Source organism: Flavonifractor sp. HCP28S3_F3, assembly GCF_052065355.1.
GTDB lineage: Bacteria > Bacillota > Clostridia > Oscillospirales > Oscillospiraceae > Flavonifractor.
Map to the genome: position 1 here is coordinate 222,305 of NZ_JBQHUF010000001.1, position 115,343 is coordinate 337,647.

Annotated in this window: 106 protein-coding genes, 2 tRNA genes and 1 other RNA gene (2 of these 109 running past the window's edge); 59 read left to right on the forward strand and 50 right to left on the reverse strand. The window is 57.2% G+C overall.

Annotation, left to right across the window (positions count from 1 at the left end; all coding sequences use genetic code 11):
* On the forward strand, positions 1-1,371 hold the 3' portion of the coding sequence (locus tag ACTNB1_RS01150; RefSeq protein ID WP_441167446.1) for an S-layer homology domain-containing protein. Its footprint begins 663 nt before the window's first position; the window shows 1,371 of its 2,034 coding nt (coding positions 664-2,034); its start codon lies beyond the left edge, outside the window; its stop codon occupies positions 1,369-1,371.
* A gap of 47 nt (positions 1,372-1,418) precedes the next feature.
* Here ACTNB1_RS01150 and ACTNB1_RS01155 read toward each other — a convergent pair whose 3' ends face one another.
* From ACTNB1_RS01155 to ACTNB1_RS01175, 5 genes are all read right to left on the reverse strand, one after another.
* Positions 1,419-2,867 (reverse strand): efflux RND transporter periplasmic adaptor subunit, encoded by a 1,449-nt coding sequence (locus ACTNB1_RS01155; RefSeq protein ID WP_441167447.1) that lies wholly within the window; start codon positions 2,865-2,867, stop codon positions 1,419-1,421.
* 30 nt (positions 2,868-2,897) lie between these two features.
* Positions 2,898-5,210: an ABC transporter permease gene (locus ACTNB1_RS01160; protein WP_441167448.1), complete on the reverse strand. Its 2,313-nt coding sequence runs from the start codon at positions 5,208-5,210 to the stop codon at positions 2,898-2,900.
* A gap of 1 nt (position 5,211) precedes the next feature.
* Complete coding sequence (locus tag ACTNB1_RS01165; RefSeq protein WP_441167449.1) at positions 5,212-5,913, reverse strand: ABC transporter ATP-binding protein; 702 nt, start codon at positions 5,911-5,913, stop codon at positions 5,212-5,214.
* Between the two features lie 138 nt (positions 5,914-6,051).
* A complete protein-coding gene (locus ACTNB1_RS01170) occupies positions 6,052-7,653 on the reverse strand; it encodes a CTP synthase (protein WP_441167450.1) in 1,602 nt (533 codons plus the stop codon).
* Between the two features lie 135 nt (positions 7,654-7,788).
* A complete protein-coding gene (locus ACTNB1_RS01175) occupies positions 7,789-7,929 on the reverse strand; it encodes a hypothetical protein (protein ID WP_441167451.1) in 141 nt (46 codons plus the stop codon).
* A gap of 191 nt (positions 7,930-8,120) precedes the next feature.
* Between ACTNB1_RS01175 and ACTNB1_RS01180 the strand changes: the two genes are divergently transcribed.
* Positions 8,121-8,315, forward strand: coding sequence for a hypothetical protein (locus ACTNB1_RS01180; RefSeq protein WP_441167452.1), 195 nt, complete (start codon positions 8,121-8,123; stop codon positions 8,313-8,315).
* A 57-nt stretch (positions 8,316-8,372) separates the two neighbouring features.
* Here the strand turns inward: ACTNB1_RS01180 and pdxR are convergent, their stop codons facing one another.
* Complete coding sequence (gene pdxR / locus ACTNB1_RS01185) at positions 8,373-9,773, reverse strand: MocR-like pyridoxine biosynthesis transcription factor PdxR (protein WP_441167453.1); 1,401 nt, start codon at positions 9,771-9,773, stop codon at positions 8,373-8,375.
* Between the two features lie 191 nt (positions 9,774-9,964).
* On the opposite strand from pdxR, the gene sigG reads away from it, so the two are divergent.
* The 4 genes from sigG to ppk1 all read left to right on the forward strand — a co-directional run bounded on the left by sigG (position 9,965) and on the right by ppk1 (position 15,075).
* The gene (gene sigG / locus ACTNB1_RS01190; RefSeq protein WP_441167454.1) at positions 9,965-10,735 is read left to right on the forward strand and encodes an RNA polymerase sporulation sigma factor SigG; all 771 of its coding nucleotides are present in this window, start codon (positions 9,965-9,967) and stop codon (positions 10,733-10,735) included.
* A gap of 82 nt (positions 10,736-10,817) precedes the next feature.
* Positions 10,818-11,900, forward strand: coding sequence for an ornithine cyclodeaminase family domain (locus ACTNB1_RS01195; RefSeq protein WP_441167455.1), 1,083 nt, complete (start codon positions 10,818-10,820; stop codon positions 11,898-11,900).
* Between the two features lie 126 nt (positions 11,901-12,026).
* A complete protein-coding gene (locus ACTNB1_RS01200) occupies positions 12,027-12,950 on the forward strand; it encodes a Ppx/GppA phosphatase family protein (protein ID WP_441167456.1) in 924 nt (307 codons plus the stop codon).
* The gene (gene ppk1, locus ACTNB1_RS01205; protein ID WP_441167457.1) at positions 12,934-15,075 is read left to right on the forward strand and encodes a polyphosphate kinase 1; all 2,142 of its coding nucleotides are present in this window, start codon (positions 12,934-12,936) and stop codon (positions 15,073-15,075) included. The genes ACTNB1_RS01200 and ppk1 overlap by 17 nt, the downstream gene beginning before the upstream one ends.
* Positions 15,076-15,115: 40 nt before the next feature.
* On the opposite strand, the gene ACTNB1_RS01210 is transcribed toward ppk1, so the two are convergent.
* The 7 genes from ACTNB1_RS01210 to ACTNB1_RS01240 all read right to left on the reverse strand — a co-directional run bounded on the left by ACTNB1_RS01210 (position 15,116) and on the right by ACTNB1_RS01240 (position 23,009).
* Positions 15,116-16,480, reverse strand: coding sequence for an MATE family efflux transporter (locus ACTNB1_RS01210; RefSeq protein ID WP_441167458.1), 1,365 nt, complete (start codon positions 16,478-16,480; stop codon positions 15,116-15,118).
* A 160-nt stretch (positions 16,481-16,640) separates the two neighbouring features.
* Complete coding sequence (locus tag ACTNB1_RS01215; RefSeq protein WP_441167459.1) at positions 16,641-17,201, reverse strand: ArsR/SmtB family transcription factor; 561 nt, start codon at positions 17,199-17,201, stop codon at positions 16,641-16,643.
* 76 nt (positions 17,202-17,277) lie between these two features.
* Positions 17,278-18,186 (reverse strand): ABC transporter permease, encoded by a 909-nt coding sequence (locus ACTNB1_RS01220; protein ID WP_441167460.1) that lies wholly within the window; start codon positions 18,184-18,186, stop codon positions 17,278-17,280.
* Positions 18,187-18,190: 4 nt separating this feature from the next.
* The gene (locus ACTNB1_RS01225) at positions 18,191-19,147 is read right to left on the reverse strand and encodes an ABC transporter permease (protein WP_441167461.1); all 957 of its coding nucleotides are present in this window, start codon (positions 19,145-19,147) and stop codon (positions 18,191-18,193) included.
* Positions 19,148-19,240: 93 nt separating this feature from the next.
* On the reverse strand, positions 19,241-20,809 hold the full coding sequence (locus ACTNB1_RS01230; RefSeq protein ID WP_441167462.1) for an ABC transporter substrate-binding protein: 1,569 nt from the start codon (positions 20,807-20,809) through the stop codon (positions 19,241-19,243).
* Positions 20,810-20,820: 11 nt separating this feature from the next.
* Positions 20,821-22,653 carry a glutamine--fructose-6-phosphate transaminase (isomerizing) gene (gene glmS, locus ACTNB1_RS01235; protein WP_441167463.1) on the reverse strand — a complete coding sequence of 611 codons (1,833 nt, stop codon included), beginning with the start codon at positions 22,651-22,653 and terminating at the stop codon, positions 20,821-20,823.
* 92 nt (positions 22,654-22,745) lie between these two features.
* A complete protein-coding gene (locus ACTNB1_RS01240) occupies positions 22,746-23,009 on the reverse strand; it encodes a YlmC/YmxH family sporulation protein (RefSeq protein ID WP_441167464.1) in 264 nt (87 codons plus the stop codon).
* A gap of 159 nt (positions 23,010-23,168) precedes the next feature.
* On the opposite strand from ACTNB1_RS01240, the gene ACTNB1_RS01245 reads away from it, so the two are divergent.
* Genes ACTNB1_RS01245 through ACTNB1_RS01255 form a run of 3 tightly spaced genes read left to right on the forward strand, consistent with a single transcriptional unit; the run spans position 23,169 to position 25,137 of the window.
* A complete protein-coding gene (locus ACTNB1_RS01245; protein WP_441167465.1) occupies positions 23,169-23,678 on the forward strand; it encodes an RNA polymerase sigma factor in 510 nt (169 codons plus the stop codon).
* Positions 23,668-24,789: a hypothetical protein gene (locus tag ACTNB1_RS01250; RefSeq protein WP_441167466.1), complete on the forward strand. Its 1,122-nt coding sequence runs from the start codon at positions 23,668-23,670 to the stop codon at positions 24,787-24,789. Before ACTNB1_RS01245 ends, ACTNB1_RS01250 begins: the two co-directional genes overlap by 11 nt.
* Before the next feature lie 6 nt (positions 24,790-24,795).
* Positions 24,796-25,137: a hypothetical protein gene (locus tag ACTNB1_RS01255; protein ID WP_441167467.1), complete on the forward strand. Its 342-nt coding sequence runs from the start codon at positions 24,796-24,798 to the stop codon at positions 25,135-25,137.
* A gap of 99 nt (positions 25,138-25,236) precedes the next feature.
* Here ACTNB1_RS01255 and ACTNB1_RS01260 read toward each other — a convergent pair whose 3' ends face one another.
* From ACTNB1_RS01260 to ACTNB1_RS01290, 7 genes are all read right to left on the reverse strand, one after another.
* Positions 25,237-25,854 (reverse strand): MATE family efflux transporter, encoded by a 618-nt coding sequence (locus tag ACTNB1_RS01260; protein WP_441167729.1) that lies wholly within the window; start codon positions 25,852-25,854, stop codon positions 25,237-25,239.
* An 18-nt stretch (positions 25,855-25,872) separates the two neighbouring features.
* Positions 25,873-26,271, reverse strand: a complete 399-nt coding sequence (locus tag ACTNB1_RS01265; protein WP_441167730.1) for a MarR family transcriptional regulator — start codon at positions 26,269-26,271, stop codon at positions 25,873-25,875.
* Positions 26,272-26,421: 150 nt separating this feature from the next.
* Entirely contained in the window at positions 26,422-27,012 is a 591-nt protein-coding gene (locus ACTNB1_RS01270) for a DUF6518 family protein (RefSeq protein WP_441167468.1), read from the reverse strand.
* A gap of 36 nt (positions 27,013-27,048) precedes the next feature.
* Positions 27,049-28,113, reverse strand: a complete 1,065-nt coding sequence (locus ACTNB1_RS01275; RefSeq protein WP_441167731.1) for an FUSC family protein — start codon at positions 28,111-28,113, stop codon at positions 27,049-27,051.
* On the reverse strand, positions 28,100-28,546 hold the full coding sequence (locus ACTNB1_RS01280; RefSeq protein ID WP_441167469.1) for a MarR family transcriptional regulator: 447 nt from the start codon (positions 28,544-28,546) through the stop codon (positions 28,100-28,102). Before ACTNB1_RS01280 ends, ACTNB1_RS01275 begins: the two co-directional genes overlap by 14 nt.
* A gap of 347 nt (positions 28,547-28,893) precedes the next feature.
* On the reverse strand, positions 28,894-29,172 hold the full coding sequence (locus tag ACTNB1_RS01285; protein ID WP_441167470.1) for a hypothetical protein: 279 nt from the start codon (positions 29,170-29,172) through the stop codon (positions 28,894-28,896).
* Entirely contained in the window at positions 29,173-29,463 is a 291-nt protein-coding gene (locus ACTNB1_RS01290) for a hypothetical protein (RefSeq protein ID WP_441167471.1), read from the reverse strand. It lies immediately after the preceding gene.
* 25 nt (positions 29,464-29,488) lie between these two features.
* On the opposite strand from ACTNB1_RS01290, the gene ACTNB1_RS01295 reads away from it, so the two are divergent.
* The 11 genes from ACTNB1_RS01295 to ACTNB1_RS01345 all read left to right on the forward strand — a co-directional run bounded on the left by ACTNB1_RS01295 (position 29,489) and on the right by ACTNB1_RS01345 (position 35,289).
* The gene (locus tag ACTNB1_RS01295; RefSeq protein WP_441167472.1) at positions 29,489-29,674 is read left to right on the forward strand and encodes a hypothetical protein; all 186 of its coding nucleotides are present in this window, start codon (positions 29,489-29,491) and stop codon (positions 29,672-29,674) included.
* Positions 29,671-29,901, forward strand: coding sequence for a hypothetical protein (locus ACTNB1_RS01300; protein ID WP_441167473.1), 231 nt, complete (start codon positions 29,671-29,673; stop codon positions 29,899-29,901). Before ACTNB1_RS01295 ends, ACTNB1_RS01300 begins: the two co-directional genes overlap by 4 nt.
* Before the next feature lie 116 nt (positions 29,902-30,017).
* Positions 30,018-30,488, forward strand: coding sequence for a DUF4365 domain-containing protein (locus tag ACTNB1_RS01305; RefSeq protein WP_441167474.1), 471 nt, complete (start codon positions 30,018-30,020; stop codon positions 30,486-30,488).
* Positions 30,489-30,529: 41 nt separating this feature from the next.
* Entirely contained in the window at positions 30,530-31,906 is a 1,377-nt protein-coding gene (locus ACTNB1_RS01310) for a DUF6884 domain-containing protein (RefSeq protein ID WP_441167475.1), read from the forward strand.
* A gap of 24 nt (positions 31,907-31,930) precedes the next feature.
* Positions 31,931-32,122 carry a hypothetical protein gene (locus tag ACTNB1_RS01315; RefSeq protein WP_441167476.1) on the forward strand — a complete coding sequence of 64 codons (192 nt, stop codon included), beginning with the start codon at positions 31,931-31,933 and terminating at the stop codon, positions 32,120-32,122.
* Positions 32,123-32,155: 33 nt separating this feature from the next.
* A complete protein-coding gene (locus ACTNB1_RS01320; protein ID WP_441167732.1) occupies positions 32,156-32,428 on the forward strand; it encodes a DEAD/DEAH box helicase family protein in 273 nt (90 codons plus the stop codon).
* A gap of 11 nt (positions 32,429-32,439) precedes the next feature.
* The gene (locus ACTNB1_RS01325; RefSeq protein ID WP_441167477.1) at positions 32,440-32,667 is read left to right on the forward strand and encodes a hypothetical protein; all 228 of its coding nucleotides are present in this window, start codon (positions 32,440-32,442) and stop codon (positions 32,665-32,667) included.
* A 1,054-nt stretch (positions 32,668-33,721) separates the two neighbouring features.
* A complete protein-coding gene (locus ACTNB1_RS01330) occupies positions 33,722-33,802 on the forward strand; it encodes an HNH endonuclease (RefSeq protein WP_441167733.1) in 81 nt (26 codons plus the stop codon).
* Positions 33,803-34,017: 215 nt separating this feature from the next.
* Positions 34,018-34,218, forward strand: coding sequence for a hypothetical protein (locus ACTNB1_RS01335; RefSeq protein WP_441167478.1), 201 nt, complete (start codon positions 34,018-34,020; stop codon positions 34,216-34,218).
* Positions 34,219-34,242: 24 nt separating this feature from the next.
* Complete coding sequence (locus tag ACTNB1_RS01340; RefSeq protein WP_441167479.1) at positions 34,243-34,995, forward strand: hypothetical protein; 753 nt, start codon at positions 34,243-34,245, stop codon at positions 34,993-34,995.
* Between the two features lie 51 nt (positions 34,996-35,046).
* Positions 35,047-35,289 carry a hypothetical protein gene (locus ACTNB1_RS01345; RefSeq protein WP_441167480.1) on the forward strand — a complete coding sequence of 81 codons (243 nt, stop codon included), beginning with the start codon at positions 35,047-35,049 and terminating at the stop codon, positions 35,287-35,289.
* A gap of 500 nt (positions 35,290-35,789) precedes the next feature.
* On the opposite strand, the gene ACTNB1_RS01350 is transcribed toward ACTNB1_RS01345, so the two are convergent.
* The 3 genes from ACTNB1_RS01350 to ACTNB1_RS01360 all read right to left on the reverse strand — a co-directional run bounded on the left by ACTNB1_RS01350 (position 35,790) and on the right by ACTNB1_RS01360 (position 39,113).
* Positions 35,790-36,767: an NADH:flavin oxidoreductase gene (locus ACTNB1_RS01350; protein ID WP_441167481.1), complete on the reverse strand. Its 978-nt coding sequence runs from the start codon at positions 36,765-36,767 to the stop codon at positions 35,790-35,792.
* Positions 36,751-38,163, reverse strand: a complete 1,413-nt coding sequence (locus tag ACTNB1_RS01355) for an MATE family efflux transporter (protein WP_441167482.1) — start codon at positions 38,161-38,163, stop codon at positions 36,751-36,753. The genes ACTNB1_RS01350 and ACTNB1_RS01355 overlap by 17 nt, the downstream gene beginning before the upstream one ends.
* Before the next feature lie 161 nt (positions 38,164-38,324).
* A complete protein-coding gene (locus ACTNB1_RS01360; RefSeq protein ID WP_441167483.1) occupies positions 38,325-39,113 on the reverse strand; it encodes a MerR family DNA-binding transcriptional regulator in 789 nt (262 codons plus the stop codon).
* A 105-nt stretch (positions 39,114-39,218) separates the two neighbouring features.
* On the opposite strand from ACTNB1_RS01360, the gene ACTNB1_RS01365 reads away from it, so the two are divergent.
* The 3 genes from ACTNB1_RS01365 to ACTNB1_RS01375 all read left to right on the forward strand — a co-directional run bounded on the left by ACTNB1_RS01365 (position 39,219) and on the right by ACTNB1_RS01375 (position 41,529).
* Positions 39,219-39,476 carry a TIGR03905 family TSCPD domain-containing protein gene (locus ACTNB1_RS01365; protein WP_441167484.1) on the forward strand — a complete coding sequence of 86 codons (258 nt, stop codon included), beginning with the start codon at positions 39,219-39,221 and terminating at the stop codon, positions 39,474-39,476.
* A 97-nt stretch (positions 39,477-39,573) separates the two neighbouring features.
* Entirely contained in the window at positions 39,574-41,088 is a 1,515-nt protein-coding gene (gene lysS, locus ACTNB1_RS01370; RefSeq protein WP_441167485.1) for a lysine--tRNA ligase, read from the forward strand.
* A gap of 150 nt (positions 41,089-41,238) precedes the next feature.
* Positions 41,239-41,529 carry a DUF6809 family protein gene (locus ACTNB1_RS01375; RefSeq protein ID WP_441167486.1) on the forward strand — a complete coding sequence of 97 codons (291 nt, stop codon included), beginning with the start codon at positions 41,239-41,241 and terminating at the stop codon, positions 41,527-41,529.
* Between the two features lie 6 nt (positions 41,530-41,535).
* Here ACTNB1_RS01375 and ACTNB1_RS01380 read toward each other — a convergent pair whose 3' ends face one another.
* On the reverse strand, positions 41,536-42,408 hold the full coding sequence (locus tag ACTNB1_RS01380) for a hypothetical protein (RefSeq protein ID WP_441167487.1): 873 nt from the start codon (positions 42,406-42,408) through the stop codon (positions 41,536-41,538).
* Positions 42,398-45,427, reverse strand: coding sequence for an RNA dependent RNA polymerase (locus tag ACTNB1_RS01385; RefSeq protein WP_441167488.1), 3,030 nt, complete (start codon positions 45,425-45,427; stop codon positions 42,398-42,400). Before ACTNB1_RS01385 ends, ACTNB1_RS01380 begins: the two co-directional genes overlap by 11 nt.
* 122 nt (positions 45,428-45,549) lie before the next feature.
* Here ACTNB1_RS01385 and ACTNB1_RS01390 point away from each other — a divergent pair, with 122 nt between their 5' ends.
* The 5 genes from ACTNB1_RS01390 to ACTNB1_RS01410 all read left to right on the forward strand — a co-directional run bounded on the left by ACTNB1_RS01390 (position 45,550) and on the right by ACTNB1_RS01410 (position 50,435).
* Positions 45,550-46,626, forward strand: a complete 1,077-nt coding sequence (locus ACTNB1_RS01390; protein WP_441167489.1) for an AAA family ATPase — start codon at positions 45,550-45,552, stop codon at positions 46,624-46,626.
* Positions 46,627-46,827: 201 nt separating this feature from the next.
* Positions 46,828-47,136 carry a plasmid mobilization protein gene (locus ACTNB1_RS01395; RefSeq protein WP_441167490.1) on the forward strand — a complete coding sequence of 103 codons (309 nt, stop codon included), beginning with the start codon at positions 46,828-46,830 and terminating at the stop codon, positions 47,134-47,136.
* Positions 47,137-47,142: 6 nt separating this feature from the next.
* Positions 47,143-48,507 (forward strand): relaxase/mobilization nuclease domain-containing protein, encoded by a 1,365-nt coding sequence (locus tag ACTNB1_RS01400; protein ID WP_441167491.1) that lies wholly within the window; start codon positions 47,143-47,145, stop codon positions 48,505-48,507.
* Positions 48,508-48,521: 14 nt separating this feature from the next.
* Positions 48,522-48,719: a hypothetical protein gene (locus ACTNB1_RS01405; RefSeq protein ID WP_441167492.1), complete on the forward strand. Its 198-nt coding sequence runs from the start codon at positions 48,522-48,524 to the stop codon at positions 48,717-48,719.
* Positions 48,720-48,911: 192 nt separating this feature from the next.
* Positions 48,912-50,435: a recombinase family protein gene (locus tag ACTNB1_RS01410; RefSeq protein WP_441167493.1), complete on the forward strand. Its 1,524-nt coding sequence runs from the start codon at positions 48,912-48,914 to the stop codon at positions 50,433-50,435.
* 46 nt (positions 50,436-50,481) lie between these two features.
* Here the strand turns inward: ACTNB1_RS01410 and ACTNB1_RS01415 are convergent.
* Positions 50,482-50,557 (reverse strand) — tRNA-Ala (locus ACTNB1_RS01415).
* Between the two features lie 372 nt (positions 50,558-50,929).
* On the opposite strand from ACTNB1_RS01415, the gene ffs reads away from it, so the two are divergent.
* The 10 genes from ffs (at position 50,930) to ACTNB1_RS01465 (ending at position 61,411) form a co-directional block, all read left to right on the forward strand.
* Positions 50,930-51,194, forward strand: an RNA gene (ffs, locus tag ACTNB1_RS01420) — signal recognition particle sRNA large type.
* Positions 51,195-51,306: 112 nt separating this feature from the next.
* Complete coding sequence (dnaX, locus tag ACTNB1_RS01425; protein WP_441167494.1) at positions 51,307-53,013, forward strand: DNA polymerase III subunit gamma/tau; 1,707 nt, start codon at positions 51,307-51,309, stop codon at positions 53,011-53,013.
* Between the two features lie 14 nt (positions 53,014-53,027).
* On the forward strand, positions 53,028-53,375 hold the full coding sequence (locus ACTNB1_RS01430; RefSeq protein WP_441167495.1) for a YbaB/EbfC family nucleoid-associated protein: 348 nt from the start codon (positions 53,028-53,030) through the stop codon (positions 53,373-53,375).
* Between the two features lie 70 nt (positions 53,376-53,445).
* A complete protein-coding gene (locus ACTNB1_RS01435; RefSeq protein WP_441167496.1) occupies positions 53,446-54,126 on the forward strand; it encodes a YoaK family protein in 681 nt (226 codons plus the stop codon).
* A 44-nt stretch (positions 54,127-54,170) separates the two neighbouring features.
* Entirely contained in the window at positions 54,171-55,298 is a 1,128-nt protein-coding gene (locus ACTNB1_RS01440) for a DUF362 domain-containing protein (RefSeq protein WP_441167497.1), read from the forward strand.
* Between the two features lie 23 nt (positions 55,299-55,321).
* On the forward strand, positions 55,322-55,987 hold the full coding sequence (deoC, locus tag ACTNB1_RS01445) for a deoxyribose-phosphate aldolase (protein WP_441167498.1): 666 nt from the start codon (positions 55,322-55,324) through the stop codon (positions 55,985-55,987).
* A 234-nt stretch (positions 55,988-56,221) separates the two neighbouring features.
* The gene (locus tag ACTNB1_RS01450; protein WP_441167734.1) at positions 56,222-57,451 is read left to right on the forward strand and encodes a BMP family ABC transporter substrate-binding protein; all 1,230 of its coding nucleotides are present in this window, start codon (positions 56,222-56,224) and stop codon (positions 57,449-57,451) included.
* Between the two features lie 131 nt (positions 57,452-57,582).
* Complete coding sequence (locus ACTNB1_RS01455; RefSeq protein ID WP_441167499.1) at positions 57,583-59,133, forward strand: ABC transporter ATP-binding protein; 1,551 nt, start codon at positions 57,583-57,585, stop codon at positions 59,131-59,133.
* Positions 59,130-60,383, forward strand: a complete 1,254-nt coding sequence (locus ACTNB1_RS01460) for an ABC transporter permease (protein ID WP_441167500.1) — start codon at positions 59,130-59,132, stop codon at positions 60,381-60,383. Before ACTNB1_RS01455 ends, ACTNB1_RS01460 begins: the two co-directional genes overlap by 4 nt.
* Positions 60,380-61,411, forward strand: coding sequence for an ABC transporter permease (locus ACTNB1_RS01465; RefSeq protein ID WP_441167501.1), 1,032 nt, complete (start codon positions 60,380-60,382; stop codon positions 61,409-61,411). The genes ACTNB1_RS01460 and ACTNB1_RS01465 overlap by 4 nt, the downstream gene beginning before the upstream one ends.
* 41 nt (positions 61,412-61,452) lie before the next feature.
* Here the strand turns inward: ACTNB1_RS01465 and ACTNB1_RS01470 are convergent, their stop codons facing one another.
* The 14 genes from ACTNB1_RS01470 to ACTNB1_RS01535 form a co-directional block, all read right to left on the reverse strand.
* The gene (locus ACTNB1_RS01470) at positions 61,453-62,811 is read right to left on the reverse strand and encodes an MATE family efflux transporter (protein WP_441167502.1); all 1,359 of its coding nucleotides are present in this window, start codon (positions 62,809-62,811) and stop codon (positions 61,453-61,455) included.
* A gap of 129 nt (positions 62,812-62,940) precedes the next feature.
* Positions 62,941-65,100, reverse strand: coding sequence for an S-layer homology domain-containing protein (locus tag ACTNB1_RS01475; RefSeq protein WP_441167503.1), 2,160 nt, complete (start codon positions 65,098-65,100; stop codon positions 62,941-62,943).
* Between the two features lie 158 nt (positions 65,101-65,258).
* Positions 65,259-67,793: a heavy metal translocating P-type ATPase gene (locus tag ACTNB1_RS01480; RefSeq protein ID WP_441167504.1), complete on the reverse strand. Its 2,535-nt coding sequence runs from the start codon at positions 67,791-67,793 to the stop codon at positions 65,259-65,261.
* A 35-nt stretch (positions 67,794-67,828) separates the two neighbouring features.
* On the reverse strand, positions 67,829-68,092 hold the full coding sequence (locus ACTNB1_RS01485; RefSeq protein WP_441167505.1) for a metal-sensing transcriptional repressor: 264 nt from the start codon (positions 68,090-68,092) through the stop codon (positions 67,829-67,831).
* 87 nt (positions 68,093-68,179) lie between these two features.
* Positions 68,180-68,383 carry a DUF378 domain-containing protein gene (locus ACTNB1_RS01490; protein WP_441167506.1) on the reverse strand — a complete coding sequence of 68 codons (204 nt, stop codon included), beginning with the start codon at positions 68,381-68,383 and terminating at the stop codon, positions 68,180-68,182.
* An 87-nt stretch (positions 68,384-68,470) separates the two neighbouring features.
* Positions 68,471-69,364 carry a DMT family transporter gene (locus ACTNB1_RS01495; RefSeq protein ID WP_441167507.1) on the reverse strand — a complete coding sequence of 298 codons (894 nt, stop codon included), beginning with the start codon at positions 69,362-69,364 and terminating at the stop codon, positions 68,471-68,473.
* A gap of 91 nt (positions 69,365-69,455) precedes the next feature.
* The gene (locus ACTNB1_RS01500) at positions 69,456-70,376 is read right to left on the reverse strand and encodes a C40 family peptidase (protein ID WP_441167508.1); all 921 of its coding nucleotides are present in this window, start codon (positions 70,374-70,376) and stop codon (positions 69,456-69,458) included.
* Positions 70,377-70,434: 58 nt separating this feature from the next.
* Entirely contained in the window at positions 70,435-70,725 is a 291-nt protein-coding gene (locus ACTNB1_RS01505; RefSeq protein WP_441167509.1) for a hypothetical protein, read from the reverse strand.
* A 122-nt stretch (positions 70,726-70,847) separates the two neighbouring features.
* A complete protein-coding gene (locus ACTNB1_RS01510; RefSeq protein WP_441167510.1) occupies positions 70,848-72,206 on the reverse strand; it encodes a conjugal transfer protein TraL in 1,359 nt (452 codons plus the stop codon).
* A 63-nt stretch (positions 72,207-72,269) separates the two neighbouring features.
* Positions 72,270-76,046 (reverse strand): DNA-directed RNA polymerase subunit beta', encoded by a 3,777-nt coding sequence (rpoC, locus tag ACTNB1_RS01515; RefSeq protein WP_441167511.1) that lies wholly within the window; start codon positions 76,044-76,046, stop codon positions 72,270-72,272.
* A gap of 22 nt (positions 76,047-76,068) precedes the next feature.
* Complete coding sequence (gene rpoB, locus ACTNB1_RS01520) at positions 76,069-79,779, reverse strand: DNA-directed RNA polymerase subunit beta (RefSeq protein ID WP_441167512.1); 3,711 nt, start codon at positions 79,777-79,779, stop codon at positions 76,069-76,071.
* A 366-nt stretch (positions 79,780-80,145) separates the two neighbouring features.
* Positions 80,146-81,270 carry an S-layer homology domain-containing protein gene (locus ACTNB1_RS01525; protein ID WP_441167513.1) on the reverse strand — a complete coding sequence of 375 codons (1,125 nt, stop codon included), beginning with the start codon at positions 81,268-81,270 and terminating at the stop codon, positions 80,146-80,148.
* Between the two features lie 8 nt (positions 81,271-81,278).
* Positions 81,279-86,138 (reverse strand): fibronectin type III domain-containing protein, encoded by a 4,860-nt coding sequence (locus ACTNB1_RS01530; RefSeq protein WP_441167735.1) that lies wholly within the window; start codon positions 86,136-86,138, stop codon positions 81,279-81,281.
* Between the two features lie 237 nt (positions 86,139-86,375).
* Positions 86,376-86,732 (reverse strand): hypothetical protein, encoded by a 357-nt coding sequence (locus ACTNB1_RS01535; RefSeq protein WP_441167514.1) that lies wholly within the window; start codon positions 86,730-86,732, stop codon positions 86,376-86,378.
* Positions 86,733-86,941: 209 nt separating this feature from the next.
* On the opposite strand from ACTNB1_RS01535, the gene alr reads away from it, so the two are divergent.
* The 14 genes from alr to ACTNB1_RS01605 all read left to right on the forward strand — a co-directional run bounded on the left by alr (position 86,942) and on the right by ACTNB1_RS01605 (position 98,866).
* Positions 86,942-88,069, forward strand: a complete 1,128-nt coding sequence (alr, locus tag ACTNB1_RS01540; RefSeq protein WP_441167515.1) for an alanine racemase — start codon at positions 86,942-86,944, stop codon at positions 88,067-88,069.
* A 201-nt stretch (positions 88,070-88,270) separates the two neighbouring features.
* Positions 88,271-88,636, forward strand: a complete 366-nt coding sequence (locus tag ACTNB1_RS01545) for a type II toxin-antitoxin system PemK/MazF family toxin (protein ID WP_441167516.1) — start codon at positions 88,271-88,273, stop codon at positions 88,634-88,636.
* 52 nt (positions 88,637-88,688) lie between these two features.
* Positions 88,689-89,252 (forward strand): hypothetical protein, encoded by a 564-nt coding sequence (locus ACTNB1_RS01550; protein ID WP_441167517.1) that lies wholly within the window; start codon positions 88,689-88,691, stop codon positions 89,250-89,252.
* 93 nt (positions 89,253-89,345) lie between these two features.
* Positions 89,346-89,891: a hypothetical protein gene (locus ACTNB1_RS01555; RefSeq protein WP_441167518.1), complete on the forward strand. Its 546-nt coding sequence runs from the start codon at positions 89,346-89,348 to the stop codon at positions 89,889-89,891.
* 66 nt (positions 89,892-89,957) lie between these two features.
* Positions 89,958-90,374 (forward strand): Mini-ribonuclease 3, encoded by a 417-nt coding sequence (locus ACTNB1_RS01560; protein WP_441167519.1) that lies wholly within the window; start codon positions 89,958-89,960, stop codon positions 90,372-90,374.
* Entirely contained in the window at positions 90,365-92,089 is a 1,725-nt protein-coding gene (locus ACTNB1_RS01565; RefSeq protein ID WP_441167520.1) for an Rqc2 family fibronectin-binding protein, read from the forward strand. The genes ACTNB1_RS01560 and ACTNB1_RS01565 overlap by 10 nt, the downstream gene beginning before the upstream one ends.
* A gap of 25 nt (positions 92,090-92,114) precedes the next feature.
* Positions 92,115-92,801: a response regulator transcription factor gene (locus ACTNB1_RS01570; protein ID WP_441167521.1), complete on the forward strand. Its 687-nt coding sequence runs from the start codon at positions 92,115-92,117 to the stop codon at positions 92,799-92,801.
* An 83-nt stretch (positions 92,802-92,884) separates the two neighbouring features.
* Positions 92,885-93,808 (forward strand): ABC transporter ATP-binding protein, encoded by a 924-nt coding sequence (locus ACTNB1_RS01575; protein ID WP_441167522.1) that lies wholly within the window; start codon positions 92,885-92,887, stop codon positions 93,806-93,808.
* A complete protein-coding gene (locus ACTNB1_RS01580; protein ID WP_441167523.1) occupies positions 93,801-94,556 on the forward strand; it encodes an ABC transporter permease in 756 nt (251 codons plus the stop codon). Before ACTNB1_RS01575 ends, ACTNB1_RS01580 begins: the two co-directional genes overlap by 8 nt.
* A 30-nt stretch (positions 94,557-94,586) precedes the next feature.
* Entirely contained in the window at positions 94,587-95,330 is a 744-nt protein-coding gene (locus ACTNB1_RS01585) for a hypothetical protein (protein ID WP_441167524.1), read from the forward strand.
* 61 nt (positions 95,331-95,391) lie between these two features.
* Complete coding sequence (locus ACTNB1_RS01590) at positions 95,392-96,294, forward strand: sensor histidine kinase (RefSeq protein WP_441167525.1); 903 nt, start codon at positions 95,392-95,394, stop codon at positions 96,292-96,294.
* Positions 96,295-96,420: 126 nt separating this feature from the next.
* Positions 96,421-97,278, forward strand: coding sequence for a sulfide/dihydroorotate dehydrogenase-like FAD/NAD-binding protein (locus ACTNB1_RS01595; RefSeq protein WP_441167526.1), 858 nt, complete (start codon positions 96,421-96,423; stop codon positions 97,276-97,278).
* Between the two features lie 16 nt (positions 97,279-97,294).
* Positions 97,295-98,692 (forward strand): NADPH-dependent glutamate synthase, encoded by a 1,398-nt coding sequence (gene gltA, locus ACTNB1_RS01600; RefSeq protein ID WP_441167527.1) that lies wholly within the window; start codon positions 97,295-97,297, stop codon positions 98,690-98,692.
* A 98-nt stretch (positions 98,693-98,790) separates the two neighbouring features.
* A tRNA-Ala gene (locus tag ACTNB1_RS01605) sits at positions 98,791-98,866 on the forward strand.
* Between the two features lie 137 nt (positions 98,867-99,003).
* Here the strand turns inward: ACTNB1_RS01605 and ACTNB1_RS01610 are convergent.
* Entirely contained in the window at positions 99,004-100,500 is a 1,497-nt protein-coding gene (locus ACTNB1_RS01610; RefSeq protein ID WP_441167528.1) for a M56 family metallopeptidase, read from the reverse strand.
* Between the two features lie 4 nt (positions 100,501-100,504).
* Complete coding sequence (locus ACTNB1_RS01615; protein ID WP_441167529.1) at positions 100,505-100,861, reverse strand: BlaI/MecI/CopY family transcriptional regulator; 357 nt, start codon at positions 100,859-100,861, stop codon at positions 100,505-100,507.
* Positions 100,862-101,199: 338 nt separating this feature from the next.
* Here ACTNB1_RS01615 and ACTNB1_RS01620 point away from each other — a divergent pair, with 338 nt between their 5' ends.
* The 5 genes from ACTNB1_RS01620 to ACTNB1_RS01640 all read left to right on the forward strand — a co-directional run bounded on the left by ACTNB1_RS01620 (position 101,200) and on the right by ACTNB1_RS01640 (position 107,718).
* On the forward strand, positions 101,200-102,258 hold the full coding sequence (locus ACTNB1_RS01620) for an extracellular solute-binding protein (RefSeq protein ID WP_441167530.1): 1,059 nt from the start codon (positions 101,200-101,202) through the stop codon (positions 102,256-102,258).
* Positions 102,259-102,356: 98 nt separating this feature from the next.
* On the forward strand, positions 102,357-103,466 hold the full coding sequence (locus tag ACTNB1_RS01625; RefSeq protein WP_441167531.1) for an ABC transporter ATP-binding protein: 1,110 nt from the start codon (positions 102,357-102,359) through the stop codon (positions 103,464-103,466).
* Positions 103,463-105,121: an ABC transporter permease gene (locus ACTNB1_RS01630; RefSeq protein WP_441167532.1), complete on the forward strand. Its 1,659-nt coding sequence runs from the start codon at positions 103,463-103,465 to the stop codon at positions 105,119-105,121. Before ACTNB1_RS01625 ends, ACTNB1_RS01630 begins: the two co-directional genes overlap by 4 nt.
* 117 nt (positions 105,122-105,238) lie before the next feature.
* On the forward strand, positions 105,239-106,969 hold the full coding sequence (locus ACTNB1_RS01635; RefSeq protein WP_441167533.1) for a cache domain-containing sensor histidine kinase: 1,731 nt from the start codon (positions 105,239-105,241) through the stop codon (positions 106,967-106,969).
* The gene (locus ACTNB1_RS01640; RefSeq protein ID WP_441167534.1) at positions 106,963-107,718 is read left to right on the forward strand and encodes a response regulator transcription factor; all 756 of its coding nucleotides are present in this window, start codon (positions 106,963-106,965) and stop codon (positions 107,716-107,718) included. The genes ACTNB1_RS01635 and ACTNB1_RS01640 overlap by 7 nt, the downstream gene beginning before the upstream one ends.
* Before the next feature lie 64 nt (positions 107,719-107,782).
* Here ACTNB1_RS01640 and ACTNB1_RS01645 read toward each other — a convergent pair whose 3' ends face one another.
* The 3 genes from ACTNB1_RS01645 to ACTNB1_RS01655 all read right to left on the reverse strand — a co-directional run bounded on the left by ACTNB1_RS01645 (position 107,783) and on the right by ACTNB1_RS01655 (position 110,577).
* Positions 107,783-108,991, reverse strand: a complete 1,209-nt coding sequence (locus ACTNB1_RS01645; protein WP_441167535.1) for an RtcB family protein — start codon at positions 108,989-108,991, stop codon at positions 107,783-107,785.
* A gap of 198 nt (positions 108,992-109,189) precedes the next feature.
* On the reverse strand, positions 109,190-110,032 hold the full coding sequence (locus ACTNB1_RS01650; protein WP_441167536.1) for an aldo/keto reductase: 843 nt from the start codon (positions 110,030-110,032) through the stop codon (positions 109,190-109,192).
* Positions 110,029-110,577, reverse strand: coding sequence for a flavodoxin (locus tag ACTNB1_RS01655; protein WP_441167537.1), 549 nt, complete (start codon positions 110,575-110,577; stop codon positions 110,029-110,031). The genes ACTNB1_RS01650 and ACTNB1_RS01655 overlap by 4 nt, the downstream gene beginning before the upstream one ends.
* 102 nt (positions 110,578-110,679) lie before the next feature.
* On the opposite strand from ACTNB1_RS01655, the gene ACTNB1_RS01660 reads away from it, so the two are divergent.
* Positions 110,680-111,582, forward strand: coding sequence for a LysR family transcriptional regulator (locus ACTNB1_RS01660; protein WP_441167538.1), 903 nt, complete (start codon positions 110,680-110,682; stop codon positions 111,580-111,582).
* A 46-nt stretch (positions 111,583-111,628) separates the two neighbouring features.
* Here ACTNB1_RS01660 and ACTNB1_RS01665 read toward each other — a convergent pair whose 3' ends face one another.
* The 5 genes from ACTNB1_RS01665 to ACTNB1_RS01685 all read right to left on the reverse strand — a co-directional run bounded on the left by ACTNB1_RS01665 (position 111,629) and on the right by ACTNB1_RS01685 (position 115,006).
* Positions 111,629-112,381: a carboxymuconolactone decarboxylase family protein gene (locus ACTNB1_RS01665; protein ID WP_441167539.1), complete on the reverse strand. Its 753-nt coding sequence runs from the start codon at positions 112,379-112,381 to the stop codon at positions 111,629-111,631.
* Between the two features lie 12 nt (positions 112,382-112,393).
* A complete protein-coding gene (locus ACTNB1_RS01670) occupies positions 112,394-112,735 on the reverse strand; it encodes a cyclophilin-like fold protein (RefSeq protein WP_441167540.1) in 342 nt (113 codons plus the stop codon).
* A 166-nt stretch (positions 112,736-112,901) separates the two neighbouring features.
* Positions 112,902-113,876: an alpha/beta hydrolase gene (locus tag ACTNB1_RS01675; RefSeq protein WP_441167541.1), complete on the reverse strand. Its 975-nt coding sequence runs from the start codon at positions 113,874-113,876 to the stop codon at positions 112,902-112,904.
* A gap of 12 nt (positions 113,877-113,888) precedes the next feature.
* A complete protein-coding gene (locus ACTNB1_RS01680; protein ID WP_441167542.1) occupies positions 113,889-114,428 on the reverse strand; it encodes a flavodoxin family protein in 540 nt (179 codons plus the stop codon).
* A complete protein-coding gene (locus ACTNB1_RS01685; protein WP_441167543.1) occupies positions 114,425-115,006 on the reverse strand; it encodes a sugar O-acetyltransferase in 582 nt (193 codons plus the stop codon). The genes ACTNB1_RS01680 and ACTNB1_RS01685 overlap by 4 nt, the downstream gene beginning before the upstream one ends.
* 141 nt (positions 115,007-115,147) lie before the next feature.
* On the opposite strand from ACTNB1_RS01685, the gene ACTNB1_RS01690 reads away from it, so the two are divergent.
* Positions 115,148-115,343 carry the 5' end (the start) of a LysR family transcriptional regulator gene (locus tag ACTNB1_RS01690; RefSeq protein WP_441167544.1) on the forward strand. The gene runs 683 nt beyond the window's last position, so 196 of the gene's 879 nt are visible here — the first part of the coding sequence; its start codon is at positions 115,148-115,150; the stop codon falls past the right edge of the window.

Here is a 115,343-nt window from a genome sequence, read left to right on the forward strand (position 1 = left end):
GGCACTGCCGGCCTGGTCCAGATCTGCACCAGCCAGGGCCTGAGCTATTACGAGCCGGCAGAGGAGCTGTCCTCCGCCCTGACAGGGGAACGAGGTACCCTGCTGCTGGACAAATCGGGAGAGGTGTGCGGTTTCCTGCCCGATGATACCGTGAGCCGTACCGTGACGATTTCCGACGTGTCGGCCACCGGCATTACCGACGCCTCCGGCAGCTTCCACAGCATTTCCAACTCGGTGAGCGTCCTGCTGGATGACACCCTTACCACCTATGGTTCCAGTTGGTATGACCTGGAGGGCAGAAACAGCGTAACCCTCTACTACAACAAAAAGGGGACCGTGGATCTGGTGACCGCCTCCCAGGCAGTGGCCTATGAAGGTGTGACTCTCAGCGGCTATTACGAGGCGGTCAGCCCCAACGCCTCAGCCCCCGATACCATCACCTTGCTGGGGATCGAGCTGCCGGTGGCCGACAGCGGCCAGAGCAGCCTGAGCCAGTTCAGCGTGGGTGACCGGATTACCGTCACCCTTGACGGCACCGGAGAGGTGATCTCCGCCGTCTCCTACAGCCAGCAGCAGGTCAGCCAGTACGGCGTACTGGGCAATGGGGAAGTGGTTCTCTCCTGTGGACTGACCGCCAAGGGCACTATCAGCAGTAGTTCCGCTCAGACCGGCGAACTGGTGAAAGTCACCTCTACCGGCGTGGGCAAGCTGTCAGTCACTCCGGCGGAGAGCGAGGTCTCACTGTCTCTGAATCTGACTAAAAACACACTGGGCAGTATCCCGCTGGCGGACAACGTAGTGATCTACGAGCGGGTGAAAGACAGTGTGGCGGTGGAGATCGACCTGGATGATATCCTGGTCAGTACCGTCTCCTCCTCCAAGATCGATTTCTATGCCACCGATACCAACGGCGAGGTAAACGTACTGCTGCTGGACGATGTCACCGGCAGTGCCTATACCTATGGTATCCTGGAAGTCGGGGAACAAAGCGGCGGCAGCGGAAGCCTGACCTATACCAACACGACCGTGGCTGTGGAGAACAGCTCTGGCACGAGCCAGAGCTATGTTACCGGCCAGACCGTCCGGGACGGCGCCGTGGGCGGCATTGCCGTCAGCGGTGAGGGGAAAGCGGTGTCGGTGGTTACCTTGACGCAGTCCAAGGATGTGGCCCGTTCCTCCTTTGATCGTGAGGAGTCCGTGGTAGTGGATGGGGTCAGAGTTCCCATCAGCGATGACGTACAGGTCTATAACACCGACAACAGCACCTGGATCACCCTCTCCCAGGCAAAGGCATATACCGATACTTTTACGATTTATTACAGCGGCACCCTGGGTACCGACGCGGTAGTGAGGGTCATCGCCACCCAATAAAAAACACCGGGACACTGTTATTTCAGTGCCCCGGTGCTTTTATTTTCTTAGGGAAGGATGACCTCGTCCTCCTGAGTCAAGCCCTGAAGAATTTCAGTATACCCGCCGCCGGAGATGCCGGTCTCCACCTCAACCTCCTCGGTCTTGCCATCTCGCAGGACCTGTACCTTACCGCCGCTCACCGCTCGTGAGGGAACCCGCAGACAGTCCTCCTTCTGCTCGGTGATGATGGCTACGTTAACGTTCATGCCGTCCCGCAGGCCGGTGGTGTCATCCAGGGAGATCTCCACGGTGTAGTCGGTGACGCCGCCGGAGGTAATTCCAGTGTCGTCGATGCGCTCCACCGTGCCGGTGTAGCTTCTGGGCTGGCCGCTGTCGTCAGTAAAGGAGATCTGAACCTGCTGACCGGGCCACACCCGGTCGATGTACTGCTCATTGATGTCGGCGTGTACGCACAGCTCCTCCGGCTGGGCCAGAACTGCCATGGGTGTACCTGCCGCTGCCATATCGCCGTTCTTTACCGAGCGGGTGAGGATCACGCCATCCGCCGGAGCCAGGATAGTGTAGTCACTCCGTTTATCTTCCAGTTGGGAAAGGGAGGTGCGGGCGGATTCCACCGACAGGGTAGCATTGGTCACCGCGTTGGTGAGACTGTCGTTTTTGATGGTCATTACCGTCTGTCCGGCGGTGACGGCGGTACCCACCTCGATGGACAGGGTCTCTACCTGTCCGGACTGGGAGGCATAGATAGACTGTTCCGTAGCGTTGGATACTGTGCCTGTGTCCATACAGGCTACGCCGCCTATGCTGGCAGAGGCGGTGTCTCCGCTGAGCACAGTGCCGGGATTCCGGAAGGAGAGCTCCACGTATACGCCGGTTCTGCCGCCGGAGATGGCGCTGGGGGTGTCATAGATCCGCTCCACTGTGCCGGTCACTGTCTCTGCCCGATTGGGGAAGGAAATGACGGCAGAGGCGCCTGCGGAGAAGCCGGCGGCGTCTTCAGTGAAAAAGGGGACAGTGAGCTTCAGGTTCTGGCTGTCCACCACCTGGGCAATGGGTGTGCCGGAGGAAACGAAATCTCCCACATGTACGTTGACGGCGGTAATGGTGCCCGAGGCGTAGGTGGTGACGGTCAGGTCAGCACAAGCGGCCTGGGCCTGGCTCAGAGAGGCCTGGGCGCTGTCCAGGGAGAGCTGCGCCTGTTCGATCTGATCCTCCAGATCGCCTGCATCGATCACATACAGCTCCTGGCCTGCGGTGACGGTATCGCCCTCCTTGATGGAGCAGGATACCACCGTGCCGCTGACCTGGGGGACGATGCTGTAATTATCCCGATAGGTGACGGTACCGGTGTCCTCCACCGTGTTCTCTACCGGTCCCACATCCGGAAAAACAGTCTCCTGCACCTGATCGTCCCCGTTGGAACATCCGGCCAGCAAGGTCAGGCTCAGCAGACAGGCCAGCGCCCTGCTGGTATATTTTTTGCGCTCACGCATCAGAACCACCTCGTTTGTATCAAAAGGACCTTATTCTACGCTCTTCAGAGCGCCCAGCATGTCGATCTCCCGCATTTTCCGCCCGATGACCACATTGACCGCCAGGGCGAACAGCATGGTCACGCCGCAGGACAGGGCAATGGCTTTGCCTGTGATGACGACCTCCAATGGCATAGAGGTGATGGAGAGAATCAGAAACCGATCCAGCCCGATCCCCAGCGGGATACCCAGCAAGATGCCTACCGCAGCAAAGATCAGGTTTTCGCTGAGCTGGAGATATTTGATCTCTCCCTCATAAAAGCCCAACACCATCAGGGTGGCAAGGCTGCGGATCTGTTCAAAAAAGCTCATGATACCAAGGTTATAGATAACGATACAGGCCAGTCCGCCGCCGAAGACAATGAGAATGTAAACTACCATGGAGGTGTTTTCCATCTTCTCCACCACCGCGGCGGTGACCGTCTCACGGCTCTGCCAGCCATCCACAAAGTCGTAACCGTCCAGCTGGGTCTCCAGCATGACGACATCATCGGCGGTCAGGTAAGCGGCAGTAGGGGTGTAGGCCCGGCCCAAGCTCCGCCAGATGCTGCGGCTGACATAAGCGCCGCTGACACAGCGGTTGACCTCCGCCACGGTCAGGGTGACATAGCCGCTCTCACCGGTGAAGCGGAGGGTGACGGTGTCCCCCTCTTCCAGTCCCAGGTCATCTGCCAGCTGTTTTTCCAGCACCAGACCGTCCTCCGGCAGGGCCAGAGGAGCCTGTGCATAGGGGTCGTACAGGTGGAGGGAGACCGTGTCTTCCGCCACCGTCAGGGTAGTGGTGGCACGCTGGTCTTCACTGTACAGCCAGCAGGTAGTGGTCATCTCCAGCTCCGCGCCAGTAACGCCGGGGGAGGAAATCAGGCGGCTGTACTGGCTCTCCGTCACCGATGTGTTCAGATCGGCCATTACATCGTAGCTGTTCTGGTTTTGGGCCAGAGCATCTGAATAGGTGTCCATAGAGTCTTTGATGGCGAAGGCCATGAACACCAGGGCCATGCAGAAGGCGATGCCCACCACGCAGGTGAGCATGCGCACCTTGTTGCGGAAGGTGTTGCGCAGGATGTATTTTTGGTTGAAGCCCAGCCGCCGCCACAGGGGCCGGATGTGCTCCAGCATGAGGGAGCCGCCGCTCTTGGGGGCCTTGGGCCGCATGCACTGGGCGGGGGATTCCTTCAGCAGGGAACGGGCTACCAGCCAGGCGCTGCCGATGCAGCACAGGGCGGTGAGGCCCAGGGCCTGACCCCAGGCGTCAAAGTCGTGGACGATGGCGACAGGGGGCAGGTCACACCCGGTAGCAATGGTCCAGACGATGAGGGCGGAAATGTATTTGCTCAGCAGCGCCCCCGGCGGGAAGCCGACGATGACTACCAGCAGGGCATGGAGCAGATAGTAGAACAAAATAGTCCGGTCAGAGTAGCCCAGAGCCTTGAAAGTGCCGATATCCATTCGGGCACTTTCGATGAGGCGGTTCATGGTGCTCACCATCATCAAAACCGCGCACAGGAAAAACAGAGTGGGGAAGAAGGTGAGGATGGGAACCAGATTGTTCTTGGTCTCCATCAGGGAATAGGCCTGCTGGTTGTCCTCCAGAGCCAGGATATTGACTACTTTGCTGCTCAGTACCTCATCTACCTCAGCGCGGATCTGAGCGGCGGAGACACCGTCGGCGGTGGTGATGCAAATCTGATTGTAGATGTGGGAACCCATGATATCGCTGAGGGCTTCTTCCTTCACATAGGCGAAGCCGTAGCGCGAATAATCGGGGGAAGGCGTGGTGGCGTTGACCAGATACAGACACTCCGGGTCCTTGCCCAGACCACACACCTGAAGCCGCAGGTGGACCTCCAGGCCGGTGAGGGTGATCTCATACCAGTCCCCAACCCGCAGGCCACGCGCCTCGGCAAACTGGTCGCTGAGGAAAATCTCCTGACTGTTTTCCGGCAGGCGGCCCTCAGTTATATAGGGTGTGTTGATGGACTGATCCTCCGGCACCCCGTAGAGGGCCAGGGTGATGTCGCCGTTATGGCGTTCCTCCGCGTCCAGCACCACCCGGGGCTGTACGCCGGTGACGCCATTCAGCCCTTCCAGCGCCCGGCAGTCCGCCATGTCCAGTCCCACGCCGGTGATCCAGTAGTCAGCCACATTCTGGGCGTCGTAGTAGTCCTCCATCATGCGGTCCACGTTGTAGATGATCCCGCTGAGGCCGGTGTACACCACTACGGCGATCATGGTGATGATGCTCACCGAGATAAGCCGGGAGGCGGTGCGCCGCAGATCCCGGAAGAAATTTTTCCAGATCATGCTACCACTCCAGCTCCTGTACTGGTACCGGGTTGGGATTTTCTGTAAATGACTCAATCTTACCGCTCTTCATGCGGATGACGATATCGGCGGTAGGGGCCAGGGCTCCATTGTGAGTGACCACCACCACCGTCTTTTTGCTTTTCTTGCACAGGTCGTACAGCAGGGCCAGAATGGACTTGCCCGTCACGTAATCCAGAGCGCCGGTAGGCTCATCGCACAGCAGCACGTCGGGATTCTTGGCCAAAGCCCGGGCGATGGCCCCCCGCTGCTGTTCGCCGCCGGAGCACTGGGCAGGGAAGTTGCCCGCCCGATCCCCCAGACCCACCATGTCCAGCACTTCTCTGGCGTCTAAGGGATTCTTGCAGATCTGGCTGGCCAGCTCCACATTTTCCAGCACCGTCAGGCTAGGCATCAGGTTATAGAACTGAAAGACAAAGCCGATACTCTCCCGCCGGTACTGGGTGAGCTGCTTTTTGTTGAAGCTGGAGATCTCCTTGTCGTTGACGAAGACCTTGCCGCCGGTGGGGGAGTCCATGCCGCCCAGGATGTTGAGTACCGTGGACTTGCCGGCGCCGCTGGCGCCCAGGATAATGGTATACTTACCCTCCGGGATGTCAAAGCTCACGTCGTCTACTGCGCGGATGGTATTTTTACCCATCACATATTCCCGCACCACATGCTCCAGACGCACGCCCGACATCGGCAGTTCCTCCTTCCGACAGCTGGATTTTTTGTTTTATTATAGCGTTTTTACCGGTGATGCGTCAAGGCGGGCGGGTATAGAAAAGCAGCCTGCCTTTTCAGGCAGGCTGCTGTGTTTCCAACCGGTTCCGAACAATTATTTTTGTGCCAGAGCGGCGCTCACAAAGCCGTGGAAGATGGGATGGGCGCGGTTGGGGCGGCTCTTAAATTCCGGATGGAACTGGACGCCCAGGAAGAAGGGGTGGTCCTTTAGTTCCACTGCCTCCACCAGACGGCCGTCGGGGGAAGTGCCGCTGAGTGTCAGACCGGCCTCCTCCAGGCCCTGGCGGTAGTCGTTGCTGAACTCGTAGCGGTGGCGATGCCGCTCATGGATGAGAGGCTGACCGTAGCACCGCTCCAACAGAGTGCCGGGAGCTGTCTGGCAGGGCCAGCTGCCCAACCGGAGCGTGCCGCCCTTGTCGATCTCGTCGCTCTGGCCGGGCATGAAGTCGATAACTTTATAGGGGCAGTCCGGGTCAAACTCCCCGGAGTTGGCGCCTGTCAGCCCGGCCATATCCCGGGCAAATTCGATGACTGCGATCTGCATGCCCAGGCAGATGCCCAAATAGGGTACCTTGTGCTCCCTGGCGTACCGGGCAGCCAGGATCATCCCCTCAATGCCCCGGCTGCCGAAGCCGCCGGGTACCAGGATACCATCTGCCCCGTCCAGTACCTGCTGGCAGGTCTCGGGGGTGATAGTCTCAGAATCCACCCACCGGATGTCCACACGGGTCCCCAGCGCGTAGCCGGCGTGCCGCAGAGCCTCAGCTACCGAAAGGTAGGCGTCGTGGAGCTGGACGTACTTACCCACCAGAGCGATGGTCACCGCCCGGTCCTGCCGTCGGATGCGTTCCACCAGAGCCTGCCACTCGCTCAGGTCAGGAGCGGGGGCGTCGATGCCCAGCCGGCGGCACACCACCTGGGAGAAGTGGGCCTGCTCCAGCATGAGGGGCGCCTCATACAGGTTGGGCAGGGTGAGGTTTTCAATGACGCAGTCCCGGCTGACGCCGCAAAAGCCGGAGATTTTTTGAAAAATACTCTCGTCACGGATAGGCTCGTCACACCGCAGCACGATGATGTCGGGGGAGATGCCGAAGCCCTGCAGCTCCTTCACCGAGTGCTGGGTGGGTTTGGACTTGTGCTCCCCGGAGGCCCGCAGGTAGGGCACCAGTGTGACGTGAATATAAAGGGCATTGTCCCGTCCTACCTCCCGGCCTACCTGGCGGATGGCCTCCAGGAAGGGCTGGCTTTCGATGTCACCGGTAGTGCCACCGATCTCGGTGATGACCACATCGGCATTGGTCTTCTGTCCCACACTGTAGATGAACCGCTTGATCTCATCGGTGATGTGCGGGATGGTCTGTACCGTGCCGCCCAGGTACTCTCCACGCCGCTCCTTGGCAATGACGTTGGAATACACCCGGCCGGTGGTCAGGTTGGAGAACTGGTTCAGATCTTCGTCGATGAATCGCTCATAGTGACCCAGATCCAGGTCGGTCTCTGCCCCGTCCTCGGTGACGAATACCTCTCCGTGCTGGTAAGGGCTCATGGTGCCCGGGTCCACGTTGATGTAGGGATCCAGCTTTTGGGCTGCCACCTTTAACCCCCGGGCCTTCAGCAGCCGACCCAGAGAGGCGGCGGTGATTCCCTTGCCAAGACCGGACACCACTCCGCCGGTCACAAAAATGTATTTCGTCACAGTGAGGACTCCTTTCCCAAATAAAAGGGACAGAGAGGCCCCGAACGTCATCCGGGACCTCTCTGTCCTTGAACAGGGATATGATAGACGGTTTTATGCAGGATGTCAAGAGAAAACTTGCAGAAATAGATTCCTTTATTTGGAGCCTTTCCGAAGCAGGCGGCGCAGCTCCCGACCCTGTGAGCTGTCAGGACGGGCCAGAGCCCGCAGAAACGCCCTGGGATTGGCACAAAACAGGGTGAGGCACACGGTGATCCGCCGCAAAATGCCCTTCATGTTATCCCCTCCCGTGCCAGTATAGGACGGATGATGTGTCGGAATATGGCGAAAAGAGGGGAGGACTGGTGCAAGATTTTAGCAGTCCTTTACCATATCTTGATGGAAAGCGCGCCGGGAAGCTGGTATCCTGTGAGTCAGGAGACCAGCCGTGTTTCTGAAAACAGTTTGAAGGGAAAGGGGTTTTTTCTGTGATTCCTTGTCAAAAGAGCTGTTCAGCCTACTGTGAGGGCTGCCACAAGAGCTGTACCCAGTGGAGGGCGTTTCAGACGCGGCTACGGGAGGAACGCCAGGCCAAAAAGGACTATCTGAAATATTACAACGAGCTGTGCGGGGCGGTGACCCGTCAGTTCCGGGCCATTGGAGCCTATTGTGCAGTTCGTTGATGGAATAAAACAGCCGCCGCTGATACCGGAAAGGTGTCAGCGGCGGCATTTTTATGCTCAGAAGCCCCAGGCCTTTTTCAGCTGCTCAAGGGCGGGGGCCATCTCCTGGGCGGCAATGCGGGTGTATCCCAGAATAAGGGCGGGCGGCCGGTCGGGTGGTGCGGGGGACAGATCATATGCAGACAGGGGAGAGAGCCCTACTCCCGCCCGGGCGGCCCGGTCCACCAGCTCTGTTTCGTCCCACCGCTTGTCCATCCACAGAAGCAGATGGAGCCCTGCGTCCCCACCGGCAAAGGAGCCAGTTTCCAACAGTCCGGAGCTCCGGGCGGCGGCCAGCAGGGCTTCCCGCCGGGCTTTGTACCGGGTACGGGTGCGGTTAAGGTGCCGCTCAAAGTGGCCCCGCTCCATAAACCGGGCCAGGGCGTATTGTTCAAAGGAGGGAACGGTGGAGGAATAAAACCAGAACTCCCGCCGCCATTTTTCTGCCAGAGCCGCAGGCAGCACCATGTAGCTCACACGCAGGGAGGGGGCCAGGGTCTTGGCAAAGGTGTTCAGGTAGATCACCCGGCCGCTGCCGTCCAGGCTCTGGAGGGCCGGGATGGGTTTGCCGGAGAAGCGGAACTCACTGTCGTAATCGTCCTCAATGATATACCGCTCCGGCGCCTCTGCGGCCCAGCGCAGCAGGGCCTGCCGCCGGGGAGCGGGCATGATGATGCCCAGGGGAAAGTGATGGGAGGGGGTGACGTGGACCACCCGCACCTGGTGAGAATCCAGCTCGTCCACCCGCAGACCCTGCCGGTCCAGGGGAATGGGCTCCACACGGACGCCGCAGCTGGTGAGGATGCGGTGGGTCTTGCCGTAGCCCGGATCCTCCACACCGTAGGCTCCTTCCCGGCCCAGCAGCTGTACCAGCAGGGCGATAAGGGTTTCCGACCCGGCTCCCACTACGATCTGGTCCGGGTGGGCCCGGATGCCCCGGAAGCGGTAGAGGTGTCCGGCGATGGCCTGCCGCAGTTCCGGTACCCCCTGCGGATGGGGGGCGGAGAGCAGCCGATCCTCCTGTTCCGATAAGACCTCCCTCATGAGTCTGGCCCAGGTGGAGAAGGGGAAGAGAGCGGTATCCACGCCGCCGGTGGAGAAATCCCACCGGAAGGATGGGCGGACCGGCTCCCGGAGGTCGGGGGCAGGATCTCGTTCCTGCGGCTGGGGCTCTTGGGCTCCGGCCTGAACGAAAAAGCCCCGACGAGCCTCGGAACGGAGGTAACCCTCCGCCAGAAGCTGGTCATAGGCGCCCTCTACTGTTACCACGCTTATTTTTAGGTGAGTGGCCAGGGAGCGCTTGGAAGGCAGCCGGGTTCCCGGCCGCAGCCTGCCGGCCTCGATTTCTCCACGGATATGGCGGTAGAGCTGTTCATACAGCGGCCGGCGGTCCCCGGCGTCCAGGATCGGTGTAAGCATGCGCAGTCCTCCCAACTGACCTGGTCAAATCCTGCATTTAGTATAAACAAGATAAGACCAAATAGCAACGGGGACCCACGAAGTCCATCGAAAGCGGTCTGACGATAAAAAATATACCCCGTGGCCCTGCCGTATGAAAGGGTCTGCCGCGGAAATACTGAACACAGATTCCGAGGCAAGGGGGCAGAGCCGTGCAGGGAAAGGTAGAGATCTGCGGCGTCAACACGTCAAAGCTGAAGGTGCTGAAAAATGAGGAGACCATGGAGCTGCTCCGCCGCACCAAGGAGGGGGACATGGAGGCCCGGGAGCAGCTCATCGCCGGCAATCTGCGCCTGGTACTCTCAGTGATCCAGAAGTTCTCCAACCGGGGGGAGAATGTAGACGACCTGTTTCAGGTAGGGTGCATTGGCCTGATCAAGGCCATTGATAACTTCAATATCGACATGGATGTGCGTTTTTCCACCTACGGCGTGCCTATGATCGTGGGGGAGATCCGCCGTTATCTCCGGGACAACTCCACCATGCGGGTGTCCCGGTCCATGCGGGATACGGCCTACCGGGTACTTCAGGTCAAGGAAAAGTTCATGTCCGAGCACCAGCGGGAGCCCAGCATTGACGAGATCGCCAAACTGCTGGAGCTGAAGCGGGAGGATGTGGTGTTTGCCCTGGACGCGGTACTGGATCCGGTGTCCCTTTACGAGCCGGTATACGACCATGGGGGAGATACCATCTGCGTCATGGACCAGGTGAAGGACTCCAAAAACACCGACGAAAGTTGGCTGGAGCACATCGCTCTGAAGGAGGCCATGGCCCGGCTCACCGACCGGGAGCGGCACATCCTTGCCCTGCGGTTCTTCCAGGGCAAGACCCAGATGGAGGTGTCGGCTGAGGTAGGTATCTCCCAGGCACAGGTTTCGAGATTGGAAAAAAACGCCATCAATCAGATCAAAAAGAATATTTAGCAGCCGGAAAGCGATTGCCATTCTATGGGCTGCCGTGGTACAATAATCAGGAACACAGAAATAGAAAGGGGTCCTGTTTACCATGAGCTTCATTCTCCCTCAGTATCACGGTCCTGACTTTGAACAGCCGCAGCTGAAGAACGCGCCTGATGTGGTGTTCCAGCCCGCTCCTATGGACGGTGTGGCGCCGGAGGGGTACCATGCCACCAGTATTTTCCCGGAGTATTTCAAGGTCAACGGGACCTGGCTGCTGGCGGAGGAGAGCCGCATGGACTGCGTGGCCGCTCTGCGGGACGGAAAGATCGCTGTGGTGGAGTTCCGCAATCTAAAGGCGGGTGAGCCGGTGGCGGTGGGCCGCACAGAGGACGGTTCTCAGGGCATTTATATCTATGCCAATGGCTTTGACGAGGAGAAGGGGGAGCAGGAGACCTTTTCCTTCCGGCAGGGCCGCTCCCGTGAGACGGCCTACTCCATGGACTATGATTCCATCTATGAGCTGCTCCAGTATGAGAAGGAGCACGGCCGTATCCTGTGGGTGATGGGTCCTGCCTGTGCCTTTGACCACGACGCCCGGGACGCCTTTGCCGCCCTGGTGCGCGGGGGCTATGTCCACGGTGTGCTGGCAGGCAACGCCCTTGCCACCCACGACCTGGAGGCGGGCTATCTCCGCACTGCTCTGGGCCAGGACATCTATACCCAGCGCAGCATGCCCAACGGCCACTATAACCATATCGACACCATCAACGCTGTCCGGCTGTGCGGTTCCACCGCCGCCTTTGTCAACTCCGGTAAGGTGAAGGACGGCATCATCTACGAGTGCGTCAAGCACGACGTGCCTTTCGTGCTGGTGGGCTCTGTCCGTGATGACGGCCCTCTGCCCGAGGTGTACGGCAACGTGTATGAGGGCCAGGACGCCATGCGTAATCTGGTGAAGGAGGCCACGACCGTCATCTGCATGGCCTCTACCCTCCACACGGTGGCTACCGGCAACATGACTCCCTCCTACCGTGTGGTGGACGGAGTGGTGCGTCCGGTGTACTTCTACTCGGTAGACGTCTCCGAGTTCGCGGTGAACAAGCTGCGGGACCGGGGCAGCCTGTCGGTGCGCACCATCGTCACCAACGTGCAGGACTTCGTGGTCAATGTCCGCAAGGGCGTTATGTAACAGCAGAGAGAGAAAACGACAGGGCCGCGCCGTTTGGCGCGGCCCTGTAAATCTTCTGTAAAGTCCATTGCTATTGTGGGGAAAATAACGTAAACTAAGCCAAGTGCAAGAAAGGGGGACGGAGCCATGAAATGCGGAATCGTGGACGTGGGCTCCAATACCATCCGCCTGTCCATCTACCATTGGGAGGGGCAGAGCTTCAAGCTCCTGATGAATAAGAAGGAAATGGCAGGGCTGGCGGGCTATATCAAAAACGGTGTGCTCTCCGACAGCGGCATCCTGGTGGCCTGTCGTGTGCTGGCGGGCTTCAAGGCCCTGCTGGCCAACTTCAATATCGACCAACTGTATGTGTTTGGTACTGCGTCGCTGCGGAATATTGTCAACACGGAGGAGGCTCTGGAGACCATCCAGGCGGTGACTGGCCTCCAGGTGGAGGTGCTCTCCGGTGCGGAGGAGGCGGCCTTCTCCTTCCAGGGGGCCACGGTAGGGGGCGGAGCTCCCGGCAAGGGGCTGCTGGCCGACATCGGCGGCGGCTCCACGGAGCTGGTGTCCTACCGGGACGGGGTCATCACCTCCGGCTGCTCTCTGCCCATGGGGTCCCTGTCCCTGTTTACCAGGCATGTCTCCGGCCTGTTCCCCACCAAGGAGGAGCGGAAGGCCATCCGCAGCCACGTGGAAGAGGAGCTGGAGAAGGCCAGAACTTCCGGCTTGCGGTGCAGTCACCTCACCGGCGTGGGCGGTACCATCCGGGCTGCGGCCAAGCTGTGCAATGACCTGTCTGGGGCAGACCCGGATAACCGGATCATACCGGCGGAGGAAATCAAGTCCCTCTACAAAGATCTGAAAAAAGGGGACCAGGATACCCTGCGGCAGATCCTGCGTTCCGTGCCCGACCGGGTCCACACCATTCTGCCTGGCCTGGCCATCCTGACCGCTGTGCTGCGGGTTTACCGAGTGGAGACCGTGTCGGTGAGCGCCTGCGGCGTGCGGGAGGGATATCTGCTCAACCGTGTAATGGGAGTGAACAATCAGCATGACAAAGGAAATTGATACCCGCTATACCCAGGAACGGGAGCTGTCCTGGCTGCGGTTCAACGAGCGGGTGTTGGAGGAGGCCAGGGACGAGAACGTGCCTCTGTTTGAGCGGCTGAAATTTGCCGCCATCTTCACCAGCAATCTGGACGAGTTTTTTATGATCCGAGTGGGCTCTATTACCGACATGACTCTGTCCAAGCAGGCCCATGTGGACAGTAAAAGCGGTCTGACCCCTACCCAGCAGCTCCAGGCCATTTTCAAGACGGTGCCCGGCCTTTATAAACAGCGGGATAAGATCACTTCCCAACTGGAAAAGCGGCTGCGCACCTGCAATATCTGCAATCTGTCTCCCGATGAGCTGGACGGCAAGGAGCGCAAGCAGGTGGAGCGGTGGTTCCGGGATTATGTACAGCCGGTGCTTTCTCCCATGGTGGTGGACAGCCATCATCCCTTTCCCCACCTGCCCTCCAATAGCCTGACCATCGCGCTCACCCTGCGCATGGAGGGCAAGCGGTGCTTCGGTCTGGTGCCGATTCCCAAGAATCTGCCGCCCTATCTTCGGCTGGAGGAGCGAGGCTTGCGGTACCTGCTCACCGAGCAGGTGGTGCTGGCCTTTGCCGACGTGCTGTTTGAGAACTGCCAGGTGGAGGAGAAATGTATCATCTCGGTAACCCGCAATGCGGACATCAGCCCCGAGGATGAGGATTACGATGTGGGCGAAGATTTCCGGGCTCACATGCAGAAGATTTTGAAGAAGCGGGCCCGTCTGGCTCCCGTGCGGCTGGAGATCCAGGGGGGTGCCTCTCCGGAACTGCAGCAGTACCTGTGCCAGCGGCTGGCCCTCACGCCGGAGCAGGTGTTCCACTCCAAGAGCCCGCTGATGATGAATTATGTCTACTCCCTGGAGGGTAAGCTGCCCCAGGAGAGCGCTGCTGCCCTGTGCTATCCGCCCTATACACCCCAGTGGCCTGCCGGGTTGGTGAAGGGGGAGAAGCTGATTCCCCAGATTCTGCGGCGAGATGCGCTGATGTTCTATCCCTACCAGAGTATGGAACCCTTCCTCCAGCTGGTTCGGGAGGCCGCCAACGATCCGGCGGTGCTTTCCATCAAGATCACCATCTACCGCCTGGCCTCCACAGCAAAGCTGGTGGAGTACCTGGCTGCTGCCGCCGAGAACGGCAAGGATGTGACAGTGCTTATGGAGCTGCGGGCTCGGTTCGATGAGCAGAATAACATCGCCTGGGCCCAGCGGCTGGAGGAGGCAGGGTGTACCATCCTCTATGGCTTTGAGCAGTATAAGGTACACTCCAAGATCTGCCTCATCACCCGCCGGGAGAAGGGACACATCCAGTACATTACCCAGATCGGTACCGGCAACTACAACGAGAAGACCGCCAAGATGTATACCGACTTCTGCCTGATGACCGCCAGTCCTGCCATCGGAGCCGACGGTACGGCCTTCTTCCAGAACATGGCCATCTCCAATCTGAACGGAGAGTACCACCAGCTGCTGGTGGCCCCCAACGGTCTGAAGAACAGGCTGCTGGAGCTGATGGATGGGGAGATTGAGAAGGCCCGGCAAGGCAAGCCTGCTAGGATTTTCGTAAAGGTCAACTCGGTGACCGACCGGAAGCTCATCGACAAGCTGGCTGAGGCCAGTCAGGCGGGGGTGCCGGTGACGATGAATGTCCGCGGCATTTGTTGCCTGCGGCCCGGTGTACCGGGGCTCACCGACCATATCAAAGTATTTTCCATTGTGGGCCGGTTTTTGGAGCACCCTCGAATCTACGCCTTTGGTGTGGGGGAGGAGACAAAGCTCTATATCGGCTCGGCGGACCTGATGACCCGAAACACCGAGCGACGGGTAGAGATCGCCTGTCCGGTGCTGGACCCGGCAGTCCGCCGCCAGATCCGCCACTATGTGGAACTCTACTGCTCGGACAATGTAAAGGCCCGGGTACTCCAGCCCGACGGTTCCTATACCCGCGTGGAGCGGCCGGAGGGCGCCCCGGCGGTGGACGCTCAGGCGGCCCTGATGGAGGAAGCGGAGCGGGAGGCGCTGGCCGCCGTTCAGGCTCCGCCGGTGCAGGAGCGGAAAACTGGTCTGCTGGCACGGCTCTTTGGCCGCCGTCAGAAATAAGAAAATGGCTGTCGCTTACGGCGACAGCCATTTTTTGTGATTAGATGGAAAGCAGACGCTTGCGGCACCAGGCCCGGCTATGCCAGCGCAGCAGAAAGAGTGCCGCCCGGAGACACTCGTCACAGGCCATGGCGATCCACAGTCCCACCAGTCCCAGACCGGCTGCTGTGGACAGCAGCAGACCGCCGCCCACAGCGGTCAACCAAGCGCTGATGACACAGATTGTGATGGGAAAGCGCACATCACCGCAGGCCTGAAGAGTGCGGCACATAACGATATTCACCGCCCGGCCTGCTTCCAGAGGAATCTCAATGAGCATGATGGTGTGGAACAACGCCAATACCGCTTCGTCACCGGTAAACAGGCGCAGCAGGGGAGTACTGAAGAAAAACAGCACGATGGAAACCAGGGTAGAAATTGTGATTGCCGCTGCCAGGGTGTTTTTAACACGATGGTCCACCTCATCAATGCGTTCGGCGCCCATAAGCCGGGCCACTACCACCTGGGCGGCCTGGGCTATGGCGGAGGCAAACATATAGGTCAGCATAGCAAACATATTGGCGTATACCCGGGTGTTGATGACAAAGAGGGCGAAACGATTGCAGATGGATTGGATGCAGATTTGGGAAAGGTTGTAGGAGACAGCCTCACCGCCGGTAGGCAGTCCGATACGCAGCAGCCGCCGCAGCTGGTCGGCAGGGAAGGGGCGCAGGTGGGACAGCGTGATCACCGGTCCGAACTTTTTCCGGAACAGGAACGCGATGACCACCACACCGAAGATTCGGGAGATGTCGCTGGAGAGGGCGGCTCCCGCGATACCCAGAGCGGGCAGGCCGAAGGCACCGTTGATAAGCAGGGCGTTGCCGCCGATGTTCAGCAGATTCATCAGTACCGAGATGAGCATGGTTTCCTTCATCATCTGGCTGCTGCGGAAGAAGGCGGTAAAGGTGAGATAGATGGACTGGAACACCATGCCGCCGCCGATGATGCGGATATACAGGCAGGTCTCTGCAAAAATCGCATCCGGTACCTTGATCAGTTGGAAGATAGGACCGCACAGGGCGATCAGCAGTCCGCCGATGGCCAGGCCGAATACGCCGTTGACCACCAGGGATACAGTATAAGTTTCATTGACCCGTTTGGTATCTTCGGCGCCCAGGTACTGGGCGATGAGGATCGTGGATGCGGTGCAGATCACGGAAAAGACGATAAGCAGCAGGTTGGTGATCTGGTTGGCGTTGCCGATAGCCCCTACGCCATTGGGATCGTACCATCCCACCATGATCTGATCGGCGTTGCCCACCAGCAGCTGCAGCAGCAGCTCGATAAAGATGGGCCAGGTGAGGGAAAGAATTGGACTGGAGCGGCGGGACTGCTCCGCAGAGATGCTCACGGCTTTTTCCATAAAAACTCCTTCCAGATTTTTTTGCACGGAATATTATAAGAGTTCACTGAAGGAATTCAATAGGAAAAATCCATGGCTTTTGCACCATTTGCCAGCACTATCTTTGTGAAAAGAATAATAACAAGCACGGCCCGCCGCTTTTGCGGCGGGCCGTGCTGTGTCAGTTCTTTGGTTCCTCAGGAGCACGGTAAGCCATGATGACATATTCCCAGTGCTCAGCATTGGCGGGTGTATGTGTGCCGTGCTGGTTCAGATAATCGGCAACAATCTCGGCCAGCTCGTGCCGCTCCTCTGTGGAAAGATGGAGAGCGCCAAAACGGAGCAGACAATACTGATCCAGCTCCTCCTCAGAGTGCAGGTGTGTGGTGTTGACCAGACCCCGGAAAACGCCGTCCACCAGGTTGGCGGCCATAGCTTCCCGCTCACCCTGGAATGTGTCCTTTTTTCCAAGATGCAGCCGGATATCTACGTCATCCAGCGAGTAAAGCACCAGCGGCTCGCCGTTTTTTCCCTGCCTGGTCTCCATCAGCACCACACCCAGATCCACCAGCTTTTTCAGATGTCCCTGAGCAGAGATGGGGGAGAGATTCATGCGCCTGGCCACGGCGTTGGCGGTCATTGGCCGCCCGGCAAGGCGCAGCAGATGTACCATATCCTGTCGGGTGGGGTGCAGCAGGATGCGAAATTGGCTTTTATGTTCAAGGTCAATGATTCTGGACATGTGCGGGAGCCCCTTTCTCGTTGTCATATCCATGATAACACTGCAACTTTATACATGACAAGAGAAAATGTACATTTTAGGAAAAAATCCGCGGCGCTTTTTTGTCATGAGCATCAGAGCCCGGCAGCAGCCGGCTCCGGGTGTCCAGAGCGTCCCGCAGACCGTCCCCAATACCTGCCAGACAAAACACCGTCAGGATGATGCACAGGGCGGGAGGCAGCCAGGCCCAGGGCCGTCCGGTGAGCACCGTCAGGTCGGAAGCGGCCTTAATGAGACTGCCCCAGGATGCTTGAGGAGCGCGGATACCAACGCCCAGGAAGCTGAGGCTGGACTCCGACAGAATGGCCCGGCCTGCCCGCAGAGGAATGGAGCACCACACCGGGGAGATCACGTTGGGGAGCACGTTGCGCCGAAGGATCAGGGAGCGGCTGGCCCCCAGGGCCCGCACTGCCACGATATATTCCTGATCCCGGACAGTGAGCGTGTTGCCGTAGACCAGCCGGGCGATGCCCGTCCAGCCCAGCAGACCCAGCACCAGCACGATATTCAGTGCGGAGGGCCCCACCAGAACAACCAGGCAGAGCACCAGCACGATGCTGGGGAAGGACTGGACCACGTCGGCCAGCCGCATGATCCAGAATTCCCAGGCGCCCCGGCGGTAGCCCGCCAACAGGCCCAAGGGAACGCCTATCGCGGCGCTGATGGCGGCAGCGGAGAGGCCGATGAGCAGGGAGACCTGTCCGCCGCACAGCAGCCGGGCCAGCAGATCCCGGCCCACATCATCGGTGCCCAGCCAGTGTTCCCGGGAAGGCGGAGCCCAGAAGCCGGCCTCCATGTCGCTGACGTTGGGCTCCAGACCAAGCACAAGGGGCAGCAGAAAGACCAGCAGCAGCTCTACACAGAGCAAGATGAGACAAAACATGGCCCTTCGGTCCCGGCGGAAGCGTGCCCAGGGACTTCGGGGCAGATAAGCGTGACATTCCATGGCCCTACCCCTTTCCGTACCGTACTCTGGGGTCGGCCAGGCCGTATACCAGGTCCAGGAGCAGGTTGGTCAGCAGCACCGCCAGGGCAACCACCACGGTTACCCCCATCACCACCGGGTAGTCCCGCTGCGAGATGCCGGAGAAAAGCAGGCTGCCCATGCCGGGCCACCCGAAGATCTGCTCCACCACCACCGAGCCCCCCAGAATGTGGGGGATGTGGCTGAGAATAGTGGTGAGCACCGGAACCAGAGAGCCCCGGAAGGCGTGGCGTACCATGACTGCGCCTTCTGTCAGGCCTTTGGCCCGGGCGGTGACGATGTAGTCCTGCCCCAGAGCTTCCAAACAGGCGGCCCTGGTTTGTTTTACCAGTTCTCCCAGACTGCTGACGCACACCACTCCGGCGGGGAGAATCAGGTGGCGGAGCAGGTCGGGCAGGGAGGTAAAGATTCCGGCAGTGTACATACCGTGAGTGGGCAGCCAGCCCAGGGTGACGGCAAATATGGCGATGCCCGCCAGGCAGAGAAAAAAGCCGGGCACACTGTAGCTGATGAGGCTGAGAACAGAGGCCAAACGGTCCCAGAAGGATCTGGGTTTCCAGGCTGCCAGGATGCCAAGCGGGATGGCCATGACCACCGCCAGCAGCACGCCGGTGCCGGTGAGCAGCAGGGAAGGTCCCACCCGCTGGGCGATAAGGCGGCTCACCGGCCGGTCATAGAAGTAGGACTGCCCAAGGTCTCCTTGGAGCAGATCTCCCAGCCACATGGCGTACCGGACGGGGAGGGGGCGGTCCAGCCCCAGGGATGCCTCCAGAGCGGCTTTGTCGGCCCCGGAGGAAGCCCCTTCACCCATCAGATCGGTAATGGTGCCGGGGGCCAGGTTGACCATAAGAAAAACAAGTAAAGTGATCCCGAAGAAGACGGGGATAGCCGTAATAAGACGGCGGCGGATATAGCGGCCCATAAGCGTTGGTTCCTCCTGCACTTCCGGCCTTTCGGCACGGGCCGCTGGGCGGCGGCCCTACGGAGGTTTTCTGTCTGAATGAGGCCGTACCGGTCAGTCGGCCTTGAAGGTCCACTCCCACACGTTCTCATTGGAGAAGCTGGAGGAGGGGTAATCGATGTTGTCTATCGTGGGAGACTGGGCGTGAAGGGTTCGTCCGAACCACAGCGGGATGAAGGGCCGTTCCTGGGCCAGCAGCTCCTGGAGCTGGTCCACCAGAGCCTGCCGCTCCTCACCGCCAGGGGCAGCCTTGATCTGGGCAATCAGGGTGGTGTAGGGGGTCAGGTCGGCCACATGGAAGATGTTGTTGCCTTCGCTGAAGCGGCTCTCAGTGAACCAGAGGGGGAGGGCGCCGGGTGTGTGACTGGCGATGGCCATATCGTATGTGCCTTCCGCCATACCGGAAAAGAGCGTGGCGGAGTCCACGGTCTCAATGGTGACAGTGATGTCCGCCTCAGCCAACTGCTGCTGCATCAGGGCGGCCAGGCCGGAGCGGTTGGAGGTGCAGGCCAGGGAGTAGGTGCGCCCGTCGTAGCCGCCCTCTTCCAGCAGAGCCTTTGCTTCTTCCACATCCCGGCTCCAGGTCAGGGAGCTGGTATACTCCGTTCCCGGCGTCAGATCGGTGGCGGTGGGCTCGCCCAGTCCCTGGGCGGTGTGGAGGCACAGAGCTTCCTTGTCCAGAGCCAGGTCAATGGCCCGGCGGACGGAGGCACTGGAAATGGTCTCGTTATTGAGCATCAGCTCATAGAAGCTGTTGGGCACAGTGCCCTCCAGCACTTCGATCCCGCCATCCTCGGCAGTTTGGATGTCATCTGCGGCCAGGTTACCGCCAAAGGCGTAGTAATCCAGATCTCCTGCCATAAGGGAGGGGAGCAGGTTGGACTTGTCCATCACCGTGATGACCAGCTTGTCAAAACCGGGCTGACCCAGCTGGTAGTCCGGGTTGGACTGGAGTGTAAGCTGACTGCCGGGGATCTCCTCCACGAACTTGCAGGGGCCGGAGCCAATGGGTACCTCCCACAGCTCCAGATCCATGATCTCCGAAGGCTCTGTTCCGTCCAGCAAGTGGGTAGGCAGTACATAAAACTCCCGGTTGCGGTCCAGCAGGAAATCCTCCGGAGTGGTAGGCGTCTTGAAGGTGAGCTTCAGCGTGTATTCATCTGTGGCTTCCGCCCCCAGAGTCTCTCCCTGGATAGCGGCGCCGTTCTCATCGGTGCCTGCCAGTACATTGAATACCGAGCGGCCAAGCGCGGCGCAGGTGGGATCGGTCATCAGGGCGATGGTGTCTGCCCAGTGTTCCGCCGTTACGGGAGTGCCGTCATGGAACGCGGCGTTCTCGTCCAGGTGAAAGACCACCGACATGCCGTCGTCGGCGCTCTCCCAGGAAGTGGCCCCCCGGGGATCCAGGGAGCCATCGGCGTGGACGTAGGCCAGCCGGTCATAGATCTTGTCGCACACGATACGGGTGTAATTGCTTCCCGAGGGGCTGTTGTAGGGCATCAGAGTATCCCAGGCGTTGGACATGCCGTAGCGCACCACGGAGGCAGTTTCCGCGCTGGAGCCGCATGCGGCCAGGGACAGGGCCAGTGCCAAAGTCAGCAGCAGTACAGTCAGCTTTTTCAAAAGGTTCCTCCTCACTCCACCGTAACCGACTTGGCCAGGTTACGGGGCTTGTCGATGTCGCAGCCACGCTGGAGTGCCACATAGTAGGCCAGCAGCTGCATGGGCACCACCTCCAGAGAGGGGAGCAGCAGGGGATGGGTGTCGGGGACGGCAATAACGTGGTCGGCGGTTTTGGCCATTTCAGCCGCCCGGCTGCGGGTGGTGAGGCCCAGTACGTCGGCCCCGCGGCTCTTGACCTCCACCACATTGCTCATAGTCTTTTCAAATAGAGCGCCGTATCCCGCCAGGGCCACCACCAGGGTACCCGGCTCGATGAGGGAGATCGTACCGTGCTTCAGCTCACCGGCGGCATAGGCCTCCGAATGGATATAGGAGATTTCCTTCAGCTTGAGGGAGCCCTCCAGACCTACGGTGTAGTCCAGGTTGCGGCCGATAAAGAACATAGAGGGGTGATTGAAATAGATGGAGGCGAAGTACTGAATGTCCTCACGATCCCTCAGAATCTCTTCCAGCTTGTCGGGGATGCGCTGGAGCTCCTCCAGAATGGTGTGGTATTCCTCCTGGGAGATGGAGCCCAGCAGATCAGCGCAGTACAGACCGATGAGGTAGACTACCGCCATCTGGGTAGAGTAGGCCTTGGTAGTGGCTACGGCGATCTCGGGACCTGCCCAGGTGTACAGTACTCCGTCACTCTCCCGGGCGATGGTGGAGCCCACCACATTGACGATAGAGAGTACCTTGGCCCCCAGCCGCTTGGCCTCCCGCATGGCGGCCAGAGTGTCAATAGTCTCACCGGACTGGCTGATAACCAGGGCCAGAGTCTTGGAAGATACGATGGGGTCGCAGTAGCGGAACTCAGAGGCCAGGGTGACCTCCACCGGCTTGCGCAGCAGCTTTTCCAGAATATACTTGGCGTTCATGCCCACGTGATAGGAGGAGCCGCAGGCGATGACGCACAGCTTGTCCATGTCCTGGATGTCCTGGGCAGTGAAGGACAGGCCATCCAGCACCACTTTGCCGTCCTGGATGCGGGGGGAGATGGTCTTGCGGATAGCCTCGGGCTGCTCCATAATCTCTTTGGCCATGAAATGCTCGTAGCCGCCCTTTTCCGCTGCGGAGATCTCCCAGTCTACGTGGTGGTGTTCTTTCTCCACCGGGCGCAGGTAGGAATCGTATACCCACAGATGATCGGGGGTCAGCTCGGCGATCTCCCCGTCGTCCAGATAGCATACCTCACGGGTGTACTTGATCAGGGCGGTGACGTCACTGGCCAGATAGTGAGCACCCTGGCCGTAGCCCAGGATCAGGGGAGAGTCCTTGCGCACCGCGATAAGCCGGTCGGGGCAGTCCGCGCACAGGATGCCCAGGGCGTAGGCACCCTGGATACGGCCCAGAGTCTTGACCACTGCCTCCAGCAGATCTCCCTTATAATAGTACTCCAGCAGCTGGGCCACTACCTCCGTGTCGGTCTGGGACACGAAGCGGATTCCCTCCGACTGGAGGAATTCCCGCAGGGTCACATAGTTTTCGATGATGCCGTTGTGGACTACGGCGAACCGTCCATCCTGGCTGACCTGGGGATGAGAGTTGATGTCGGAGGGCTCCCCGTGAGTAGCCCATCTGGTGTGCCCCAGACCCAGGGTGCCGTGGACGGTACTGCCGTCCTGGGTCAGGTCACAGAGCACCTGCAGCCGCCCCTTTGCTTTTTCTACCTGGAGCCCTAGCTGCTGGTCATACACCGCGATACCCGCGGAATCATATCCGCGGTATTCCAGGCGGGACAAGCCGTCCAGCAGGATGGGAGCGGCTTCTTCCCGACCGACGAATCCTACGATACCACACATGTGCGTTCCTCCCGGCACTTTGACTTAAAAACAATTATACAGTATAACACGAATACAGGCATTAGACAATGGAGGAACTGCGGAAATCTCCCTCACTCTCGCAGCCGTTCCCGGCGGGACAGACCCCGTTCTACCAGAATGGTGTCCGCACCAAAGCGCCGCACAGAGGACCAGGGAAACAGGGTGTCCTCCCAACGGCCAAGCAGTCCGAAGAGCCGCAGGCGGCCGGGTACGATGAGCTGAGTTACCTGTCCGGTCTCCAGATCCACCTCCACGTCGCCCACAAAGCCGTATCTGCTGCCGTCAGCCACATCGATGATCTCCTTATAGCGCAGCTCCGAAACCCGGCATCTCACGATCCAGCACCTCCATATCCGTTTGATTCTTTTATATGCGCCCCGGTAAATAATCAGACGCCGGAAAGGCTGTGATCCTTAGGTCAAAGTTTTCTGAAAAATCTGAAACTATCTGATGCCGAACTGAGTCTTACTATACGGAAGGAGGTCATTCACCGCATGCAGCTGCAAAAAGAACAGACACATTTATCAGACGCGGAATTTCTGGAACGGATCGAAGAGCGGGGAGACTCCTTCTATCGAGTGGCTTATGGATATGTCCGCAACGCGGAGGATGCCAAGGATATCGTGCAGGAGGCGGTGTGCAAGGCCTATGTGGGAAAGGACCGCCTGAAGGACCGGGAGAAGTTTTATCCCTGGTTTTACCGCATTTTGACCCACACAGCCGCAACCTATCTGCGCAGGCATGCCCGCGCCGCAGCCTGGGACGAGACGCTTCTGGAAATCCCGGTCCAGGAGGAGGAACGCTGGGGTGATGCTATATGGGTCAAGGAATCTCTGGCGGGCCTGGAGTCCAAAAGCCGGGCAGTTATTGTGCTGAAGGTCTATGAGAATATGACCTTTTCAGAAATTGCACAGATCCTTAAAAAATCAGAAAACAGTGTAAAATCCCTGTATTACCGCGGTTTGAAAACATTGAAAGAAAGGATGCAGATCCATGGAGGATAAGTGGAATGTTGACGTTGACATTCCGGAAGATCTGGAGGAAGTGATCCACCGGGGGCTGCAGGACGGGAAAGCGGCGGCGGCCCGCCGGCGCAGAGCCAGGCGGCTGGCAGGCCGTTCTCTGTGCTGTGTCGTGCTTGTGGTCGCTGTATTCGCAGGAGGGGTTCATCTGTCGCCTGCCTTCGCCGCCGCCGTTCGGGAGATCCCGGTGATTGGCCACCTGGTCAGAGTGTTCGGCGAGAATGAGCCGCTGGTCCAGGGCGGCAGTCAGGCAGGGGAGGGCACAGTGACGCTCACCATGGAGCGCAGCGGGGACACAGAGCAGATGCGGCTGGAGTTTCCCGGAGCAGACGCCTCCCTGTATCAGGCGGAATTTGCTTCCTATCCCAAAACGGTCACCATTACACTGCCAGGCACCGATGGTGTGGAGATTCTCTCCGAAATCTCCCGAGCAAAGGATACCAGCCAGTACATTAAGTCGGTTTGCCAATTGCCTGGGGTTGCTGAAGGTACCACGGTGATCCAGCTGGAGCTGGAGAGCGATGCTGATGTGCAAATTCAGGAGTACCGGGATCCCGGCAGCCTGGTGATTCGCCTGACACCGGCGGAGATCCAGCTGGATACGGTATACTCCGTGCGCACGTTGTCCTATAACGCAGACGAGCTGCCGGAGATTTTGGCAAGCTATGGGAATCAGTCTGTCCGAATCCTGCGGGATGAAGCGGGCCTGTTCTTCCTGGAGCTGGCGCAGTATGCCGTGCCGGAAGAGGCGGAGACAGCTGCCGGGAAAGCCGGACTGCTGGTGGAGAAGCGCACAGGCAACAATGTGCCGGTCTCCTTCCGCAGCATGGAGGAATATGAGAGCAGCCGGTTCCTGGACCAGTTCTATGAGGTGCTCATTCAGTCTGACAAGATAGGGACTGTGCTGGATTTCATGGATCAGCATTTCAGCCAGGCTACTGAGCAGGAGCAGGACGAGATGCTGCGGGGCCTGAGCGGTCTGCTGGAGGACTACGAAGACAACGAAGAAAAAGTGGATTGGCAGAAGGTAGCATCCTTCTACCAGATGGCCGAGGAAGCGCTGCCGGACTTTGTGCAGCAGAATGTGAGGTAAAGAAATATGAAACGCAGAATTTATATGATGATAGCCCTGGTACTGCTGGTGACGACCCTGGCAGCGTGCGGGTCTGCAGGCGGCGGCAAGCAGAGCCCAGAGCCGCAGAGCTCGCCCACAGAGTCCGCTCCCCAGGTGGAAGGCAAGGTAGTCCAAGGGATCATCAACAAGATAGACAGCTATCTGGTCCTTCTGACCGACGATGGCGAATACCATATTATGGACTACGGAGAAGGGGTCACCATGGACGGTTTTGCTGAAGGCGATAAGGTGGATGTGACCTATACCGGGGAACTGGACGTGGATGGTGCCACACCGGTCATTACCTCCATTGTGAAATCCAAATAAAAAATGTATATGAAAGCGGGCCCGCCGGACGATCCGACGGGCCCGTTCTGTTGCTGAAGTTGTCTCGCTGAGGCGGATGTGGCATCAGTTCAGTCCCAATCATCTTTCCTGTGGCGTGCAGTTTTTCTGCTGTGCGGCCAAGGTCTTGAATTCTCTGGATACCAGGAAAACGGATACCACAAAGGCAATAAAGTCTGCGATGGGACCTGCCAGAAGCACGCCGAAGATGCCGAAACGAAGAGGAAGCAGAATGACCAGAGGAATCAGAAAGAAGACCTGCCGCGTCAGAGAGAGCAGCAAACCTTTGAGGGCTTTTCCGATGGCAGTAAAAAAGTTGGAGGAGAGCAGTTGGACGCCGTTGACCAGGACCATGAAAAGAAAGGTCCGCATAAATAGAATGGCAAATTCAAAGTAGAGTGGCTCTCCATTGCCGAACAGGGAAATAATAGGGGCGGGAAAGAACTGAAACAGACAAAATCCCACTGCAGATACGACAAAATTCCACACGATGGCTAGGCGGTATGCCTGTCGTACCCGGTCATATTTTCCGGCCCCGAAGTTAAAACCGATAATAGGCTGTACTCCCTGGGAAATACCAACGATGATGGCAAGCAAAATGGCGTTGGTTTTCATTACGATACCGCAGGCGGCCAGTGGAATATCCTCCCCGTAGACCGAGAGGGCTCCGTAATGTGTCAGGGAGTTATTCAGTACGATTCATATGCCAGCGGATTTTCAGACATCAAACTCATCTCCCGCCCGAATAACGCCCTGTTTCTCTGCAATCTCCCTGCCTATTTGGGCCAAAGCGGATTGAAAATCAAGCTGAGCTCGTGCTGTCAATCCATGTAGTAAAACCGCTTCTGTTTCCTCACAGGCTGCGCGGACCTGATCGCAGATGGCCAGGGCGCGGTGCGTTGGGTAGAGCCGCCAGGTCCGCTTATCCTGTTCACAGGGAGTACGTGTTAGGAACTGCTTTTTCTCCAGAGCGGCTACCATACGCACCACATTGCTGGGGTGAACGTAGACGCTGTTCAGCGGGGAATCCCGAGAGGTTCTCGGATGATCGCAGATCTTTAAAAGGTAAATATGTTGACTGCTGTTGATGCCAAGAGGAGCTAGCCGCTCGTCCAGATATGCTTTGGAAAAGCGGTCAGCAACAGATAACTAGTTTAATAACTTCATATATGTCGCCTCCATCGCAGTTTGTTGCTGATCCTTCCTGGCAAGGAAGGTATCCGCCCTTTGCCGGAAGAGCCAGCTTTCTACAAATATCAGCTTCTATCATTGCGGGTGGGAAGAGGAGGTACCGTTACATGATCTGCGCTGGCTTATCCGCTTGAAAAAGAGAAAATAGAGCAAAACACCATCTATTATAAAGTCATAAAACCTGAATCCATCAAAAAGAATGATGCTGGACAGCACCGACACCAGCAGGATTCCTATGCTGATCATTTTAGGGAAAACGCCGTTTTCCTTTGTGCTCCAGGCAAAATAGGCAAACAGGGGGGAGCAGCAGGCGAAGATCGTCCATCCTATAATGTAGGTACGGCTGTAAACTCCTTCCGTCAGCACAGCTGCCCCATAATAGGTCAGCAGCATTCCAATGCAGAAGGGAAGAATATTGCACATGGCGGCTCTTTTCGTACGGCTATATATAGAGATCAGTACGCCGAACAGAATCCAGATTGCCAGCTGAGAAAAAACGTTGCCCAAATTTGTAGTGTAAAGATCCAGCCATCGGCTGAACATGCCCAGTAGGAATCCGATCATCAACATTCCAAGGGGATTGAGTATAATTCTTTTCCTTTTGCCTGCCAGCCGTGACTGTTTCATAGCGTGCCCTTTCTTAGCGAAAAATGGTGATGCACTCATCTCAGGTCTCCTGATGCCGATGGGCAGTTTTTGCGCTCATTCCTCTTCTGGAGCGGGGAGCAGTCTTACCGCTGCCAACCGGTGAAAAGCGGCTGCAAACACCAGGCCGAAGGTTGCACCCAGAAGAGTATCCACAATGCGTAGAATCACGGCTCCCTGGAGTCCGTAGATTCCGGTACCCAGCATCAGCGCGCCAAAGCAGTTCATTGCCGTCTTATACCGGTAGTCGGTGCAGAAACCCAAACACAAGCCGCCCAACGGCCCCATCAGAGGGTGGAAGGCTTCTGGTGTTACCTGATAGAGCACAAAAAATGCGCAGCAGCCCGCCACTGCCCCTACAATACGTTGCCGAAAACGGATGGCAGTGCTGCCGGAGTACGGGTATTCGGAGAGCAAAGAGGCACAGGCGAATCCCATCCACATGAACCGCTCCACATGGAATACCTGTCCGGCGGACAACACCAAGCTTACACCGAGCGCCATGCGAAACTGCCACAGATAAACTGGTGCGGATAAATCAAGCTTCCTTATTACATGGTGAAAACGGGTTGTTTTGTGCTGATGCCGGTGTTTGGCGAACAGGATTGCGCCGCAAATCAAATAGCCCACCAGAGCCATGAGCCCACGGCGAATGAGAGCCTCGCCAACTACTGGATTGCCTGTCAGATAGATATAAGCGAAACTGTATAAACCGCCGTTGCCCATCTCAGGCCGCTGGGCAGTCATATAAACCAGGGCAAAGAAGGCAGCGAAATGCAGCGGAATCAGAAAGAGTGGAGGAAGCACCATTGCCGCAGAAGGGGCCAAGACCAAGATAGCCAGAACTGCGGCCAGAGCTATGAGAGAGTCGCCGATGCAGTACTCAAAATTGACGAAGCGGATACCCAACATCATGCAAAACAGTGCAACTGCCAGCGGAGTATTGTCTGTGCCAAATACCCTGGCCAACAGGCTGATAAATACGATAGCAAAGGCTACGATCAGCACAGAGCGCACTGCCATGGCGATCCAGTAATAAATCTTCTCCTGCTTTGTATCGCAAACGGAAATTTTTCGTTTCAGCACGGAAGGATCCATCTGAAGCGCGTCATAAAATTTCATGGTCACGGTTTTTACCCTGTCCTTTCTCAATATGTGTGGCCAGCTTATCCGCGTACAGCATAAATGACTCGAAATCATCGCTACAGCTGCGCCACAGGTCATAGAAGGGCTGTAAGATACTCTCATATCCCTTTTTCAGTTCAGTGAGTCCGGTCTCTGTGATGAATAATTGATAGCTCCGCTCATCTGCGACTTGCCGCTGCTTGCGAACACAGTCCTTTTCGTATAGTGCTTTCAGGCAGCGGCTCACAGCCTCTATTTTCATGCCGCTGCTCTGACTGAGCATAACCGGGGTGTTCTGATCCGGCTCCAGATACAGGTGTGCCAGAAGCTCGCATTCACTGGCGGTCAGTGTGGTTTTTCGCATCGGCAGCAGGGAGCGCATAACCTTTTGAAGCTGTTTCTGATAATGCATCATGTCGGTCCATTCCATAACATCACATTTCCTTCTGGTAGTTAACTCTGTTAAGTATATGCTCGCGACCGTTCTCTGTCAAGAACTTTTAGATAAATGAGTCTAAAAATGAAAACGCTCCCCGTCCTTTGCTGGCGCCTTTCACCGGCTTAGACGGGGAGCGTTTTTTCAACTCTGATTGCTTGTATAGTAACTTTGAAAGCAGAATTTGGTTGCTGCACGTGGTCGGAAATCAGGGGGCTGTCCTTCATGATATAGGCGCCCTCCAGCACCAGCTGGCATAGACGATCATGGTGAAGATTTGCCGTAGTTGAGCATGTGGTCCATGTTTTTCAGCAGAGAGGTGTCGGGAGCAGCATTGACCATCAGGTCCTTGAAGGTCTCCACCTGCTCCAGGAACTTTTGACGTTGGGCAGTTCCACACCCTGATAGGCCCGGCGGTAGTCAGGGAAGGTGACTTTGGCCAGACCGACCATGGTCTGGCGGAACAGCTTGGAGTCATCCTTGGCGTCGCCCTGCTTGAGAATATCGCGGTCGGTGATGGGGTACTCGATCATCTCGTACTCGCCCACCCGGGCCACGCCGAAGATGGGGGTGTCCATGTCCTTGACATAGTTGTAGTGCCGGTCCCGGGAGTGCACCACTCAGAAAGCCCACTGGCCGGTCTCGCTGGCCACTTTGGAGGCGATCTGGGCGTTGTCGATGTAATACTTGTTGCCGTTGGCTACATAGCCGCCCTTGCCGTCGGGGGAGATGGTGGCCACATTGAAATACAGGTCCGCGCCATGCTCCTTCTCGGACATGCCGAAGGCAAACATATGGCCGTCCAGCGGCTGATCGAAGTTGTGGCCGTGGATAGGCTCTATGCGGATGCCGGAACAGACAGACGAACTCCCAAAGCAGGACTTCGTACCTGTTGAACCGCCTCGCTGCATGCCTGGAACTGGGTGCATCAGCTAGTTGCGGGAATACTTCTGGGAAGGACGCTACTCTCCCGTGTGGCCGGATGGGAAAAAGCACTCCCGGAATGTCTACGCCAAGACCCGTGAGGAGTGTGAGGAGAAGCTGAAAGCACTGATCCTGGAGATAAAGGTAGAGATCGCCGCCCTCCGCCCTGGGGTGAGTACGGAGTATCCCGATGGGTGAGTCCCAAAAAGAAGGCCATCGCCACCTATCTGCGGGAGCACCCCGGCGTGTCCAGCAAGGCTATGATTGCCAGAGAATTGCAGATAGACCGCTCTACGGTACAGCGGTACTACGATGAGATTCGGGAGAAATTTCAGCGGCAAGGATGGAATGGAAGAAAACCGGGAGGGCTGCGCCTGAAACAAGCACAGCCCTCCCAATTTCTGATGGATCAATTTCATGGCTGACTGTATATTTTCTCTGCACGAAAAGTCTGCTACTTGCCGAATATAGAAAGGGACGGTATACTGAATATTATAGCAAAAAATTTGACGAAATTCCCTGTGAAGGGAGGATAGAGAAGATGCCAAATACCATCTGGTCCAAACTTTCACATTTGCAATTGGGCCGATACGCTGAGTACTATGCAAAAATGGAGTTTGCATCCTATGGATATGATGTCTATACCTCCGAGGTAGATGATCATGGCGTCGACTTTGTGGCCAGGAACCCGGTGGATGATCGGTACTATGAGATTCAGGTAAAAGCCGTACGGAATTTGGACTACGTCTATATCCGAAAGGACAAGATGGTGCTCTCGCCCCAGCGGCTGGTGTGTCTCCTGCTATTTGAGGATGGTACTTTGCCTGCATGCTATGTGATTCCATCCCAAGTCTGGAAAGCGCCCAATGTGCTGTTTGTTGACCGAAACTATGATAAGCCAGGCCAGTGCAGCAAGCCGGAATGGGGTTTGAATCTCTCCAAAAAGAACCTGCCGCTGTTGGAGCCGTATCGGGAGAAAGCGTATTTTGCGGCACAGGATTGCAGTACTTGAGTAATTGATTCAGAGAAAATGAATTGGGAGGAATCAACCCCATGAAGATCGCGCTGATTTCCTGCAGCAAATTGAAGACGGATCGCCCATGTCCTGCCCGGGAGCTGTATGCGCCCAGTCGGTTGTTTTCTCTTTCTTACCAATACGCCAGGCGGAACGCGGACAAGGTCTATATCCTGTCCGCAAAATACGGCCTGGTGGAAGAGTCGGATGTGATTGCGCCCTATGACCTGACCCTCGCCGACCTTCCGGAGCACAGGCAGCGGGACTGGGTTAACTATGTACTTACACAGATGGGGGAGCGGTTTGATCTGGAGCGGGATACCTTCCTCATCCTGGCGGGGCGGCGCTACTATCAGCACCTTCTGCCACGTCTACCTCACGCGATTCTTCCTCTGGGAAATCTCCCTATTGGAGAAAGAATAGCTTTTCTGCAGCAGCAATTGGCAGATTCAGCTCCGTGTGATAACGCAGCATCCCGCTGTCTTCGGCTGCACCAGCATCTGACCGCACTGCCCAGATATACCTGGGAGGAGATCGATGAGGTGCCCTTCCGGAACGGGATTTATCTGGTTTTTGAGGAGGGAGAGACTTACCGTGAGATGCCCCGCATTGTGCGGGTGGGTACCCATACATCCACTGACCGCCTGCGGCAGCGACTAAAAGACCACTTCGTGCGGGAAAACCACAACGGTAGTATTTTTCGAAAAAATATCGGGAAGGCCCTGCTGAATCAAACCGGCGATCCTTACCTTCCGACCTGGTCGCTGGATACCTCCCGGTTCCCTTATAAAGGGATGGAAGATCCGCATCGGGAGCGAGAGGTGGAACAGGCAGTCAGCCGGTACCTGAGGACACACATGACGTTTTCCGCATTTGAAGTGGAAACGCAGGAGCAGCGGCTGCGTCTGGAGGAGGGGATCATTGCCTCTCTCCACCAAACGGAAGATTTTCAGGCCAGCAGTGCCTGGCTGGGCCGATTCAGTCCGGAGAAGGAGATCCGGGAGAGCGGCATGTGGCTGAAGCAGGGGTTGGACGGAATCCCTTTGGATGATGAGGAACTGGAGGCATTGGAATGCAAAGTGCCCGGTACCACCCGAACAAAACCTGCTACAGTCCCAGCGCCAACGCTCTCCCGGGCCAATCAAGCTGCACAGGCAGGACAGAAGGTGGGGACAGCGGAGATCGTTCGTTATATTCTCCGGACGCTTGCTCAGCATCAAGCGGAGGGTGAGACCAGTTGTATGCTGATTTCCGGTGAGATTCACAAGACCATGGGCTTGAAGAACAAGATGCCCTCCGTCTGCAACGCTATGTATCAGGCCATGGACCCTGGAGACGTGGTGGTACAAACCACCCCCAGCGGAAAAAGTTCCACCATTCAGATCTGCTACCAGTTGGCGGGCCGGTCTTTCTGAACGAAATAGAAAAAAGGAAGCATTATGATAGGAGAGAGAAGTGAGATCACATCCAGCGGGCGGATCACGCCACGCAGCGGTGTCAATGACCGTGTACCATATGAGCACCAGAATAGGGCCATGGAGTGTATGGATCAAATCAATACCGATGCGGCGTTCAGCACATTAGTGGTGCTGCCCACCGGAGGCGGAAAGACCTATACCACCGCGCTGTGACTGCTGCATAATGCCGTTGACCGACATAAAAAAATTCTGTGGATGGCCCACCGGCAGATGCTGCTGGATCAGGCGGCAGAGGCGTTTCAGAAGTACGCATACACCGAGACGATTCCCCGCATCTCCGGCTTCCGCTACCGGATCATTTCCGGTTCCGGCAGTCACGGCAGAACCGTTGACATCCACACGGATGACGACCTGCTCATTGTCAGCAAGGACAGCATTGGCCGCAATCTGTCTGCACTGGACGAGTGGCTTGCCAGGGAGGAGAAACTCTTCCTGGTGGTAGATGAGGCCCACCACTGACTTATCGGCGGGTGATCGACTATGTCCGGTCCAAGGTGCCCCATGTGAAGCTCATCGGTCTGACCGCTACTCCCTTCGGCACAGCGGAGGAGGAGCAGGGACTGCCGGGTAAAATCTACACGGACGGTGTGAAGAACAATGTGGTGGTGCACAATAATGTAGGCATCACCTATCAGATCAGTCTGAAGGATCTGATCAGCCGCAGGATCCTGGCCAAGCTGGTGTTTGAGAGCTACTAGGCGGAGGAGCAGTATGGCCAGACCATTGTTTTTGCGGTAAATGTAGACCATGCGATCGCACTGAATGCACTGTTCCGAAAAGAGGGGATTGCCTCGGACTATGTGGTTTCCTCGATCCGGGATGCGGTTACCGGCGTGACCATAAGCCGGGAGGACAATGAGCGGAAGCTGCAGGCCTATTGGGATGGAAAACTCTAGGTTCTCATCAATGTCAATATCCTGACGGAGGGTGTCGACCTGCCGAAAACCGGTACAGTCTTTCTGGCCCGTCCTACCGTCTCCACCATTCGGATGACCCAGATGGTGGGACGCGCTCTGCGCGGGTCCGCCGCAGGAGGAACGGATACCGCCTATATTGTGTCCTTTGTGGATGACTGGGACGAGCATATCGCCTGGGTTAATCCCGAGAGCCTGTTTGAAGGAAATAACGAGTTCTCGGACGATATGTCAGACCGCATTCAGAGGGAGATCCGCATGATATCCCTCTCCAAAATCGAAGAATTTGCTACGATGCTGGATAACTCCATCGATACCACTGCCCTGGAGAAAGTGCCTTTTACCCAGCGGATCCCCGTGGGGATGTATGCCTTTTCCTATCTGGAGGAAAACGGCATGGACCTCTCCTGTCAGGTTATGGTCTATAACAGCACGGTAGAGGCCTACCGCCAGATGATGGAGAATTTACCCGCCCTCTTTTCCAGTTTTGGTGCGACGGAGGAGTATTTGCCCCAGGAAGTTCTGAGGCAGATGGAGCGCCAGTGCCGGAATACCTATTTCTGCGGCGAAATGATCCCGCCCTACTCGGCAGATGATGTGGTGCGCATTTTGAAATACTATGCCCAGTATGAGGTCGCTCCTGCCTTCTATACCTTTGATCATATTGACCGCAGCCGACTGGATGTGGGAGCCATTGCCAAACACATTTGGGATGAGGACATGGGGCAGAGGAAAGAGGCGGAGTATGTGGAATCGCTTTGGAACCGGGGGGATGACAACCTGCTGCGGCATGGAAGCGGCCAGCCGTGTTCCCTTCCAGGAGGATCATATCCTCCCCATGAACAAAGGTGGAAAGAGCGTGCCGGAAAATCTGCAGATCCTGTGCCGCAGCTGTAACGGGCGCAAGGGAGACCAATAATGGGGCTTTCTTATACTGCTTTGGACGTGGCGTACTGGTCGCTATACCTTCGAGAAAAACCATGGATTGACCGGGAATTTTCCGTGATTCAGCGTGATGCCGCCGATTGAGGTGCCCATCTCAGTGAAGAATTCTTTCTCAGTGATTTCTCGAATTTGGATTTGTACTTCAAAGAAGTGCGATTCCGCTTGCGATTTTTCTCGGAATGCGGTTATGTGCGCATCAAGCTGCGAACCCTGCTGAAGCAGTATGGATACCGCCGCCGCTCTGCCAAGCTGCTGGAGCATTTGGAGCAGTGCATGGCATTTTATCAGTTGCAGCCCTATCTTCGGGGCGGGATCCCCTGTAAAATGAGTGAGATATCAATAGGTGAGATGGTGGTGTTCCGCCTGTCGGAGGAAGAACATCCATCATGAGCGTTTGAAAGAGTGAGGGAATGTATGCAGGATCGATATGCGGGCGACATTGGTGATTTTGGGAAATTCGGACTTTTGAAAGCGCTTCTTGCAGAGGGGTTTTCTTTGGGCGTCAACTGGTATAAGGCGGAGCCGCCGGAAAGTGAACGCGACAAAGAAACTGGCGGTTTTCTCCATAAGGATGGAAAACATCCAATCCATCCGGAGTATTTCGTGTGTGACGAACCCCTGGCCAGTGCGTTGCAGAAAATCTCAGAAAGTGATGCACGCTCCATCGCACAGCTGGAACAAGCAGCCCTGCTGGATCCAAACAAAACATTGTATTATCACGAAGTGATTTCCGTTGCTGGCCGGAGTCAATGGCACAAAGATGCACTACAGGCGCTCGAATCCTGTGAATTGGTCTTTTTGGATCCGGATACCGGTCTGAATGTGAAGAGCTGCGGGAAAGGAAAAGCGGAAAGCGTCAAATATGTATGGGATCATGAACTGGCGGACTATCTGTGCCGCGGGCAAAGCGTAGTGTTCTACCAGCATCGGCACCATAAAGCACCGGAAGTCTATTTCTCGGAATTCAGGGAAAGGTTTTTGGCCATGGAAGGCGTTGCTCATAAACCTGTTTTTGTTCTGACCTGCCCGAAGAGAACCGTGCGGGATTATTTCCTATTTGCGGCCAACGAAGAGCATGCTGTCTGTATTTCTTCCGCCCTGCGCAAGATGGTCAGTGGCCCGTGGGGGGAAATGGGCCTCTGCCGGATTGAGAAGTTTGAAAGTTAACAAAATATCTTGGATCGGGTTTAGGTCTCTGGAACTCAGAACGTCCTCTATGTGCTGGAGGAACAACGTCTGGCGCATAAAGTGGTCGTAGGCACTGGCTGGGTCACCGTCAAACCCAAGATTCCGAAGAATGCCCCTCAAATCCTGAGCCGCAGTAAACAAAAAAGACGGGCACTCCCGAAAGGGGGTGCCCGTCAAGTGGTCAAAATAGAAATCCGTCTGTGGTATTTCTGTGGTCAAATGAGAAATCGCCGCAGTTTTCACTGCGGCGATTTCCAGTTTTGGTGGACCTAATCGGGATCGAACCGACGACCTTACGGATGCGAACCGTACGCTCTCGCAAGGTGGTAAGTTTTCTGCCCACGGACTGCGGTGTATGGTCTGCAAAAAACGAATCATGTAGTAGGTGTTTTCTCTGCAAATTTCATCTGACGCAGCGAATAAGGTTCTAAACTTTACAGAGGAACATTGTTCACCATTGGTATTTTGGAGTCCTTCTGTATGTAGCCATTCAGTATATCCTGGTTATGCCATGCTGACACAGATTCCGGGATATGAACCGACGGCACTCAGCGAATACTTTCAAAAGGGTTATCGGGTGAATAGCCTTATTCTCTTTATGCATTATAATTCTTAAGAAGACCCCCGAAAAAATCCGGGGCTCCACACTTTTTTGACATAGGTGTGGAGTCCTGGTGCAGACTGTTTACGCAAAAAGCGTTCAGCAGCCGTTTACGGCAAGCCAAACGCTTTGCGTGCTCCCCTAAAATGGGGATGAACATGAAACAAAAAACTCAGTCTGCCCAGTGGGGATTTTTGAAGATTGCCCGGCCTACGCCGATGAGGTCGGCACAGCCCTCCTCCAGAAGGGCCTCAGCCTGGGCTGGAGTGGTCACTCCACCGGTCAGAAGAACAGGAAGATGAACCGCCTGCTTCACAGGAACAGACAGATCCCGGAAATACCCGGGTTCCCCGTGACCGGGGCGAGTAAAGCCGTTCATGCCACCAGTGAGATGAAGGAGATCCACACCGCTGTGCTCCAGCAGCTGACAGGCCTCCACACAGTCCCGGGCGGTACTCCCTCCGGCCTCATAGTCACAGCCACCCAGCCGCAGGGCAATGGGAAAGTCCTCGCCTACAGCCTGGCGAACTGCCTGGATGACTTCTCGCTGGAAGCGGATGCGGTGTTCCATCGACTGAGGACCGTACGCATCGGTTCTCTGGTTGGCCAGCGGGGAGAAAAACTGGTTGAGGAGATAGCCGTGAGCGGAGTGAAGTTCTACTCCGTCAAATCCCGCCTGCTTGGCCCGAAGGGCCGCCTGGGCAAACCATTCCGTGACCTGCCGGATCTGCGGAAGGGTCATCTCCGCAGGCAGTTCTTCCCGCTGCTTGGGGTGATAGATTGAGCTGGGGCCAACAGGAGGCTGCCCGGTGGTCTTAGACAGTGCCGCCGATCCCGCATGACTGAGCTGAGCAACGACTTTGACTCCCTCCTGGTGGATACAGTGGGTGAGACGCTGAAGGGAAGGAATCGCATCATCGGAGGCGATAGAGGTCTGACCGGGATGGGCCTTGCCCTGAAGGTGGATATAGCTGTGTTCCGTGATGATCAGGCCGATTTTGCTGTATTTGGCCCGTTCCCGGTAATATTCGCATACCGCATCGGTCACATAGCCGTTCTCGTCGGCCTTTGCGGTAGCCATAGGGGGCATCACCAGGCGGTTCGGCAGGGTCAGGTTCCGGATCGTAATCGAATCAGACAGGTGTGCCATAAGAATAATCCTCCATAGAAACAGGATGGTGTTGTTTGGATAATCGGGCCGTTTTTCTCCATTCCGCTAAGCCAAAGGCCAGTGCCAGCACAAAGGCGCAGGCATCCCCCACCGGCCCAGCCCACAAGGCGCCTTCTACCCCGAAAAAGCGGGGCAAAATCAGCAGGGCCGGCAACAGGAAAAGCACCTGCCGGGACAGGGAAATCAGCGTGGCCTGCACCGGCTTTCCCACTGCCTGGAAAAAGGTGCCTGTGCACAACTGGAACCCGTTCAGAAGGATCAACAGCAGGAAGATCCGCAGGCTCTTGACTGCAAATTCTTGATAGAGCTCGGACTCCGAACCAAAAATACTGACGATGCGGTCAGGGAACAGCTGAAACACAAGGGTTCCTACGCCCATGACCAGTGTGGAACAGATAATGGCTAAAAGGTAGGTTTTCTGGGCTCGGTCCGTCTTTCCGGCTCCATAGTTATACCCGATGATGGGCTGAGAGCCCACAGAGATCCCGATGACAATGCCGGTAATGATCTGATTAACCTTCATGGTAATGCCCAGGGTGGTCATGGGAATTTCCGCGCCGTACTTGGAGGCTGCGCCGTATTTGACCAGCACATTGTTCATCACGGTAATTACAATGGTGGCTGCCAGCTGAAGAAAGAAGCTGGAAATTCCAAGGCTGCAAACTCTCCCGCACAGCTTCCACCGGGGGAGCAGGCAGTCCGGTGTCAGGGTGATGCACCGGAACCTTTTCAGGTAAAGTAGGGTCATGACACAGGAGACGACCTGCCCCAAAACCGTTGCAATGGCGGCCCCCCTTACCCCCATATGAAAGACAAAAATAAACAGTGGATCCAGAATCGTATTCAAAATTGCTCCGCTCAGTGTGGACAGCATGGCGTAGACCGGGCTTCCATCGGCACGGACAATGGAGTTAAACCCCATGCTGAACATGTAAAAGGGGAAGCCTAATACAATGATGTACCCATACTCCAGAGAGTAGGACATGGTGGCATCCGTGGCGCCGAACAGGACGCAGAGGGGCTTTAGAAACGCCAGAGACAGGGCGGTCAGCACAATGCTGACCACCACGGTCAGGGTGATGGCATTGCCAACGCCCTGGGCGGCCCTCTGACGGTTCTCCTGCCCCAGGCACAGACTGAAATAGGCAGTGGTGCCGTCTCCGATCATCAGGCCAAGGGCCAGGGCAATCACAGTCAGTGGCAGGATCACATTGGTTGCGCCGTTTCCCAAATAACCTACGCCACGGCCAATAAAAATCTGATCTACGATATTATACAGGGTACTGACCACCATGGAAATGATGCTGGGCACGGCAAAGGTGCCAAGCAGCTTTCCGATCGGCTCATACCCCAGGGGATTTGTTTCCGCCTGCATGGTTCTTCTTCCTCCGTTTTGATTTTGATTTGGCGGGAAAAATCCCCGCAATACGCAATCATAAACTTTCCCATTATAGGAAAGTCAAGCGGAATGTTTGGGGGTAGAAAAGTTTTTTAAAGAAAGAGGGCACCGGGAAAAACTCCCGATGCCCTCTTTTGTCAAATTGGTTCCTGCAGCTCCAGCGATGGCCCCTTCAGATCAAAGTAAGCAGAAGTCAGATTGGTGATCATAACCTGGTTTGCCTTGGGATGCTGGACAAAGCACTCCGAAATCAGTGTATCCATGTGATCCAGCGCCTGTGCCGGCTTCTGCTGACAGAGATAGTCCCCTTCAGGCAGCACTTCCAGGTTGGCAATTCCATCCTCCTGCTGGAGCACCTCCAAAAAAATGTCGGTATTGATGCGGTCTTCCTGCCGCCGGACAATCAGACCAATGGGAAAGGTAAATGCGGGCAACAAGCCCAGAGATTGTCCCCGAAGGAAGATTTTTGTGGAGCTCTGTTTGAACGCCAACTCTCCGCCGGAGGGGATGAAGGGTTCCCGCAAAATAAGCCGCCGGCGCAGATGCCGTTGATAGACGCCCTCCTGTTCCTGATAGCGTTGGTTTTCTTCGATCCTGCGGAGTGCCTCCTCCATCTGCTGCATGGTATTGCGGAGGTGGGCAAGCTTTTCCAGGGCCTTTTGTTGTCCATCCTGAAGCAGATGCCGGATGTCCAATGTCTGGTTAGGCTGTCGGTATTGTTCCGCATCGCGCAGGGGGATGTTCAACTCCAGACACATGAGAATCATGTCCATCTCCACCAGCTGCTCCAAGGAATAATACCGATAGCCCGTCTCCGGGTCGGTATAGGCGGGAATCAGCGCGCCGATCCGCTCGTAGTACCGCAGCGATTTGGGATGTACATTGCGCAGCTTGGCAAAGTCGCTGATGGAAAGATAGCCCTGCATTTGTGATTCCTCCTTGATTGCCCCTTGACTTTCCCATTATGGGAAGGTCTATTCTGTTATTATACAGCAAATCGTCAAGGATTGCCAGAGACAGGAGAGAACCGTATGATTTATGAGACCAAAGGCACCTGTGCCAAAGAAATTAAATTTGAAGTAGACCATGGAGTGATCCGGTCGGTGGAATTTGTGCTGGGCTGTCCCGGCTTTACTCAGGCGCTCAGTCGTCTGCTGGTGGGAATGCGTGTGGAGGACGCGATTGCGAAGTTGAAAGGAATCCAGTGCCTGGATAAAGGGACTTCCTGCCCGGATCAGTTAGCCCTGGCGCTGTCGCAATGTCAGGAATTTGAAGAAAATCAGTCTTGAAGTGGAGAATTCCTCCCATTACCGTGCGCTTTATGAAGAAACAACCGCATGGGCAAAGTAAAGTGACTCAGGACTGAAACAGCAAAGGAGAGTGTATATGGCTGAATCCATCCATGAAACCAACAGCCAGGGAATCACACAGGAGACTTCTCAGCAGAGGCTGATTCGTCGGGAGAAGTTGATCAAACTCCAGGAAGAAGGCAATGATCCCTTCCAGATTACCTGTTACCAGTTAGATAACGACTCCGCCAACATCAAGGAGCACTTCGACACCCTGGAGGGCAGCCAGGTGTCCATCGCTGGACGGCTCATGTCCAAGCGGGGCATGGGCAAGGTCTCCTTCTGCGACCTGCAGGACAAGTCCGGCCGCATCCAGCTCTACGCCCGGAAGGACGAGATGGATGAGGAGGAGTACAACCGCTTTAAGAAGTACGACATCGGAGATATCGTGGGAGTCAAGGGCGTGGTGTTCCGCACCCAGCGGGGCGAGATGTCGGTGCGGGTGATGACCTGCACCCTGCTGAGCAAGTCCCTGCTGCCCCTGCCGGAGAAGTTCCACGGCCTGACCAACACGGAGTTGCGCTACCGCCAGCGGTATGTGGATTTGATCGTCAACCCGGAGGTGAAGCGCAACTTCATCATTCGCTCCCAGTTTATCAAGCATGTCCGGGACTTCATGGACGGCCGAGGCTTTGTGGAGGTGGAGACCCCTGTTCTCAACACCATCTCCGGCGGTGCCACTGCCCGTCCCTTTATCACCCACCACAACACCCTGGACATCGACATGTACATGCGTATCGCCACCGAGCTGCCCCTGAAGCGGCTCATCGTGGGCGGCATGGACCGGGTGTATGAGATGGGCCGCATCTTCCGCAACGAGGGCATGGACCCCAAGCACAACCCTGAGTTCACCACCATCGAGCTCTATCAGGCCTATGCCGACTTTAACGACATGATGGACCTCTTCGAGGACCTGCTGTCCTCTGCTGCCCAGAAGATCCTGGGTACCTACCAGGTGGAGTGGCAGGGCGAGAAGATCGACCTGACCCCCGGCTGGCCCCGCATGCCCATGCACGAGGCGGTGAAGCAGTACTGCGGCATCGACTTTATGGCCATCACCTCCGATGAGGAGGCCGTGGCCGCCGCCAAGTCTATCGGCGTGGAGCTGCCTGAGACCGCCGACAAGACCTGGGGCAACGCCCTGTATGAGTGCTTTGACCAGAAGGTGGAAGAGAAGCTCATTCAGCCCACTTTCATCACCATGCATCCCGTGGATGTGTCCCCTCTGGCCAAGCGCTCTCCCAGCGATCCCCGGCTCACCGAGCGCTTTGAGCTGTTCATCTGCCACAGCGAGATGGGCAACGCCTTCTCCGAGCTCAACGACCCCATCGATCAGCGCCAGCGCTTCCAGAAGCAGGTGGAGCTGCGGAACAAGGGCGATGACGAGGCCGGTATGATGGACGAGGACTTCCTCACCGCGCTGGAGTACGGTATGCCCCCCACGGGCGGCCTGGGCATTGGCATCGACCGGTGCGTCATGTTGCTGACCAACTCCGATACGATTCGTGAAGTCATCTTGTTCCCCACCATGAAGCCTGTTTACAAGGAATAGCACCATTTCGTTTACTCGTTGTGCGATTAGCAGATGGCTTTTCCGTGGATAGGAAAGTTGGAGTTGACTATTCTGGAAATTTTGAAAATATAATAGTGGCTATTTCCCTTAACCTGTGCTATTGTGTCTTGCTACAAGGAGGCGGGGCACATGAACGAAACTTTGAGATTGCTGTACGACAAATTCTACACCCCTCTGCCTATGGTGGAATCCGAACAGGAAGTTGAAACCTGCCACCGGCAGCTCATTGAGCGGTTGGACAAGCCGGAGCGTAAACTGGTGCTGCAGATCATCGACGCCCAGAACCTGATGATAGAGCAACGCTCCGTGGACAGCTTTATCTGCGGATTCCGTCTGGCATGGGAACTGGCATATGAACTGAATCATTTTGAAACGAACAGGCATCCATCTCCAGCGGAAGAAGCGGAGATAGACGCCTGATTCTATCTACTCAATCACAATAGATTCCCCCAGCCGATACCGGCACAGTCCAAAGCCTGTTTCAGATCGCTCTAAAATGGTCTCCGGGATTTGTTTCAGATACTTCCGCCCAAAGCTGGTGGTGCCGAAATATGCGTCAAAGTTGGCCACCGGCAGCACCACCCAGTCGGAATCCTCCGGCTTATTGGCAAGGTAGTAGGCTGCCAGCGTCTCCACCATCTCCACGGGAACGCCCTTAGGCGTGCGGCTGTGAAGTTGCTCTACCAATGCGGGTGGAAGTATCGGATCCTCCGTCCGGAGCGGCCCCAGTTCCAGAGCCTGGGCCAGAAAACTGTCAAACCGCAGGCCCCACTGCCCCTTGGTGGTGGGGGCGAACAGGGGAATCTGCATCTGGATCACCTTGTCCCGCCAGGCCTGGTCAAAGCCTTTTTCAATGGCGGCACACTTCTTCTGGGCACTGCTGGACACCCTCTCCGGTTTTTCCTGCACAAAGGTTGCCACCCGATGCACATGCCTATGAAACCATCCGCTGCCGTTTTCATCCACAAGGCTGGGGAATTCCGAATGAAGTTCCCCAAAATCACTGCCAAACTGCCACGCCTCCCGGGGCGTGGCTTTTTTGCTGTCCGGCACACTGCACCAGGCGCACAGGCCCCGCTTGGCATAGTCGATACGCTCCCGGGGCAATTCCGCCAAACTGCCGTCCTCATTATGAAACAGAAATCCTCTTGCCAGGATGGTCAGCACCCGGTTGAGCCCCTCGAAATCAAGGATGGTGTCGAATGTGAACCGGCCCAGATAGGTGGTGTCCTGCTTGTTCCGGGCGGTGTAGTTTACCACACAGGTGTAGTCCTGAAATTCTTTCCATTCATTCAGCATGGTCCACCTCCAGAACATGTTCCTCAATGTGGTCCGGCAGCAGATCCCACAGCAGGTTCCGCTTACCCAGAGCCACCACATAGGGGGCCGCCAGGCTGGGCCGGACGATCTTGTTCAGCAGCTTGCGGCAGGCCCTGGACACCACGGCCCGCTCGTTGCCGCTGAAGGGGGCAGACAGATAGGCCTCCATCATCTTCTGGAAGGCCGGGGAATCCGCCGGGCGGCAGAGCTGCTTCCGTTCCCGGGCCGCTTCCAGATCGTCGATGTCGCAGACCAGATCACCCAGCAGACGGAACCCGCCGTGGCGGAAGTCGGTCAGGAGATCGTAGTAGTCGGCTCCCTCCGGCAGATGCTCCCGCAGAAATGTTTCTCTCTGCCCTTCTGCCATCAGGTGCCACTGCTGTTCCACGATGGCCCTTCGCAGAGCGGCAATACGCTCCGGGGAAAGCTGTTGGAAGAAGGCGTACAGCTCGTCGCTGTCGTAGACCTCCTCCTGTCCTCTGGCGTAGAGGATGCGATCAATGTCCGTTTTCCGCTGCTGCCCCTTGGCTGGGGCGCGGCAGGCCCGAATGCGGGAGAGACAGTGCTCGTAGTCCCTCAGCAAGGCAGAGACAGAAGAAAGAATGTTTTGGTTCAGATGTTTTTTCCAACTTCGTTCCTGGGCGAAGGTGAATAGTTCGCCGTCCTTTGCCGGTTTCTCCTGAACTTTCGGTGTGTTGCGCTCCAACTGGCGGGCCAGCCAGGGCAATCGCTCCACCGGGGAGTCCACCGTGTCCCAGTTGATCCCAGCAAAGAAGGCCTCCAGCCGCTCCCGGTGGGTGGGCTCATACCAGGCGCGGCGGCGCTCCTCCGCGCGCTCCAACAGATATTTGTACTGGAGGAAAGGAGTGCGCTTTACCTTCCGTCCGCCCAGAAATTCATCCAGGTTGGGCCGCACACCGGTCTTGGCCGCATCGATCTCCAGCCCACTATAGATGGCCAAGGCTTCCAAGTCCCGGCGGTATCGCTTGCGCTCCTCCGGGTCGGTATGCTCGTTGTAGGCGATGACGCTACGATCCAGGGCGGCGTTGCAGATCTGTCCGATGCGGGCAGCAAAGGTGTTCTCCACCGTCTGAAACCGGGCCTGCCAGTCGTTGGCGTCGGACTTGGGTGCGGACAAGGATGGAATTTTCAGCAGGGGCAGGTTGGCGTTGTTGGAGAGCTGCTGATGGACATCGTAATCATAGTTCCGCTTCACACAGCGGTTCAGGATGGGATCGGCAATGGTCTTGATAAGGTCGCCGTCATAGTCCGCACCCCCCAGCCGCTCCGCTGCCAAACTGTCTGCAGACACCATGACCACATCGGTGAGGTGGCCCAGGTAATGCTGACGCAGTGCGTCTCCCTCTGGGTACACGGACAGCTGCAATTCCTCGTTCCGGGCGATGTGGGGATTGCGGAGAAGGGTACAGCTGTCCTCGTGGTCATAGGCGGCACCAGGCGCAAAGAAACTGTCCTCCGCAAAGAAATCTCCCAGCACCTGATTGCAGAAGTCCCGTTCACCGGGCAACTGGAACACACGGGGCGCAATTAACTGCCGCAGCAGTTCCAACAGATCACCGGAGAGAAAACGGTTGTCCCCTGACACCAGCAACCGCCCAACGGCGTAGCCTCGGAGGATCTTCCGGGCCTGTCCGTCCAGCTGTTCCACGTAAATAGGCTCGCGGATAAACTTCGGGTTTTTCTCCAGCACCCGGGCCATAATGTGCGCGCGGCTCCCCTTGGGTTGGTTCAGGCCCCGGCAAAAGTATTCCTGCTGATATGCTTCATTGGCACGAAAGTTATAGTAGGCCGTCTCGGTGGCCTTGGTCAGCCATTGCCGTGGATCATCCGCTGGACTGTGGTCCCAGCCCTCCGGCAGGTCGGCGGGGCGGAACTCCTCCGGCTGAATGGAGAGGGTGGAGAGAAATTGATAATTGAGTTCTACCAGTTTCTCTGGCTCCGTCTTACTCAGGTTGGTGATGTACAGGGCGTGGTTGTAGTCCCGAAAGGCGTCCCAGTAGTCCTCCCAGGTCATACCGTTCTCCCGCAGCCATCCGTATGCCTTGAACTGACTGCGGGTGAGAATGATGTCCACACTGCGGACGGGGTGTGCCTTGCCCCAGATGTCCACGATGCTCTGGGTACCGCTTCTCTTCAAGAAGTCCTTGAAATCCACCTGATGGAGCATCCCCTTGATGTAGGGCATCCGAATCTGGAAGGAGGTGTGGGTGTGGCTGCCGCTACAGGCCTTGTCCACCACATCGGCATACTCTTTGGAGATGAGACCCACGCCGTCAAAGCGGGTGATGTCCAGATCTTCCAGCGTATCTGCCCGGTAGAAGGTTCCCGGCTCTCTGCCTTCCCGCAGGGTGATGACAGGGGCTCGCTCCACTCTCTTTGATGGATTGTCTATGACGATGACCCGGTGATTTTTGTCAATGCGAATGCCGTCCACCCGGGTTCCGCTGGAGAACATGAGACCATTGTAGGCGTAGAGTTTGCTGAGCTGGCAGCGATCCAGTTCCATGTTCAGCATGATCCGCTGGCGCATGGGCTCATACAGATCCGCCCGGATAAAGGAGAGACGAGACTGACGGCTCATGCTGGCGGAGCGTTCAAAAGCCACATAGCGGTGTGGGCCGCTGCCGAAGTCCAGAGTGATCCCCTCGGGACGGAACATGTCTCTGGCCTTCTCCCGGCGGGCCTGCTGCGTCCTTCCGGTTCCACGCCGGTCAAAGATCCCGGCGAAGTCCATATAGAACAGCACATCGGAAAGCGCTGTGACTTTCTCATCGCTACGCTCCCGCCAGCCCTCCCCGTGGAGTTGGTACATCAGCTGGTGGAACATAGCGCAGCTGTCCTGCTCGTGCCTGGCTCCCGGTACCTTGCAGTGCTCGGTGGCGCTGCGGTTCAGGGTAAAGGTGAAAACGCCGTCTTGCTCCGCGGCATAACTCATCACCGCCCGGGCAGAGAGTTCGTAGATCTGATAGGTAGCCATTGGCTCACCTCCGTTTGCTCTATTCTACCACAAACCATTTCAAAATCAAAATGAATACTACTCCCACTTCTTTTGAGGTGGGAGCTTTTTGTATTCAAATTCTTGAAATGGAGGTACCAAACATGAACAACAAAATGAACCATCCCCTGATCACAGTGGACGGCAGAACCCTGATGGATCGTCCGCTGGAGCCGCCCAATTTTGTGGTGGATACCCTGATCTCTCAGGGTCTGCACATCCTGGCTGGCTCACCAAAGGTGGGCAAGTCCTGGCTTGCTCTATGGCTGGCGGTGACAGTTGCCAAGGGAGAACCGGTCTGGAACATGACCACCAAGCAGGGCACCACCCTCTATCTCTGTCTGGAGGATTCCGTCCTCCGCATCCAGAATCGGCTCTTTGAAATCACGGAGGATGCACCAGACAGCGTCCACTTCTGTACCGAGTGCGCCCACATCGGCCAAGGGTTGGAGGAACAGGTGGACGCATTTATCGCCGCACACCCCGACACCGTGCTGGTCATCATTGACACCCTGCAGATGGTCCGTCCGATCCACGACGCCACCTACGCCAATGACTACCGGGATCTATCTGTGCTCAAGCGGCTGGCGGACAAGCACGGCATTGTCATCCTGCTCATCCACCATCTGCGGAAAGAAAAGGCGGAAGATGTGTTCCACCGGATCTCCGGGACCACTGCCATCAGCGGCGCAGTGGATTCCAGCTTCACACTGGTGGAAGAAAAGCGGGGCAGCGGCAGAGCCAGACTGACCTGCGTAGGCCGGGACATCGAATACCGGGAGCTGGAGCTTCGACGCAGCGAGGAAAATGTGTGGGAGTTGGTTTCGGACAGCAGAGAAGAACCCGTGCTGCGTGAGGATCGGATCGTCGTTCTTCTCTCTGCTTTTATGAGCACCAGAACAATATTTATCGGCACTCCCACGGAGCTCTCCGAAAAGATCGACCCTGACAGAATCGAAGGGGTAACGCCCAAAAAGATTTCAAGGCTGATCCTGCAAAGCGTTGAGGCCCTAAGAAAAAACGGAATTCAGGCAATGGTGCGCCGCAGCAACGGAAAACGAGTGATTGAGCTGCGCCGTGCCGATAGTGCCGATTTGGAGGGCGCCGGAGAAATCGTCCCTATCGACCCTGTCGAGGCGCTGTGCGGTGATTTGCGGGCGGTTTCCAGGTGCGGCGAGTAAACTCCCGCAAAGCAAAAGAAACGCCGTGTTGGGCCGCTTGTGGCCGAAGGAGGAGCGCGGGTGTTCGGCGCGGGAGAATCACCTCCTTGGAGGTGGCCAGCATCGCGTTTGTCTGGTCACCGGCAAAGCCGCCGCCCGCCTTCCGCATAATTTCCGGGCAGAAGCCCGGACCCACTTTATCTGTGATTTGGAGGAAACGACATGAAAAAAGATATCAAATTCAGCACCAGGATGGCATCCAAAGACCGGGAGGCCATCAAGGAATTGGCGAAACGCTCCGGGATGTCCATGAGCGATTATGTGACAGCCTGCTGTCTGGGAAAGCAGGTTGTGGTCGTCGATGGACTAAAAGAAGTGCTCAAGGAGCTGAAGTCCATCGGAAGAAATCTGAATCAGCTTGTCACCCTGGCGCACATGGGACGCGTCACGGTGATCAACCTGGACGGTGTACGCCAGGCGTTCTCTGAACTCTGCGCTGCTGTCCGGCTGATCCTGGAACGAAAGCGGTGATGAAAAATGGCGATCATCAGCTTCACTAACTACAAGTGTGGTCAGAGCACCGGATGCATGGGAGCCGTGATGCGGTACACCATGCAGAACAAGAAAACCGAGTGTGACGGTCAACAGTTGGTCACAGGCATCAACTGCCAGTCGGAATCTGTCTACGCGGACTTCATGACCACCAAGCGGCTGCATCACAAAACCGACGGTGTGCTGTTCTACCACATGGTGCAGAGCTTTCCAAAAGGCGAAGCGGTCGATCCGGTCGCCGCTCATGCGGCGGCACTGAAGCTGGCTGAGTACTATGAGGGCTATGAAGTTCTGGTCTGCACCCACACAGACCGGGAACACATTCATTCCCACTTTCTCATCAACTCCGTCAACTTCGATACGGGAAAGAAACTGCACATCGCAAAGGAGCAGCTCCAGGAACTGCGGCAGCGCAACGATCAAGTCTGTATGGAGTTTTCTCTTCCTGTGTTCCGGCCTGCGGACAGGAAGCAAAAAACGAAAACCATGACGATTGGTGAATATCATACCGCAGCCCGTGGCCAGAGCAAAAAGCTGCAGCTCATGAATATCATCAACGACTGTATGCGCCACGCCTCTAACCGTGAGGAGTTCATTGCGCTGATGGAGAGCGAGGGCTACAAGGTACGCTGGGAAACCTCCCGGCGGAACATCACCTACACCACACCCAGCGGCTGGCAGTGCCGTGACCGCCTGCTGTTCGGGGACAAATATCTGAAGGAGAATATGGAATATGAATTCAGGATCAGAGAAGAAATTATCTATGGACGAGCTGTTGGAAAAGAACCGACCTACGCAGATGGTACAGACCACGCCGCAGCCTCCGACGCAGGAGCTGACACCGCCTCCCGAAGTGCATCCCACGAAAGCGGAGTGGGAGGATCTGCTGAGCGACCTCTGCGCACTGGGGTACCACACCGAGAGACAGACTGGCTATCTGAAGAAGGTCAACGAACTGCTTGTGCAGCTCCCGAACCGGACGCAGATGGACGAACTGCTGAAAGCGGTGAAGCATCTGGAGCAGATGAGCGAACAGGCTGGGAAGCGGAACGAGAAGCGTTTTTCTCTGCCCAATATCAGGCTGCCCAGACTGAGTCTGCCGGACATTCCGTGGACCAGTCTGCTGTTGGGACTGGCGGCCCTGGCGCTGACTGGGCTGGTGCTGTGGGTGGTGTGGTCCAGCTTGGACACACTCTGGAGCGCGGCCAAGACGCTGCTCCCGTGAAGGACGCCACCACGCACTACCACGCAGACAGCAAGGCCCTCCGGAAAGAACGGCAAAAGAAAATCGCCCAAGGCCACGCCGAGGACGATCACGAAGAAGAACAGACTTGGCAGCAGACTATGTAAAGGAGGATGATCACATGAGTTATCAGCAGGCACTGTATGATCGGGAGCATCCCCGATACTCTGAGCCGACAGAATATATCACGATGGAAGTGGACGGACTGATTGTTGCTCTCCGCTTCAAAAACACCGTTACACAACCTGGCACAGTGTCGGAAATTGAGCAGACACTGTTGATGGCACAGGACTTTGAAAACCTGAACAAGCCTGCTTGATTCAGTAGACTTTTTACCAGTGGTGTGGGATACTGTGTGTGCATATGAACCTTGACAATTTAATCTGAGCAAACCATATGCACCGCAGTCCTATACCAGAAAGGACAAGGTGCAATCATGGAAAAAAACAAGCGAGTATACTGCCTCTATCGAGTCTCTACCAAAGGACAGGTAGAAAAAGATGATATCCCGATGCAGAAACAATACTGCCGTGAATTTGCGGAGAGCCAGGGATGGACGATCATCAAAGAATTTGCGGAAAAAGGTGTCTCGGGTTTCAAGGTGGCTGCTGCTGACCGCGACGCCATTCAGGAGATCCGCCAGGACGCCGAGGAACGGAAGTTTGACATCCTGCTGGTGTTCATGTTCGATCGCCTGGGGCGGCGGGACGATGAGACGCCCTTCGTGGTGGAGTGGTTCATCCGCAACGGAATCGAAGTGTGGAGCGCAATGGAAGGGCAGCAGAAGATGGACGATCATATCGACAAACTGCTGAACTACATCCGTTACTGGCAGGCCTCAGGTGAGAGCCTCAAAACCTCTGCCCGAACAAAGACACGCCTTTCGCAAATTGTGCAGGAGGGGAGGTTCCGCGGCGGGATCGTTCCCTATGGATACCGCCTGGAAAAGCAGGGGCGCTTCAATAAAAAGAATCACGAAGTCAACGAGATTCTGATTGACCCGGATGAAGCTGCGGTGGTGCGCATCATCTTTGAAAAATATGTCTATGAGGGGTTTGGCGCACAGCGGTTGTCCCGGTGGCTATATAACAACGGCTATCTCAACCGAAAGGGGACCAACTTCGCCAATACCACCATCATCAAAATGCTGAAGAACATCATGTATGTGGGCATTCTGCGCAGTGGGGAAACACGCTCAGAAATCTTTCCGGAGCTGCAAATCGTTCCTCTGGATCTGTATGAGCGAGCACAGGAGTTGATGGAGGCCAGGACAATGCACCACAATGAGGTGCCCTTTAACTCCAAGGGGAAGGCGCTGCTCTCCGGGATGGTCTACTGCGCCCACTGTGGTTCCAAACTGGTGCTGACCACCAGCAGCGGCAGACGAGCCAAGGGTGAGCCCAAACGGGAAACCCATATCCGATATGCCTGCCACTACAAGATCCGCCATCCTCAGGACTGTGACGGTCAGACCGGATACTCCGGCGAGAAACTGGACGGCATTATTGATAAGATCGTCATCCAACTCTTTGAGCGGATGAAGACTGCACCCAGGAGCCAGCTCATTCAAAAGCAGAGGGAAAAAGAACTCCAACTGGCAAACAGTTCGGTGGCGAATCTGGAGAAACTCCATGCCGCCGCAGAACGGGAGCTGGAGAGCTACAAGAAAGAGATCATCAAAACCATCAATGGGACTGGCAGTTTTGGAGCGGACATCCTCGGCGAGATGATAGAGGACACCCGAAGCAAACTGGCGGCGCTGGCACAGGAATTGGAACAGGCCAAGGAAAAAGCGGCTAATCTGAAGAACTCTGCCGTTGCCGTCCAAAAGGAGTATGACAAGATTATGTCCTGGGCCGACCTGTATGCGGGGAGTAGTATCGAGGGAAAGAAGATGATCCTGCGGCAGCTCATTGAGCGAGTGAATATCGGGAGGAACTTTGAAATCGAAGTGGAATTCAAAATCAGTGCCACACAGTTCTTCGACTTCCTGCATCCGGAAGGGGACAAGAGTGTGTACTATCGTGCATCCTAAAAGCATGAAAAAACTCGGGAGATCTCAAAACGAGATCTCCCGAGTGTGGTGGACCTAATCGGGATCGAACCGACGACCTTACGGATGCGAACCGTACGCTCTCCCAGCTGAGCTATAGGCCCAAATCAACAGTTCCAAAAGGGGAACAGAAGAATAAAGCAATATGAAATTATAGATGTGGCAGAAAACCGAACCCTTTGCGCTCCCAGCTGAGCTATAGGCCCAAATCAACAGTTCCAAAGCGGAACAGAAGAAAAAAGCAATATGAAATTATAGATGTGGCAAAAAACCGAACCCTTTGCGCTCCCAGCTGAGCTATAGGCCCATATTATACTTGTGGCGTCAACACCAAAATATTATAGCATAATTTATCGGGTTGTAAAGCCCCTTTTTAAAAAAGATAAATGTCATATTGATAAATCGGAAAAAATGATGTATGATATCAAAGACAGCCTTCCAAAGGACCGCGCTGATATGTCCGGTCTGCGGCAAGGCCGCACTAGTCGGGGAGTTAGCGGTGCCCTGTACCTGCAACCCGCTACAGCAGGGATGAATCCCGGCCCCCGGAACAGCGCTGTGTCGTCTGACCCTGGTAAGTAGTGATGATGGATCGGTCCCGCGCAAGGTCGCCCCGTGAACCGTGTCAGGCGGGGAACCGAGCAGCACTAAGCGGACCGCGATCTGTGCCGCGGGGTTCCCGCTCCTGAGCCGGCTGCTGGGGTAACGGACATAGCGATGTTTCCAAAGGCCGGTGTGCGGTCTTGCCACGTACCGGACGAGAAAGCAGGGGAGGGGCGAAGCGAAGCGGCTTTCCGCATCCTCCGCCTCTCCCTTTTTACAACGATTTCCGTGAGGTTTGAGGTGACTGATTTTGTATCAGGCATTGTATCGAAAATGGAGGCCCAGTACATTTGATGATGTGGTGGGGCAGGGGCATATCACCGAGACGCTGAAGCGACAGGTAGCTACGGGACGCTTGTCCCATGCATACCTGTTTACTGGTACCAGGGGTACCGGTAAGACAACATGCGCCAAGATCCTGGCCAGAGCAGTGAACTGTGAGCATCCGGTGAACGGTAACCCGTGTAATCAGTGCCCGTCCTGCCTGGGAATTGAAAATGGCTCCATTTTGGATGTGTTGGAATTGGATGCAGCCTCCAACAATGGTGTGGACCAGGTACGGGCTCTGCGGGATGAAGCGGTGTATACCCCTGCCGCAGTTCGGAAACGGGTATACATCGTGGACGAGGTCCACATGCTCTCCACTGCGGCGTTCAACGCTCTGCTCAAGATTTTGGAGGAGCCTCCGGCCCACCTGATGTTTATTCTGGCTACTACAGAGCTGCACAAGGTGCCGGCTACTATCAAGTCCAGATGCCAGCAATTTTCCTTTAAGCGCATCTTGCCTGGAGATATTGCTGCCCGTCTGGCCTATGTGGCCAGGGAAGAGGGCCTGGAGCTGAGAGGAGATGGCGCTGCTCTGCTGGCCCGGCTGGCGGACGGAGGCTTGCGGGACGCCCTGTCGCTGCTGGACCAGTGCGCGGTGACCGATCGCCCCATTGGTGAGCAGGAGGTGCTGGATGCTCTTGGTTTGGCAGGGAATCTGGAGACCGCTGCCCTGATGGAGCAGATTGGCGGAGGAGATACCGCCGGGGCGCTGGAGACTCTGGGCCGGTTATATGCGGCAGGTAAGGAAGTAGGCAGCCTATTGGGCGAGTTGGCCTCTCTTGCCCGGGATTTGCTGGTGCGTAAAACAGCACCTCAGGGTGGTGCAGCGTTGCTCACGGGCGGTTATGACGAAAATACCATGCGCAGGCTGTCCAATGCGTTTCAGACGGCTCGTCTGGTACAGATCCTGGGACTGCTTCAGAGCACCATTGCGGATCTGCCCCGGAGCGGTAACCGGCGTACCGACGCCGAACTGTGCCTGATTCGGCTGTGCCAGCCTGCTTTAGATGAGAGCCTGACCGGGCTGAACGTGCGCCTAAGCCGAGTAGAGGAGATGCTGGCGGGAGGTGTGCCTACGACCTGTCCGGTACCTGCGGCTCCGCTAAAGCGGAGCGTACCGGAAGTTAAGAAGCAGGCTGCGGCTGCTCCGACAGGGGACTGCCCACCATGGGAAGAAGAGCGGCCGCCGATGCCGGAGGAGCCGCCTGCGGAGCGAGAGAGCCAGACGGTATCCATAGAGCGGCCAGAAGAAAACGTAGTGGTTCCGCCTCCTGCTCAGGGTGGACCTGATGTGGACCTCTGGCCTGGCCTGGTGGCTTTGACGAGGGGAAAATTCCCTGCGGTTTATCCTTTCCTGAGCAATCCGGCGGCAGTGCAGGGGCGACTGGAGAATGACGTACTCACCTTGTGGGTGGACAATGAGTTCACCAAGAATATGGTGGGCGGCGCGCATATTCTGGAGGAACTGGCGCGGCTGGCAACGGAACAGACTGGAAGCCCAGTGCGCTGTATAGTCAAGGTAGGTAAGGCACCCGCCCGGACAGAGGCACCTTCCGGCGCGGAACATGACAATCTGGATGATCTGCTGGCCATGGGCCGGCAATTCGACAACATAATCATTGAAGAATAAAGGAGTTGCGACCTATGGCGAAGGGATTTAACAGCCGGGGCATGGGCGGCTTTGGCGGCGGCATGAACATGAACATGATGAAACAGGTTCAGAAGATGCAGCAGGACATGATGAAGATGCAGCAGGAGCTGGAGAGCAAGACCTATACCGCTGCAGCTGGCGGCGGCGCGGTTTCCGCTACAGTTACCGGAAAGCGAGTACTGGAGAGTGTCACCATTGATCCGGACGCGGTGGATCCGGAGGATGTGGAGATGCTGCAGGATATGATCGTGGCGGCGGTGAACGAGGCTCTGCGGGCAGCGGAGAGTGATTCTGCTTCCTCCATGCAGCAGCTGACCGGAGGCCTGGGGCTTCCGTTTTAAGGACTGAGAAATGACCGGGGCGGGCCAGTGACGGCTCGTCCCGGTTTATGCGTGAGGGGGTATAAGAAGCATGATAAACAAGCAAGCCTCTGAGAGTTTCCGCCTGGGAGCACTGCTGGCGGCGGCAGGTGGCATTCTGGACGCATATACTTATCTGGTCAGAGGCGGCGTCTTTGCGAATGCCCAGACAGGTAATATTGTCCTGCTGGGCGTAAGACTAATCCAGGGTCAATGGCTGTTGGCGCTGCACTATCTGATTCCTATTTTGGCCTTTGCAGTGGGCGTTGTGGTGGCGGAGCTGATTCGATACCGCTTCCGGCAGAGCAATAGTGTCCACTGGCGGCAGGTTACTGTGGGATTGGAGTTAATTCTGCTGGCGGCGGTCGCTTTTCTGCCCTCCAGCCTGGATAATTTGGCCAATGTTGCGGTATCCTTTGTGTGCGCGGTGCAGGTAGAGAGCTTCCGCAAGGTGAACGGCAACGCCTTTGCAACTACCATGTGCACCGGCAATCTGCGCAGCGGGACGGAACGGCTTTATCTCTATCTAAAGACCGGTGAACGGGATCATTGGTCCCGTGCGATCCAATATTATGGGATCATTTTGTGCTTCATCGGTGGTGCAGCACTGGGCGGGCTGTGCGCAGAGCGGCTGGATCAGGTTGGGGTCCTGATCAGCCTGCCCTTTCTGGCCGCGGCGTTTGTTATGATGTTTGAACATAAAAGTCTTGCGGGAAAGAGTGGGCCGGTATAAAATAATGCTTGTCTAACAATCAGAATTTAGGAGGTATATGGGAAATGGAACAGGCGAAGGTTTATTTTTCAGATCTCCGCTGCCAGCCCGGAACCAGTCTGCTGAATAAATTGGAAAAGCTGATCCGGACAGCCGGGATTGGTCAGATCGACTTTGACCGGAAACTGGTGGCCATCAAAATGCACTTTGGTGAGCCGGGCAATCTGGCATTTCTGCGGCCCAATTATGCCAAGGTGGTGGCCGACGTGGTCAAGAGCCTGGGCGGTGTTCCCTTCCTGACAGACTGCAATACGCTTTATCCCGGCCGTCGAAAGAATGCCTTGGAGCATCTGGATGCAGCCTATGAAAACGGTTTTTCGCCCTTGTCCACCGGCTGCCAGGTCATCATTGGCGACGGCCTGCGGGGTAATGACGACGTAGAAGTACCGGTGGCAGGCGGGGAGTATATCGAGACGGCCAAGATCGGTAAGGCTATTATGGAGGCTGATGTAATCATCTCCCTGTCCCACTTTAAGGGCCACGAGCAGACCGGCTTCGGCGGTGCTATCAAGAACCTGGGTATGGGCTGCGGTTCCCGCCGGGGCAAGATGGAGCAGCACGCTGCCGGTAAACCCCGAATCAGCCGTCGCAGCTGTGTGGGCTGCCGCAAGTGCTCCACCCAGTGTGCCCACGACGCACTGTCTTATGATGAAGACCGGAAAGCCGTTATCGACTGGGATAAATGCGTGGGCTGTGGACGGTGTATTGCAGTATGCAACTTTGACGCGATTCGGGCGGGCAGCGACGCGGCTATGGAACAGCTGAGCTGCCGCATGGCAGAATATGCCAAGGCTGTGGCGGATGGCCGTCCTCAGTTCCACATTAGTCTGGTCATCGACGTGTCTCCCTATTGTGATTGCCACGGTGAGAACGACCTGCCCATCGTGCCCGATGTGGGCATGTTTGCCTCTTTTGATCCGGTGGCGCTGGACCAGGCCTGCGCGGAGGCGTGCCTCCGTCAGCCGCCCATCCCGGGCTCTCATCTGGACGAGCAAATGCACAAAGAGGGCTTCTGTGATCACCACGACCACTTTATCAACAGCATGCCGGTGACCGATTGGAAGGTGTGCCTGAACCATTGTGAGAAATTGGGGATCGGCACCCGCTCCTATGAACTGATCGAAGTGAAGTAAGGGTATCGAAAGGAAGGTCAACTATGGATGTAAAGGAGATTCTGGCCCGCTGCGACCATACTCTGCTGAAGCAGGAGGCCACTTGGGCCCAGATCAAAGAGGTGTGTGACGATGGCATCAAGTACGGCTGTGCCTCGGTGTGCATTCCGGCGGCCTATGTGAAGCAGGCCAACGACTATGTGGGCAATAATCTGAAGATCTGTACTGTCATCGGCTTCCCCAATGGCTACTCTACCACGGAGGTCAAAGTCTTTGAGACCGAGGATGCCATCCGCAACGGCGCTGATGAGATCGACATGGTCATCAATATCGGCTGGGCCAAGGATGGCCGGTGGGACGAGCTCCTGGAGGAGATCCGCTCCATCAAGGCTTCCTGCCAGGGCCGGATCCTGAAGGTAATTGTGGAGGCCTGCCTGCTCACTCAGGAGGAGAAGGTCAAGCTCTGTCAGATCGTCACCCAGGCCGGGGCTGACTATATCAAGACCTCTACCGGCTTCTCTACCGGCGGTGCCACCCGGGAAGACGTGGCCCTGTTCAAGGCCAACATTGGCCCCGACGTAAAGATCAAGGCGGCTGGCGGGATCCGTACCCTCCAGGATGCTGAGGATTTTATTGCTCTGGGAGCCGACCGGCTTGGTACGTCTGCCATCGTCAAGCTGGTAAAGGGACAGACCCCTCAGGGGTATTGAGAATTGCAGAATACCGGGAGATCACGCTGTGATCTCCCGGTATTTTTTCCTGCCGGTTCCAGAGAATGTGTGAAAAACGGCAAAGAGATGGTAAAAAACTTGGTCATCTTGTAAAATGACGGTTGCCAGCGGAGATGGGATACGGTATAATAAGCCTGTAGCTCAGGGAGGAGAGACATACTGTCTGGACCGAACTGGGCGATTTTTGTGAAAGGAAGGTAGATTACATTGAAGATGTACAAGAAGCTCCTTGCACTGCTCCTGTCCGTGTCCATGGTCTTCGGCCTTGCCGCCTGCGGCAACGGCAACCAGGGCAGCACGGAGACCCCCGGCGGCGAGAGCACTCCTCCCGCTACCGAGTCTCAGGCTCCTGCCGGCGAGACCGGCGGTGAGGCCGCTGTCGACCCCGACTCCATCCCCGACACCATGACTTCCGAGGACGGCAAGTATCAGGTGGCTTTCGTTACCGACGTGGGTCAGCTGAAGGATAAGTCCTTCAACCAGGGCACCTTTGACGGCGTGAAGCTGTATGCCAACGCCAACGGCCTGTCCTACAAGTACTATCAGCCCGCCAACTCCAGCGAGGCTACCGATGATGACCGCTACAATGCCATGAAGGCTGCCGTGGAAGGCGGTGCCGAGGTGGTCGTGTGCGCCGGCTATCTGCAGGAGGCCGCTCTGCGTCAGGCCGCTATGGATTATCCTGACATCCCCTTTATCTTCATTGATGGCTATCCTCTGGACGACGATCCCGATCCCGCTGTTGAGGGCAACATCCTGACCAACGTGGCCGGCATCTCCTTCCAGGAGGAGCAGGCTGGCTATCTGGCCGGCTACGCCGCTGTGAAGGACGGCTTCACCAAGCTGGGCTTCTCCGGCGGTGGCGGCGGCACCAACGATGCCTGCTGCCGGTTCGGCTACGGCTACGTGCAGGGCGCCAACGCTGCTGCTGCTGAGGAAGGCATCACCGTTGACATGAACTACTCCTGGGAGTACGGTGCCACCTTCTCCGCTTCCACCGAGCTGCAGACTATGATCAGCGGCTGGTATGCCAACGGCACCGAGATCGTCTTTGCCTGCGGCGGCTCCATGTTCCAGTCTATTGCCGCTGCGGCCTCCGCCAATGACGGCTATGTGATCGGCGTGGACGTGGACCAGTCCGGCGAGTCTGACTACGTGGTCACCTCCGCCATGAAGGGCCTGGCTGACGCCGTGCAGTGGGCTGTGGGTCACGTCTATGACGGCACCTTCAGCGATATCGGTGGTACCGGTACCTCTCTGGGTGTGAAGGACAACGCCGTGGCGCTGCCCACCGCGGATGAGTCTTGGCGCTTCGAGACCTTCACCGTGGAGGAGTACGAGGATCTGTATCAGCAGATGCTGGATGGCACCCTGGTAGTGGACAACGACTTCTCCAAGCTGGAGAGCACCGAGTGGAGCAATCTGGTTCTGAACGTGATCTGATCTCATTGCAACGCAGAGAAGCGGGAGCACATACAGGCTCCCGCTTCTTTTCTTTTAGGATATCAGACAAATTTCTTGTGTTTTTCCTACTGGTATTATATAATAATACCATATTATGCAAAGGGGGCGGGATGAGGATTATGGAAGCTGAAAACATCATCGAGATGCTCCATATCACCAAAGAATTTCCCGGTATCATCGCCAATGATGATATCACCCTCCAGCTTCGGAGAGGGGAGATCCACGCGCTTTTGGGAGAGAACGGCGCGGGAAAGTCTACCCTGATGAGCGTGCTGTTCGGCTTGTATCAGCCGGAAGCGGGGGAGATCAAAAAGAACGGTGAAGTTGTGCGGATCAACAACCCCAACGACGCTACCGCGCTGGGCATCGGCATGGTGCATCAGCATTTTAAATTGGTGGATGTGTTCACGGTTCTGGAAAATATCATTCTGGGTGCAGAGACTACCAAGCTGGGCTTTCTGCAGAAGAAAGAGGCCCGGAAAAAGGTAGAGGAGCTTTCAGAGAAGTATGGTCTGAAGGTGGATCTGGACGCCAAGGTGGAGGATATCACGGTCGGTATGCAGCAGCGGGTGGAGATCCTGAAGATGCTCTACCGAGACAATGAGATCCTGATCTTTGACGAGCCCACCGCGGTGCTGACGCCCCAGGAGATCGACGAGCTCATGGCCACCATGAAGGAGTTTGCCAAGGAAGGAAAGTCCATCCTGTTCATCTCCCATAAGCTCAATGAGATCATGGCGGTGGCCGACCGGGTCACGGTACTGCGCAAGGGTAAGTATATCGGTACGGTGGATACCAAGGATACGGATAAGCAGTCCCTGTCCAATATGATGGTGGGGCGTCCCGTCCAGCTCCAGGTGGAGAAGGAACCCGCCAAGCCCGGCGAGGCAGTGCTGGAGGTGGAGCATTTGTGCGTTCCCTCCAAGAGCCATAAGCGGGATGCGGTCCATGACGTCAGCTTCACCGCCCGGGCGGGGGAGATCGTCTGCATTGCCGGTATCGATGGCAACGGCCAGTCGGAGCTGGTGTATGGCCTGACTGGGTTGGAAAAGTGCTCCGGTGGCAAGGTCACTCTCTGCGGACATGACATCTCCCACGCCTCTATCCGGCATCGTGGTACGGATATGAGTCATATTCCCGAGGACCGGCACAAGCACGGCTTGGTGCTGGACTTCACGCTGGAACAGAATATGGTGCTTCAGCGTTTCCGGGAGTCCCGGTTCCAGAACGTGGGCTTTATCAAGAAAGGTGAAGTGCGCAAGTACGCTGAGAACCTGATCGAGCAATACGATGTGCGTTCCGGCCAGGGGCCGGTGACCACTGCCCGCAGCATGTCGGGCGGCAACCAGCAGAAGGCCATCATTGCCCGGGAGATCGACCGGGACAAGCCGTTGATCGTGGCAGTTCAGCCTACCCGCGGCCTGGACGTGGGCGCCATCGAGTATATCCACAAGCAGCTTGTGGCGGAGCGCGACAAGGGCAAGGCGGTGCTGCTGGTCTCTCTGGAATTGGACGAGGTCATGAGTTTGTCCGACCGCATCCTGGTGATGTATGAGGGCGAGATCGTAGGCGAGTTGGATCCCAAAGCCACCACGGTACAGGAGCTGGGCCTCTATATGGCCGGCGCCAAGCGGATGGGAAAGGACGGTGAGGGCGCGTGAAGCAGGGACTTTCCAAACTGTGGGCGAAAGACAGCACGAAGTCTGTGCTGGCCTCGTTGATTTCCATTGCCATCGGTATGGTGGTCGGCGCCATTATCATCCTCATCGTGGGCCTGGGTAACTCCAATCTGGGGCTAAAAGGTGCGCTGGACGGGATCCGGCTGGTGTTCGGCGGCCTGTTCAGTACCGGACGGGTGGATAACGTTCTGACCTTCGGTTTCAATTCCACCAATATGGGTGACATGCTGTTCCGGGCCACGCCTCTGATCCTCACCGGCCTGTCCGTGGCTGTGGCCTTCAAGACCGGCCTGTTCAATATCGGTGCTCCCGGCCAGTACCTGATGGGTACCGCAGCCACGCTGATGCTGGCCCTTGGTATCCCGTCTGATGTCGTTCCCACGCCTGTGATCTGGGTGATCGCTTTTCTGGGCGGTATGCTGGCAGGGGCTCTGTGGGGCTGTATTCCGGGCCTGGTCAAGGCGTTTCTCAATATCAACGAAGTGCTGGCCTGCATCATGACCAACTGGATCGCCGCCAACCTGGTGACCTGGATGTTTGAAGGCAGCAGCTTCCGCAACATGGTGGAAAACACCAAGAGCGGCTATATTTACAAGACTTCCTTCAATGGTGTACAGACTGCCAAGCTGGGGTTGGACAAGATCTTTCCGGGTTCCCAGGTCAACGGTGGTATTATCGTCGCTATCGTTATTGCCATCCTGATCTATATCCTGATGAACAAGACCACGCTGGGCTATGAACTGAAGGCCTGTGGTGCCAACCGGCACGCGGCTCGCTATGCCGGCATCGCCGATAAGCGGAACATCGTGCTGTCCATGGCCATTGCCGGCAGCCTGTCTGGTGCGGCTGCTGCGCTGTATTACCTGTCCGGTAATACGGAGTTCTTCTGGTCCACCTATCAGACCCTGCCTGCCACCGGCTTCAATGGAATCCCCGTAGCTCTGCTGGCGGCCAGCAATCCCATCGCGGTCATCTTTACCGGCTGCTTCATGTCCATGCTGGACATCGTGGGCCTGCAAATGACCAACCTGACAGCATACAACGAATATATCACCGACGTCATCATCGCCATCATCGTGTACCTCAGCGCCTTCTCCCTGGTCATCAAGACATTGCTCAACGGCCGGAAAAAGCACAAGGGCCAGACGATGCCGACTACAAAGACTGCGGCGGTAGTTCCGCCGCCTGACGGCGGAAGCGCATCGGAAGGGAAAGGAGGCGAGGAGGCATGACCTTTCTGATTCAGCAGACTCTGCTCTATGCCGTGCCTCTGATGATCGTAGCTTTGGCCGGTGTTTTTGCTGAACGCAGCGGTATCATCAACCTGGCACTGGAAGGTATCATGATCTTCGGCGCCTTTGCGGGCGTACTGTTTGTCAACCTGACTCAGAAAGCGGGAACCTTTGCTGAGGCAAAGTCTGCCGGCGACTGGGTCGCTCTCCAGGGATTTATGATCCTGGCTATGCTGGTGGCGGCTCTGCTGGGAGCGCTTTTCTCCCTGCTGCTCTCCTTTGCTTCGGTGAATCTGAAAGCTGACCAGACCATCGGCGGTACCGCTCTGAACCTGCTGGCCCCCGCTCTGGTACTCTTCTTTATCCGCATCATTGCCAACCAGAACACCCTGCAGATGGCGGAAGGTGACTCCGCAAGCTGGTTCATGATCAAGAAGAGCTTTTTCGGGTATGGACGGAACGATGATATGGGCTTTTTGGGCTCCACATTCATTGACAAAACCTATCTGGCCACCTATATCTGCATCATTCTGTTCGTGGTGCTGTCCATCCTGCTGTACAAGACTCGTTTTGGACTGCGGCTGCGTTCCTGCGGTGAAAATCCCCAGGCAGCGGATTCCTTGGGCATCAACGTCTATAGGATGCGCTACGCTGGTACCACCATTTCCGGCGCTCTGGCGGGCATGGGCGGTTTTGTATACGCGCTGACTACCGCCAACTGCGCCTCTACCGGCGACGTAGCAGGCTTTGGCTTCCTGGCCCTGGCCGTTATGATCTTCGGCAACTGGAAGCCGTTGAACATCGCCGGATCTGCCCTGATTTTTGGCCTGTTCAAGTGTATCGCGGCCTCTTACACCAGTATCGATATCAACGGCGACGGTATCTTCCTGCTGAAGGAACTGGGGATCAGCCCCCACTTCTATCGGATGCTGCCCTATCTTATCACCCTCATTGTGCTGGCCTTCACCTCCAAGAAGTCCAGAGCACCCAAGGCAGAGGGTATCCCCTACGACAAGGGCCAGCGTTAAAAACAGCATAAAAACGCCCATCCGTAAGGATGGGCGTTTTTTCATCCGATCACTTTGATTTTTTTCCAGCCGCCCCGCCAATAGCGGATCAGGAAGAGCACTGCACGTACCACCCAGTCAGCCACCATGGCCAGCCAGACACCAGCCAGTCCCAGGTCAAAACCCCAGGAGCAGGCCAGCACATAGCTCAGTGCCACCCGGCAGGCAAACATGGAGGAGAGGGAGACGATCATGGTAAAGACCGCGTCGCCCGCCGCGCGCAGGGAGTTGGGCAGGGTGAAGGCCATGGGCCAGAAAATCACATTGCCCACCGCGCAGATCCGCAGCACCTGAGCAGCCATCTTGACTGCCTCAGGGCTCAGATTGAATAGTGAGACCAGGAAATCAGCAGAGAAGAACATGATCGTGCTCATCACCAGCATAAACAGATAGCTGGCGCCTACCAGACGTTTGGTGTAGTAAACCGCCTGATCAGTGGCGCCTGCCCCCATGCACCGGCCGATCACTGTGATGATGGCCAGACCAAGGGCCATACCAGGCACATTGACCACGCCGGCCACGCTGTTGGCGATGGCGTTGGCAGCCACGGCGGAGGTGCCAAAGGTGGTGATCAGGTTAAGCACCAATAGCTTTCCGGCCTGGAACATTCCGTTTTCCAAGCCGTTTGGTATCCCGATAAAGAGGATGCGCTTGACCATGCCGCCGTTGAACTGGGGATGGAGGAGGCCGTCCACCCGGACCGTGTGATCGGGGTGATTGAGTAGGGCCATAATGATGACCGCGGCGGCAATTCGGGAGACCAGGGTGCCGATGCCTGCACCTGCAGCGCCGAAGTGAAAACCGAAAATAAAGACGGCGTTGACCACGATGTTGATAATGTTTATGACAAGGGAGCAGAACATGGACACCTTGCTGTTGCCCATGGCCCGGAACAGGGCGGCGCCGGCGTTGTAGATTCCCATGAAGGGATAGGCAGCAGCGGTGAGTAGGAAGTAGATCAGGGCGCTGTCCATGACGTCTGCTTCCACCCGGCCAAAGATCAGGGACAGGATATGCTGCCGGAAGATCAGTGCCGCCGCCATCAGCAGCAGAGAGACGGTACACATGGTGTAGAGCAGCTGCTTGGAAGCAGTCCTGGCGTTGTCCAGGTCCTGTCTGCCCAGGTATTGGGACACGACTACAGCGCCGCCGGTAGATAGGGCGGAGAAGATCTGGATGATCAGGGTGTTGATGTTATCCACCAGGGATACGCCGGAGACCGCGGCCTCTCCCGCGGTGGTGACCATAACGGTGTCCGCCATGCCTACCGTCATCAGCAGAAGCTGCTCAATGATCAATGGGACGATCAGTCGGACCAGCGCATTCCTGCTGAACAGCGGTTTCTGTGCCTCTTCTGTCATTAACAACACTTCTTTACGGAAAAATTACATTACAGAGTTATTCTACTCCGACGGTAGAGAATTGCAATCTGCATTTTAGACAAAAGAAAGGGCCCGCTGTACAGCGGGCCCTTTCGGGTTAAGAAATCATCAGGCGGATTCGCCGGGCGTAATGGTGTAGCCGCTCAGGTCAATGGTAAAGGTGTAGGTAGCCACTACGTTGTCCTGGGACTCGTCATTGTCCAGGAAGTACAGGGTATACTCGTAGATGCCGCCGTCCTTCATCACATAGTCGCTCTCCTCCTGGGTGGCAAACACAGCGCCCCACTTGAAGAAGTAATGGGTGCTGTCCTTGGTCCACCAGCCGGAACCAGCAGAGGCGTCGGTCTCGCTGGAGATGCTCCAGGTGTTCAGAGGACCGCCGTTGATGGAACGGGCAATCTTGTCGAACTTCAGAGTGCCGTCACCCAGAGCCTGGGGCACGGAGTAGTAGACGGTATACTCACCGCCGCCGCCCATGCCCTGGACCTGTTCCTGGCTCAGCTCGCCGGAGCCGCCATTCTGCACCAGGGCGGTGCTGCCGTCAAAGGACAGGCCTTCGGCAGAGGACTCCACCCCGGAGGGCAGTTCGTGGGTGGAAACGGTCACACCGTCCAGTTCCACAGCGGGAGTCTGAACTTCAGACAGATCCACCACATACTGAATAGGCTCGCCCTCCTCGCCCCACTGGAGGGTAATATGGGTCTTGGGGGAGATGGAGCTGGCGTTGATAAAGAACACCGCGTACTTGCCCTCCCCGATGGTGGGATCCACCGTCAGGTCGGTGCTGTTGTCGGCGGTGGGGGAGGACTGGGTGCCGAAGGTGTACTTGAAGGTCTCCTCCTCGTAGCCCTCGGGAGCCTCAAAGGCTACGCCGACCCAGGCGCCCTTGCCGGCGCCCTCGCTCTGATGGATAGGCACTACGGCGTCGGTAGACAGGGCCACGCGAACGAAGCCATCTTCCTGAGTGGCCTGAGCAGTGACAGCGGGCAGTTCCTCCAGGGAGCCCTCCTGGTCCACGGGGCGGACGCCCAGAATGCCGGAGAGAGGCTTGTCCTGGTCCTCGGAACCAGAGCCGGAACCGCTGCCGCCACCGGAACCGCCGGAAGAGCCGCCGCCGGAGCAGCCGTTATCGCCGCCCTGGCCGGCATCGCCGGAACCGGAAACTTCGTCACCGTCGCTGTTGGTGGGAGGGGTCACACCGTCGGCCACGTCCACAGACACAGGCTTGTTGCCGTCAATGACCACCTGGTCGGCCTGGATGTCAGCAGAGGTAATGGTACCCCGGTTGTCGACCTGTACGGCTGACAGGGCAGAGAGAGTGTCCACGGAAGCGCCGGAGGCCACCTTGACGGTGCTGTTCTCGCCCTCGACGGTCAACTGGGTCACCTGGGTGCCGGCGTTCAAAGCCAGAGCGGTCTTGCCGCCGGAAAGAGTAAGTTCGCCCTTCACAGTGGTGTCATAGAGGGAGAGGGCGGAACTGCGGGCGTCTACCAGGATATCACCGGATACGGTGCTGCCTTTCACGCTGAGAGAGCCGCTGCTGGCGCCGGGAGCCACCAGCAGAGTGCCGTTGACCTGAGCGTTCTCCACGGTGACATTGTCAGCGGCCACCAGAAGGATACCGTTGACCTCGCCGGTAATGACGGCGCCGTTGTCCTTAACATACTCGGCGACAGAGTTGTTAAGTACGGTGACCACAGAGCCGCGGGTGATCTCCTGGCCCAGGGCCAGCTGACCACCGCCGATACCCTGGATGATACCGGCATCCGCCATGGCGTCAATGTAGCCGGCAGCCCAGTCGGCTGCCTGGTTGCCGTCCACGAAGTCGCTCAGGTCGGGGTTCTGGGTGGGTCGGATGCTCAGAGCACGGGCGTACAGCACAGTGGCACGCTGGCGATCCATGGGCTCCTCAGCCCGGCAGTTGGTGCCGTCACCCTCCAGAACACCGGCGGCGGTGAGCTTCAGGATGTAGGGGGCATACCACTCATCGCCCTTCAGGTCGGCGTAGGGATTTTCCGCGATTTCTGTATAGCCCATGGTGCGGCAGAGCAGAGCGGCAAACTCGCCCACCGTCATAGATGCGTCGGGCCGCATGCCGCGGACGTCACCTTCTACAATACCATAGTCATGCCAGCGCTCAAAGGCGGCCTGGCTCCAATGTCCGTCCAGCTCGGGCAGAGAGGAAGCGGGCTGAGCGGCAGCGGCGGAAGGCGCGGCCAGGGACGCGGTAAGCGCCAGGGAGAGAAGAGCTGCGGGAATTTTGCGCATATTGGATCTCCTTATGTTCAAGTTTGCCCGAAGAAAAAGGGGCTCTGGATGGGAGCCCCTTTCGTGTGATTCACAGCTTTGATGTCGGGCTGCGTTTGATAGCATACCTGAAACATAGGAAATATGCAACGCAAACAATTCGCCAACAGAGGGAATCTTTACTGAATGGAAATGACCTCATAGCCTGCCTCGGTTACCGCGTTCCGCAGGGTGTCATCGGAGACGGGAGCGCTGAGGGTGACGTGAGCGGTCTTGGCCTCCAGATCTACCACAGCGGACACACCCTCCAGAGCGTTGAGAGCCTTTTCCACGTGAGCCTTGCAGTGGGCGCACATCATGCCTTCAATTACCATTGTCTTTGTCATCGTAACTTCGCATCCTTTCTCAATATCTGACTGGGCGGCAGCAGCAGGGGCGGGGGCCCCGTGCTCTGGCCGGAACCATCTCAGCCGCAGGGCGTTTGTCACCACACATACCGAGCTCATGCTCATGGCGGCGGCGGCAAACATGGGGGAGAGCTGGAGGTGAAACAGGGGATACCACACTCCGGCTGCAAGGGGAATACCAATAATGTTGTAAATAAAGGCCCAAAATAGGTTTTCTTTAATATTTCGGATCACCTTTTTTGACAGTCTGACGGCGGTGACGGCGTCCAGCAGGTCGCTCTTCATTAGCACAATATCCGCGGACTCAATGGCCACGTCTGTGCCAGCGCCAATGGCGATACCCACATCTGCTCTGGCCAGGGCGGGGGCGTCATTGATGCCGTCGCCCACCATGGCCACCCGCTTACCCTCGGCCTGCAGCTGGGCAACCGTCTTTTCCTTGTCCTGAGGCAGCACCTCGGAGATGACCTGGTCCACCTTCAGGGTCCGGCCTACTGCTTCGGCGGTCCGCCGGTTGTCGCCGGTGAGCATAATTACTTCAATGCCCATGGCTTGGAAGGCAGCAACTGCGTCTGCGCTGGTGGGCTTGGGTGTGTCGGCTACTGCCACAAGTCCCAGCAGTCTGCCGCTTTCCGCGAAGAAGAGCGGCGTTTTACCTGCCAGAGCCAGCGCCTCGGCTTCCCGGCCGAAATTCTCCAGGGGAATGCCGGCCTCTTCCATCATGGTCTGGTTGCCGGCAAGCACAGGAGCGCCGTGAAGGGCGGCGGTGATGCCCCGGCCCGGCTGGGCCGCAAAGTCCGTTACAGGGGCCAGCGGGATGTTCCGCTGCTGGGCTTCGGTCAGGATAGCCTCAGCCAGAGGATGCTCCGAGGGCTTTTCCAGAGAGGCGGCCACGCACAGAAGCTCCTCCTCCGTCACATCCGCCGCCGTCCGACAGTCGGTGACCACCGGCTTGCCTTGGGTCAGCGTGCCGGTCTTGTCCAGAACTACGGCTTGAATGGTATGCAGGGTCTCCAGTGCCTCGGCGGACTTGATCAGGATGCCGTTTTCTGCGCCCTTTCCAGTACCCACCATAATGGCTACCGGAGTGGCCAGCCCCAGGGCACATGGGCAGGAGATCACCAGTACCGATACCCCGGCGGTGAGGGCCCGGGTGATGTCGCCGCCGGTGGCGATGAGCCATACTGCAGCGGTGATGACGGCGATGGTGATAACGGTGGGCACGAAGATGCCCGCCACCTTATCTGCCAGCTTGGCGATGGGGGCCTTGGAGGAGGACGCCTCCTCCACCAGCCGGATCATTTGAGCCAGGGTGGTGTCCTCGCCTACCCGGAGAGCCCGGAAGGTAAAGGAGCCGGATTTATTGATAGAAGCGGCGGCCACTTTGTCTCCCGGATTCTTTTCCACGGGAAGGGACTCGCCGGTGAGGGCGGACTCGTCCACCGAGGAGCGTCCGTCGGTAATGATGCCGTCTACCGGGATGCGTCCGCCGGGCCGCACCACCACCAGGTCGTTCACCAGTACATCCTCTACCGGAATCTCCACCTCGGCACCATCCCGGAGTACGGTGGCGGTCTTGGGCGCCAGATCCATCAGGCGGGTGATGGCCTGGCTGGTCTTGCCCTTGGAGCGGGTTTCCAACCACTTACCCAGGGTGATAAGCGTTAGGATCATACCCGCTGACTCAAAGTACAGGTCCATGGACCACCGGCCTACCCGAGCCTGGTCCCCGTGTCCCAGTCCCCAGGCGATTTGGAACAGAGCCGCAATGCCGTAGATCATGGCTGCGGCGGAGCCCAGAGCGATGAGGGAATCCATGTTGGGAGCCCGGTGCCATAAGGACTTGAAGCCCACCTTGTAGTACTTATCGTTGATGTACAGGATGGGCAGGGTGAGCAGGAACTGAATAAAGGCTACCACAAATACGTTGCCAGGGTCGTGGAAAAAGGCGGGCAGAGGCCAGCCCATCATATGGCCCATAGAGAGATAGAACAGCGGCACCAGAAAGACCAGGGAAGAGCAGAACCGCCGCTTCATGCCCGCGGCTTCCTCTTCCATCACGTTTTCCCGGCGAGCCGGGGCCGATGCCGTCTTGGCTTGGGGCAGGGAAGCGCCGTAGCCAGCAGCCTCCACCGCCTGGATGATATGCTGAGCGTCTGTGACGTTCTCCCCGTACTCCACCAGCATGGAGTTGCCCAGCAGATTGACGCTGACCTGATCCACGCCCGCCACCTGGCGGACCGCCTTTTCTACATGGGCCGAGCAGGCTGAGCAGGTCATGCCGGTCACATCAAATTTTTGCTTCATGGTTTCACCAGACTTTCTAAAGGGAACATGCCGGTTTATTTCAGAATTCGCCCCAGAGTCTGGACGAATTCGTCGATCTTCTCCCCACGCTCCTCGGGTGTGGCGGCCTCCTGCACACAGTGCTTCAGGTGGGCGGCCAGAATCTCCTTGTTGGCCCGGTTGAGGATCGCCTCCGTGGCCATGAGCTGCTGGGAAATATCGATACAGTAGCGGTCATCTTCTACCATTTTAATAATGCCGTCCATTTGCCCGCGTGCTGTCTTCAGAAGGCGTAGGACGGTTTTGGTATCTGCCATCATAGTTGAACACCCCCCTGGGGTGTAGTGTATGACAAAGAGCAAAAAAAGTCAAGGCCCTTTTTCAGGGCCTTGACTGGTAAAAGGGGATCAGTCTTTGGAACGGATGTCCCGGAAGAGCAGGGAAATGCACCACAGAGCCGCCAGGCCCACCAGGGCGTAGATGATGCGGCTGAGCATGCTGGTCTGACCGCCAAACAGGGCGGCTACGATATCGAACCGGAACAGACCGATGCTGCCCCAATTGAGCCCGCCGATGATGGCAAGGGCCAGGGCGATTTTGTCAAGAATCATAGGATATGCTGCCTCCTCAAATTTGAGATACCGTGGGTAGTATCGGCAGCAGCGGGACAAATTATGCAATGTGAATTTTAATCGCAATTAAGAATTGGAACCGCTTTTTCGCTGAGACAGGATCAGACCGGAGAGGATCAGGACGATAGCGGCCAGGGTGAGGGCAGTAACAGGCTCCTGCAGAATGAGCACCGAGGCCACCACGGTGATAACGGGCATCAGGTAGAGGTAGACATTGGTGGCGATGGAACCGATAAGAGCAGAGGCCTTGTTCCAGGCGAGGAAACACAGTGCGGAGGCGCCGATGCCCAGGTAAAGGGTGTTGCCCAGCAGAACAGGGCTGATAAAGCGGGACAGGTCCAGGCTCAGTCCGTTGATCCAGATGAAGGGAAGGGTGAACAGCAGACCCCAGAAAAAGATCTTGCGGGTGATCTGGAGATCGTTCAGGCCGGAGTCCGCGTGGGCCCACTCCAGACAGACCCCATAGCCGCCCCAGCAGACAGCGGCGGCCAGGGAGAGAAGGATACCGATGGGATCGCAGTCAAAGGATTCGCCCTCAGCCAGAGAGATCAGCGCGATTCCCGCCATAGCCAGGAAGAATCCCAGGAAAAAGGCGCCGCCCGGCCGTCTGGAACGGCGGCACAGCCACAGCATAAGGGCGGTAAACATAGGTGCGGAGGCTATAATGAGGCCCACAGTAGAGGCAAGGGAAAATTGCAGGGCATAATTCTCCAGAATGGAGTAAAAGGTCAGTCCGGTGAGGCCGCAGCAGAGAAAGGGAAGCTCACCCTTCAGGCTCGTGGGGCGCAGAGGCTTGGGAGAACAGAGGAAGAGAACGGCCCAGGCCAGCAGGAAGCGGAAGATGAGGATCTCTACCGGATGAAAAGCGGTGAGAAGCACTTTTGTGGAAATATAGGTGGTGCCCCATACCACTGATACCGCCAAAGCCAGTATATGGCCCAGAGCGAGACGATTTTTCACATAGCCCATCCTTTCATAAAAACAGCGTGCGCGGAAACCGCGCACGCTGCTGGTGGTTTGGAAGAATCACATCTGCCTGCCGGACAAATGCTCAGAGGATGCGGCGAGCATACACATAAACGTTGTTGTAGTAGCCGCTGTTCAGGTCGTTGATCCGAACCTCATATGTACTGGTGGAAGCGTGAATGAACTGGCCGTTGCCGATGTAAATGCCCACGTGGGACACGGGCTTGCTGCCGCCGTCCTTGAAGAACACCAGATCGCCGGGCTGCAGCTCGCTCTTGGAGACGGACACACCGTTGGAGAGCTGGCCGGTGGCGGTACGGTTGAGGGTGTAGCCGAAGTGACGGTACACATAGGTGGTGAAGCCGGAGCAGTCAAAGCTGTTGGGGCCGTTGCCGCCATAGACATAGGGCACGCCCAGGAACTGCTTGGCGTAATCCACGACCTGCTGGCCCAGGCTGTTGCTGGAGGACACGGAGGCGGCTACAGTGCCGTCACCGCGGGAACCGGCGGAGTCCTTGCAGGTGACCATGTAGTCGCTGCTGACATAGCCAACGGTGCCGCCGCTGGTCTTGATTTTGTACCAGCCGTTGTCAATACCCACGATGGTGACAACAGCGCCGTTGTTTAGAGAAGTGACCTTGCTGTAACTGGTGCCAGGCCCGCTGCGTACGTTCAGAGTAGAGCCGCCGGTCTTGACCAGGCCGTAACCGATGGTGACATCGGCCTTGGTGGCGACGGTGACATAGTCGGCGGACATATAGCCCTCAACGGACTTGTAATCCACCTTGTACCAACCGTTTCCGGCGTCCTCGAGCACCACCACGGTGTCGCCCTTGGAGGCGGTAGCCAGGATGGTGGAAGAGGTGCTGGCCTCCTCGCGGAGACGGAGCGCGTCGGTGTTGACGGTGCCGGCGCCCACACTGGCGGCGGAAGCACCCACGACGCAGATGGCGGAAACGGCGACGGTCAGAAGAGCGGTACGCATGAGCTTGGCAGGCAGTATCATTCGTAAATTCCTCCGTTCAGAATGGTGCCCCGCCGGAGTTGACGGGGCTGGGTGTCAGTTACTTGTTGGCTAAGGCCCGTTCCAGCCAGACGGAAGCCACATCCATGGCGGCGTACAGGCTGTCTTTCTCGGTCTTTTTGACCACCCGGTCCCGGCTCTTCAGGTCGGGGTCGGTGAGCTGGAGCTGGACAGAGACCCTGGTGGCCACGTCCATATCGTTTTCCTTCTTCTGGTCCAGAACCTGAAGCATGATAATATATTTCTCGGCCATGCTGCCGTAGTAGATCAGACTGTCTTTCCGGCGCAGAGGATGGCCCTTATAGGTCAGAGGAATAGCTTGAGCTGACATAGTACCTCCTTATGGGATGGACTGTTACTGATTTTTAAAAACTGTAACCAAATTGTAACACGTTGTATCCAAAGAGTCAACCGTTTTTCGGCTTTTTTTCAGGGAATTGTGCTGAAAGAGGCTCAGGACACAGAAGAGCGCCGCTTTTTGCCGCCTCCTGTCTGTCTCAGATCCAGCCAGAGGAGACAGGCGGCATAGACCAGCGTGGCAAGGATCAGCAGGGATTCCAGCAGCATGGTGTAGGTCTTGCCGCCCAGGGTCAAGACCAGGGTATACCGCTGCCGGAAATAGACCAGGTAGGCGCTGAGAGAGGCCAGCTGGACCATGACTGCCGCAGGGAGCCGTTCGGGCAGGATACAGACTGCCGCCACGGTGAGGACGTCGGCCAGGAAGAAGTAGCGGTCGTGCATATAGGGAAGCAGGAAGGGAACACCTGTTGCCAAGATGATTCCGGCAGTGAGAAGGGCGGTATCTGAGATCCGCTTCCGGAAGCGGAGCAGCACAGCCAGCAGCACCAGGACCAACAGGAAGGCGGCGATGATGCCGGCCAGGGCGTAGCTGCGCTCGTCTACCTGTGCGCCGTAGGGGAGGAAGGAGTAAACGGAGGCAGAGTTATAGTTCAGACTGCCGGCGCCCTCCTGGGTCTGCCCCACATAGACACTGAGAATATCCGCCAGCGGCTTGCCCAGCAGCAGGGCGGGGACGCAGGTCAGGGCGTAGGCAGCGGGGAAGAGGAGCAGGTGGCGGAATTTGATCCGGCCTGCCAGCCAAAAGGCTGCCCACAGGGGAATGATAAATACGGTCTGCAATTTAAAGGAGAAGGCCAGACCAAGAAGGGCGGCGGAGGTTCCGCCCCTGCGGTTCAGGGCGCAGGCCATGGCGTGGAGTACCAGACCGCTGTACAGCGAGTCGCACTGTCCCCAGTAGGCGCCGTTGAGCATGACGGTAGGCAGCAGGAGCAGGGCGCAGAAGCATGCCAGAGAAGGGATGGCGGCGTTAGATGCAAAATGCCTGACCAGACGGGCACCGCCCCAGGCCAATACCACGTCAAAAAAGATGGAGAACAGCTTGATGAGGTAGAGGTCGGGAATGGGCAAATAGGAGATAGCCGCCAGGAAATAGAGGTAAGGGACATTGTAGTTGCCGATAGGCAGCTTGATGGCGGCGAAGCCTCCGTTGGTGCGCAGAGCTTCCATCCATTGAGACAAAAAGATCGTATAGTCATCAGAGACGTAGGAGAGCATCATGGACCGAATCAAGAAGGCCAGACCAATGGGAAGCAGTGCGGTCAGGAGGCGGTCCTTGCCCTGGGCTCTGAGCAGAAACAGCGCCAGCAGGGCAGAGATCAGAAGCAGAAGGTATACCCAAATCCGGGCAGAGGTGGTGCCCAGGCCCAGATTGAGAACGGGGATCAGACTCAGGCCCAGCAGGGCCAGACCAGCTCCGCCGCAGATCAGAGAGCGGGGGGAGATAGATCTCATAGCAATACCTCACGATAAAGAAGAAGGGCCCGGAGGAAATCTCCGGGCCCTGTTGGTCACGCGTCAGATCTGAACGGAGTCTGTCACGGAGGAAGCAGCCTCCTCCACCAGGATCTCCTCCTCGGGGGCAGTGCCGCTCTGAGCGGTGCCCTCGTCGTCCATCTTGTCGTACTTGCGGTACATGGACAGACCGGAGCCGGCGGGGATCAGCTTACCGATAATGACGTTCTCCTTCAGGCCCAGCAGGTGGTCCACCTTGCCCTTGATGGCCGCCTCGGTAAGCACCTTGGTGGTCTCCTGGAAGGAGGCGGCGGACAAGAAGGAATCGGTGGCCAGAGAGGCCTTGGTGATACCCATGAGCAGGCGGGTGCAGGTGGGCAGACGCAGTTCCATACCGTCGTTGGTCTCACCGGCGTCGATGCGGGCCTGAACGGCGGCCTTGGCGTCCTCAAATTCGATCAGCTCAATGGTAGAACCGCTGAGCAGGTCGGAGTCGCCGGCGTCCTCCACACGGACCTTGCGCATCATCTGACGGCAGATAACCTCGATGTGCTTGTCGTTGATATCAACGCCCTGCTGACGGTAGGGCTTCTGCACTTCCTGAATCAGGTAGTCATACACCGCATGGATGCCGCGGACACGGAGGACGTCCTGAGGATAGAGGGCGCCTTCGGTGAGGGCGAAGCCCTTTTCCACAGTATCGCCGTCCTTGACACGCAGACCGGCGGAGTATGGCAGGGTGTAGGTGACAGTTTCGCCGTCGTTGGCGGTGATGGTCACATTGCACATGGAGTTGCGCTTGGCCTCCTCCAGGGTGACCTTGCCGCCCACCTCGGCCAGCTGCGCCATCTTCTTGGGCTTACGGGACTCGAACAGCTCCTCAACACGGGGAAGACCCTGAGTGATATCGCCGCCGGCCACGCCGCCGGTGTGGAAGGTACGCATGGTCAGCTGAGTACCGGGCTCGCCGATGGACTGGGCGGCGATGATACCAACTGCCTCGCCAGCGCCCACAGGCTCGCCGATAGCCAGGTTGATGCCGTAGCACTTGGAGCATACTCCGCTGCGGGCTCGGCAGGTGAGCACGGAACGGATCTTGACCTGATGGATGCCGTGAGCCTCCAGCAGCTTGGCGTCGTCGGCAGTCATCATGGTGTGGTGGTCGATGAGCACCTCGCCGGTCTGAGGATCGCAGATGTCCTCCACCGGGTAACGGCCCTTCAGACGCTCGCCGAAGGTCTCGATGACCTGGCCGTTCTCCACGATCTCGCTGACCATGATGCCGTCGTCGGTACCGCAGTCGTCCTCGCGGATGATGACTTCCTGGGACACGTCCACCAGACGGCGGGTCAGGTAACCAGAGTCGGCGGTACGCAGAGCGGTATCGGCCATGCCCTTTCGAGCGCCTCGGGAGGAGATGAAGTACTCCAGCACGGACAGACCTTCACGGAAGTTGGACTTGATGGGGATCTCGATGGTGCGGCCGGAGGTGTCGGCCATCAGGCCGCGCATGCCGGCCAGCTGACGGATCTGAGCGGAGCTACCACGGGCGCCGGAGTCAGCCATCATCCAGATGGGGTTGTACCGGTCCAGACCGGCCATCAGGGCGTCGGTAACGTCCTTGGTGGTCTTTTCCCAGGCCTCAACGACCAGACGGTAGCGCTCCTCGTTGGTCAGGAAGCCGCGCTTGTACTGGCGCTCGATCTTGACGATCTCCTTCTCAGTGTCGGCGATCAGGCCGTACTTCTTCTCGGGGATAGTCATGTCGTAGATGGAAACGGTGAGGGAGCCGCGGGTGGAAAACTTGTAGCCGCGGTTCTTGATGATGTCCAGCACGTGGGCGGACACAGTGAAGCCGTGCTTGGTGATGCACTTGTCGATGATCTTACCCAGCTGCTTCTTGCCCACGATGAAGTTGACCTCGGGGTCAAACATCTGCTCGGGATCGCTGCGGTCCACAAAGCCCAGATCCTGGGGGATGCCCTCGTTAAAGATCAGGCGGCCCACAGTGGTGCGTACCAGCTTGTGGCGGGTCTCACCGTCCACCTCAGCCTCACGACGGACCAGGATAGGCACGTGCAGATCCAGCTCACCCTCGTCGTAGGCCAGGCGGGCTTCGATATCGCTGCCGAAGACGTGGAGAGCCTCACGGGGCAGCTGGCCGTCCTCGGTCTCGTCGCAAATGCCGGCGTAAGTGGGAATGTCGTCCAGAGAGCCGGGGTTTTTGACCCAGATATAGGAATCGGGGTTCAGCTTGCCCTCGGCCAGGGCGGCCTTGACCGCGGCCACATCCTCATAGGTCTCCTCAGCGGTGTGCTCAGGATACTTTTCGTAGGTCAGGTAGTAGGAGCCGAGCACCATGTCCTGAGTAGGCACGGTAACAGGGCCGCCGTCCTGAGGACGCAGCAGGTTGTTAGCGGAGAGCATGAGCACCCGGGCCTCGGTCTGAGCCTCAGCGGACAGAGGCACGTGAACAGCCATCTGGTCGCCGTCGAAGTCGGCGTTAAAGGCGGTACACACCAGGGGGTGCAGCTTGATGGCGCGGCCCTCCACCAGGACGGGCTCGAAAGCCTGGATGCCCAGACGGTGCAGAGTGGGGGCGCGGTTGAGCATGACGGGGTGATCCTTGATCACGAACTCCAGGGCGTCCCACACCTCGGCCTTGCCCTTGTCCACCATCTTCTTGGCGGACTTGATGTTGTTGGCCAGACCGTCTTCCACCAGCTTCTTCATAACGAAGGGGCGGAACAGCTCGATGGCCATCTCCTTGGGCAGACCGCACTGGTAGATCTTCAGCTCGGGGCCGACCACGATAACGGAACGGCCGGAGTAGTCGACACGCTTGCCCAGCAGGTTCTGACGGAAGCGGCCCTGCTTACCCTTGAGCATATCGGACAGGGACTTGAGGGCGCGGTTGTTTGCGCCGGTGACGGCGCGGCCGCGGCGGCCATTGTCAATCAGAGCGTCCACAGCCTCCTGCAGCATCCGCTTCTCGTTGCGCACAATGATATCGGGGGCGTTGAGCTGGATCAGCCGCTTCAGACGGTTGTTGCGGTTGATGACCCGGCGGTACAGATCGTTCAGATCGGAGGTGGCGAACCGGCCGCCGTCCAGCTGCACCATGGGGCGCAGCTCGGGGGGGATGACAGGCAGTACGTCAATGATCATCCACTCAGGCTTGTTGCCGGAGATGCGGAAGGCGTCCACCACTTCCAGACGCTTGACGATGCGGGCCTTCTTCTGGCCGGAGGCGTCCTTCAGCTCGGCACGGAGCTGGGTGGAGAGTTCCTCCAGGTCGATATCCTGGAGCAGCTTCTTCACGGCCTCGGCGCCCATGCCGGCCTCGAAGTCATCCTCGTACTTCTCCCGCATGTCGCGGTACTCCTTCTCGGAGAGAATCTGGTTCTTGGCCAGAGGGGAGAAGCCGGGGTCGGTAACAATATAACTGGCGAAGTAGAGCACCTTCTCCAGAATACGGGGGCTGATATCCAGCAGCAGACCCATCCGGGAGGGGATACCCTTGAAATACCAGATGTGGGACACGGGAGCAGCCAGCTCGATGTGGCCCATGCGCTCCCGGCGGACCTTGGCCCGGGTGACTTCCACGCCGCAGCGGTCGCAGATCTTGCCCTTGTAGCGGATCTTTTTATACTTGCCGCAGTGGCACTCCCAGTCCTTGGTAGGCCCAAAGATGCGCTCGCAGAACAGACCATCCCGCTCCGGCTTCAGGGTGCGGTAGTTGATGGTCTCCGGCTTCTTGACCTCGCCGTAGGACCACTCGCGGATCTGTTCCGGGGAGGCGATGCCAATCTGGATGGCGTCGAATTCAGCGTAACTCATAGTTCTGATCGTCCTCCCTTACTTATTCCATATCATCGGCATCGCCGAAGTCGTCATCAGAAAAATCGTCGTCGCCGTCCTCATCGGTGTCCTCAGCGATGAGATCATCGTCGTCGCTGCCCTCTTTCAGGGTGTAGCCCGCGGCGGCAAAGTCGGACTCCCCGCCGGCGTTGTAGCCGTAGAAGTCGTCGTCATCGTCGCGGAACTTGCCGGGCTGGTAGGTGTCCTCGTCATCATCCTTCAGCTCGATCTCGTTGCCCTGGTCGTCCAGTACCTTCATATCCAGGCACAGGGACTGCAGCTCCTTGATCAGAACCTTGAAGGACTCAGGCACGCCGGGCTTGGGTACATTGTGGCCCTTGACGATGGACTCGTAGGTGCGCACACGGCCGGTGACGTCGTCGGACTTGACGGTGAGGATCTCCTGCAGGGTGTAGGCGGCGCCGTAAGCCTCCAGGGCCCACACCTCCATCTCGCCGAAGCGCTGGCCGCCGAACTGGGCCTTGCCGCCCAGAGGCTGCTGGGTGACCAGGGAGTAGGGGCCGGTGGAACGGGCGTGGATCTTATCATCAACCAGGTGGTGCAGCTTGAGGAAGTAGACGTAGCCGACGGTGACGGGGTTATCGAACCGCTCACCGGTGCGGCCGTCGTACAGCCAGCTCTTGCCGTCGGGACGCAGGCCGGCCAGCTTCAGGGTTTCGGCGATGTCCTTCTCGTCGGCGCCGTTGAAGACGGGGGTGGCGACCTTCCAGCCCAGGGTCTTGGCGGCGTAGCCCAGATGGACCTCCAGCACCTGACCGATGTTCATACGGGAAGGCACGCCCAGGGGGTTCAGCACGATGTCCAGCGGAGTGCCGTCGGGCAGGAAGGGCATATCCTCCTGAGGCAGGATGCGGGACACGACACCCTTGTTACCGTGGCGGCCGGCCATCTTGTCGCCCACGGAGATCTTACGCTTCTGGGCGATATACACACGGACCACCATGTTGACGCCGGGGGAGAGCTCGTCGCCCGCCTCGCGGGTGAATACCTTCACGTCCACGATGATGCCGCTCTCGCCGTGAGGCACCTTCAGAGAGGTGTCACGGACCTCGCGGGCCTTCTCACCGAAGATAGCCCGGAGCAGACGCTCCTCAGCGGTTAGGTCGGTCTCGCCCTTGGGAGTGACCTTACCAACCAGAATGTCGCCGGCACGGACCTCGGCACCCACGCGGATGATGCCGCGCTCGTCCAGATCCTTCAGGGCGTCCTCGCCCACGTTGGGGATGTCGCGGGTGATCTCCTCGGGGCCCAGCTTGGTGTCGCGGGATTCGGTCTCGTACTCCTCAATATGAATAGAGGTAAAGACGTCCTCCTTCACCATGCGCTCGTTGAGCAGGATGGCGTCCTCGTAGTTGTAGCCTTCCCAGGTCATGAAGCCCATGAGGATGTTCTTGCCCAGAGCTATCTCGCCGTTAGAGGTGGAGGGGCCGTCCACGATGACCTCGCCCTTCTCCACCCGCTGGCCGGCGTCCACGATGGGCCGCTGGTTGATGCAGGTGCCGTGGTTGGAGCGCAGGTACTTGGTCAGCTTGTAGTCCTCCACGCGGCCGCTGTCATAGCGGACGGAGACGGAGTCGGCAGACACCTTGGTAACGGTGCCGTCTTCCTCGGCCAGAATGGCGATCTCAGAGTCGATACAGTTCTTGTGCTCCTGGCCGGTGGCCACGATAGGAGCCTGAGTGGTGAGCAGAGGCACGGCCTGCCGCTGCATGTTAGCGCCCATCAGGGCGCGGTTGGCGTCGTCGTTCTCCAGGAAGGGGATCTGAGCGGTAGCGATGGAGAACATCATCTTGGGGGAGACGTCGATATAGTCCACCTGATCCCGATCCACGTCAATGATCTCGTTGCGGTGACGGCAGGTGATACGGGCGTTCTTCAGGCAGCCGTTCTCGTCCAGAGGCTCGGTGGCCTGAGCGATGGTGAACTCGTCCTCCATGTCGGCGGTCATGTAATCCACCTGGTCGGTGACATGGCCGGTGGCCCGATCCACCTTGCGGTAGGGAGCCTCGATGAAGCCGTACCGGTTGATGCGGGCATAGGAAGCCAGGTAGGAGATCAGACCGATGTTAGGACCTTCGGGGGTCTCAATGGGGCACAGACGGCCGTAGTGAGAGTAGTGAACGTCTCGCACATCGAAGGAGGCGCGGTCACGGGACAGACCGCCGGGGCCCAGAGCGGACATACGGCGCTTGTGGGTCAGCTCGGCCAGGGGGTTGGTCTGGTCCATAAACTGGCTCAGGGGGCTGCTGCCGAAGAACTCCTTGATAGCCGCGGTGACGGGGCGGATGTTGATCAGGGACTGGGGAGTGACGATATCCAGGTCCTGAATGGTCATGCGCTCCCGGATGACGCGCTCCATGCGGCTGAAGCCGATGCGGAACTGGTTCTGCAGCAGCTCGCCCACGCAGCGCAGACGGCGGTTGCCCAGGTGGTCAATGTCGTCGGCGGTGCCCACGCCATGGGCCAGGCAGTTGAGGTAGTTGATGGAGGCCATAATGTCATCCACGATGATGTGCTTGGGGATGAGATCGTCCATGCGATCCTTGATGACATCCTTCAGCTCCTCGCCGGAGTAATTGGCCAGCAGCTCCTGAAGCACGGTGAAGCGGACCTTCTCGGTGACGCCGCACTCGGCGGGGTCGAAGTCCACGAAATTCTTCATGTCCACCATGTGGTTGGAGAAGACCTTGATCTGAGTGCCGTCCAGGTCCAGAATGGCCTCGTTGACGCCCTTGGCGTCCAGCTCCATGGCCCGCTCACGGGTGAGCACCTCACCGGGCTCGGCCAGGATCTCGCCGGTCATGGGATCCACCACCGGCATGGCCAGCTTCTGGCCATTCAGACGGGTCCAGATAGCCAGCTTCTTGTTGAACTTGTAGCGGCCCACGGCGGACAGGTCGTACCGGCGGGGGTCGAAGAACAGCGCATTGAGCAGGCTCTCGGCGGAGTCCACCGTGGGAGGCTCACCGGGACGCAGCTTGCGGTAGATCTCCAGCAGAGCGTCCTCGTAGGTCTTGCAGGCGTCCTTCTCCAGCGTGGCCACGATGCGGGGATCCTCACCGAACAGCTCCAGGATCTCAGCGTCGGTCTTGGGACCCACCGCCCGGATCAGGCAGGTGATGGGCAGCTTGCGGTTCTTATCGATACGGACATAGAAGATGTCGCTGAGATCGGTCTCATACTCCAGCCAGGCGCCGCGGTAGGGGATCACGGTGGTGGCGTAGGTGACGGTACCCGCCTTGTCCTCGGTGCGGGAGTAGTAGATGCCGGGGGAGCGGACGATCTGGGAGACGATGACGCGCTCGGCGCCGTTGATGACAAAGGTACCGGCCTTGGTCATCAGGGGGAAGTCGCCCATGAAGATCTCCTGCTCCTTGATCTCCTCGGTCTCCTTGTTGCGCAGACGCACCCGCACCTTGATGGGGGCGGCGTACGTGGCGTCCCGGGCCTTGCACTCCTCCACGTTGTACTTGGGGGGCTCATCCATGGAGTAGTCGATGAAGGAGAGCTCCAGATTGCCCGCATAGTCGGTGATGGAGGCTACATCCTTAAAGACCTCCCGCAGTCCCGTGTCCAGGAACCACTGGTAGGAGTTCTTCTGCACCTCCAGGAGGTTGGGCATGTCCAGGATCTCCTCATGGCGGGCAAAGCTCTTGCGGAGGGTTTTGCCGTAGTAGACGTCCTTGACCATCGTAGAAAAAACACCTCGTTTTCTTTGTCTGGGAGCGGCTGGGGACCAGCCATTCCCGGTTTCCGTCGGCTGCTTTTCGTCGAACCGCACGAACGGGGCGGTTCAAGTCGGGTGCTACACACCCGGGCGCGTGGATAAAATATGAAAATATCCTCTTGCGCTTCCCGAGGCCCTGTGCTATAGTTGACACAACATGGGAGAACAGCGGGAAAACGCTGTTTGGACATAAGAGCATTTAAGTATACCATGTATATACTGGGAAAGTCAACAGCTTTTTGAGAGAATCCGGAGTGATCCGGATTTTTTATTTTATATAACGGCAAACGCCCCCGGCAGGATCAGCTCCTGTCGGGGGCGTTTTGTGTTTTAGTCGGCCAGGTTCTGGCAGAAGCGGGCCAGGATCACGGCGGCCTGAGCCCGGGTAGCGGAACCGGCGGGGGAGAGGGTGGTGTCGCTGGTGCCGGTGATCAGACCGGCGCCAATGGCCCAGCCCATGGCGTCCGCCGCGTAGGGAGAGACCTTTGCAGCGTCGCTGTAGCCGCCGAGAGCGGCGGAAGCGGACATGTCATAGCTCTTGTAGCTGGCATAGCGATAGAAGATGGTAGCCATCTGCTCCCGGGTGATGGTGTCGTCGGGACCGAAGCTGCCGTTGTCGTAGCCGTTGACAATACCGTTGGCGCTGGCCCAGGCCACCGCATCGGCATACCACTGTCCGGCAGCCACATCGGGGAAGGATACGCCGCCGGAAACAGCGGGACTGCCCTCCAGGCGGTAAAGGATGGTGACCAGCATAGCACGGTTGGTAGTTACGTCGGGGGAGAAGCGGTCCTCGCTGGTACCGGTCATCAGACCCTGCTGATACACATAGCGCACCGCGTCAGTGTACCAGGTGCCGTCAGCTACATCGGCAAAGGGGAGGGGCTGGGTCCCGGAGCCGTTGGAGCCGTCCTCAGAACCGTTGTCCGTGCCGTTGTCGGTGCTGCCGGAATTGTTTCCGCCATTGCTGCCGGAGCTGTTTCCGCCGCCGCTGCCGCCCGTGCTGCCGCCGGCTACACCGCCGCTTTCCGGAGCGGAAATTCCCCCGGAAGAGGAGTCGGTCATCAGCAGGCCGGAAAATCCGGTAATGGTAAAGGTGGTGTCATCCGCTGCGATCAGAGTGCCCAGCGGCAGGGTACCCTCGGCGGCCAGCACTCCGTTTTTGGCGGTAATGTAGAGGGTCACCTGGCTGCCGCTCTGCTTGCTGGTGGTATAAATGCCGTTCCGGTTCAGGCCGGCGTCAGGTTCGTAGGTGTAAGTGGTTCCGTCCTCAGAGAGAAGCAGAGTCACCTGCAGGCTCTGGCAGTTCGAAGAGACACCGGTCATAGTTACCTCCTGGCTGGTGGACGCCGTCTGAGCGGTTACCAGCTGAGGACCGGCGGCGGCCGCTGTGGTAAACAGCAGGCCGGCCGCCAGGACCAGGGCGGAGAACAGAGAGAAAATCGGTCGTTTCACAGAATACCTCACTTTTCGGTGGCAGTGCCGGTCAGCTCAATGATGGGGAAGGAGGATCCGTCTTCCCCACTCTCGGGGAAGCTGATCCAAAGGGTTTGGCTGGTGACCCGCTGGCTGTCGGCACTGGTAGTTTTGTCGGTGCGGTAGAGTACCGCGCGGATGGACAGAGGATAGGCGTCAGTTACGCCGTCCTTGGCGTTGAGATCGGCCTCAGCCTCCAGGTCGGGCACGAAGATAAAGAAGCCGTCACTGGTATCGCTGACCGCGCCGTCCTCGGGGATCTCAGCGAACATCAGACCATAGCCGTTCATGGCACGAGTGATGGTGGTGACCTCCTGATCCTCCCAGGCCTCGGCGGTGGTGTTGTACTCCGCCTCGATGGACACATAGTTGTAGGCGGGGTCACCGCGATAGGTGCCCAGGATCACCAGCGTGCCAGCGGGGATCACGTCGTCCTTGCCCTCGCCGTAGCGGTAATCGTCCTTCAGAACGCCCACGGTGGCGTCCTCATAGAAGTCCACCCGGTCGCCGGGATAGTCCAGCAGTTCCAGCTGGGCGTCCTCAGGGATGCCGGTGATCTCCAGCACCGCTGCGTCGTAGGTCCAGATGCGGGTGTCGGAGGGGACAGCGCCGGGCTTGTTGAAGTAAGCTACCACCTGGCTGCCAGACAGCTCGCCGGTTTTGGCGGAGGTCCACTCCTCAGCGTCAGCGTCCGCCTTCAGCCGAACCGTGTAGGTGCCGGTCAACTCGGTGCCGGTCACCTTGATGCCGGTAACAGGGACAGAGGTGCCATCCTTCATGGTGATGGTCACAGTATCGTGGTCGCGGTCCAGGGTGTACAGATCGGAGCTGATGGTTTTGTCATAGGCGATCAGAACCTCGCTGCTCTCGGCAGCATCACCCTGATTGCCCAGCTTGTCCACGGGCATCACGGAGTAGGTGTAGGTCAGGTTGTTGGCCGCGCCCAGGTCGTCCACATAGGTGTCCTGGGTGGTGAAGGCAATGGCCTTGCCGTTGCGGCGAATCTCATAGCCCAGGATGTTTTCCCGGTCGGTGTGGCTGATGGTGAGGGTCACCTTGGAGCCGTCCACGGAGGAGGTAACGCTGGCGGAGCCCTCAGCGGCGTCGCCGCTGTTGATGCGGTAATTGCGGGAATCGTCGTTCAGGTACCAGATGGCACGCTCCTCGGTAGGATAGTCGTCCAGAATATCCTGGACGGCGTCGCTGAGAGTCATACCCCAACGGGTAAAGAACTCGGTGAGGTTGCGGTCGGCCACCTTGGAGGCGATGAGAGCCACCCGCTCGTCGTAGCTGTAACTGCTGTACTCACCGGACTTCCAGGCCTTAAAGAAGGCGTTGTAGAAGGCCAGCGGCTGGCCGGCATTGTCGTAGGCCAGGTGGAGCTGCCAGTACATACCCAGCTGCACAAACACATTGTTGGCGGTGCCGGGGCGGCTCTGGGCTACCTTGTTAAAGATTTCAGTCCAGCGGCCATCCTCGGTCAGACGGGTGTCCAGATGCATGGAGTTGCCGTCCCAGGCCTGGAGAGCCAGGGAGTAGATGTTGTTGGTGATTTCGGCCTTGCCCAGCTTGTCCATGTTGTGGCCGATCTCATGGGCGATGCCCCAGCCGAACAGGCCGTTGGCCTTGCCCGCGCCGGTGGCGGAGGTGGGCTTGCCCTGAACCAGGGCAGCGGTGGAGCCGTACTCCACGCCGATGTGGTTTCCGGCGGCGTACATGAAGGCGCCGGCGAACATGCGCATGTAGCGGATGTTCTGGCGGGTAGTTATGGGATACTGGTAATCAGCCAGATCGGTGTCGGCATCAATGATGCCCTGGACCTTGTTGGCAATGAAGAGCTCTTCCTCCCAGGCCAGGATGTTCTGGTACATGACATCCACCATTTCCTCCTGACCATTGCCCACGCCCTTGAGGCCGGAGAGCACCTGGTCGGCGGGGAGGGAGAGAAGCACGCTGGGGGTGGAGATCTCAGTGGCGTTGCGGATGGTGACCTTCCAGGACTCGCCGGAGATGCCGGACTGGGAGAGTGTCTCCACCAGAGCGGACAGCTCCTGGATGTAGGCGCGGATGGCGTCCTTCCGCTGGGTCTCGTTCAGGGTGTACCAATTGGACAGCTCCAGCACCGGCATGGAGAAGACATTGCTGTCTCCACGGACCTGGATCTTGATCTGCTCGGGATGACTGCCGCCGTAGGTCAGGTAGAGCATGCCGCCCCGGGTGTCGCTGAGATTGCCGATCTGCTGTACAGTAATATAGTTTCGGCCGTTTTTCAGTGCCACGGGAGTGCCCTTCCATACGCCGGACTCGCCGTAGTACTGGGTGGGCACCACATAGACGGTAGCGTCGTCGGGCAGCTGGGCGTAGACAGCCACAGTGGCGCCTGCCCGAGCGGTGACGCCCAGAGGCTGCAGATCGCTGGCAGTCTGGCCGGCAGCCTGATCGGCGGCAGCGGAAGTGCTGCGGCTCTGGAAGTCGTTTTTCACTACGCCCAGTGCGTCATCGTTCTGTTCCAGCAAAGCCTGGGCCAGGGCCAGTTCGTCCTGAAGCCGGGCCACATCCAGGTAGTAGCTGCTCAGAGCGGAGAGCCGGGTCCGGAGCGCAGCGATGTCGTCGGCGTCCACATCACCCTTCAGAGCGGTGAAGGAGCCATCGGTAAAGAGGTCGGCGATCTCCGTGGAAAGAGTGTCACTGTCGTAGAAGGCGATCTCGGAGATGCTGACCCGGGGACCGCCGGTCTTTTCACCCAGACTCAGGGTCACGCTCTTGACGCCTTCAGTCTCAGGGAAGGGGAGGATGTAGTAATTGCTGCCGGTGATATTGATCCCGCTGCGATAATAAGTCGCCAGCGTTTCACCGCTCTCACCCTTGAGGGTAACGGTAAAATTATCGATCCGGTTTTTATAGGCGGTGCTCAGATAGGGTACCAGCAGCAGGTAGTTCATGCTGTGGGTATCCCGGAAGGTATAGGTAATGTTGCTGTCATACCAGTAGTTGGCGGCGATCCAGTAAGTGTTGGGGTCCCCGTCGACCAGATCATTCACCGTAAACTCGGGGCAGAGGGACTTGTTCACGTTGCTGGGGTCCTTCATAACGATGGAAGTGATCTCACCGTTGTCAATACGGTTGGTTTCGGGCAGGTTGGGCATTTCAAAGCCCTCCTTGTCCGGGGTGCCGGTGGCAGTGGCGGAGTAGGGGCCAAGGCCCTTGTGGTTGCCTGCCTTCACCGCCACCTCATAGACCGTGCTGTTGGTCAGACCGGTGATAGCGGTACTGGTGGAGGTAGTAGTGCCGCTCCAGGCGATGAACTCAGAGGCGCCCTGCTCCCGGTAAAACACCTGGTAGTAGGTGGCGTCCTTGGTCTTGCCCCAGCTCACTCGCAGAGAGCTGTCGGCGCTCTCCACCTTCAGGTTGGAGGGAGCACCGGGGACGCTGGCGGCCAGAGGCGTAGCGGACAAAATGGCGGAGGGAGTGCCGCTCCAGTCACCGTTGGTGGCGGTGACCTGGAAGTAATAGGTAGTGCCGTTCTCCAGATCAGAGAGGACAGCGCGGTTGGCGCTGACGCCAGCGGTCTTATTCAGGGCGTTCTTGCTGGTACCGTACTTGACCGTGTAGCCGGTGACGTTGGCTACGCTGTCCCATACCAGGGTGATTTCCCCGTCGCCGGCGGTAGCAGCCAGATTCTTTACCTGCGTGTCCGCCGTCTGGGAATCAGAAACCACATCCTTCAGGAACTCAATCTGACTGACGGTGGCGTAGGTGGGTGCGGAGCCGGACTGACCTTCCACCTTGCTTACGGTGATGGTGACCTTCTTGACTGCCACCTTATTACCCAGGTTAATGGTGACTACCGTCTGCCCGGCGGTCCGGCTGATGGCGTGGGTGCCGGCGGGAGCGGAGACATCAAAGTCCACGTTCAGGATCTGGCCGTCCTCGGTCTCCACCTGAGCGGTACCGGCCTGAATGGCACCGTCAGTACTGGGAGAGGTGATAGAGATCTCGCTCATGGTAACGGCTTCCTCAAAGGCAATGGGAATAGACAGCGCCTCACCCTCGGAAGCAGGGGCCAAAGTGACCGGGGCGGTGGAAGCGGTAAACAGGTCCTCCAGCTTGCCCTCGGTAATGGTCACCACCGAATCATCCACCGAGGGAGTCACGATGGCGGTAGTAGACATAATGGCGGGAGTGCCGGACAGGTCCATCATCTTATTGACATAAGACAGATCGACCACATTTACCTTTCCGTCGCCGTTCAGGTCGTAAATGGCCAGTGTTTCGGCATCGCTGGCACCCAGGTGGGCGTCCAGAGCGTCCCGGTCGGCGCTGTCCACGGCGCCGCTGCCATTCACGTCGCCCAGGGAGAAGGTGCCATCATCGGTGCTCATGAGCACGTGCTGGGAATAGTCTCTCAGAGTGACAGAGGTGGAGCAGGGGGCATAGCCTGTGCCGGTCACAGTCATGGTATAGGTCCCGAGAGCCAGGCCGGAGATGGTGGCGCGGTAGGAGCCAATCTGCTGTTCTGTGGTCAGGGGAGAACCTTGACTATTCAAGGTTTCCGTGGTGACGGACAGATCGCCGGCATCGGCGGTGCCGTCCCATAAATGAACAACGGCGACAGATTCATCGCTGCTGTTGGTCAAAGTAATCTGTATCTTGCGGTTTCTCACCTCTTCGGCTCTTTGGGGAAGCGCAAAAGCCAGGGTCAGGGAGATGGAGCCGGTGGCCTGAGTGGTCTGCTGCACTGTGTGCTCCTGCACTCCTGCAGCGGAGGCAGCGGGCAGCCATGCGGTGCATGAGCTGGCGAGTGTCGCCAGGCAGAGCAGGCCAGAAATGGCGCGGCGGGGATGCATCAAATTAGTCAACCTTCCTTTCTGTTTGGTGCCAGGAATATGTTACGTCATATTGGATGACATAACGTGGGCATTATACCTGATGAATTTTCCAGAGACAAGGCTTATTTGGTTATCATTTCTATTTTTGTAGGAGGTGGTAAAAAAACATATAAAACCTACTTTTATTATATGATATTGCACAACGAAAAACGGGCGGCGGTGCCGAACGCACCGCCGCCCGTTGGGGACAGAATTTTAGAATGCCTGCTGGTCATCGTCGTGGTCGGAATCGAGGTTTTCCGCGGCTTCCGCAGCTTCTGCTGCTTCCCGTTCCAGATCGTCCAACTCAGCCAGACGGCGGCGGAGAGCCTCCCGCTGGTCGGCGTCCATCTGTGATACCTGCCGGTCGAACTGCTCCTCCCGGCGGCGCTGGGCGTCCTGCTGATACTTTTCCTGGAGCTCAGCGCCGTATTTCCGGCCTTCCTCTACAGCCACTGCGCCCTTTTCCACCAGAACCTTTCCGGCCTTTCCAGCCTGTTCTACTGCAATGGCAGCCAGGCCCACGCCCGCCAGCCCGATGTTGGTCAAAACCTTGCCGATATCTTCTATCATAGCAAATGCCTCCTTAATAATATGCACTGATTCAAATGCCGTCGTTGGATTTCTGATCTTAGTATATACAGAAAAGCGAAAAATGTCTTTGTAATTCTATGAACAATGGATTAAAAATGGATAAAAGAGTCGGCCGCATTCCTCTTGTGAAGGAGGGCCAGACGTAGTATAATCAAAAGCACGATTTGGATCAGCGAAGAGGATGACACATGAAACAGACACAGACACGGACTTGGGCAGAGATCAGTCTTTCCAATTTGGAGCATAATTACCGTACACTGCGCGCCATGCTGCCCCATGGCTGCCGCTTTGTCGGCGTGGTGAAGGCGGACGCCTACGGCCATGGTGCGGTGCCGGTGGGCCGGCGGCTGGAGGCACTGGGAGCGGAATATCTGGCAGTGGCCTGCCTGGACGAGGCCCTGGAGCTGCGCCAAGCGGGGATCAAAACCCCCATTCTGATCTTGGGCTATACTCCGGTAGAGCGAGCGGGAGCTCTGCTGGAGGAGAATATCACTCAGACCGTCTACGACCTGGATACCGCCCGGGCACTGTCCAGCTTGGCGGAGCAGGCGGGCAAGTCTCTGAAGATCCATGTGAAAGCGGATACCGGCATGTCCCGGCTGGGTTGGCTGTGTGATAAGGAGCATCTGGCGGAGACCGTGGATACCATCTGCCAGGTGTGTGCGCTGCCCGGGCTGACGGCGGAGGGAATCTACACCCATTTTGCCAATGCTGATGGGGACGAGGGCTATACGATGGCTCAGTTCACCCGGTTCCTGGATCTGCTGGAGTCGCTGAAGGCACGGGGCGTGACGTTTGCCATCCGTCATTGTGCGGCCAGTGCCGCTGTGTTAAACTATCCCTGTACCTATCTGGATATGGTGCGCCCCGGCATTGCCCTGTATGGCCACTATCCCGATCCATCCTGCGAGGGACTGGATGGCCCCGGCCTGCGGCCGGTGATGACTCTGAAGACCCGGGTGGCGTCGGTGAAGGATGTACCGGCGGGTACTCCGGTGAGTTATGGCTGCACCCATGTGCTGGAGCGTGATACCCGTCTGGCGGCCCTGACCATCGGCTATGCCGACGGCCTGCCCCGGCTGGCCTCTGACCGCTGGCAGGTGGAGATCCACGGGCAGCGAGTGCCCATTGTGGGCCGGGTGTGCATGGATATGTGTATGGTGGATGTGACCGGGCTGGACGTAGTGCCGGGAGATGAGGCGGAAGTCTTTGGGGAACATGTCCCGGTGGAGGAGCTGGCCGATCTGGCAGGTACTATCCAGTATGAGCTGCTGTGTGCGGTATCCCCTCGGGTCCACCGGGAATACCGGGACTGAAGCGCACCAGCCGACAAAACCCGGCATACAATGGGCCGGGGAGGAAGCGCCGGCACAGCGGCGGAGTATGAGACGCCCGCCTGTTTTTTGCAGGCAGCGGGTATAAATCCCGCCGCCCCGTGGGAAAATCATAGTGACCGCGTTACATAGGCCGTGGCCGTGTGACGCAGGTGACTATTTTCCGGCGGAGTGTGAGCTTTTGTGGATAACAGCGTAAAACGCGGAGATATCTTTTATGCCGACCTGAGCCCCGTGGTGGGCAGCGAGCAGGGGGGCGTGCGTCCGGTGCTGATCGTGCAGAACGACACCGGCAACCGGCACAGTCCCACGGTGATTGCCGCCGCTATCACCTCTCAGACCGGCAAGGCCCGACTGCCCACCCACATCGAGCTCTCGGCCAACACCTACGGACTGCCTAAGGAGTCGGTGGTGCTGCTGGAACAGATCCGGACGCTGGACAAACGGCGGCTGAGAGAGCATATGGGCCGGCTGGACGAAGCGCAGATGCAGCGGGTAGACAACGCCATCGCGGTCAGCTTCGGACTGCACACGGACACGTTGGTGTAAATCAGGTGGGGCCGTCTGAACGGCGGCCCCACATTTAGAAATGGAGGTACATATGAAGAAAAAAGCGTTGCCCGTCCGACTGATTTCCGGCGGCTTGGTGACTCTGGCCCTGGTGGGGGTGGCGGTGGCTGCCGGTCAGCAGGGCAGCCAATCTGACCCGCTGATCACCCTGAGCTACCTGGAGAAGCAGGTAACTCCCTCCATCCTGTCCCAGGTAGACAGTAAGGTAGCCGCAAAGCAGACCGAGCTGGAGAAAAAGCTGGAGACCGTGACGGAGAGCTATGTGAAAGAGGTAGAGGACAAACTGGCCGCTTCCGGTGGGACAAGCACCGGCGGACAGACGGGTACCGGCAGCGCTGTTTATGAGGTGGTTACCCTCAATGCGGGGCAGACCCTGACCGGTGGAGCGGCCTGTGAGTTTCTGCTTCGCAGCGGTACTGCCACCTGTGTCTCCGATTCATCTCCCGGCCTGGTGGATATGACCGATGGGACCACACTGGCAAACGGTGGAGCCCTGAAAGCCAATCATCTTTATCTTGGTACCATAGAGGGACGGGGAGTGAAGGCCTCAACCTCGGTGACCATTATGGTGCGTGGGAGCTATACCATCAAATAATCTTGAGGGCGCACGAGATCCGTGCGCCCTCTTTGTGCATTTCCGTCCATCCTGTCCGCATAACATGAAGGTGAGAGAAAGGGGGGCGGCGGCATGGAACGGCGGTTTTCACTGGAGGGCGGCCGGGGGTGGCTGACCGTCCGGGATTCCCAGGGGCGCGCGGAATGTAAAGGCGAATTGCCTGACGATAAAAATGGGCTTTATAAAGGATGGCTTGCCGGTCCTGGTGGCAAAGTACTACTGGGTACCTTCGTGCCCGAGCAGGGCACACTGCGGTTGTCCCGTACCATGAGTATTGCCGAGCTGGAGCGGCAGGGGGCCTGGCCGCCCACCGGTGGGGAAGCGGTACTGGCCTATGCAGTGAGGCGGGAGCGTGAGAAGCCGTCTCTGCCTGCGGGCTGGAGCCGGATAGCCGAGCCGGCCCGTCTGATGGGGGAGCCTCTGCTGGCCCGAGCGTGGGAGGGGGGAGAGGCTTTGTTTTGCAAGGACGAGCAAGGCTTTTTACTTGCCAGAAAATTTCGGACTGACCGGCCGTTCCCTTTGACGCCGCTTTTTTGTTTTGCCCAGATCAGGGAACTGGACGGTGTCCCCTATGTGGTTTTTCCATTCCGGCCAGGCGGCTGTCCCCGGCTGGAATAGTTGTTTTTTCCTGCCGTTTGCGGTATACTTGCATGGCATCAAGTACAAAAGATATGAGGAATCATTATGATCGACTATTTTCATTTGAATGCCCAGCCTGATACCATCCAGGGCATCAGCAGTCTGGGGCTGGCCCATCTCGGCGACGGTGTATTTGAGCTGATGGTGCGCTCCTGGCTGTGTCTCCACGGCAAAGCTACCTCCAAGGGCCTCCATCGTGCCACTGTGCGCTATGTGGCCGCCCCTGCCCAGGCCCGGGCGGTAGAGAAGATCCTGCCCCTGCTGGACGAGGCGGAGGGGGACGTCTTCCGCCGGGGCCGCAATACCAGCCCCCACAGCGTGCCGCAAAACGCCACCCGGGCGGACTATCAGGCTGCCACCGGTTTGGAGGCTCTGTTCGGCTGGCTGTGGCTTCAGGGACGTACAGACCGGCTCAACCAGCTTTTTGCCGTGATGATGGAGGAGGATGAAGCATGCCGTTAGACGCTTTGTGCCTCACCGCCGTGGCGGAGGAGCTTCGCCCTGTTCTGGAGGGTGCCAAGATCGACAAGATCTACCAGCCCACCCGGGATGAGGTAGTGCTCTTTCTGCGGGGTCAGGGGGAGAACGTGCGCCTGCTCCTCTCCGCTAACCCCGGCCATCCCCGGGCCCATCTTACCACCCTGACCCGGGAGAACCCGGACAAGCCCCCCATGTTCTGCATGCTGCTGCGCAAACATCTGCTGGGAGGTCGAATTCTGGAGCTGAACCAGCCCCCTCTGGAGCGTATCCTGGACTTTAAGCTGGAGACCATTGACGAGTTGGGAGACCGGGTAGAGCGCCGCTTGGTATTGGAGGCCATGGGCCGCAGTGCCAACCTGATCCTGCTGGATGGAGAGGGACGTATCATCGACTGTATCCGCCGCATCGACGGGGATATTTCCCGGGGACAGCGGCAGGTACTGCCCGGCCTGTTTTACCGCCAGCCTCCGGCACCTGACAAGTTAAACCCGTTTACACTAAATGAGGAGCAGCTGCTGGCGGCTCTCGAAAATCCCACTCAGAAAGAGCCGGAAAAGCTGCTGATGGACACATTTACCGGCCTTTCTCCCCTGATTGCCCGGGAGATTGCCTTCCGGGCCGGAGGGGCTGAGGGCCTGTGCGGAGCGTTGCTCAAACTACGAAATGATGTAAATGAAAATAACTTTACACCATGTCTGCTGGTACGGGAGGGCAAAGCGGTAGACTTTTCCTTCCTGCCTATCCTACAATATGGTCCTGAGACAGAGAGCATCCGGCAGGAGAGCTTTTCCGCCATGCTGGACGGTTTTTATGAGCGCCGGGAAGCGGCGGAGCGGGTCAAGCAGCGGGGCCAGGATCTGGTGAAGACGGTGACCAACGCCCGGGATCGGACTGCCCGCAAGCTGGCCAATCAGGAGAAGGAACTGGTGGCCACTTTAGACCGGGAGAAGCTGCGGGAGCAGGGCGATATCATCACTTCCAACCTGCATGCCATGGAGAAGGGCATGACGGTGTTGAAGGCTATGAACTTCTATGATCCGGAGTGCCGGGAGATTGAAATCAAACTGGATCCCCTTCTCACGCCTCAGCAGAACGCCGCAAAGTACTATAAGGACTATAACAAGGCCAAGACGGCTGAAAAGATGCTAACCCTTCAAATCGAGAAGGGTGAAAAGGAATTGGAATATCTGAACAGTGTGCTGGAGAACCTGGAACTGGCGGAAGGGGAGCGGGACCTGGGGGAGATCCGCCAGGAACTCACTGATACCGGTTACCTCCGCCGGGCCAAGACTGCCGCCAAGCGGGAAAAGCGGGTGGCAGGCAAGCCCATGGAGTTCCGATCCAGCACCGGTCTGCGGATCACCGTGGGCAAGAACAACAGCCAGAATGACCAGCTTACCACCAAGATGGCGTATAAGAGCGATATCTGGCTCCATACCCAGAAGATCCACGGCTCCCACGTGATTCTGTGGCTGGAGGGGGGCGAGGCCGACGCCCAGAGCCTTACAGAGGCGGCGGTGCTGGCAGCTACCTTCTCCCAGGCCAGGGAGAGCACCCGAGTGCCGGTGGACTACACCCCGGTGAAATATGTAAAGAAGCCCGCCGGGGCCCGGCCCGGCATGGTGATCTATACCACCTACCAGACCGCCGTGGTGGATCCGGACCCGGAGCTGGCCAAGCGTCTGCGGGTCAAATAGGCGTCCTTTCAGGAGGAAAATAAAGATGGAGACCTATCATATTTTAGTGGTGGAGGACGATCCGGACATCAACAAGCTGCTGTGCCGGGTGCTGACTGGTGCCGGCTATGACTGCCGCCCGGCCTATTCCGGCAGCGAAGCGGCTCTGTGGACGGGCCAGTACGACTACGACCTGATCCTGTTGGACCTGATGCTGCCCGGCCTGACTGGTGAGGAACTTATTACCCAGCTGCGCCAGCGCAAGACCATGCCTATCATCGTCCTCTCCGCCAAGACCGGCCTGGAAGACCGAGTGAATGTGCTTAAACTGGGTGCCGATGATTTTATCCCCAAACCCTTTGACAACGCTGAGGTGCTGGCCCGGGTGGAGGCCCAGCTGCGCCGATACCACCAGTTCTCCGGCACGGTGGGTGGCAGTGTGCTTACCCACGGAGATCTGGTGCTGGATAAGGAGAGCGTGACGGTGACGGCGGCAGGCAAGCCGGTGGCGGTCACTGCCCGGGAGTTCCATATCCTGACTCTGCTGATGGAGCACCCCAAGAAGGTGTTTACCCGGGAGCAGCTCTACCAGCAGGTGTGGGATGGAACCTATATGGGGGACGACAACACGGTGAACGTCCATATTTCCAACCTGCGCTCCAAACTGGCTAAAGCCAGCCCTACCGAGTACATCAAAACGGTGTGGGGTATTGGCTTCAAGATGTGTGATTAAGACTTTCTTCACCTTTGCTTAAAGGCTGATTATTGACTTGCCGCTATACTGGCATCACAATCCAAGAGAAAGGCTGATGCCGTATGACACAAGAAGTATTGGTGACCCACGGGCTCACCAAGCGATATGGGAACCGGCCGGTGGTGGACCGGGTGGACCTGACGGTGGAGAAGGGCCAGATCTACGGCCTGGTGGGCCGCAACGGAGCGGGCAAGACCACCCTGATCCGCATGGTGACGGGACAGACCATCCCCTCCGGCGGGGAGCTGAACCTGTTCGGCGCCACCAGCGGACATGAGCTTGCCGCCATGCGTGCCCGCACAGGAGTGATGGTGGAGACGCCCAGCTTTTACCCTTATCTTACAGCCCGGCAGAATTTAGAGTACTACCGCATCCAGCGGGGCATCCCCGGCAGCCGGGTGGTGGACCAGGTGCTGGAGGAGGTAGACCTGGCGGACACAGGGAAGAAGACGTTTAAGAACTTTTCCCTGGGCATGAAGCAGCGGATGGGCCTGGCCCTGGCACTGATGAATCGGCCTGATTTCCTGCTGCTGGACGAGCCCATCAGCGGCTTGGACCCGGAGGGCATCGTGGAGTTTCGCAACCTGCTGCTCCGCCTGAACCAGGAGCAGCAGACCACCATCCTTATTTCCAGCCACATCCTGCCTGAGCTGGCCAATCTGGCCACCTGCTACGGCTTCATTGACAACGGTGTAATGCTGGAGCAGATCAGTGCCCAGGCCCTGCAGGAGAAGTGTCGGGCCTGTATCGAAGTACAGGTGGACGATGTCTCCCAGGCGTCCCTGATTTTGGAGAAGACGCTGGGTGTCCGGGATTACGAGGTGCTGCCCGGCAACATTGTCCGGCTGTACAGCTGCCTGGATCAGCCCCAGCAGGTGTCCCGCGTTTTGGTGGAGGGCGGCGCTGCTCTGCTATCTATCGAGAGCCGTGGGGCCAATCTGGAGGACTACTTCCTGTCCATGATCGGAGGTGTCCGCCATGCGTAACTATCTGGCTGCCGAGTGCTATAAGGTTTTTCGGAGAAAGTACCTCTACCTCACCCTGATCGTTGTTCTGGCCCTGGAAGGGGTGCTGCTGTGGGGCTGCTGGCTCACCAGCTCCTGGGGCAATGAGGGTATGAACTTCTATTCCGCCTCCACGCTGGTGGCTGCCATGTTGAGCATCGGTGTATATGCGACCATCCTCACCTGTGACATGGTTTTTTCCGAACAGTATAAGCAGAACACCATGAAAAACGAGGTGGCCTACGGCCTGCCCCGGGTGCGGATCTACCTGGGCAAGCTGGCAGTCTCCGCTCTGGTGTCCATCCTGGCCGCTGTAGTGATGGTGGTGCTGTATGTAGCCGGCTGCTGGGCGCTGCTTCCTCATGGGGATACGGATGCCGCAGCGCTGACCCTCATCGGGTACAGCCTACTGGGCGCTTTTCCCCTGTGGCTGGCAGCTCAGGGGATCACCATGGCTTGTTATTTCATAGTACGCAACACCACATTGGCCGCCTTTGTCAGCGTGGGTCTGCTGGGCGTAGTGCCGGGTATCCTCCAGGCTCTGGGACTGCTGTTCCATCCGGTGTTTGAGAGGGTGCGTCAGCTGATGCCTACGGTTATGTTGGAAAAGCTGCCTAATGTGGCCTTCCGCATGGACTACGTGGGCCTGTGCTGGCTGGTGGGCATCGTCCTGTTGGTCCTGTCCATCGTGGTGGGACTGGTGGCATTTCAGAAAAAGGAGATCCGCTGAACGGATCGAACTGCCGGGAGGGAAGCAGGCGTGCTCAACTACATCAAGGCCGAGTTGTGGAAGGCCCTGCACCACCGGATTACCTGGGGCATGACCATTTTCCTGGTCCTGTGTACTGCACTGTTTGGATTTTTGATGAACAGTGCCAACTATGCGGAATTGGTGGGCGCAGTCAGTGTGACAATGCTGACGGGGATGCTGGTGGTGCCCCTGCTGGTCCAAGTAGTGGATGGGAACAAGGGTGAAACCCTGAAAAATGAGATCTCCTTTGGCCTGAATAGGGGAAGAATTTACAACGGTAAGCTGTTGGCTGGCTTGCTGCTAGGTATGGCTTTGTGCGTCATTTTGGTGGCCGGACTCCTAGCTATCTGTTTTCCGCTGCTGCCTCACGATAATTTGGAGCAGGAGCACGTATCGCTTGGGGTACTGGGCTTCTGCCTGCTGGGTGCCCTGCCGATATGGTGTGGGATGCTTGCCCTGTGCCACGCCATGGCAGTGGCATTCCCAGGAACCGCCGTTTGGATGACGGCCTATTATCTGGTCTTTTTTGTAGGTCAGCCCATTCTGGCGGCATTGTCTTCTCTGTTTACTGGGGGACGGGTTTCGCCGTTGCTTCAGGCGATCCTGATGCCGTATACGCTGTTGATGCCGCCCTATTTGTCCGGCTGGCTCACCTGGAAGTACCAGCTCTGGTGCTGGGGGATCGGTTTGGGCTGGGGGGCAGCCAGCACTGCCGTAGGATCGCTTTGGTTTTTCCGGCGGGATATTCGATAAATACAAAAAGGCGCGCCCGGATTCCGGGCGCGCCCTTGGTCTATTCAAGGGGGCGTGAGAAATGGTGATCCTGTGTATCCTGCTGGCGGTGGCCTGCGGACTTCTGGGCTGGTGGGTGTGGGCTCAGCGCCGGGCACTGCGGAGTGCGGCAAAGCAGTTGAAGGAGCTGGAGCAGACGGGCAGCTCCGCGCGGGTACGGCTGGCGGTGCCCAACGGGGCAGCAGAGGAACTGCTCCAGGAGGTCAACGCGCTTTTGGAGGCCCGGCGCATGGATCAGGCTGTCTGGCGCGAGCGGGAAAAGTCCCTGCGCCAGCAGATTTCCAACATCTCTCACGACCTTCGTACTCCGCTCACCTCCATATTAGGATACCTTCAGCTGCTGGAAGACCCCGCTCTGCCGGAAGAAGAGCGGCGGGAGTATCTGGCGGTCATTGAAAACCGCTCCAAAGCGCTTCAGAGCCTGATTACCAGCTTCTATGAGCTCTCTCGGCTGGAGGGCGGCGAATATCCCCTGGAACGGGTGCCGGTCAACCTCCACGCCAGCCTGTCCGGCCTGCTGGCAGCCTTCTACAATGATTTTATGGAAAAGGGCTTTGATATGACGGTAGAGCTGGAGGAGGGTCTGCCGCCAGTGCTGGCTGACGAGGGGGCGGTGCTCCGGGTCTTCACTAATCTGATCCGCAACGCCTTGGAGCATGGATGCGGCAGGATGGAGGTACGGCTGTACCGGGAAGGGGAACAGGTGGTCAGTTTGTTCCGCAATGAGACCACTGACCTGACGCAAGAGGATGTTCCCCATGTGTTCGATCGCTTTTTTACCTCGGACAAGATGCGTACCGGCCGCAATACCGGCTTGGGATTGGCTATTGTAAAGGCGCTTGTCGACCGAATGGGCTGCCGGGTTACCGCAGATCTGGAGGATGGATATTTTGCACTGCGTGTCTTTTGGACAAAAATGGACTGATTAGTATATAATCTGAAAAAGGACCTTGGATGCCATTGACAAGTGGAACAATGGGTGGTATTCTAAAAATAATTGTGGTAATCTAATTAAAATTTAGGTAACCGTATTTTTTGAGAGGTGGGGAACATGGTAAAAATCGTACGAAAGAAGGTCCTCAACCCCAGTGTGACTCTGCTGGAAGTAGAGGCGCCTTTGATCGCCAAGAAGGCTCAGGCAGGGCAGTTTATTATCCTGCGGGTGGATGAGCACGGGGAGCGCATTCCTCTGACCATTGCCGACTATGATCGGGAGAAGGGGACGGTCACCATCATCTTCCAGAAGGTGGGCCTGACCACTGAACTGCTGGCGGACCTGAACGAGGGTGATACCATCCGGGACTTCGTGGGTCCTCTGGGTCTGGCCACCGAGCTGCCCGAAGGCACCAAGCGGGTGTGCGTGGTAGGCGGTGGCGTGGGCTGCGCCATTGCCTATCCCCAGGCCAAGAGCCTTCATGCCCAGGGAATCGCGGTGGACGTTATCGCCGGTTTCCGCTCCAAGGATATTGTGATTCTGGAAGACGAGTTCAAGGCGGCCTGCGACAATCTGTATCTCACCACCGATGACGGTACTTATGGTGAGAAGGGCTTTGTTACCGATAAGCTGAAGAGCCTGATCGAAGCTGGCAATCAGTATGATGCGGTCATCGCCATCGGCCCCATCATCATGATGAAGTTTGTCTCTGCTGTGACCAAGCCTTACGGCATTAAGACCATCGTTTCCCTCAACCCCATTATGATCGACGGCACCGGCATGTGCGGCGGTTGCCGGGTCACCGTGGGCGGCAAGATGAAGTTTGCCTGCGTGGACGGTCCCGACTTTGACGGCCATGAGGTGGACTTTGATGAGCTGATGAGCCGCAACACCGTGTATCGCGGGGAAGAGGCTGAGGAAAAAGAGCGCCATGCCTGCCGTATGGAGCAGATGGCTCACGACATGATTCGTTGAGAGGGGGGCGAGAAGGATGCCGAATATGAGTATGACCAAAGTGCCCGTGCCTGAGCAGGACGCGAAGGTACGCAGCCGCAACTTTGAGGAGGTCTGCCTGGGCTACACCAAGGAGCAGGCCATGGAGGAAGCCACTCGCTGCCTCAACTGTAAGAACAAGCCCTGTGTTTCCGGCTGCCCGGTGAATATCCATATCCCGGAGTTCATCGCCAAGGTGGCCGAGGGCGACTTCAAGGCCGCCTATGAGATCATTTCCGACACCAACGCCCTGCCCGGCGTCAGCGGCCGAGTGTGCCCCCAGGAGAGCCAGTGCGAGAAGTACTGTGTCCGTGGCATCAAGGGCGAGCCTGTGGCTATCGGCCGTCTGGAGCGTTTTGTGGCCGACTGGTACCGGGAGAACATCAATGAGATGCCTGCGAAGCCTGAGAGCAACGGCATCAAGGTTGCCGTAGTGGGCTCCGGTCCTGCCAGCCTGACCTGCGCCAGCGACCTGGCCAAGCAGGGCTATCAGGTGACTATGTTTGAGGCTTTCCATACCGCCGGCGGTGTGCTGGTGTACGGTATCCCCGAGTTCCGTCTGCCCAAGGCCATCGTGGCCAACGAGGTGAAAAAGCTCACCGCCATGGGAGTGGATCTGGAGACCGATATGGTGGTAGGCAAGACCTACACCATCGACGAGATGTTTGAGGAAGGCTACGAGGCTGTGTTCGTGGGCTCCGGTGCCGGCCTGCCCATGTTCATGGGTATCCCCGGCGAGACTCTGGCCGGTGTGTACTCCGCCAACGAGTACCTGACCCGTATCAACCTGATGAAGGCCTACCTGAATACATACGACACGCCCATCAAGAAGATCAAGAAAGCCGCCATCGTTGGCGGCGGCAACGTGGCCATGGATGCCGCTCGCTGTGCCATGCGTATGGGCGCCGAGCACGTGTATGTAATGTACCGCCGCGGCGAGGAGGAGATGCCTGCCCGCCGGGAGGAGATCCACCATGCCAAGGAGGAGGGCATTGAGTTCCTGTTCCTGAACAATCCGGTAAAGATCCTGGGTGACGACAAGGGCCGCGTTCGCGCCATGGAGTGCATCAAGATGGAACTGGGCGAGCCTGACGCCAGCGGCCGCCGCCGCCCCATCGAGGTACCCGGCAGCGAGTTTGAGCTGGAGGTGGACGCCGTCATCATGAGTCTGGGCACCAGCCCCAATCCGCTGATCCGTTCTACCACACCCGGTCTGGACACCAATAAGAAGGGCTGCCTGATCGCTGACGAGGAGACCATGGCTACTACCCGTGAGGGCGTGTATGCCGGCGGTGACGCCGTGACCGGTGCTGCTACCGTTATTCTGGCCATGGGCGCTGGTAAGAAGGCTGCCGAAGCCATGGACAAATATCTGAAGGAGAAGCACGGTAAATAAGCTCCTAAAAGAAATTTCAAAAAAGCGCAAAAAAATGATTGACAAATACAGTCGAGCCTAGTATAATAACCCTCGTCGGTCACGAGATGAACCGATCTGGGGGTATAGCTCAGCTGGGAGAGCGCTTGAATGGCATTCAAGAGGTCAGCGGTTCGATCCCGCTTATCTCCACCAACTCGATAAGAGTGAAACAAAAAACCCGTTTCCTTATGGAAACGGGTTTTTTGTTTTGTATTGAGCGCAGTACACAGATGGCAGAACAGTTCCAATCTCTCAAAAAATAAATACACAATGTGTTCTCGTGACACAGCTCAATCGAACATCACCGCATCAGCTAAGTCTTGATTGGTATTTAATATTTCTGTGTCTACGATAGACACCGGAGCATTACTTTTCACGATTTCTTCTCCTGTGATATCCCATCCGCCGCTAGGAGTAGTTTCGTTCGTATTCACCATCACTTCCATACCATGATACGTGAATCTTAACCAGCCTTCTCCAGTTATTACATCTTCTCCTGATAAGTACTCATAATCGTCGACACCGATCAAGGAGAAGAAATCTTCAAAAGACATTTCATCTTCCATGTCTGGAAAAAGTATATTTGCGGTGGTGACAAAACCAGCGCATGTTAACTGGTCTTCACATTCGTTCATGGCCTTTTCAGCATCACCGCTCTGTGTTCCAAAGAAGTAGTAAAGATATTCCGCCCCCGGTTCCCCAAAACATATAGCAGCACTGTCTGGGAATCCATCAAAACTTACCACAAATTCGCCTTCAGGATGCTCGTTTTTTAATTCACTCAGTGTTTTTCCGATATCTTCTTCCTTCAAAGCTCCCATAGCCGAGAGGCGTTGGGGATTCGAGGACAGGCAGGCCGTCAATACAACGCATACAATAACCGCCGATACTACTATCATCAGTGTCGGCTTCTTATACCTCATAATATTCACGATCCTTTCCTTAGTATCGCCCTCTCCAAAGGCAAGAGGCGCGCCAACGATCACTCTTTTTCCGGTGGAGAATTGCAGCAAAGAGGAGGAATAGTCCGCCCGAATATCTCTGCCCATCTGCTTCATTACCGCCTCGTCGCAGGACATTTCCATATCTTTGCTGGACAGCGCAAAGGCCAGCCAAACAAACGGATTGAACCAGTGGATACACATTGCCGCAAAAGCAAGCAGCTTTATCATATGGTCGCATCTGCGAATGTGATGCTTTTCGTGTTGGATGATATAGGATTGTTCGGCTTCGGACATGGCAGAAGGCAAATAGATTTTCGGGTGGATTAGGCCCATCACAAAGGGCGTGGGAATATAATCCGCAAGGTAAATATTATCTTTCAAAGGGATAGCGCCGGTCAATTTGCGGCGGAGTCGTATCAATTGGAGAAGATGAAACAGCAACATTGCCGCGACGCCGCAAATCCAAACAATGCTTGCAATAGATACCAGAACGTCAATAGAACCTGCTGTCATTACTTCAGCACGGTTGTCCGTCGTTTGATTCAGATCGGAAGCAGGGATATCAACCGTAATTGCTGGCCTTTCCGTATGGAGTTCATTCAAAGACACATACTCAACGCTGCCTGCTTCTGTGGTTAGTGCTGGAAAGAGGCCCATCAGGGAGAATTGCGATGTCAGTGATACCGGACAAAGCAGACGGAACAGCACAACTGCCCAAAGTGCATAGGAAAAAATTTTTGGTGCGTGCTTCAAAATAATTCTTGCAAGCAATACAACAATAATGGCAATGCTTGCAGTAATGGACATATTGAGTACAGCAGAAAAAACGGTATATAATGGCATACGATCACCTCATTTCATCTATAAACTTTTGCAGTTGATTGATTTCGTCATCGGATAACTTTTTCCTCGTAGAAAAGGCAGCCAAAAACTTTGGCAGAGATCCCTCAAATGTGTCCTCAACAAACTTTTCGCTCTGCATAGCATTAAACTCGTCTTTGGATATCAGCGATGTGACCGTGCCTTTGTGGTTCAAGAAAATACCTCGTTCACACAACCTTCGCAAAATTGTATATGTGGTTGACTTTTTCCAGCTCAGTTTTTGTTCACAGAGTTTTACTAATTCGCCAGAAGCTATGGGTTCATTTTCCCATATCAAATCAGCAAAACGGGTTTCTACTACACCTAATCTCATATCAGCCATATGATTTCCCCCATTGTATGAAGCTGAAGTTTACTCGGTGTAAACCTCTTTGATTGCAGTTTATATCGAGTAAACCAATTTGTCAATTAGTTCTTGTAAGAACTTTGTGCAGTGTGAGAAATGTCCTCCATAGAAAATTTGAAAACGCCTGCTCCGCTGTGATGGAGCAGGCGTTTTGTTATTGTGAAGTGCGGGATCCGAAAGGGAAGGGTGGCAAAAAAGAAAACCGGGGAGTTTTAAATATTACAACTAAAGGTGCTTTTTTTAGGATTTACTTAAAAAAGGAAAAGTATATAATGAAACCACGGGAAAGGAAAAGAAATTTAGGAGGTTTTACTATGAAAAAGAAGCTAGCTCTTGCCATGACCGCTGCGCTTTTAGTGGGACTTTTTTCCGGATGCGGCAGCGGGGACACCCCGAGCGGAGAGAATTCCGGTCAGCCGGGCGGGTCCGGCGGTGAGGAGACCTTGGTGGTCTATACCGCCAGAAGCGAAAGCCTGAACAACGCAGTTATCGGGAATTTTGAGGCGGATACCGGGATCCACGTGGAAGTAGTGACCGGCGGTACCGGCGAGGTGCTCAAGCGTGTGCAGTCCGAGGCGGCCAATCCCCAGGGCGATATCTGCTGGGCGGCTGACGAGGCTATGCTCAAGGATTACGCTGACTGCTTTGAGCCCTATGTCTCTCCCGAGGACGCCAACATGATGGAGGGCTACAAGAACACCAGCGGCTACTCCTCTCCGGCCTTCTGCGACCCCACAGTATTTATTGTGAACACGGACTTGGCGGGCGACATCGAGATCAACGGCTTTGAAGACCTGCTGAATCCGGAACTGAAGGGCAAGATTGCCGCCGGTGACCCCATCAACTCCAGCTCTGCCTTCCAGTGCCTGATCGCGGGCCTGTATGACATGGGCAACGGGGATCCTCTGTCCGACGAGGCGTGGGAGTGGGCCCAGGCTCTGGTGAACAATCTGGACGGCGTCAGCCTGAACAGCTCCTCTCAGGTTTATAAGGGCGTAGCCGAAGGGGAGTACGTTGTGGGTCTGACCTGGGAAGATCCTGCCGCCGCCTATGTGCGGGACGGCGTGGCCGTGAAGGTGGTTTTCCCTGAGGAAGGCGCCCTCATGTCCGGCCAGTGCGTCTCCATCATCAAGGGTGCACCCCATATGGAGAACGCCAAGAAGTTTGTGGATTACATGCTGAGCGAGGCCTGCCAGAACTATGTGGGCCAGAACCTGACGGTGCGTCCCCTGCGGGAGGGTGCCACCATGAACGACAGCCTGATCCCCTGGGATTCCATCACCCCGCTGGAGAGCTATGACGGCGTTTGGGTGGCGGAGAACAAGGGCACCATTACCGAGCGGTACAGCGAGTGCCTGGAGAACGCCAGCTGATCCGGCAAAGCCAAACATTAAGCAAGGAGCGGGCCTGCGGTCTTACATCGCAGGCCCCCCTTATTCACAACCGAAGGCAAGAGGAGGGTGAGCCTGTTATGGGTGCCACGATTACGATTGAAAATGCCGTCAAACGGTACGGAAATGATACCATCATCAACGGACTTTCTCTGGAGGTGAAGCCGGGAGAGTTCTTCACACTGCTCGGGCCTTCCGGATGCGGCAAGACTACCTTGCTGCGCATGATCATCGGCTTCAACTCCATTGAAGGCGGGACATTTCGGATCAACGACCGTGTGATTAACGACATCCCCACGAACAAGCGGAATATCGGCATGGTCTTTCAGAACTATGCGGTGTTCCCACATATGTCGGTTTTTGACAACGTGGCCTTTGGCCTGAAAAACCGTAAGATCCCCAAAAACGAGATCCAGGAGCGGGTGGATAGGATCCTGAAGGTGGTCAAGATCGATCATCTGAAGGACCGGATGCCCGCCAAGCTGTCCGGCGGTCAGCAGCAGCGGGTGGCGCTGGCCCGTGCTATCGTCATCGAGCCGGAGGTGTTGCTGATGGACGAGCCTCTCTCCAACCTGGACGCCAAGCTGCGGGTGGAGATGCGCAACGCCATCAAGCGGATCCAGCAGCAGTTCGGCATCACCACCGTCTACGTTACCCACGACCAGGAGGAGGCTCTGGCGGTCTCAGACCGGATCGCCGTCATGAACAACGGTGTGATCCAGCAGATCGACGCGCCTTCCCGCATCTATCAGCGTCCGGTGAATCAGTTTGTCTCCAACTTTATCGGCCTGTCCAACTTCCTGAAGGCCAGGATCAGGATAGAAGGGGAACAGACCTGTCTGTCCTTCCAGGACGAGCCCTCTTATGTGGTTCCTATGTCCAATCTGCGGAAGGATGCGGCGGACGGCATGGAGGTGCTGGTGGCCATCCGCCCGGAGGAGTTTGAGCTGTCTCAGCAGGGGAGCACAGGCATTCCGGCCACCGTGCAGAGCAGTGTATTCCTTGGATCCTCTACCCACTATTTCCTTAAGCTGCAGAGCGGGCAGGAGGTAGAGGCCGTGCAGAACTCTGATATGTGGGAGATCATACCCAATGGCACCCAGGTCCGGCTGACAGCCAAGGCGAAGAAGATCAACGTATTTACGCCGGATGGAAACGAGCCTTTGGTGGTACGGGAGGAATTGCTATGAGGTATGCGGGAGAGAAGCGGTTCAATATCTGGACCGTACTGACCCTGATCCTCCTGGCGCTGTTCCTGCTCTTCGTGATCTATCCCATCGGGATGCTGCTGACCAAGAGCCTGTTTACCGGCGGATCAGTGGATCTGAGCTATTTTGTAAAATTCTTTACCAAGAAGTATTATTGGAGTACCTTGGTGAACAGCTTTAAGGTGACCATTGCGTCCACCGCGGTGGCCGTGCTCATCGGCCTGCCTATGGCTTATTTGCTCCGGAGCATCAAAATCCCCTTTTCCGGACTGCTGAATATCCTGATCGTTATCTCCTACCTGTCACCCCCCTTTATCGGCGCCTACTCCTGGATTCAGCTGCTGGGCCGCAACGGCTTCATCACCCGGATCCTGAACGCCATTTTCCATGTGGAGCTGAAGGGCATCTACGGTTTTCCTGGGATCGTTCTGGTATTTTCCCTGCAGTCTTTCCCACTGATCTACATGTATGTTTCCGGCGCGCTGAAGAATCTGGACAACTCCCTGAATGAGGCGGCAGAGAGTTTGGGCTGCAATGCCTTCCAGCGTGTGACCAAGGTGATCTTCCCTCTGGTAATGCCCTCTCTGCTGGCGGGTATGCTGCTGGTGTTCATGCGGGTGTTCTCCGACTTCGGTACACCTATGATCATCGGCGAGGGCTATAAGACCTTCCCCGTCATGCTCTATACCCAGTTTATGGGCGAGGTAGGCACCAACGATGGCTTTGCGGCCACCATGTGTATCATCGTTATCATCATCGCCCTGATGTTCTTCTTCCTCCAGAAGATTCTGGGCCGCCGGTTCACCTATTCCATGACCGCCCTCAAGCCCATGGAGATGCGCCGGGCCACAGGCTGGCGCAAGGTGGCATCCTATGCGGTGGTCTACATCATCACCTTCGTGGCCGCGCTGCCCCAGCTGACTGTAATCGTAACCTCTTTTATCGGAACCATAAACGGCTCTTTGTTTACCGGGGAATTCACCCTGGACAACTACCGGAACATCTTTGAAAAGGCGAACACCAGCGCCATCACCAACACCTACCTCTTCGGCCTGGAGGCCATTGTGGTGGTGGTGATCTGTGGTATCCTGATCTCCTACCTCAGTGTGCGCAAGCACAGCCCGCTGACCTCCGTGCTGGACGTACTCACGATGTTCCCATATATCATTCCCGGCTCCGTCCTGGGTATCTCGTTCCTGTATGCCTTCAACGGACCGCCCTTCCTGCTGGGTGGTACCGCGATCATCATAGTCGTATCCCTCTCCATCCGGCGGATGCCCTACACCATCCGCTCCAGTACGGCTATCATCGGTCAGATCAGTCCCAGCATCGAGGAGGCGGCTATCAGCCTGGGAGCTTCCCAGGTCAAGACATTTCTTCAGATCACCATCCCCATGATGCTGCCCGGTGTGCTGTCGGGGGCTATCATGAGCTGGATTACCCTGATCAGCGAGCTGAGCTCGTCGGTGATCCTCTACACCAGCCGCACCATGACCCTGACTGTGGCCATTTACTCCGAAGTTATCCGCAGCAACTTCGGAAATGCTGCGGCCTATTCCACCATCCTGACCCTGACCTCTATCCTCTCCCTGCTGATCTTCTTCAAGGTCTCGGGCAGCAAGGATCTGAGCGTCTAAAAGCGGGAAACGGCGCACTCCCCGAGGGTGCGCCGTTTTTATTACCGAGGGTGAAAAAATCCAGCGGACATGATACAATAAAACAAACGACAGTGCTGGGACGGGGGAGAGGGCAGAGTGCGCAGAGTGAAATTTCAGGATCTGCTCCGCAGGTCTTTTATGGGCTATATCAGCATCATGATCGTAGCTGTCCTGATCCTGATGGCAGGCGGGATGGCGATTAACTTTGCCACGGTGGTGGTAGGCGGCTGCCGGGAGAGCAACCAGAGCCTTGCCGGACATCTGAGTGCTCAGTATGCTGCTTATGAGACCGGCCTAGAGGAGCTGTCCAACCGGCCGGAGATCCAAAACGCGCTGCTGGACAGAAGCGGAGCCAGCCGTACGGCGGCCAACCAGCAGCTGTACCAATTTGTCAATGCCCAGGAGTTCAAGGCTTATTTTGTGTTGCTGGACGAGATAGGGGAGCCGGTCTGTTCCAACTTCAATGAGCGGAATCAGGAGAGCTTTACCGACGCAGCTCTCATTTCCGGGATGCGGGAACGGCTGGACAAATCTCCGGGAGAGCCCCTGTGCTTTATCTGCGACGTGCCGCTGACCAGCGAGCAGATGTGCAGCTACTCCTTCTGCCGGAGCATCCAGGGAGAAGACGGTAGAAGGATCGGGTATCTGTTTTTCAATCTGCGGGCGGAATCCTTCCACAGACAATTCCGGGCGGTACCCCAGGAGGTGCTTCTCACTGACCGGTACGACAATATCGTCTATACCACTATGGACCTGGAGGATGACCCGGAGGATAAGCTGCCTCCCGGCAAATACGCCCTGGGGATGAGCAGCAACGGGATCCAGGAGATCAGCGGCGAGTACTACTATATTGCAACCTCCACCGTTACGCCTCAGGGACTGCGGCTGTATACGCTCACCTCTCTGGCAGTCCATATCCAGGCTCTGTGGTACGGAGTGTTCCTGTTCTTCCTTCTGCTGCTGATCCTGGCGGCGATGGTGGTACTGATGACTCGGGCATTTGCCCGTCAGAATGCCCGGGAGCTGGGAGAACTGACCCGGGCGGTGGAGGAATTGGACAAGAGCAGTGAACTCTATGAGCTGTCTCCCCAATGTTCGGAGGAATCCCAGCGGCTTTATACGCAGTTCCGGCGTATTACCCTCCACCTGCGGGAACTGATTCGATACAACAGTGAGCTGCAGGACCGGCGGCGTCAGATGGAGATCAAGCAGCTGGAGGAGCAGTTCAACCCCCATTTTGTGTTCAATGTGATGGAAATGGTACGCTATCAGATCCCGGAGGACCCGGAGGCCGCTTCAGAGATGCTGATGTCCTTTGCCAACCTGATGCGGTACAGCATCAATTACGGCCACACCAAGGTATCTTTGGAGACCGACGTGGAGTACGTCAACGATTACCTGCTGCTGCAGAAGGTGCGGTACAACAATTGCCTGCGCTATGAATTTATTATCCCGGATCAGCTGCTGGAGTGCCAGGTGCCCAAGCTCCTGCTCCAGCCTGTGATTGAAAACAGCATCAAGCACGGCTATCAGCAGGGGAAGATTCTGGAGATCGTGGTACAGGTGGAGCGGATAGGCGATGATCTGCGCTTTGTGGTGCGGGACAACGGCAAGGGGATCGATGCAGACCGCCTGGCCGCCATCCGGGAGAGCTTTACCATGGAACTCAACAGCGAGTACATTAAGCATATCGGGCTGTACAATATCCAGAAGGTGGTAGAGCTGATGTACGGTCCGGACTACGGCCTTACCATAGAGAGCACGCCGGGCCAGGGAACCACGGTGACCCTGACCATGCCCTATGAAGTGGAGATGGAAGCATGCTGAAGGTCTTATTGGTGGAAGATGAAAACCTGATCCGGCGGGGGCTGCAGTTCCAGATGGACTGGACGGAGGTAGGCTGTGTGGTGGCGGGAGACGCAGCCACCGGGAAAGAGGGGCTGGAGCAGATCCGGGCGCTCAGGCCGGATATCGTGATCACAGATATCCGCATGCCGGACATGGACGGTTTGGAGATGCTGGCGGCTGGCAGGCGGGAATGCGAGTTTGAGTCCATCATCATTACGGGCTACAGTGAGTTTGAGTACGCCAAGCAGGCCATTCACCTGGGAGTATCGGAATATCTGCTCAAACCGGTGGACCTCAACGAGCTGAAGGCCTGTCTCCAGCAGATCGCCCGCCGCCGGCAGGAGGGAAAGGCGATGGACACGCCCCAGATCGAACTGGCACCTGATCTGGACCCGGCGGCCATGGGCAACAAGTATGCCGCTGCCATGCTCCAGTACATCCAGGAACACTATGCTGAGCGGATCTCTCTGACCGATCTGAGCCAGGAACTGAACATCTCCTGCACCCACCTGAACGCCAAATTCAAGGCAGAGACCGGCTATACCTTCCATGACTTCTTGAACTACTATCGGATCAGTAAGGCGGTGGAGCTTCAGAAGCGGGGGACTTACAAGATGTATGAGATTGCGGAGCTGGTTGGCTTTTCCGACTATAAGTATTTCAATAAAGTTTATAAGCGGTATGTGGGCTACGCACCCAACAAGATTTTCCCCGGCCGAAAGATATGAAAAAACCGCCCGTTTGCAGTGCTGCAAACGGGCGGTTTTTGTACATGTCAGGATGGAGACTGGCTCAATCCTCGTCTCCGGCTTTGAAATTATAGATGGGCCGGATAATTTTCACCACTTCTGCCGTAGGACCGATGTTATCCAGAATATCCTGCATACCCTTGTAGGCCATGGGACACTCGTCCAAGGTAGCCTTGCTCACCGAGGTGGTATAGATCTCTGACATCTGCTTTTTAAACTCAGACACCGTAAAGGACTGCTTGGCATCAGCCCGGCTCATCAGGCGGCCCGCTCCGTGGGGAGCAGAGTAGTTCCAATCTTCATTTCCCTTGCCCACGCAGAGCAGGCTGCCGTCCCGCATATTGATGGGAATCAGCAGCTGTTCGCCTGCCCGGGCAGAGACGGCTCCCTTCCTCAGAATCATGCTGTCTGTATCGATATAGTTGTGGATGGTGGTAAACTGTTCCTCCACATGGAGCTTCATGCCTTTGACGATCTCGTCCATCATGGCCTGACGGTTCAGCATGGCAAATTGCTGGACAATCTTCATGTCGTGGATATACTGTTCGAACAGTTCTCCAGACACATAGGCAAGAGTCTTGGGGATACTGGTCTGCTTGAGATTTTTCAGTTTCTTCAGCGCTTTCTGAATTTCCTTCTCCCGGCCTTCCGCTTTCATCTGGGCGACCAGAGCCTGGAGCGAGGCATCGTCGGTGCGGTTGAGCACCTTGTAGCCTGCCTCCTGATAATAGCTGGCTACCTCCACGCCTAGGTGGCGGCTGCCGGAATGGACCACGATATAGAGATTACCTTCGTCATCCTTATCCGCTTCGATAAAATGATTGCCGCCGCCCAGCGTACCGATACTTTTCTCTGCGCGTGGAAGGTCAACATGGCGGGCACAGCACAGCTGGCCCAGATCGATTTGGCTCAGGTACTTATGGGCTTTGTCCCGAATGGAGAAGCCGGAGGGGATCTTTTCATAGATCAGCTTGTCCAGCTTCTGCAATTCCAGACGGGATTCCCGGATGCGGATGGTCTCCATACCGCATCCAATATCTACGCCCACCAGATTGGGCACCACCTTGTCGGTGATGGTCATGGTGGTGCCGATGGTGCAGCCTGCTCCGGCATGGATGTCGGGCATCAGCCGAATACGGCTGCCCGCTGCAAATTCCTGGTTGCACAGCTCCTGCACCTGTGCAATGGAGGCGCTGTCCACCACGTCGGTAAAAATCTTAGCCTGATTAAATTTTCCTTCGATCTCGATCATAAATTCCTTTCTGCCTGTCAGCGTTAGGGATGATATTGGGGAAAAATGTGGGGCATTTATTATACCACAGCCGGTAAGCAGTCAGGTAGCCTTTTACTTGAAGAATCGAGAACCTTTATAAAACTTTATAAAAGACATGTGGATATGCAGAGGGCGGAAACCGCCGACGCGGCTTCCGCCCTCTGGCTCAATATGGTCTTACTTTGCCAGGGTCATGAACCATTCCACGGTATCGGGGTCATAGTGGGAGAAGAACGCACTTTCGGCGGTGTCCAGAGCGGAGATGGCTGCCATGTCCGCATCAGTCAGTTCGAAGTCAAAGATATTGAAGTTCTCCTCCATGCGTTCTACGTGGGTGGACTTGGGAATGACCACTACACCATTCTGGATCAGAAAGCGCAGTGCGGTCTGGGCTACAGATTTGCCGTATTTTGCGCCAATCTCCCGGAGCACAGGATTGGCGAACATACCATTTCTGCCCTCGGCAAAGGGTCCCCAGGACTCAATCTGGGTCCCATATCGACTCAGTACCTTTTGGGCGGTCTTCTGCTGCTGGAACACATGGGTTTCCACCTGATTCACCGCGGGAACGATTTGGCAGAAGTTTGCCAGGTCAATAAAGCGATCCGGATAGAAATTGCTCACTCCGATAGCTCTGGCTTTACCGGCCCGATAGGCCGCCTCCATGGCTCGATAGGTGCCGTAGTAGTCACCGAAAGGTTGGTGGATGAGCAGCAAGTCCACATAGTCGGTCTGCAAGGCCTTCAGCGAGGCGTCGATGGAAGCTGCGGCTTTTTCCTCTCCGGCGTTAGTGATCCATACCTTGGTGGTGAGGAACAACTCGTCCCGGGGCAGGCCGCTTTTCCGCCATGCTGCACCAACGCCTGCCTCATTGCCATAAGCCTGGGCTGTGTCAATAGAGCGATAACCTACCCGGATGGCGTCGGACACACAGCGCTCCGTTTCGGCGGCATTTACCTGGTACACACCATAGCCCAACTGAGGCATTTTTACTCCGTTGTTCAGTGTTACGTTGTTCATACCCATTCCTCCTGTTCTGATGTGCAAATTGTTTTTCCGTTGCTGCCCAGCCAGGCCCGCAGGACGTTTTCCGATTGTCCCGCCCGGGCGCCCACAATTGCGAGGCCCGGCTTGACCACTGCTCTCGGACACAGACGACGAATGTCCTCTTCGCTGCGGCCCAGACCGCTGCCCTCGTGGGTACAGAAGGGAAGGATTGTCTTCCCGGTAAAATCCAACCCCTCCAGGAAGGTAAATACCGCCATGGGCATGGTGCCCCAGTAATTGGGGTATCCCAGGTAAACGGTATCGCAGTCCTCCCAATGTTCCGGCCATGCAGTCAGCTCCGGCCGGGCATTTCGGCGCTGGTCTTCCTGCGCCTGGGCGATACAGGTGTTGTAATCTTTGGCGTAGGGCTTGGCAGGCAGAATGTGAAACAGCTCTCCGCATGTAAACTTTTGTATCATGCTGGCGACAACCTGAGTGTTGCCGATTTCTAGGCTTTTTAGCGCGCCGCTTACATAGTTTTCATCGGCTCTTGAAAAATAAGCAATGAGAATTGCCATAGTTAATCCCTCCTTGGGTTCTTATTTTAACAGCCCATTCATTGACTGGGAATCTCAGATCTGTTAGCATAGTATTAATAAATAGTTTATAGGAGGGAGAGCATGCTCAATCCATTTCTGATGACCTTCCTAACAGTTGCTGACTGTGGAAGCTTTACCAAAGCCTCCAAACAGCTGTATATCTCTCCCACAGCGGTGATGAAGCAGATTGACGCGCTGGAATCCCATTTGGAGCTAAAGCTGCTGGAGCGCACGCCCCAGGGGGTGCATCTTACACCGGCGGGAGAAGTGATCCGGAGGGACGGCAAATTTCTGTCCGATTATGTGCAGCGGTCCCTGGCTAACGCCCGGGCCGCCTCTGAGGCTGCGGATACCACCTTCTGCGTGGGTACTTCACTTTTAAATCCGGCCAAGCCCTTTATGGACCTGTGGTACCTGGTAAGCCGGGAATTCCCCGGCTATAAACTGCATTTGGTCCCCTTTGAGGATGAGCATCGGGGCATTTTGCGGGAGATTGGCCAGCTGGGGGAGAAGTTTGATTTTCTGGTGGGTGTTTGCAATTCTCGTGCCTGGCTGGATCAGTGCCGGATGCTGCCTCTGGGAATGTATCGAGCAATGGTGGCAGTCAGGCGGGAGCATCCTTTGGCCGGTAAGGAGCGGCTGGAAGTTGCCGATCTGTATGGCCAGACGCTGATGATGGTAAAGGAGGGGGATTCAGGGCTCAACGACCAACTGCGAGCGGATTTGCGCGCCAAACATCCGCAGATTCGGTTGGAGGACACGCCGTACTTTTATGACATGTCCGTTTTCAACCGCTGTGCGGAGACGGGAAACCTGCTGCTGACCCTGGAGTGTTGGCAGGATGTCCACCCAGGGCTGGTTTCCATCCCGGTGAATTGGGACTACGCCATTCCATACGGCCTGCTCTATGCGCTGGATCCCCCTTCCGATGTAGAGCGGTTTGTTCAGGCTGTAAAGCGTGTATGTTTGACGGGAGAAAAATAAAGCAGCCCCATCTGTTACACAGATGGGGCTGCTTTTTCACAGTTGCTTAGTTCAGCTTACCGTACACATCGTCGGTAACAGCTTCCAGCCACTGGTTGGAACAGTTCACGCCAGGGACCTCCAAAGCCAGGTGGGAGAACCAACTGTCCGGGGCGGCACCGTGCCAGTGCTTCACGCCGGTGGGAATGTTGACCACATCGCCGGGATGCAGTTCCCGGGGCTCCTGACCCCACTCCTGATAGTAGCCTCTGCCGGCCACGCAGATCAGCATCTGGCCACCGCCCTGGTCGGCGTGATGGATGTGCCAATTGTTGCGGCAGCCGGGCTCGAAGGTGACATTGTATACCCCAACCTGATCGGTAGAGAGAGGGTACAGATAGCTCTGACCTATAAAGTACTGTGCAAAACCGTCGTTGGGCGACCCGATAGGGAAGACCATCTCCTGTTGATGACGGGTCTTACTGTCCTCGGCGGCGTCCTCAGCCCAGACTTCCTTGGCCATGCGGAAGGCTGCCCAGGCCTTGGGCCAGCCGGCGTAAAAGGCTGCATGGGTCAGGATCTCCGCGATCTCCTGCCGGGTGATACCGTTCTGCTTAGCGGTGCTCAAATGGTACTGAAAGGAGCTATCCACCAGCCCCTGCGCCATCAGGGCCACTACTGTGACCAGAGAGCGGTCCCGCAGGGACAGCTTGTCCTCCCGGCTCCATACCTGGCCGAACAAAACATCGTCATTCAGTTCTGCAAATTTGGGAGCAAATTCACCCAGAGCATCTCTGCCTGCTGTTTGCTTCACTGCCATATGAAATACCTCCTATGCGAGAGAAAATGTGACCTGGACAGTGCCGTTGCCCAGCTTTGCTTTCAGGTCGGTAGGGTCATCGATCTTGGCAAGCCGGGTAAAGTTCCAGGAATTTGTACCGTAGTAGATGGTGATCTGAGTGCCTTGATAAAGAATCACGTCACCGGGCTCCGTGGTGATCTGCTGATCGTTCCGGGTCAGGGTAGTACCCAGGGAACCCACCTTTTCAAAGCCGCCGTAGTCGGCCATCTCAACAGTTACCGGGCCCTGTGCCAGCAATTCTCGGAATTCATCGGCTGAGCTGTTGTCCGCAAAAGTAGCGGTCAGCTCGTAGTCTCCTACCGTGATTTTCAATGTGGCTTCCTCCTGACTGGGTGTGGCCGGTTGTTCTGATACTGCCGCTTGAGGCGTGGGAGTAGTGGGAACTGACGGAGCATCACCGGTGCCACAGGCAGAGAGACCCAGGAGAGTAAGGAGCATACAGAGTAGTCTCAAAGTGATCCCTCCTCCCGAAGAATGTTTACTTCAAATGGTCCTGGAAGAACTGCTGGATCTTGTCGAAGGGGATAATATCCTTCCGGTCATAAAGGTCGGTGTGAACAGCACCGGGGAGGATCAGCAGCTCCTTATTGGCGGCGTAGGGGCTGTCCTTCACCATATCGGCGTAGGCGTCCTTACTGAAGTAGCAGGAGTGGGCCTTCTCACCGTGGATCATCAGCACAGCACTGCGGATCTCGCTGCTGTAGCGCAGGATGGGCATGTTAAGGAAGGACAGGGAGGAGGTGGTGTTCCACCCGTCATTGGAATTGAGGGACCGCTCGGTATAGCCGCGATCGGTCTTGTAGTAGTCATAGTAATCCTTTACAAAGAAGGGGGCGTCCTCGGGCAGCGGGTCCACTACGCCGCCCGCCCGGGCATAGCTTCCGTTTTTGTAGTCTTCTGTCCGCTGGGCATTGAGCGCTTTTTTCGTCTCATACCGGGCATCAGCGCTGTCGGCTGCGTCAAAGTAGCCTTTGGCGTTCACCCGGGTCATGTCGTACATGGTAGAGGTGACGGTGGCTTTGATACGGGTATCCATAGCGGCGGCGTTCAGGGCCATACCACCCCAGCCACAGATGCCCAGGATACCGACCCGCTCCGGGTCCACAAAGTCTCTGGTGGAGAGAAAGTCCACCGCGGCGGAAAAATCCTCGGTATTGATGTCGGGAGAAGCTACATTCCGAACCTCACCGCCGCTTTCACCGATAAAGGAAGGGTCAAAAGCCAGCGCTGCAAAGCCTCGGCTGGCCAGTTCTTCTGCGTACAAGCCGGCACACTGCTCCTTCACCGCGCCGAAGGGACCAGCCACCGCCACAGCGGCCAGCGTATCTGTCATCTCCTTGGGCAGATACAGGTCTCCTGCCAGTTCGATGCCGTAACGATTGTGGAAGCGGACCTTCTCTCTCCGAACCGTGTCCCGCAGGAGAAAGGAGTAGCCGTTATATCTGGAATTCATGCGTTATCCTCCTTACACATTTTGGCCCATTTCATAGGCCTTCCGCAGCGCGGGGTGTCCCTGAATCTCTCCCACGGAGGTCACACCTCCGGCAAACACCGTTCCGGCCAGCCGGGCCTTTTCAAAGCAGTCGATCCAGCCCTGCAGGCCAGTGATGGCACCGTCCACCGTGTGTTCCTCTTCCTCCGCAGCCGCAGACAGCAGATAAATCTCCCGGAACTGGTAATCGGAGGGAAACAGGGGATTGGCCCGGTCCAGCATAGTCTTCATCTGGCCGCACATCCCGTAGTAATAGATGGGGGTGGCAAAGACAATGACGTCGGCCGTCAGCATGCTTTGGGCGATGGCGTCGGCATCGTCATGGATGACGCAGCGCAGCGTGCGCTGGCAGGCGAGACACCCCTTACAAAATCCGATGGTCTTATCATACAGCGTGATCTTCTCCACACTGTTTCCAGCCTCCCGGGCGCCGCGGACAAACTCATCTGCCAGCAGGTCGGAGTTGCCGCCCTTCCGGGGGCTTGTGGAGATCACCAAAACCTTTTTGCTCATTGCAGTTCCTCCTCGCTTAAGGCGCGCATGACCCTGGCAGGTACACCGCCCACAATGGTGTTTTCCGGCACGTCCCTGGTCACCACAGCACCGGCCGCCACGATGGCGCCGTCGCCAATGGTTACACCGGGCAGGATCGTGGCGTTGGAGCCGATCCAGACGTTTTTGCCGATATGGATGGGGGAAGGGATCATGCTGCTCCGGTCCTTGGGAGACATGGCATGATTGAGGGTGGCCAGTACCACGTTGTGTCCGATGAGGGCACCGTCTTCAATGAAAATGCCGCCCTGGTCCTGAAACTTGCAGCCCATATTGATGAAGACGTGTTTTCCCACATGGATGTTTTTGCCGCAGTCGGTATAGAAGGGGGGGAACAGTCCGAAGGACTCGTCCACCGGCCTCCCGATCAGCTCCGAAAAGAGGGCCCGCAGCTCCTCCGGCATGTGGTAGCTGCCGTTTATTTCAGCTGTGATGCGCAGGGCTTCCTGACTGACGCCATGCATGAACAAATGGGCCTCGCCGCCGCCCTGCACCAGCTTTCCGCTGTTTAAATGTTCCAGAAATCCGTTTAAATCCATACAATACTCCCGATTCTAAAGTTTCTGCTTCTATTGTAGCACCTCCAAAAACAGACAACAAATGCCTATATAGAATATCTTACTATGCTTGAAAACTATAGTTATTCTGTGCTATCATCAGACAAAACGGAGGTGGGCAATATGGAATTGAGAGTGCTGCAATATTTTCTGGCGGTAGCGCGGGAGCAGAATATTTCTGCCGCTGCCCAGTCTCTGCACCTGACCCAGCCAACGCTCTCCCGGCAGCTCCGGGAGCTGGAGGAGGAGCTGGGCAAACAGCTGATGATCCGCGGAAGTCGGAAGATCACTCTCACTCAGGATGGCATGCTGCTGCGGA

Excerpts from the sequence above, each read along its gene's own strand:
- glmS (WP_441167463.1), bottom strand. The coding sequence starts at position 22,653 with ATGTGTGGTATCGTAGGATTCGTCGGTCGGGAAGAAGCCGCTCCCATC.
- ACTNB1_RS01155 (WP_441167447.1), bottom strand. The coding sequence starts at position 2,867 with ATGCGTGAGCGCAAAAAATATACCAGCAGGGCGCTGGCCTGTCTGCTG.
- ACTNB1_RS01330 (WP_441167733.1), top strand. The coding sequence starts at position 33,722 with ATGAACAAAGGTGGAAAGAGCGTGCCGGAAAATCTGCAGATCCTGTGC.
- ACTNB1_RS01570 (WP_441167521.1), top strand. The coding sequence starts at position 92,115 with ATGGAGACCTATCATATTTTAGTGGTGGAGGACGATCCGGACATCAAC.
- ACTNB1_RS01195 (WP_441167455.1), top strand. The coding sequence starts at position 10,818 with ATGAGCTTCATTCTCCCTCAGTATCACGGTCCTGACTTTGAACAGCCG.
- ACTNB1_RS01615 (WP_441167529.1), bottom strand. The coding sequence starts at position 100,861 with ATGGCTGATATGAGATTAGGTGTAGTAGAAACCCGTTTTGCTGATTTG.
- ACTNB1_RS01210 (WP_441167458.1), bottom strand. The coding sequence starts at position 16,480 with ATGGAAAAAGCCGTGAGCATCTCTGCGGAGCAGTCCCGCCGCTCCAGT.
- ACTNB1_RS01530 (WP_441167735.1), bottom strand. The coding sequence starts at position 86,138 with ATGCATCCCCGCCGCGCCATTTCTGGCCTGCTCTGCCTGGCGACACTC.
- ACTNB1_RS01255 (WP_441167467.1), top strand. The coding sequence starts at position 24,796 with ATGAAACGCAGAATTTATATGATGATAGCCCTGGTACTGCTGGTGACG.
- ACTNB1_RS01450 (WP_441167734.1), top strand. The coding sequence starts at position 56,222 with ATGTACAAGAAGCTCCTTGCACTGCTCCTGTCCGTGTCCATGGTCTTC.
- ACTNB1_RS01375 (WP_441167486.1), top strand. The coding sequence starts at position 41,239 with ATGAACGAAACTTTGAGATTGCTGTACGACAAATTCTACACCCCTCTG.
- ACTNB1_RS01550 (WP_441167517.1), top strand. The coding sequence starts at position 88,689 with ATGAAGAAAAAAGCGTTGCCCGTCCGACTGATTTCCGGCGGCTTGGTG.
- ACTNB1_RS01490 (WP_441167506.1), bottom strand. The coding sequence starts at position 68,383 with ATGATTCTTGACAAAATCGCCCTGGCCCTTGCCATCATCGGCGGGCTC.
- ACTNB1_RS01270 (WP_441167468.1), bottom strand. The coding sequence starts at position 27,012 with ATGAGTGCATCACCATTTTTCGCTAAGAAAGGGCACGCTATGAAACAG.
- ACTNB1_RS01400 (WP_441167491.1), top strand. The coding sequence starts at position 47,143 with ATGGCGATCATCAGCTTCACTAACTACAAGTGTGGTCAGAGCACCGGA.
- ACTNB1_RS01675 (WP_441167541.1), bottom strand. The coding sequence starts at position 113,876 with ATGAATTCCAGATATAACGGCTACTCCTTTCTCCTGCGGGACACGGTT.
- ACTNB1_RS01480 (WP_441167504.1), bottom strand. The coding sequence starts at position 67,793 with ATGAAGCAAAAATTTGATGTGACCGGCATGACCTGCTCAGCCTGCTCG.
- ACTNB1_RS01640 (WP_441167534.1), top strand. The coding sequence starts at position 106,963 with ATGCTGAAGGTCTTATTGGTGGAAGATGAAAACCTGATCCGGCGGGGG.
- ACTNB1_RS01685 (WP_441167543.1), bottom strand. The coding sequence starts at position 115,006 with ATGGATTTAAACGGATTTCTGGAACATTTAAACAGCGGAAAGCTGGTG.
- ACTNB1_RS01280 (WP_441167469.1), bottom strand. The coding sequence starts at position 28,546 with ATGGAATGGACCGACATGATGCATTATCAGAAACAGCTTCAAAAGGTT.
- ACTNB1_RS01310 (WP_441167475.1), top strand. The coding sequence starts at position 30,530 with ATGAAGATCGCGCTGATTTCCTGCAGCAAATTGAAGACGGATCGCCCA.
- ACTNB1_RS01220 (WP_441167460.1), bottom strand. The coding sequence starts at position 18,186 with ATGGAATGTCACGCTTATCTGCCCCGAAGTCCCTGGGCACGCTTCCGC.
- ACTNB1_RS01405 (WP_441167492.1), top strand. The coding sequence starts at position 48,522 with ATGAGTTATCAGCAGGCACTGTATGATCGGGAGCATCCCCGATACTCT.
- ACTNB1_RS01440 (WP_441167497.1), top strand. The coding sequence starts at position 54,171 with ATGGAACAGGCGAAGGTTTATTTTTCAGATCTCCGCTGCCAGCCCGGA.
- ACTNB1_RS01360 (WP_441167483.1), bottom strand. The coding sequence starts at position 39,113 with ATGCAGGGCTATCTTTCCATCAGCGACTTTGCCAAGCTGCGCAATGTA.
- ACTNB1_RS01200 (WP_441167456.1), top strand. The coding sequence starts at position 12,027 with ATGAAATGCGGAATCGTGGACGTGGGCTCCAATACCATCCGCCTGTCC.
- ACTNB1_RS01385 (WP_441167488.1), bottom strand. The coding sequence starts at position 45,427 with ATGGCTACCTATCAGATCTACGAACTCTCTGCCCGGGCGGTGATGAGT.
- ACTNB1_RS01410 (WP_441167493.1), top strand. The coding sequence starts at position 48,912 with ATGCAGAAACAATACTGCCGTGAATTTGCGGAGAGCCAGGGATGGACG.
- ACTNB1_RS01485 (WP_441167505.1), bottom strand. The coding sequence starts at position 68,092 with ATGATGGCAGATACCAAAACCGTCCTACGCCTTCTGAAGACAGCACGC.
- ACTNB1_RS01505 (WP_441167509.1), bottom strand. The coding sequence starts at position 70,725 with ATGTCAGCTCAAGCTATTCCTCTGACCTATAAGGGCCATCCTCTGCGC.
- ACTNB1_RS01630 (WP_441167532.1), top strand. The coding sequence starts at position 103,463 with ATGAGGTATGCGGGAGAGAAGCGGTTCAATATCTGGACCGTACTGACC.
- alr (WP_441167515.1), top strand. The coding sequence starts at position 86,942 with ATGAAACAGACACAGACACGGACTTGGGCAGAGATCAGTCTTTCCAAT.
- ACTNB1_RS01625 (WP_441167531.1), top strand. The coding sequence starts at position 102,357 with ATGGGTGCCACGATTACGATTGAAAATGCCGTCAAACGGTACGGAAAT.
- ACTNB1_RS01535 (WP_441167514.1), bottom strand. The coding sequence starts at position 86,732 with ATGATAGAAGATATCGGCAAGGTTTTGACCAACATCGGGCTGGCGGGC.
- ACTNB1_RS01655 (WP_441167537.1), bottom strand. The coding sequence starts at position 110,577 with ATGGCAATTCTCATTGCTTATTTTTCAAGAGCCGATGAAAACTATGTA.
- ACTNB1_RS01305 (WP_441167474.1), top strand. The coding sequence starts at position 30,018 with ATGCCAAATACCATCTGGTCCAAACTTTCACATTTGCAATTGGGCCGA.
- ACTNB1_RS01395 (WP_441167490.1), top strand. The coding sequence starts at position 46,828 with ATGAAAAAAGATATCAAATTCAGCACCAGGATGGCATCCAAAGACCGG.
- ACTNB1_RS01510 (WP_441167510.1), bottom strand. The coding sequence starts at position 72,206 with ATGAGATCTATCTCCCCCCGCTCTCTGATCTGCGGCGGAGCTGGTCTG.
- ACTNB1_RS01390 (WP_441167489.1), top strand. The coding sequence starts at position 45,550 with ATGAACAACAAAATGAACCATCCCCTGATCACAGTGGACGGCAGAACC.
- ACTNB1_RS01175 (WP_441167451.1), bottom strand. The coding sequence starts at position 7,929 with ATGAAGGGCATTTTGCGGCGGATCACCGTGTGCCTCACCCTGTTTTGT.
- ACTNB1_RS01565 (WP_441167520.1), top strand. The coding sequence starts at position 90,365 with ATGCCGTTAGACGCTTTGTGCCTCACCGCCGTGGCGGAGGAGCTTCGC.
- ACTNB1_RS01355 (WP_441167482.1), bottom strand. The coding sequence starts at position 38,163 with ATGCAGGCGGAAACAAATCCCCTGGGGTATGAGCCGATCGGAAAGCTG.
- ACTNB1_RS01555 (WP_441167518.1), top strand. The coding sequence starts at position 89,346 with ATGGAACGGCGGTTTTCACTGGAGGGCGGCCGGGGGTGGCTGACCGTC.
- ACTNB1_RS01465 (WP_441167501.1), top strand. The coding sequence starts at position 60,380 with ATGACCTTTCTGATTCAGCAGACTCTGCTCTATGCCGTGCCTCTGATG.
- ACTNB1_RS01350 (WP_441167481.1), bottom strand. The coding sequence starts at position 36,767 with ATGGCACACCTGTCTGATTCGATTACGATCCGGAACCTGACCCTGCCG.
- ACTNB1_RS01620 (WP_441167530.1), top strand. The coding sequence starts at position 101,200 with ATGAAAAAGAAGCTAGCTCTTGCCATGACCGCTGCGCTTTTAGTGGGA.
- ACTNB1_RS01475 (WP_441167503.1), bottom strand. The coding sequence starts at position 65,100 with ATGCGCAAAATTCCCGCAGCTCTTCTCTCCCTGGCGCTTACCGCGTCC.
- lysS (WP_441167485.1), top strand. The coding sequence starts at position 39,574 with ATGGCTGAATCCATCCATGAAACCAACAGCCAGGGAATCACACAGGAG.
- ACTNB1_RS01455 (WP_441167499.1), top strand. The coding sequence starts at position 57,583 with ATGAGGATTATGGAAGCTGAAAACATCATCGAGATGCTCCATATCACC.
- deoC (WP_441167498.1), top strand. The coding sequence starts at position 55,322 with ATGGATGTAAAGGAGATTCTGGCCCGCTGCGACCATACTCTGCTGAAG.
- ACTNB1_RS01645 (WP_441167535.1), bottom strand. The coding sequence starts at position 108,991 with ATGATCGAGATCGAAGGAAAATTTAATCAGGCTAAGATTTTTACCGAC.
- ACTNB1_RS01660 (WP_441167538.1), top strand. The coding sequence starts at position 110,680 with ATGCTCAATCCATTTCTGATGACCTTCCTAACAGTTGCTGACTGTGGA.
- ACTNB1_RS01665 (WP_441167539.1), bottom strand. The coding sequence starts at position 112,381 with ATGGCAGTGAAGCAAACAGCAGGCAGAGATGCTCTGGGTGAATTTGCT.
- ACTNB1_RS01380 (WP_441167487.1), bottom strand. The coding sequence starts at position 42,408 with ATGCTGAATGAATGGAAAGAATTTCAGGACTACACCTGTGTGGTAAAC.
- ACTNB1_RS01365 (WP_441167484.1), top strand. The coding sequence starts at position 39,219 with ATGATTTATGAGACCAAAGGCACCTGTGCCAAAGAAATTAAATTTGAA.
- rpoC (WP_441167511.1), bottom strand. The coding sequence starts at position 76,046 with ATGAGTTACGCTGAATTCGACGCCATCCAGATTGGCATCGCCTCCCCG.
- ACTNB1_RS01160 (WP_441167448.1), bottom strand. The coding sequence starts at position 5,210 with ATGATCTGGAAAAATTTCTTCCGGGATCTGCGGCGCACCGCCTCCCGG.
- ACTNB1_RS01290 (WP_441167471.1), bottom strand. The coding sequence starts at position 29,463 with ATGCAGCGAGGCGGTTCAACAGGTACGAAGTCCTGCTTTGGGAGTTCG.
- ACTNB1_RS01500 (WP_441167508.1), bottom strand. The coding sequence starts at position 70,376 with ATGATACTGCCTGCCAAGCTCATGCGTACCGCTCTTCTGACCGTCGCC.
- ACTNB1_RS01560 (WP_441167519.1), top strand. The coding sequence starts at position 89,958 with ATGATCGACTATTTTCATTTGAATGCCCAGCCTGATACCATCCAGGGC.
- ACTNB1_RS01680 (WP_441167542.1), bottom strand. The coding sequence starts at position 114,428 with ATGAGCAAAAAGGTTTTGGTGATCTCCACAAGCCCCCGGAAGGGCGGC.
- ACTNB1_RS01340 (WP_441167479.1), top strand. The coding sequence starts at position 34,243 with ATGCAGGATCGATATGCGGGCGACATTGGTGATTTTGGGAAATTCGGA.
- ACTNB1_RS01315 (WP_441167476.1), top strand. The coding sequence starts at position 31,931 with ATGATAGGAGAGAGAAGTGAGATCACATCCAGCGGGCGGATCACGCCA.
- ACTNB1_RS01225 (WP_441167461.1), bottom strand. The coding sequence starts at position 19,147 with ATGGGCCGCTATATCCGCCGCCGTCTTATTACGGCTATCCCCGTCTTC.
- ACTNB1_RS01430 (WP_441167495.1), top strand. The coding sequence starts at position 53,028 with ATGGCGAAGGGATTTAACAGCCGGGGCATGGGCGGCTTTGGCGGCGGC.
- ACTNB1_RS01590 (WP_441167525.1), top strand. The coding sequence starts at position 95,392 with ATGGTGATCCTGTGTATCCTGCTGGCGGTGGCCTGCGGACTTCTGGGC.
- ACTNB1_RS01435 (WP_441167496.1), top strand. The coding sequence starts at position 53,446 with ATGATAAACAAGCAAGCCTCTGAGAGTTTCCGCCTGGGAGCACTGCTG.
- ACTNB1_RS01470 (WP_441167502.1), bottom strand. The coding sequence starts at position 62,811 with ATGACAGAAGAGGCACAGAAACCGCTGTTCAGCAGGAATGCGCTGGTC.
- ACTNB1_RS01575 (WP_441167522.1), top strand. The coding sequence starts at position 92,885 with ATGACACAAGAAGTATTGGTGACCCACGGGCTCACCAAGCGATATGGG.
- ACTNB1_RS01165 (WP_441167449.1), bottom strand. The coding sequence starts at position 5,913 with ATGTCGGGCGTGCGTCTGGAGCATGTGGTGCGGGAATATGTGATGGGT.
- ACTNB1_RS01610 (WP_441167528.1), bottom strand. The coding sequence starts at position 100,500 with ATGCCATTATATACCGTTTTTTCTGCTGTACTCAATATGTCCATTACT.
- ACTNB1_RS01215 (WP_441167459.1), bottom strand. The coding sequence starts at position 17,201 with ATGTCCAGAATCATTGACCTTGAACATAAAAGCCAATTTCGCATCCTG.
- rpoB (WP_441167512.1), bottom strand. The coding sequence starts at position 79,779 with ATGGTCAAGGACGTCTACTACGGCAAAACCCTCCGCAAGAGCTTTGCC.
- ACTNB1_RS01275 (WP_441167731.1), bottom strand. The coding sequence starts at position 28,113 with ATGAAATTTTATGACGCGCTTCAGATGGATCCTTCCGTGCTGAAACGA.
- gltA (WP_441167527.1), top strand. The coding sequence starts at position 97,295 with ATGCCGAATATGAGTATGACCAAAGTGCCCGTGCCTGAGCAGGACGCG.
- ACTNB1_RS01580 (WP_441167523.1), top strand. The coding sequence starts at position 93,801 with ATGCGTAACTATCTGGCTGCCGAGTGCTATAAGGTTTTTCGGAGAAAG.
- ACTNB1_RS01250 (WP_441167466.1), top strand. The coding sequence starts at position 23,668 with ATGGAGGATAAGTGGAATGTTGACGTTGACATTCCGGAAGATCTGGAG.
- ppk1 (WP_441167457.1), top strand. The coding sequence starts at position 12,934 with ATGACAAAGGAAATTGATACCCGCTATACCCAGGAACGGGAGCTGTCC.
- ACTNB1_RS01595 (WP_441167526.1), top strand. The coding sequence starts at position 96,421 with ATGGTAAAAATCGTACGAAAGAAGGTCCTCAACCCCAGTGTGACTCTG.
- ACTNB1_RS01650 (WP_441167536.1), bottom strand. The coding sequence starts at position 110,032 with ATGAACAACGTAACACTGAACAACGGAGTAAAAATGCCTCAGTTGGGC.
- ACTNB1_RS01245 (WP_441167465.1), top strand. The coding sequence starts at position 23,169 with ATGCAGCTGCAAAAAGAACAGACACATTTATCAGACGCGGAATTTCTG.
- pdxR (WP_441167453.1), bottom strand. The coding sequence starts at position 9,773 with ATGCTTACACCGATCCTGGACGCCGGGGACCGCCGGCCGCTGTATGAA.